Origin of the sequence: Collinsella sp. LCP19S3_H3 (assembly GCF_052119145.1) — a bacterium.
In the GTDB taxonomy this organism is placed as follows: domain Bacteria; phylum Actinomycetota; class Coriobacteriia; order Coriobacteriales; family Coriobacteriaceae; genus Collinsella.
Window position 1 is genome coordinate 1 of sequence record NZ_JBQKFW010000008.1, and the last position, 106,252, is coordinate 106,252.

Sequence of the window (106,252 nt, forward strand, 5' to 3'; positions counted from 1 at the left end):
GGCCGGGGCGTAAATAGCGCCGGTTTGACCGGCCCGCCACGGGTCAATCTGCAGTGCGGCCCGAACCCCGTGAGGGCCGGCGCCTTTAGACGCGTGCCGGAAATCCAAGGGCTATACCCTAAGAGCAAACCACCCCTTTTAGGGGTGGTTTTGATTTCACGTCACCTTGCTCGCTTGGGGCCGTTTTCGCTGACGTTACCAAGACATCGACGTCAACATGGTTGGCGTTGGCGATGGCGTGCCGGTCAATCCTTACAGCTGGTACAGCGTGGTGAACTTGTCCTGCAGGTAGCTGCAGTAGTAGCGGGCATCGAATGCCATACCGCACGCGCCCTTGATGAGCTCCGGCGCGTCCTTGGCGCGGCCCCACTGCCAAATGTGCTCGCCCAGCCAAGCGCGGACGGGTGTCAGGTCGCCGCTCGCACAGGCGCCGTTAAGGTCGACACCGTCGCGGCACATGGCCGGCACAAACATGGCATCGTAGGCGCTGCCCAGCGCATACGTGGGGAAGTAGCCAAACGAGCCGCCGCTCCAGTGCGTATCCTGCAGGCAGCCGCGCGTGTCGTCGGGAACGGGAATACCCAGGTACTCGTCCATAAAGCGATTCCAAAGCGCGGGGATGTCCTTGGCCGTGGCCTCGCCGGCAAACAGCATGCGCTCAATCTCGTAGCGCACCATAATATGCAGCGGGTAGGTGAGCTCGTCGGCCTCGGTACGGATCAGCGACGGCTGAGCGATGTTCACGGCGTGGTAGAGCGTGTCCTCGTCCACGTTGCCGTAGACCTCGGGCGCGTGACGGCGCAGCACTTCGAGCAGCGGGCCCATAAAAGCGCGACTGCGGCCTACGGTGTTCTCGAAAAAGCGGCTCTGGCTCTCGTGAATGCCCATGGAGGTGCCGCCCTCCAGACACGTGCGCGCGTAAGCGGGGTTCACGCCCAGCTCGTACATGGCGTGCCCCGCCTCGTGGATGATGCTATAGACGTTGGAGATGCAGTCGTCCTCGTAGATGTGCGTGGCGATGCGCGCATCGCCCACCGAGAAGCCCTCGCTAAACGGGTGCTCGGTAAAGGCGAGCGTGGTGTCGTCCAGGTTAAGGCCGACGAGCTTCATCAGGTCGAAGCTCATGGCGCGCTGGGCGGCCTCGGGCACGCGGGCATGCAAAAAGTCGGCAGTAGGCTGCTGTCCGCGCTCGCCGATGGCGTGAACGAGCGGCACGACGGTGGCCTTGACCTCGTCACAAAACGCATCGAAGCTCTTGGCGGAAAGGCCGCGTTCGTACTGGTCGAGCCAAACATCGTATGGGTCGCGCTTGGGGTCCATGAGCTGGGCCTGATGCTTAAGTTGGGCGACGATTCTATCCACGTAGGGCTCAAAGCTCGCCCAGTCGTTGGCCGTCTTGGCCTTGTGCCACACGGCGTCGGCCTCGCAGGTGAGCCTGGTCCAGGCTTCGGCTTCTTCGGTGGGAATGGCGCTTGCCTCGCGCTGGTCGCGGCCGAGCACACGGATCTCGTCGAGCAGCTGCGGGTCGTCGATCTTGCCGCCGGCGACGGTCTCGTGTGCCAGCGAGCCTACAAGCTCGACGGACTTTTTGCTGGTCAGGAGCTTGTGATGTTCGCCGGCAAGGGTGCCCATAGCATCGGCGCGGGCCGCAGCGCCGTTGGCGGGGGCAATCGTCGCGCCATCGAACTCGGCAATCTTGAGCAGGTACTCGCGGGTCCATAGTTTGCCTTCGAGCTTGCGGAGCTTCTTGATGCCCTTGCCCGCCTTGGCGTTCTTAGAGGCCTTGGCCACGGCGGCCTTGGCTTTCTTATCGAGTTTCTTTCCCATACCTATATCCTTGATCTCGCAGACCGGACGCCACGGGTGGGCGTGCGGCCAGTTTGCACAGCTACCTGCCTTGTACCCAGTGCGAACAAAACGGAACGCGGCGATATGCTCGCAGAATGTGTTATCCTATAGCCCAATGCGTTGACGGAGAGGGTTTTGCCCGCCGCGTCGCCGGCAAGAGAGGGAAGGTCATGGGCTGCAAGCCTTCCTGCGGTGGCAAGGGCCAAGCGTTCACTCCCGAGCAGCAACCTCAACGGGCGCGCGGCCAGTGGCGGCGAAGCCCCAGTAGGGAAGCCGTGAGCCTCGCGATAAGGGGCACAGAGTGGGCACGGCGGGCCAGACATCCGCCGGGTCAAACAAGGTGGTACCGCGGAATTCAACCGTCCTTGGGCAATGCACATGCCCGAGGACGGTTTTTTGTTACCGATCCGGGCCGCGTTTTTGCAACGCCAGACGGCGGCAGTCGTCCTGGCGAGCGGGGAACGCAAGAGACGAAAGGGAAGACATGAGTCTGATTGATGATCTGGTCAAACTCGAGGAAGAGGCCAAGGAGCTCGTCGCAGGCGCCGACGACGCTGCCAAGCTCGAGGCTGCGCGCGTTGAGCTGCTCGGCCGCAAGGGTCGTATTACCGGCCTGATGCGCATGATGGGCAAGCTCGCCCCCGAGGATCGCCCCGTGATGGGCAAGCGCGCCAACGAGATGCGCCAGCTGATTGAGGGCATGCTCGACGAGCGCACCACCGAGATGAAGGCCGCCGCCCTCAAGCACGCGCTCGAGCACGAGGCCGTCGACATCACGCTGCCGGGCATCCGTCCGCAGATCGGCCACCAGCACCTGATCAAGCAGATTATCGAGGAGGCTGAGGATATCTTTAGCGGTATCGGCTACACCGTCGAGTCCGGTCCCATGGTCGACACCTCCTACTACAACTTCACCGCGCTCAACGCCCCCATGGACCACCCGAGCCGCTCGGCCCGCGACACCTTCTATGTGGTCGACAACAACCCCGGCAGCGTCGCGCACCCCGAGGCGCATGCCCACGGCGAGTCCGACGTGCTGCTGCGCACCCAGACCTCGGGCGTGCAGATTCACACCATGGAGTCGCAGAAGCCGCCCATCTACATGATCTGCCCGGGCACCGTCTACCGTCCCGACACGGCCGACGCCTGTCACCTGCCGCAGTTCAACCAGATCGAGGGCCTGGTCGTCGACGAGGGCATCACCTTTGGCGATCTTAAGGGCACGCTCGACTACTTTGTTAAGTGCATGTTTGGCGAGGACCGCAAGACGCGTTACCGCCCGCATTTCTTCCCCTTCACCGAGCCTTCCTGCGAGGTGGACGTGAGCTGCCACGTCTGCGGCGGCAAGGGCTGCAACTTCTGCAAGCACAGCGGCTGGATCGAGATCTTGGGCTGCGGCATGGTCGACCCCAACGTCCTGATCAACTGCGGCATCGACCCCGAGAAGTACACCGGCTTCGCCTTTGGCATTGGCGCCGAGCGCGTCGCGGCCCTGCGCTACGACCTGCCCGACCTCAGAACGCTCATGACAGGCGATATGCGTTTCCTGAATCAGTTTTAAGTTGACCTGTCCCGGCGGCTTCCCGAGCCACCGCACCTTGCCCCTCAAACCGTCGCTTGCGTACCCAAGTACGCGGCGCTCCTCTTTCGGGGCAATCTGCGGCACCTCGGAAACCCGTCTCCGTAGCTGGAGTTTTCCGTCTGTTTATTGCAGACGTTACAGATGAAAGGAGACCAGTTAGATGCGTGTTTCTTACGACTGGCTCAAGACCATGATCGATATTCCGGAGGATCCCAAGACCCTTTCGGACGAATATATCCGTACCGGCACCGAGGTCGAGGCGATCGACACCGTGGGCGAGTCCTTCGACCACGTGGTGACTGCCAAGGTGCTCACCAAGACCCCGCACCCCGATAGCGACCATATGTATGTGTGCTCGGTCGACGTGGGTGACAAGAACCTCGACGCCGACGGCAATCCCGCCCCGCTGCAGATCGTCTGCGGCGCGCAGAACTTTGAGGCCGGCGACCACATCGTCACGGCCATGATCGGCGCCGTGCTTCCCGGTGACGTCAAGATCAAGAAGAGCAAGCTTCGCGGCGTCGTGTCCATGGGCATGAACTGCTCCGCGCGCGAGCTCGGCCTGGGTGGCGACCACTCCGGCATCATGATCCTGCCCGAGGATACGCCCTGCGGCATGCCGTTTGCCGAGTATGTGGGCTCGAGTGATACCGTGCTCGACTGCGAGATCACGCCCAACCGCCCCGACTGCCTGTCCATGATCGGCATGGCCCGTGAGACCGGTGCCATCTTCGACCGCGATTTCCACGTTGAGCTGCCCGCCATCAAGGCGGAGACCGGCCGCGCGACCGACGACGAGCTTTCGGTCGAGATTGCCGACGAGGGCCTGTGCGACCGCTATGTCGCCCGCATCGTGCGCAACGTGAAGGTCGGCCCCTCGCCCGACTGGATGGTCAAGCGCCTTAACGCCCTGGGCGTGCGTCCGCACAACAACATCGTCGACATCACCAACTACGTGATGATGCTCACCGGTCAGCCGCTGCACGCTTTTGACCTGGACACCTTTGCCGAGCGCGATGGTCATCGCCGCGTGGTGGTTCGCGCCGCCCAGCAGGACGAGAAGTTCACGACGCTCGACGGCGAGGAGCGCACGCTCGACGCCGGCATGGGCCTCATTACCGACGGCGAGCGCCCCGTGGCGCTGGCCGGCGTTATGGGCGGCATGGATTCCGAGATCGAGGACGACACCGTCGACGTGATGGTCGAGAGCGCCTGCTTCGACGCCGGCCGTACCTCGCACACCAGCCGCGACCTGTCGTTGATCTCCGACGCCTCCATCCGCTTTGAGCGCCAGGTCGATGAGACCGGCTGCGTGGATGTGGCCAATGTCGCCTGCGCGCTCATCGAGGAGATCGCCGGCGGCGAGGTCGCTCCCGGCTACGTGGATGTGTTCCCCGCGCCCAAGACCATCGACAGCATCAAGCTGCGCCTGGCCCGCGTGCACGCCATCTGCGGCGCCGACATTGAGCCCGATTTTATCGAGCGCTCGCTCACCCGCCTGGGCTGCACCGTCGAGCGCGACGGCGAGGACTTTATGGTTACCCCGCCGAGTTTCCGCCCCGACCTGCCGCGCGAGATCGACCTGATCGAGGAGGTCCTGCGCCTGTGGGGCATGGGCCGCGTGACGGCGACCATCCCGGCTGCCAAGAACCACATCGGTGGCCTGACCCGCGAGCAAAAGCTTACCCGCAAGGTCGGCGAGATCCTGCGCGCCTGCGGCCTCAACGAGACCACGACCTTTGGCTTTGCCGCGCCGGGCGACCTGGAGAAGATCGGCATGTCCACCGAGGGCCGCGGCTGCCCCGTGGTACTTATGAACCCGCTGGTGGCCGAGCAGACCGAGATGCGCCGCTCGCTGCTGCCGGGCCTGCTGCAGTCTGTGGCGTATAACGAGGCCCATGGCACGCCAAACGTGCACCTGTACGAGGTCGGCAGCCTGTTCCACGGCCGCGAGAACGCCAGCCTGCCCAAGGAGACCAAGTCCGTGGCGGGCGTGCTCTCGGGCCAGTGGAGCGAGCAGTCTTGGAACATGAAGTACCGCAAGCTGCGTTTCTTCTTTGGCAAGGGCATTGTCGAGGAGCTGCTCGCCCAGCTGCGCATCGAGAAGGTTCGCTTCCGTCCCGTCGAGGGCGAGGGATATGCCTTCTTGCAGCCGGGCCGTGCCGCCGAGGTTCTGTCTGGCGGCACCGTGCTGGGCTGGGTCGGCGAGATCCACCCCGAGGCGCGCGAGGCTATGGGCATCGACGAGATCGTCGTTGCCTTTGAGCTCGACCTGGACAAGCTGATCAAGGGCGCCCGCAACCAGGAGAACTACCGCGAGTTCTCGCAGTACCCGGCTGTTGAGCACGATCTTGCTATCGTGGTCGACAACTCCGTGACTTGCGAGGATCTTGAGCGCCGCATTACCAGCGCCGGCGGCAAGCTGCTCGAGGGTGTGCGTCTGTTCGACGTCTACCGCGATCCGGTCCGCGTGGGCGTGGGCAAGAAGTCCATGGCCTTTGCGCTTACGTATCGCTCCGACGACCACACGCTTACCAGCGAAGAGGTCGAAAAAGCGCATCAGAAGATCGTCACCAAGGTGTGCAAGGGCGTAAACGGCGAGGTCCGCGGCTAGGTCCTGCACTGGGGTATGGGTCAGCGGTGGCTGCTGCCGAGCCTTACGTGACTGCTATCCTCGGTATAAGGCACTGCTGAGCCTGCATATATGACACGCGCATTACATAACGGCGTGCTGCTTTGTCGGCAGTGCGCCGTTTTGCTATGATAGCCCGTGGCGTGTTACGAATCTGACAATACGTAACACTGGCAAGGTGATTTAAGCGGCGTTGTAATTCCGTGCGCCGATAACCGGGAGGCGTACATGCACATTCCAGATAATTATCTGTCCCCGCAGACCGATGCCGTCATGGCAGTGGTGATGGTGCCCGTTTGGGTTCACTGCATCAAAAAGGTGCGCGCCACGCTCGACCGCGAGCACATGGCGTTTCTGGGTATCTGCGCCGCATTCTCTTTCTTGCTCATGATGTTCAACGTGCCGCTGCCCGGCGGTACCACGGGTCACGCCGTCGGCGGCGCGCTCATCGCGCTGCTGCTGGGCCCGGAGGCCGCGGCCATCGCGGTTTCGGTCGCGCTGGCGCTGCAGGCGCTGCTGTTTGGCGACGGCGGCATCCTGTCCTTTGGCGCCAACTGCTTTAACATGGCCTTCGTGCTGCCGTTTGCCGCCGCTATCGTGTTCCGTGCGCTCAACAGCCGTTTGCACGACAAGAGCTGGGGCACCTCGGTTTCGGCCGTCGTAAGCGGTTGGGTCGGCCTGTGCCTGGCGGCCCTGTGCACGGCGATCGAGTTTGGTATTCAGCCGATGTTCTTTACCAACGCTTCGGGCGCTCCGCTGTACTGCCCCTTCCCGCTCTCTATTGCCATTCCGGCCATGATGATCCCGCACATGTTGGTAGCCGGCGTGGTCGAGGGCGTGGCGACGGCCGCCATCTACGGTTTCATTAAGAAGACGGCGCCGAGCGTTATCGTCGGGCCCGAGGCCGCCGATGGCCAGCTTGCTGCCGAGGGCGCTGCTGCCAAGAAGACCTCGCTGGTCCCCACGCTCATCCTGGTCGCCGTGCTTGTCGTGGCCACACCGCTCGGCTTGCTTGCCACGGGTGACGCCTGGGGCGAGTGGGACGCTGAGGGCGCCGCGACCGCCGTGCAGGAGGCTGGTGACGACAGTCTGCAGACTTCGGTCGGTCTCGATACCCCGACCTTTGCCGATGCCCTGCCCACGGGCGATTATCTGCAGGCCTATTCCGAGGAGCAGGGCCTTGGCTTTGCCGGCCAGGCCGCGATGTATATCCTCTCGGGCGTGATTGGCGTGGCGGTGCTCACCATCGCCTTTCGTCTGGTCTCGCTGACGGTTAAGGAAAGCGGAGCCCATGGCGACGGTCGAGCTGCCTAGCTGGCTTGCGGCCGAGCAGTGTTATGAGCCCGCGGGGGCTCGGCATCGTGTGATGCAAAAGAATGTCCTGCACCTGGCGAGCCTGCTTGAGCGGGTTCGCCTAGGCGGCGGCGCGCATAAGGGCGGGTCGATTATCGACCGCGCCCTTTCTTCCGTTTCGGCGCCAGTGCGTTTGGTGGGGATGTTCGTCTGCGTCCTGTGCGTATGCCTGACGCAGAGTCCGCTGTACTTGATGCTGATGACGACGATCGCGTTGGTGCTCGTTGCGGTGCGCCCCGTACACGGGCTACGTGCGACCTTTGTACCGGCGTTGGCTGCCGCGGGGTTTGCCGTGGTTTTGGCGCTGCCCGCCCTGCTGCTGGGTGCTTCTGCCACGGGCGCCATGCTCAAGATTGCGCTCAAGACCTTTGTTAATGTGTCATTGGTGCTGGGCGTTTCGTGGACGCTTACCTGGAGTCGCATGTCGGCGGCGCTTAAGATGCTGCACCTGCCCGACGAGGTTATCTTTACGTTTGATATGGCGCTCAAACACATCGAGGTGCTGGGTCGCACGGCGCACGACCTGTGCGAATCGGTCATGCTTCGCAGTGTGGGCCGCGCGCCTGCAGGATTTTCGCGTACCGATTCGATCGCGGGTATCATGGGCATGACCTTTATCAAGGCGATGGAATGCAGCCGCGCGATGGACGAGGCTATGCTTTGCCGCGGTTTTGCCGGCGCATATCCGGCGCCTGCGCGGAACGGCTTTGGCTGGCGCGACGCGGTCTATGCGGCCGTTGTGGTGCTGCTCGCCGTGTTCTGCGCGGTGCTGTAGCGCGGGCGGTCAAGCCGTCGATGTGAACAGGGAAGGGCGACGTTTTGGCAAACGATACAAATGGTGCGATGGGTGCGAGCGGTGCTGCCGGCGCCAAGGCCACGCCGCTCATCGAGTTTCGCGACGTGGTGTTTTCCTATGCGGGCCATACGGTGGTCGATGGCGTGTCGCTGCAGGTTAATCGCGGTGAGCTGGTTGCGCTGCTTGGACCCAACGGCTGCGGTAAGACGACGATCATGCGGCTTATCAACGGCCTTGAGCTTGCGGATGCGGGTACGTACCTGTTTGATGGACATGTGGTCGATGCGGCATATCTCAAGGATTCCGCGATGGCCCAGCGGTTCCATCAGCGCGTGGGCTTCGTGTTCCAAAACGCCGATGCACAGCTCTTTTGCGCCACGGTCGGCGAGGAGGTCGCGTTTGGCCCGGCTCAAATGGGGCTTTCGGCGGACGAGCTTGGGCGCCGCGTCCGTGATGCCATGGAGCTGTTTCAGGTTGCCGATCTGGTCGATGCCTCGCCCTATCAGCTTTCGGGCGGGCAAAAGAAGCGTGTGGCGCTGGCTGCCGTCGTATCGATGAACCCCGATATTCTGGTGCTCGACGAGCCTACCAACGGACTTGACGAGGAATCTTGCGACATCGTGGTCAACTTTCTACTGGCTTATGTTGCTGCCGGTAAGACGGTCTTGATGAGCACGCATCATCAGGATTTAGTACGACGTCTTGGGGCCCGTGCGATTTATATCGATCGATATCACCACGTGGTCGAGGCTCCCGTGCCGTCATATGGAACCGAAAACGGTGCAGCAGAATAGCTGCTGCATATTGGGGTTGCGGCCGCGCGCGTGACTTGCTGCGAATGGTATAGTTATCCGGGTTTTTACGGGGGTGGCTATGCCAAGTTGGAATATTCATATCGCTCAGACGGAACGACTTCTGGCGCGTGCCGGCGCGCTTGCCGATAACGTGCGTGACCGCAATGCCTTTTTGTTTGGCAGCGTGGTTCCGGACATTTTTGTGGGCTACATGGTTCCCGGTATTGCCGACCCCATCCCGTATCGCATCACGCACTTTGCCAAGCCCGAGCCCATTCCTAAGCCACGCGAGCATGAGTTTTGGGACACCTATGTGGCGCCGTTGCTTGAAGGTGCGCCGGCGGGTGCGCCGGCTGCAGCGACCTCGATTGTCGAAGAGCGTGAAAGGCTCAATCGGGTGCACTATCCGCAGCGCTACAAAGACGCCGAGCCGGTTGACGGCCCCGGCGCCGCCGAGTTTTCGCTCGCGCCCGATGACGTGGCGCAGTCGCTACTCGATTTGACGCTGGGCGTTTGGTCGCATCTGGCGGCCGATACCGTGTGGAACACGCGCGTGAACCAATATCTCGAGGCGCGCGGCGGCAAGCCGTGCGAGGAATTCCGCATTAAAAAGCAGGGAGACTTTGACTGGTTTGGCAAGACGCTCGGCATCGTTTCTATCCCGCGTGCGACCGATCGCCTCTATACCGCGGCGGCCCAGTTTGGTCAGTATTCGATCCCACAAGAGTATGTGCTCAAGACAATTGGCGTTATGCACGAGATTGTGCGCGAAAACCCCGGCAATACGGATCATCCGCCGTACCGCCTGCTGACCGAAGAGTTCTTTGACGCAACGTTTACCGAGGTCGTCGAGCTAACCGAGGCGGGTTTTGCCGCCCGTGTTGACGATTCTGACGTCCCTGCAGTCCCTCTGATCGCTAGCTGCTAGCCGGCTGACGTAACGGTGAACAGTTCACCCCAATTGACCAACAGCTTCCGTTGCAGGGCATCTTCGGTGGTGCGCTCGGCATCGGAAAGGTTCGCGATTGAACACAAATCGATGAAGCGGCATATGAAGTAGGTCTTAAAAAGGGCCCGGAAGGCGAAGCCTTCCGGGCCCTTTGCAATGCAAATGTGCTTGCAAGTACGATTTAGCGCACCTGAGCGACGTAAGCGACGTTGGTCGAGGAGACCTTGTCCTCAAGCTGGACGCTCATGCGGGGATCGCCGGCGGTAGCGACGGTCAAATCGCCGGCCTCGACGTAGCCGAGCTCCTTAGCGGTCTCGATCGCCTTGACGATCGTGCCGTTGACGGTGCCCTGGGTAATCTCGGCCTTGTGCGGGATAACGCCCCAGTACATGATCATCTGCTGGACGGCCCACTCGTGGCGGGAGAACGCGCAGATCGGCATGTTGGGACGGAAGTGCGAGATCAGGCGAGCGGTACGGCCGGTGGTCGTCGGCACGGTGATGCACTTGGCGCCAACGGTGGTGGCCATGTTCACAGCGGACATACCCACAACGTTGTTGACGACGCGGGTGCCGTGAGCATCGGTCGGAACCTCGAGCGGAGCGTGAGCCGGGAGGTGCTTCTCGGTCTCGAGAGCGATGCTGGCCTGCATCTTGACGGCCTCGACCGGGTACTTACCGGCAGCGGACTCGCCGGACAGCATGACGGCGTCGGTACCGTCGTAAATGGCGTTAGCAACGTCGGCAACCTCGGCGCGCGTCGGGCGCGGGTTCTGCTGCATGGAGTCGAGCATCTGCGTAGCGGTGATAACGGGCTTGTAGGCCGCGTTGCACTTGGCGATGATCTCCTTTTGGATGTGCGGAACGAGCTCGGGCTTGATCTCGATGCCCAGGTCGCCACGGGCGACCATGATGCCGTCGGAAGCCTCGAGGATCTCATCGAAGTTCTCGACGCCCAGGGCGCACTCGATCTTCGGGAAGATCGTCACGTGCTCGCCGCCGTTCTCGCGGCAAAGCTCGCGGATGCCGCGGACGGACTCGCCGTCGCGGATGAAGGAAGCGGCGATGTAGTCGATGTTCTCGGTCAGGCCAAAGAGGATGTCCTGACGATCGCGCTCGGTGATGGCGGGCAGCGAGATGTTGACGTTGGGCATGTTGACGCCCTTGCGCTCGCCGATCAGGCCGTCGTTCTTGACGACGCAGGTCATGTCCTGGCCGTCGACGGACTCGACCTCGAGGGCAACCAGGCCGTCATCGATCAGGATGAGGGAGCCCTTCTCGACCTCGGAGGGCAGAGCCAGGTAGTCGAGGGAGATGTGCTCAGCGGTGCCGTGGAAATCCTCGGACGTGGGCTGAGCGGTGACGACGATCTTGTCGCCGGTCTTGACGGCAACCTTCTTGCCGTCGACCAGAAGACCGGTGCGGACCTCGGGGCCCTTGGTGTCGAGCAGGATGCCGACGGGCATACCGAGCTCCTTGGAAATACGACGGACGCGCTCGATGCGACCGTGGTGCTCGTCGTAGGAGCCGTGCGAGAAGTTAAAACGGGCGACGTTCATGCCCGCCTTGATCATCTCGCGGATGGTCTCGTCGCTATCGCAGGCGGGACCCATGGTGCATACAATCTTAGTGCGCTTGTACATTCAGACCTCCATCTGACATCGTCTTGCGCTGATAGATAAACCATAAGAAATAAAACTGAGTTGATTATAACGAAATACCGACCGAATACCCCAAAAAATCGACCGTATGCCGAATTAGAAGTTCATTTTTTACGGGAAAAACGGTATATGAAAAAACTTTACCAACCGCTCTAACCGCTGCTATCTGGGTGATATTTTAGTTTGGCGACGCGCCTAAGAAAAAACGTTTTATCAGTATTGAGCATCACACGGTCCGCATCGTTGCATACGGACCATATTTCCAAATGGATTGTTTTGGCTAGACGCGTCGCTTTGGGGTACCATAGCTCCACTATCAACTGCCGCTCAGCACGGCAGCCTTGATGAGCCCTTGCCCTTCTCCTGGGAATTATGATCGGGCATCAATCTGCTGAGTGGCCCGAATCCCAGGAGGGGACTCTATATGCAAAAGGAATACCTGTCCGCCGCGGCGGAGGTGCTCAGCGACCAAGGTGTCGATGAGAACCTCGGCCTGAGCAACGACGAGGCGTCGTCGCGCCTCGCCAAGACAGGCCCTAACAAGCTTGAGGAAGCCGAGAAGACGCCGCTGTGGAAGCGTTTCTTTGAGCAGATGGCCGACCCCATGGTCATCATGTTGATCGTTGCCGCCGTTATCAGCGCGCTCACGGGCATGGTTAAGGGCGAGGCGGACTTTGCCGATGTCGCCATCATCATGTTCGTCGTTATCGTCAACTCGGTGCTGGGCGTGGTCCAGGAAGCCAAGAGCGAGGAGGCCCTCGAGGCCCTTCAGGAGATGAGCGCGGCGCAGTCCAAGGTTCTACGCGACGGCAAACTCGTGCACCTGCCGAGCGCCGAGCTCGTACCCGGCGACGTGATCATGCTCGAGGCGGGCGACTCCGTCCCGGCCGACTGCCGCGTGCTCGAGAGCGCCACGATGAAAATCGAAGAGGCCGCGCTCACCGGCGAGTCGGTGCCGGTCGAGAAGCACGCCAACGTGATCGAGCTTGCCGCGGGCACCGATGACGTGCCGCTCGGCGACCGCAAGAACATGTGCTACATGGGCTCCACCGTTGTGTACGGCCGTGGCCGCGCCGTCGTGGTCGGCACCGGCATGGATACCGAGATGGGCAAGATCGCCGGTGCCCTGGCCGAGGCCAAGGAAGAGCTCACGCCGCTGCAGGTGAAGCTCGCCGAGCTCAGCCGTATCCTCACCATTATGGTGATCGTCATCTGCGTCGTGATCTTTGGCGTCGACATCGTCCGCCACGGCGTGGGCAACGTCCTTACCGACCCGACTGCCCTGCTCGACACCTTTATGGTCGCCGTCTCGCTCGCCGTCGCCGCCATCCCCGAGGGCCTGGTCGCCGTCGTGACCATCGTGCTGTCTCTTGGCGTGACCAAGATGGCCAAGCGCCAGGCAATTATCCGCAAGCTCTCTGCCGTCGAGACTCTCGGCTGCACGCAGACCATCTGCTCCGACAAGACCGGTACCCTTACCCAAAACAAGATGACCGTCGTCAAGCACGAGCTCGCTGCGCCTAAGGAGAAGTTCCTGGCAGGCATGGCGCTGTGCTCCGATGCCCAGTGGGACGAGGAACTGGGCGAGGCCGTGGGCGAGCCGACCGAGTGCGCGCTCGTCAACGATGCCGGAAAGGCGGGCCTCACTGGTCTGACTGCCGAGCACCCGCGCGTGGGCGAGGCCCCGTTTGACTCGGGCCGCAAGATGATGTCCGTGGTCGTTGAGACCCTGGACGGCGAGTACGAGCAATACACCAAGGGCGCGCCCGACGTGGTGATCGGCCTGTGCACCCACATCTACGAGGGCGATAAGGTCGTCCCCCTGACCGAGGCGCGTCGTGCCGAGCTCGTGGCCGCCAACAAGGCCATGGCCGACGAGGCCCTGCGCGTGCTGGCGCTGGCAAGCCGCACCTACACCGAGGTCCCGAGCGACTGCAGCCCCGCCGCGCTCGAGCACGACCTGGTCTTCTGCGGCCTGTCCGGCATGATTGACCCGGTCCGCCCCGAGGTCGCCGACGCCATCCGCGAGGCCCACGATGCCGGTATCCGCACCGTCATGATCACGGGCGACCACATCGACACCGCCGTGGCCATTGCCAAGCAGCTGGGTATCGTCACCGATCGCAGCCATGCCATCACCGGTGCCGACCTCGATCGCATGAGCGACGAGGAACTCGACGCGCACATCGAGGACTACGGCGTGTACGCCCGCGTCCAGCCCGAGCACAAGACCCGCATCGTCGAGGCTTGGAAGTCGCGCGACCAGATCGTGGCCATGACGGGTGACGGCGTCAACGACGCCCCGTCCATCAAGCGCGCCGACATCGGCGTTGGCATGGGCATCACCGGTACCGACGTTACCAAGAACGTCGCCGACATGGTGCTTGCCGACGACAACTTCGCCACCATCATCGGTGCCTGCGAAGAGGGTCGCCGCATCTACGACAACATCCGCAAGGTCATCCAGTTCCTGCTTTCGGCCAACCTTGCCGAGGTGTTCTCGGTGTTTATCGCCACGCTCATCGGCTTTACCATCTTCCAGCCGGTGCAGCTGCTGTGGGTGAACCTGGTCACCGACTGCTTCCCCGCGCTCGCGCTGGGCATGGAGGATGCCGAGGGCGACATCATGAAGCGCAAGCCGCGCAACGCCAAGGACGGCGTCTTTGCCGGCAATATGGGTCTGGACTGCGTGGTCCAGGGCTTGATCATTGCCGCGCTGGTGCTGGCGAGCTTCTTTGTGGGCGTGTACTTTGACATGGGCTACATCCACATCTCCGATATGATCGCCGGCGTCGCCGACGAGGAAGGCGTGATGATGGCCTTCATCACGCTCAACATGGTCGAGATCTTCCACTGCTTTAACATGCGCAGCCGCCGCACGTCGCTGTTTAAGATGAAGAAGCAGAACAAGTGGCTGTGGGCCTCTGCCGCGCTGGCGCTGGTGCTGACGGTGATCGTAACCGTGCAGCCGACGCTTGCCGAGATGTTCTTTGGCCCCGTGACGCTTGAGCTCAAGGGCGTTATCGCCGCGCTGGGCCTTGCCTTCCTGATCATTCCGCTGATGGAGATCTACAAGGCGATCATGCGCGCAGTCGAGAAGGAGTAGGTCGAAAGGCCGTCCTTCCCACCGGCCCGACCGCCTGCGGGGTTTCTTCTTCGCTGGTCCTCGCGCTTCGCGCTGCGGGATCGCTCAGAAGAAACCCCTCCCGGCGGTCGGGCCTTCGGATGGCCTCTCGGGACCATTGGCTGAGGGAAAGTGTGTGAGCTGGTCGGGCTTTGCCCGGCCAGCTCTTTTTGATTAAAATACCTGCTCAGTTGTGATTTGTGGTGCTGGGAGGCGCTTGTGGGCAAGGCTAGGGCTAAGGCGAAGAAAAAGACGACGGGGGCGCGGGCCAAGCGTGATCGTCGTCGGAAGCTTGCGACCGAAGCCCCCGCGTCTGTCGAGGAGCTGCTGGCGAGCGTGCCGGGACTCGATGCGCTGCAGGATGTTCCGGCGTTTGGCGATCTGCCGGTCGCCGCGGCTCAGCAGGCGGCATTTGACGATTTTTGCGCCCAAGCCGAGGAGCCCGAGCAGATGCAGCTGGGTGCCGTGGTGCGCTTAGATCGCGGGTTTCCGCTGGTGGCGACGGCCGACGATACCTTTCGTGCCGAGCATGCCGTGGGGTTTGCCAAGTCGCGTGGCGAGGACGAGGTGCTGCTGCCGGCTGTGGGCGACCGCGTGGCGGTGCGTCGTGCGCCCGGGCACGACATGGGCGTAATCGAATGCGTTCTGCCACGACACACGAGTTTTGAGCGTTGGCGTGGCCGCGCCCGCGGCGAGCGTCAGGTGCTTTGTTCCAACGTGGATAGCGTGCTGATCGTGCAGGCACTTGGCGCCGGCGAGGTGCTGCTCGACCGCGTGGCGCGCTCGCTGGTGTTGGCGCTCGACTGCGATGCCGAGCCGGTGGTGGTGCTTACCAAGGCCGACCGCTGCGAGGCCGCGGAACTCGAGCGCGATCTGGATCGCGTGCGCCGTCTGGTGGGCCCGGACGTGCGCGTGATCGTGACGTCCTCTGCCGAAGGCCGTGGTTTGGACGAGGTGCGCGCCTGCGTGCCGGCGGGAACGTGCGCCATGATCCTGGGTGAGTCGGGGGCCGGAAAGTCGACGCTGCTCAATGCGCTGCTGGGCCACGATGCGCTGGCTACCGGTGGTGTGCGCGAGCGCGACGACCAAGGCCGCCATACCACGGTCGCGCGCGTGATGGTGGCGCTGCCGGGCGACGCCGGCGTCATTGCCGACGCTCCGGGCCTGCGCAGTTTGCCACTCGTTGGTCACGAGCGGGGCCTGGCGCGTGCCTTCCCCGAGATCGTCGAGGCGTCGCGTGCGTGTCGGTTTGGCGACTGCACGCATACCCACGAACCGGGCTGCGCCGTTCGCGAGGCCGCCGATGCCGGGCAGATCGATGGCCTGCGCCTGGAAACGTTCCAAAACTTGGCGTCATCCATGCGTGTGAGTGCCCAAATGCTCGATCCCGATGTCCATCTGTAATTGAATTTATCTATGACAGCCGTCTTCCAACTGTGCGGGAGGCGGCTTTTTTACTGGCGATGCGCCCTTAAATGAGCGTTTTGCCGACGCGCTGACCAAAACCTTGCCGCGGGCTTGACGGGTTGGTCAGCTCTTGGCTGGTAATTGGTTTGACACTTAAAACCAAGATGGTGATCGCGCTGTTTTGTTGCTTGGCCGCTCGGACAATAGTGGTACGGGCATCCCATCCGCCCAGTGCTGTCTTGAGAGGAGCTGCCGTGAACAAGAGCAAGCGCATCGCCATCAGTCTGGCAGCGGGCGTGCTCGCCGCGGCACTCTGCATGGTTTACGGGTCATCGGTTCGTTCGCGGGCTGAGCAGGCCCAGGCCAAAACCTTGGCCAAATACGGCGGCGATCGCGTCGAAGTTTGCGTTGCCGCACGTGATATCGATGTGGGTGAGACCCTCGACGAGACCAATGTCGTAACCCAAGAGTGGCTCGCGAGCCTGCTGCCGCGCGATGCGGCGACCGAGCTGCGCCAGGTGCGTGGCGACGTGACGACCTCGCGTATTCCCAAAAATGCCGTGGTCTGCGATGTCTACACCAAAGCCGAGAGCCATACGCTCGAGGTGCCCAAGGGCAAGGTTGCCGTTTCGGTGGCGGTCGATGCCGAGCATTCGGTGGGCGGAGCCGCAGGCGTGGGCAGCTACGTGGATGTGTACGTGCAAAAAGACGGCGTGACCGACCGGCTGTGCGGCGCGTATGTGATCGATACCAGCGACGAGGCCGGTGCCACGCGCGAAGGCAAGGTCGAGTGGGTGACGCTGGCGGCCGACCCCAAAGACGTCAAGGAATTGCTGGGGGCCTCGGGCAAGGGAACGGTCAGCTTGACGATTCCCGCCACGGCACGCGGCAAAAAGAGCGGAGGCGACGAGTGATGAAGGCGATCTGGCTTGCGTGCTGCGCGTGTGGCGATTACGGACTGCTGCAGCAGGAAGTCGAGGGCCGCGATGCGGGCGCGCAGGTGCTTCGCGTGGGCGACCTAGACGGGTTGGTGTCTATGGCTCGGGCGTTTCCTTCGCGCCGTGGCGCTGCCATTATCGCGGCATCCCTGTTTGATACTAAAGATGTGCGAGAGGCCGTCGCGCGCCTGACTGCCGAAGGACGCATGAGCCGCGTCATCGTGTTGATAGAGGCGCTCGATCCGTCGGATATCGAGGGGCTGTTTCGCGCGGGGGCGACCGAGGTCATCGCTGCGCACAGCATATGCGGCAGCGGACATGTGGGCGAGGGAGCGGTTGATTCCGATTGGGGCGTGTCGCCTGAGCCCGATGTTTTTGTTGATAGGGAACCCGGGGCGCCTCGCGCTACAAGAGGCCCGCGTGTTGATGACTATGGGAAAGCGGAAGCCGAGCATGTTCGGCGCCCCCCGGGCCCCCTTGCATGTGGTGACGTCGGAGCGTCGGTGCCGTATGGCGAAGACCTCCTGGCCGTAGATATGGGATACGTGCACGGCGTGAGCCTGGCCGATGGACTCGATGAGGTCGAGGGCCTTGTCGCGGGTGATGGCCCGCACGTCGACGTGACAGCGGAATCCCCAGTTCCGCCCCTACCGTTTGAGCAGCCTGCCGTGCCGGCGTGGACGCAGCACTTGGGTGCGGCTGGCGAGACGGGGACGTTGCCGCCCACGTCGTCAGCCCCTGCACCGCTGGCAGACACTGCGTCGACGTCGCATCGAGCTCCGGTCATCTGCGCCGTCTCGGGATCGGGCGGCTGTGGCAAATCGACGATTGTCGCCACGATGGCGCATGCCGCTTCGTTGCTGGGTCTGCGAGCTGCCGTACTCGATTTGGACCTAATGTTTGGAAATCTCTACGACTTGCTGGGCGCCGATGCCCCGCATGACATGGCGACACTTATCGAGCCGTCGGTCGCGGGCGCACTTGCGGAGCAAGACGTGGTCGCTGCATCGATGCGCGTTGCCCCAGGCGTTACGCTTTGGGGGCCTGTCGCAGCGCCCGAGCGCGCCGAGCTCATGGCGCGTCCGGTAGAGCTGCTGCTCGACATCTTGCGTTGTGAGTCCGACGTGGTCCTTATCGATACCTCGGTCTTTTGGGGCGATGCCGTGGCGGCTGCGGTGGCAGCGTGCGACCGTTGCCTTGTCGTGGGTGATGCGGCAGTTTCTTCCGCGACGTCTGCAGCGCGCGTCATTGAGCTGGCGAGCCGTGTGGGCGTGCCGCGCACGCGCATGAGCGCCGTATTCAACCGATTTGGCGCGCGTGGGGCGGACGAGGATATCGCCATGCGCTTTGAGATTGCCTGTGCGTTGAGCTCCAAGATTCGTATCGCCGATGGCGGGCAGGATCTCGCCGCGCTCATGGCGTTTGGGCGCGCTGACGAGGCAGTGGGGCAGACCAGCGCTTTCGCGACCAGCGTGCGCGAGGCCACGCGTGAGATGCTCGTGGAACTGGGGTGCGCCGTCGGCCCTTGGAGCGATATGGTCGCCGACCGTGCAACGCGCACCGAACGCCCGCGCATCCGCCTTCCCTGGTCGCGTGAGGGTGATTGCCGATGAGCCTGCAAACGAGAATTAAAGCAGCCGGTGCGGCAGCGGCGACGGCACCTGTCGATGTGGGACGGCGCCGTGCGGTCAAGCGCCGCACCAAGCGGGCCGTGATGGACCGCGTGGGCTACGACGAGGTGGCACGCATCAGTGCCTACGTCGATCCGGTTCTTGCCCGCTCGGAATTGCGTCCTGCGGTGGAGGCGGCACTCAACGTGGAAGAACTGACCGATCTGGCGACGCCCGAGCGTGAGACCATCATCAACGAGATCTTGGATGACGTGGTGGGCTTGGGCCCGCTGCAGCCGCTCATCGAGGACGACACCGTCACCGAGATTATGGTCAACGGTTGCCGCTCGGCTTTCTTTGAGCGCGGCGGGGTCTTATACCCTATCGAGCATGCGTTTGAGGATGACGAGCAGATCCGCGTGCTCATCGACCGCATCATCTCGCCGCTGGGCAGGCGTATCGACGAGCGCAGTCCCATCGTCAACGCCCGCCTCAAAACAGGTTATCGCGTCAACGCGGTGATTCCGCCCGTGGCGATCGATGGGCCGATCCTCACTATCCGCAAGTTCTCGGATCGCATCTGTTCGTTGGACGAGCTTGTGGGCCTGGGGTCGCTGCCGCTTTGGTATGCGCAACTGCTTTCGTGTGCGGTGTCGCTGCGCCAAGATTTGGCGGTTGCGGGCGGTACGGGGTCGGGCAAGACTACGCTGCTCAACGCGCTATCGTGCGAGATATCTACCGGCGAGCGCATCGTGACGATCGAGGATTCCGCCGAGCTCAAGTTCGCGCATCACCCGCATGTGGTTCGCCTGGAGGCGCGCGAGGCTTCAATTGAGGGTGAGGGTGCGGTGACAATCCGCGACTTGGTGACCAACGCCCTGCGTATGCGTCCCGACCGTATTGTGGTGGGTGAGGTACGCGGTGCGGAATGTTGCGACATGCTGCAGGCCATGAACACCGGGCACGATGGGTCGCTCACCACGCTTCATGCGGGCACCGAACAAGAGACCGTGGTGCGTTTGACGCTGCTTGCGCGCTATGGCATCGATCTGCCGAGCGAGCTTATCGAGGAACAAATCGCTATGGCGCTCGACGGCATCGTGATGTCCGAGCGCCATGCGGACGGCCGGCGTTTTGTGTCCTCCTATTCGGGGGTGCGACGCGGCGCGTCGGGTGGCGTGGAACTCGAGCGCTACGTGACCTTCGATGCCGCCGAGCGCACCTGGACCCTCAACCGCGAGCCGCCGTTTATCGCAGAGGGCTTGCGCTCGGGAACGCTTACGCAGGAGGAGGTGGACGAATGGAGGTCGTTGTGCCCCTCGTCGTAGGGGGCCTTGCCGGGTTTTCGGTCGCGACGGTATGCGGAGTGGAGCCTCATGTGCCGAGGATGCCGCCGGCGGAGCTGGTGCGCCATATGTTTGAATCGGTGGCCGAGAAGCTGCCACGCGAGCTGGTGAAAAATGATCTGCTAAAAAAGATCGCCCGCTCCTGGGTATCGTTGGTTCCCGTGCGCCGCATCGGTCTTGTCGTTGAGGATGATGCTTCACGCTTGGCGTTCCTGTTCCTATCGAGTGGCGTCTGCTGCCTTGCACTTGCCGTGGTGTCGCTATCGCCCATCGGCTTTGTTTTGGGGGCGGTTGCGCCCTTTGCCGCGGGCGCCGCACGCGACATCTTTGACCACCGACGCGAGCAGCGCGATGTGGAGGAAGCTATGCCCGAGGCCTTTACGGCACTTTCCATGTCGCTTGCCTCGGGACATTCGCTGGCCCAGGGCATGCGGTTTGTGGGCGCTCACGCGCAAGAGCCGGTGCATACCGAGTTTCTGCTGGTAGCGGCGGCGATCGACTGTGGCATTTCGGCTGCCGATGCGCTCGACGACCTGCTTGTCCGCATCGACGCCCCCGGGCTTTCGCTTGTCACGTTGGCGCTCAAGGTGTCGCAGCGGACCGGTGCCCCGCTTGCCGATCTGCTGTCCGAGGCGTCGAGCATGGTGGGGGAGCGTATCGAGCTCAAGCGCCGCCTGGATGTCAAAACGTCGCAGGCGCGCATGTCGGCGCATATGGTCGCGGCGATGCCGGCGGGTATGTGCGCGGTGCTGGCCCTGCTTTCGGCAGATTTTCGCTACGGTCTCGCAACGCCGGTAGGCGCCGGCGCCGTGGTTCTGGGGCTTGCCCTTAACGGCGTCGCCCTAATGGTTATCCGACGCATTATGCGGGTGGAGCTGTGAGCGCCCTGGTTGCCGCCACGGCTTGCCTGTGCGCCTTCGGCGTATTTGTCGCGACGGGCCTGGAGCGCTCGGATGTGCGCCAGACCATGGAGATTTTCAGGGGCGAGGCGGTGCTGGTCGTTGCTGCGGCCTATTCGGTGATCGATGCCGCTATTGCGCGGGTGAGGGGCGCATTTGGCGTGGACAACTCAGCGCAGGTTTCGCTCGGCGAGGTGTCCGAGATGATTGATGTGGTGCGCCTGGGGCTTTCCGCCGGCCTTTCGTTCGATGCGGCGCTCGAGATCTTTTGCGCCAATCGTCGATCGGCGCTGACTGTTCGGCTTGAACGGGCATGCATGGCGTGGCAGGTGGGCGTGGGAGCGCGCGAGGACGAGTTGTTGGCGGCCGCGCAGGACCTGGACGTGCGGGCGCTCGAGACCTTTGCCATTACGGTGGGTCAAGCGCTCGCCCTGGGTGCCCCGCTTGCCGAGACCCTTGCTGCCCAAAGTCGCGAGATCCGCGCCGCCCATCGTGCCGCGGTCGAGCGCGAGATTGAACGAGCGCCCGTCAAGCTGCTGATTCCCACTGGCACGCTCATCTTGCCGGCACTGCTGTTATCCATATTGGGCCCGCTGCTGGGAGCAGGCGGGATGATGTAGGGAGGAATACATGAACAAAATGGCTGACGTTATGGGTAGGGTTTGGAGTCGGACGCTTTACCGTGCAATGCGTTCCTGTCAACGTGCCAAGGCGCTGGTGCAGGAGGAAAGCGCGCAGGGTACTACCGAGTACGCCATCTTGGTCGGCGTGCTCGTGGTAATCGCGATCATTGCCATCGTTGCATTTAAGGGCAACGTCGAAAAGCTATGGAACGCGATCAAAGACGGCATCAACAGCCTGTAGAAGGCGGGCATTCTGTTGGCGTGCTGCTGGTGCTCGCTTGCCTGATTGTGGCGATAGCGGCGACGCTCTGGGGGCTGAATGTCGTGCGACAGCAGCGTTCTGGGGCCGTCGCGGATGGGAGCTCGGGCGCGGTGGCGCCTCCCGATGACAAAGCGCGGGACACGGCCGACAGGGATGCCGCCGTCACGGCACAAACTTTTCTGCGGGCACTCGACGAACGGGCGGATGCTGCGGCGGGGCCATCTGAGGACAACGCAGTCGCAGCCCGGCTGACATGGGCCGAGGAGCGACCGATGACCGAGGCTGCCGCGGACCTGTTGCGTGTCTATCGCGAGGTGCCCACAGCCCAGCTCGCTCTAAGCGGTTACCTCGACATCAAGGGCAACGTATGGGGCGCCATCGTGCGCGATGGGCGCGGCTGGGTCGACATGGTGACGGTTGCCGCGGATGCCGGCGACGCCTCGTGCCGCTTACGCGCGGTGCGCTTGGTTCCGCAAGCACCGGGGTCAAAGGAGGGATCGTGAAATGCTTGACGTTTTGCGCGAGGAGTCTGCCCAATCGACCGTTGAGTACGCCATCGTCACCATGGCGCTGCTTTCCATCGTGCTGGCGATTGCGGGGCTTTGGCGCGCCGGCACCGACGGACGCTTGGCGGCGTTGGCTGCACGGGCGGCGTCCCATGGCGTCGCCTCGACATCGGTTATCGACGCCGCCGCAGGCGCCAAAGACATCGCGCTCTATTGATATCGCGCGCGAGGATTGGGCGCAGTCCACGGTCGAGGCCGCCTTTTTGCTGCCGACGTTTTTGACGCTCATCCTGCTTGCGCTGCAGCCGGTGTGCCTGCTCTATACGCGTGCGGTCATGGAGTCTGCCGCCGCCGAGACGGCGCGGCTCATGACCACGACGACGGCGGAGGACGACGACCTCAAGGAGTTTGCCCGCCGCCGTCTCGCCGCGGTGCCCGATGTCTCGATCTTTCACGCCGGCGGACCGCTGTCGTGGGATATCGAGCTTGGCCGGGCGGACGCAGGGGGCGTTTCGTCTGTATCTATCGCGGGTGATGTAAAGCCGCTGCCCGTGATCGGCGCGTTCGCGCAGGCCATGGGCAATGTGGGGGGAGGAGGGAATGTTGAGTTGAAAGTCGACGTTTCGTATCGATCGCGTCCCGGATGGCTGGAGGGAGACTATGATTCGTGGATTGCCGCGTGGGATTAGGCGTCGCCTGCTGCGAATGATGCGAGGGCTCGTGTGCCGTTGCCGGTCGAATGCCCGCCGCAAGCGGGGCGGCTTCATGGGCCGCTCCGGTATCGACTTGTTTATCGAGGACGGTGCCTACACTACGCTTTCTTCGGCGGTCGTCATACTTGTGGTGCTTACGCTGCTGTTTTCGTCGACGGCGGCGATATGGAGTATGTCGCGTGCCGGGGATACCCAGGTGGCGGCCGATAGCGGTGCTCTGGCGGGTGCCAACGTGATATCGTCCTACCATACAGCGGCCACGGTGGTGGATGCGAGCATTTTGAGCTTGGGCCTGGCGGGGTTTGCCACAATCGGCACCGGCTTGGTTGCCATGCTGGTGCCGGGTGGGAAAATAGCCGCAAGCGATATGGTCGATACCGGGATTGAGATTATTAAAACGCGCAATAGGTTTGCCAAAAGTGCGTCGGAGGGTTTGCAAAAAGTCGAAACGGCTCTGCCATATCTGGTTGCCGCGCGAGCTACGCAGGCTGTTTCGGCGCAGGATGCCGATAACGTGACCTATACCGGCACAGCGCTCGCCGTGCCCAGGACATCGGAGTCGGACTTTGTTGCGCTCGAGGGGTCAGAAATCTCGACCGATGCCATTAAAAAGACGTCGGAAGATTTAGACCGCGCAGCTGTGGAGCTGCAGAAGGCCTCTGAGGATGCGGCGAAGGCCAAAGAGCGCGCCTGGCTTGCGGACTGTGGCGGATCGGATGAGAATGCGATTGGCAAGTACTCATGTATGTGGGAGCGTGCGGGGAGCTTGGCAAAGCTATCGGGTGAACAAAACCGCCACTATACTTCGAGTATCGATTGGGAGCCGCAGATCGCCCTAAATCGTGCGAAGACCTATTACCGCCGGCGTCTGGCGAATGAAAGACCGCTTGGTGGGGGTGTAGAGATGGAGGCGGAGTCTGTCGCGCGCAAAGCGTTTTACGCTTATGCAATCGAAGAACTCGATCACTCGTATATTAAAGATGATGGTGAAAAAATCTTATCCCAGATTCCATTCCTGCCACGCACTCCAGATGAGGTGAAGGGAACCCAGCTCTACACCGATGCCATGTGGCCTACGAGTGATATTGGTGGCAAGACATACCTGCACTATGGGACCGGATGCCCCAACTATAAGAATGGGTCGCCGGGCGGGTTGGCATCCGTCGTCGATTACGATGGCCACGATGTGTGCGAGGAGTGCCAATTTGACGTCGTTGACCTGGGTCGCGCCCTCATGCCTCCATCATTTATCGAAAACGGCTTCGAGTATCACTTTGACGAGTTTAAAAGGGCTCTGGAAGATTACGTCGAATGTCGCAACAAAGAGCTCGAGCTTATGCGTCAGACCGAGGACGAGGCCGATCGCGCGGGTAATGCGTTTGACCAGGCCATCAAGGCGCTTTCGGGCGAGCGGCCGCGTATCGCCCCGCCCGGCCGAAACGGCGTGGTCGCCTTTGCGGTCTCGGGCGATATGACCAGTCCCGGTAAGCTCAACTCTTCATTCAATAAGCCGGTTACGCTCGGCAGTCGCGGTGCAATCTCTGCCGCGGTCTTGGCTCCCGACAACGCGACGGCGCAAAACAACGTGCTCTCGCGGTTTTTCTCGACACTGGAAGAGCGCTCGGGCGGCGTTGCCGGCGTACTCGATGGCGTCATGGATGTTTGGGGACGGCTGCTTGTGGGATACGGAGACATCCAAGGCGCGGCCGACGAACTTATGGACGAGATGATTAAAGACCTAGGAGGGGGCAGCGGCGCGTTGGGCTCCATTGCATCGTGGCTCGGCGATACCGTTTCGGCGTCCGTGGCGGCGCTGGGTTTGGAACCGTGCGACTTGCGCCTGCGAAAGCCGGTGCTGACCGATTCCGCTAACGTCATTAAGAGTCCGGGGTCTGACATTGCCGGTCTCTCTCAAGCGCAAGACAAACTGCGAAGTATTCCGTTGGGCGTGACCGATCCCAAGGCGCTTTGCGAGGCGTTGGAATATCAAGTCGAACGCACCATTAGCGGTACGGTGTTCACACTTGCGGAGATTCCTCTGCCCGGCGGCGGCTCCATCCCGCTCACCGTCGATGTCGCTACGCTGGCGGGCGCCTTGGGCGGTGGATCGTAATGGGCGTTGGTGCAGTCTTGTACGAGGAGCGCGCCCAGGCGACGGTCGAGATGGCCGTGGTCGCTCCCGTTTTGCTGGCGCTTGCGCTCATTGTGTACAACGTCATGGTCTTTGCCGGCGCCGTTGCGCGCTTCGATCGCGTGGTGCCCGATATCGTGCTGGCGTACGCTGTGGCGCCGGAAGGGGAGGGCGACAAGAGTTCTGCCGATGCCTCGGTGCGTGTCCAGTCCGAGATTCAGGCGGCTATGCAGGGCTATGATCTGCAGGTCGAGGTCTCGAGCGAGCAGAGCTCGGCGTCGTCTGACGGCGGCTTGCTCTCTCTGTCCGGGACGTTTAGGACCTATGCCTGCGTCATGTACTATGAGCCGTGGCCTAGATTGCTCAGCATTGCCGGCGTTTCTCTGGGGACGCCGGCGAAGCTGTCGCACGAGCGCGCGGTTACGGTCGATCCGTGGCGACCGGGGGTGGTCATGTGAGCGCCGTCTTGTCTTATATTGCCTACGCGCGTGCGCTCAATAGGCTCGGTTGGTCGCCGGCAGAGTTTATGGTGGCAGAATCGTTTGGCGCACGCTTGCGCGGCATGCTGGGCCGCGTGCCGATTACGGCTGACGGACTGCCGCTCGTCATGGCGTTTCCGCGCTGCTCTTCGGTCCACACCTGTTTTATGGCTTATCCCATCGACATTGCCTTTATTGATTGCAGCGGCAATATCCTTGCACGCTACGAAAATGTCCGCCCCTGGCGCATGTGCTCCTGTCCCGGTGCTTGGGCGGTGCTGGAACGCCCTTCAATCCTTGTATCGCCCACTGTCTTGCAACGAGTGCAGGCTTGAAGGCCCTGGGCGAAAAACTTCTTGCGGCCGATTGATGTCTCTGACGTGCTGCTTTACAGAACCGAGGCGGTGTCCAAAAACTTTTTTCAAATTCTCGGTTGACCGGAGCGCGTCCTTGGTTATACTAATCAAGCCTTGAAACAAGGCACACCTCAAATGGCTGGGTAGCTCAGTTGGTAGAGCAGAGGACTGAAAATCCTCGTGTCAGGGGTTCGATTCCCTTCCCCGCCACCTTGAATTGACTAGGACCTCTGCAAAGGGGTCCTTTTCTTTTATGTAGCCCCCGCACGGAATCGAACCCCGAGAGGGCGCGGAGCTGAGGAAACGCGATAGCGTTTGCCAGCGTAGCTCGCAAGGCGCGCAAGCGCCGCAGCGGTCCGTCCGCGCAGCGCGCGGACGCGATTCCCTTCCCCGCCACCTTGAATTGACTAGGACCTCTGCGAAGGGGTCCTTTTCTTTTATGTAGCCCCCGCACGGAATCGAACCCCGTGAGGGCGCGGAGCTGAGGAAACGCGATAGCGTTTGCCAGCGTAGCTCGCAAGGCGCGCAAGCGCCGCAGCGGTCCGTCCGCGAAGCGCGCGGACGCGATTCCCTTCCCCGCCACCTTGAATTGACTAGGACCTCTGCAAAGGGGTCCTTTTCTTTTATGTGGACCCGCGGAAAACGCATCCCAGAATTTCAATCCTGAGCGGGATGCGCTTTCCGCTTTAGGGGCGCTTGGGAAAATGCGACCCGGAATGACGTGAAATTACGGGACATGCTTTCCGGTTGGGCCTGCTGGCGGAAAATGCATTCCATTATTGAGCAAAAAAACGGGATGCGCCTTCCGGCGCCTGCCTTCGGCGCGCGTGCACATCTTGGCGTACCATCTCGGGTGTGCCTGCCCAGACATTACTCCTACTTTTGCGCCACTTTGCAGACCGTTCGATCGGCTGTCCGTGTGCGCGGGTATACTCAAAACGATACTTTTCCTATGCAATACGATGCGGGTTCGCCCTGCACGATTCGAAGGGGGCCGTGATGGAGAGGATACTCGGCGTTAATCTCTCTGGCTGGTTTATTCCCGAGCCTTGGGTGACCCCGTCGCTGTACGCGGCGACAGGTGCGTCCAATGCGGCGGAACTGCAAGAAGCCATGGGCACTGCTGCCTATAACGAGCGCATGCGTCGCCATTATGAGACATTCGTAAGCGAAGATGATTTTCGCCGTATGGCGCAGATTGGTCTCAATGCCGTGCGTTTGCCGGTGCCCTGGTATGCCTTTGGCTCGCAGGAGTCCGATGCGTCCTACATTTCGGTTATCGACTACATTGACCGTGCAATTGAGTGGGCTGCCAAGTACGACATTCGCGTGCTGCTCGATCTAGCGACTGTGCCCGGTGGCCAGGGCGATTCCAACGATTCGCCCACCACGCCGGAGGCTGTTGCCGAGTGGCATTCGTCCACCAACGGTCGTCACGTTGCGCTCGACGTGCTGGAGCGTTTGGCCGATCGCTACGGCGAAGCCGAAAGCCTTCTGGGCATTGAGCTGCTGGATGCACCTCGAATGAGTGTCCGCAAGAGTCTCTTTACCATGACGGATGGCATTCCGGCCCACTACCTGCGCAATTTCTATCGCGATGCCTACGAGCTCGTCCGTTCGTATATGCCCGAGGACAAGATCGTCGTCTTTTCGTCCTCAGGACATCCCAGCGAGTGGAAGCATTTTATGCGCGGCGCCAAGTACAAGAACGTCTACATGGACCTTCACCTGTACCATTACCGCGACGAGCATGCGCTCGACATCACGAGCCCCCGCGGGCTGACGACGGCGATTTCGCGTAACAAGCGCGAGCTTAAAGAAGCGATTTCGACAGGGTTCCCCGTGCTGGTGGGCGAATGGTCGGGCGCGGCGATCTTTGCTAACTCGTCGGTTACGCCCGAGGGCCGCAATGCCTACGAGCGCGTGTTTATCGCCAATCAGCTGGCTTCGTTTGCGCCGGCTGCCGGTTGGTTCTTCCAAACGTGGAAGACCGAGAAACGCATCGCAGCATGGGACGCCCGCGCGGCGCTCGGTACGCTCGAGCGCGGCATGATTGAATAGGTTGATATGACGCAAAACAGCGCCCATACGGGCAAACTCTATGTGGTCGGAACACCCATCGGCAACCTGGGCGACCTGTCTCCGCGCGTTGGCGAGGCGTTTGCCGCCGCCGATGCGATCTGCTGCGAGGACACGCGCGTGACCTCAAAGCTACTGATGCACCTGGGCATTTCCAAGCCGCTTGTCCGTTGTGACGAGAATGTGATCGCCAGCCGCGCCGCCGGCCTGGTTGACCGCCTGCTGGCGGGGGAGACCCTCGCTTTTGCCTCGGATGCCGGCATGCCGAGCGTGTCCGATCCCGGCCAGGCGCTGGTCGAGGCGGCACGTGAGGCCGATGTGCCCGTCGAAGTTATTCCCGGGCCCTCTGCTTGCGTCACAGCGCTCGTTTCGTCCGGCATTCCCTGCGAGCATTTTTTCTTCGAGGGCTTTTTGGGCCGAAAGCACGGCGACCGCGTACGCCGTTTGCAGCGCCTTGCCGTGGTGCCCGGCGCGCTCATCTTCTACGAGTCTCCACATCGCATCGTGGCGACGCTCGAGGCCGTGGCAGAGGTCTTTCCCCAACGTGAGGTTGCCGTCTGCCGCGAACTCACCAAGCTGCACGAGGAGGTCTTGCGCGGGCCCGCCGCCCAGCTTGCCGAGAGGCTGCGTGCTCGCGGCAAAGTAAAGGGCGAGATTGCGCTGGTCATTGCGCCACCGAGTGAAGACGAGGAGACCGGCATCGTGCCGGTTGGCGCAGCGGCAGCGGATCCCGATGAGGCCCTGCGCGCGGATATCCGTGTCGCGCTCGAGGAGGGGGAGCCCGCCTCTGCGGTGGCCAAGCGCCTGTCTCAGAAGTATTCACGCCGCAAGCGCGATGTCTATGCCATGGTGCTCAATATGCAATAGATGGAGGATATCCAGCCCTTGCGTTAGAATCATCCCCTGTATGCAACGTTTTTCTGGAGGACAAACCCCATGGATCAAAGCAAGCCTTCGTTCTTTATCACGACGCCCATCTACTACGTCAATGCCGATCCGCATCTGGGCACGGCTTATTCCACCATCATCGCCGACGTCCAGGCTCGCTATCGCCGCTCCGCCGGCTATAACGTCAAGTTCCTGACCGGCATGGACGAGCATGGCGAGAAGGTCGCCGAGGCCGCAGCCAAGCATGGCATGACGCCGCAGGAGTGGACCGACAGCCAGGCTCCGCACTTTAAGGAGCTTTGGAGCAAACTCGAGATCTCCAACGACGACTTCATCCGCACCACCGAGCCGCGCCAGCATCATGCGGTGCAGTATCTGTGGGAGCGCATGAAGGAGTCTGGCTACCTGTATAAGGGCAGCTACGACGGTTGGTACTGTGTGCCCGACGAGACTTACTTTACCGACACGCAGGTCCAGAAGGGTGACGAGGAATACGGCAGCGTCGGCCAGCACCTGTGCCCCGACTGTCATCGTCCGCTCGAGCGCGTGCAGGAGGAGTCCTACTTCTTCAAGCTTTCCGCTTTCCAGGACAAGCTGCTCAAGCTCTATGACGAGCATCCCGATTTCGTCGAGCCTGCATTCCGCATGAACGAGGTGCGTAGCTTTGTCGAGGGCGGCCTCAACGACCTTTCCGTGAGCCGTACGAGCTTTGACTGGGGCATCCAGGTTCCATTCGATGAGGGCCATGTGACCTATGTGTGGTTCGACGCGCTGCTCAACTACATGACGGCTGTCGGCTACGGTGTCGACACCGACGAGGCCCGTGCCGAGCTGGCCTATCGCTGGCCTGCGCAGTTCCACATTGTGGGCAAGGACATCATTCGCTTTCACTGCGTCATTTGGCCCGCTATGCTCATGGCCATTGGCGAGGCTCTGCCCGAGCACGTCTTTGCTCACGGCTTCCTGACCGTGCGCAATGCCGAGACTGGCAAGGCCGAGAAGATGTCCAAGAGCCGTGGCAACGCCATTGCCCCGCAGGATGTTATCGACATGCTGGGCGTCGAGGGTTATCGCTACTACTTTATGACCGACGTGGTCCCCGGCACCGACGGCGCTATCAGCTTCGATCGCATGGAGCAGGTCTACAACGCCGATCTCGCTAACAGCTGGGGCAACCTCATCTCGCGTTCGCTCAACATGAGCGGTAAGTACTTTGATGGTTGCGCGCCCGCCAAGCCCGCATCGTTCGATGCGTTCGATAACCCGCTGGCAAAGATCGCCGATGGCCTGGCCGAGCGCTACATGGCCAAGATGGACGTGCTCGATTACGGTGGAGCCAAAGACGAGGTTATGGAGCTCATCCACGCCGCCAACCACTACATCGAGGACTCCGAGCCCTGGGCACTTGCCAAGGACGAGGCCAAGGCCGACGAGCTGGCGTTTGTGATCTACAACCTCCTCGAGGCCATCCGCATTGCCGCTCACCTGCTGATGCCGCTCATGCCCCAGACTTCTACCGAGGCCCTGCGCCGCCTGTCGTGCGAGGACGAGGCCGCGAGCGACGATCTCAAGGGCATTTGCGCTTGGGGTCTGCTTGCCGGTGGTCAGCCCGTCGAGAAGGGTGAGCCGCTGTTCCCGCGCCTGGGTTAAGACGCCGCGCGCCATATCGGCAATCTGCTGTTTAGGTGTAAGGGCATGGCCGCAACGGTCCATGCCCTTTTGTTTCAAGACGCCGCCACCATGCTAAGGAGGCAACTATGACAACTTCGCCTTTGGCAAACCCCACGGCAACAAGGGAGCTGCTGGAGGAGTTTGGCCTTGCGACCAAGCATCGCCTGGGCCAGAACTTCCTGATCGACAACCATGTGATCGAGCGTATTTGCGAGCTTTCCGAACTTGCGGGCGATGAGCGCGTGCTCGAGGTCGGTCCGGGCGTTGGAACGCTCACGCTTGCGCTGCTTCAGGAGGCGGCGTGCGTCACGTCGATTGAGGCCGATCCCGAGCTCGAGCCGGTGCTCGATGCCCATGCCGCCGACTATGCCAACTTCCGCTTTATCATGGGCGACGCGCTCAAGGTGTGCCCGGAGCAGATTGAGCAGGCCGCGGGCGGTGAGCCGACGGTATTTGTCGCGAACTTGCCCTATAACGTGGCAGCGACGATCATTCTGCAGTTCTTCCAGGCGATGCCCGCGCTCAAGCGCGCCGTCGTCATGGTTCAAAAGGAGGTTGCCGATCGCATTGCCGCAACGCCGGGCAACAAGACCTACGGCGGCTATACGGCAAAGCTCGGCCTGTATGCGCAGGTGACGGGTCGCTTTGAGGTGCCGCCGCGCTGCTTTATGCCGGCGCCGCATGTGGATTCGGCCGTCGTGCGCATCGACCGTGTCGACGGCGTAGCGCCCGAGGGGCTTGATCGCGAGTTTGTGGCCCGCGTGATTGACGCTGCGTTTGCTCAGCGTCGCAAGACCATCCGCAATTCCATGAGCGCCAACGGCTTTGCCAAGGACGTGCTCGATGCCGCCTTTGAGGCTTGCGGCATCGCGCCCACCACACGCGCCGAGACGCTTGGCGTTGCCGATTTTGTCCGTCTGGCTCAGGAGCTAATCCATGATGCCTAATGACGAGCGCGTGACGTTTACCAAGAAAAAGAAAACGGTTGCTTGCCCCGTGCCCTTGGTGCCGCTTGCCGATACGCACGCGCACTTGCTCTCGTTTTGGGGCAAGGAAGTACCCGAGACGCTTGTGCGCGCCAAGGCTGCAGGCGTCGACCTGTTGGTGACGATCTTTGATCCCATTGCCGACAAACGCAGCGTGACGGACTATAGCGACTGGCTGGTGCGCGAGATTTTGCCGATGCGGGATATTCCGCAGATAAAGTATCTCGCCGGTGTGCACCCCTATGGTGCGCCGGACTATACCGATGACATTCATGCACAGGTCGTTGCTGCGCTTGATGATCCCTTATGCGTCGGTATCGGCGAGATCGGTCTGGACTACCACATGGATTACGATGACGACATCGCGCCGGCGCCCCACAGCGTGCAGATCGACTGTATGGCGCGCCAACTCGAGGTTGCCGTACGCCGCAATGTGCCGGTAGAGCTGCATCTGCGTCATGAGGACACGGACGAGGAGCGCTCCTCGCATGTGGATGCGTACAACGTGCTGCGCGAGGTGGGTGTGCCTCAGGCCGGTTGCGTGCTGCACTGCTTTGGCGAGGACCGAGCTACGATGGAGCGCTTTGTGGGTTTGGGCTGCTATATCGCCTATGGCGGTGCGGCCACCTTTAAGCGCAATAATGATGTGCGCGAGGCATTTGCGTCAACCCCGCTCGATCGAATTTTGTTCGAGACGGATTGCCCGTATATGGCTCCGGAGCCCATTCGCGGTCTTGAGTGTGAGCCGGCAATGATTTCCATCACGGCAAACGCGCTGGTCAACGACCGTGTCGATCGTACTGGAGAGAAAGCAGAGGCAATTGCGCAAGCTGCGTGGGACAATGCCTGCAAACTTTTTCAAAAATAGTTCTTGCGTTCACGGTGGCGCTCCGTTATTCTAATTCCTGCACGCGGGCGTGGCGGAATTGGCAGACGCGTACGGTTCAGGTCCGTATGGGGGCAACCCCATGAAGGTTCAAGTCCTTTCGCCCGCACCATTGATTGAAAGAGCTCCCAGCAATGGGAGCTTTTTTGTTATGGGCCCATCGCAGGGACTTGAACCTGCGAAGGAGCGAGCGTCAAGAAAACGCGGAGCGTTTTTAGCGAGCTGGCGAGTCCGCCGGCAGGCGGGCGAAGCCGGTGCGGATCCGCGCAGCGGATACGCGGACGTCCTTTCGCCCGCACCATTGATTGAAAGAGCTCCCAGCAATGGGAGCTTTTTTGTTATGGGCCTCCTGATGGTGTCACATGGCTGCTTTGTGCGGGTATCCTAGTGCCAACGTGTGCCCATCGGAGGAGAGACCATGCTGTTATCCGGTATTATCGCTGCCCTTACGAGCCTTCTACTTCCCATCATCATTTTGTTGCTACTGCTTCCCAACGCCTGCTATGTCGTTGAACAGCAGCATGCTGTGATCATCGAGCGCCTGGGCAAGTTTAACCGCATCGTCAACGCGGGTTTCCACATGAAGGTGCCCGTGATCGACCGCAAGGCCGCCACGGTGAGTCTGCGCACCATGAAAAACGGTTTTGGGATCGACGTTAAGACCCAGGACAACGTGACTATCGGCCTTGAGGTCTCTGCTCAGTACCACGTGAGCTATGACATGGGAGCCGGCCCGGCAGATTCGGGCATCTACAAGAGCTACTACATGCTGCAGGAGCCCGTCGACCAGATGCGCGACTTCATTACCGATGCCCTGCGCTCTTCCATCCCTGTCTATACCCTTGATGAGGTCTTTGCCAAGAAGGATGACATCGCCAAGGACGTCAACGCCACCGTATCCGAGCAGATGGCCGCCTACGGCTTTACCCTCGTGTCGACGCTCATCACCAAGATCGCGCTGCCGACCGAGGTCGAGAACTCAATGAATGACATCAACGCCGCCCAGCGTAAGCGCGCTGCTGCGCAGGAGCTCGCTGAGGCCGACCGCATCAAGCGCGTTACCGAGGCGACCGCCGAGGCCGAGGCAATGGAAAAGGCGGGCGAAGGCATCGCCAACCAGCGCAAGGCCATCGCGCTGGGTATCAAGGATTCGCTCGAGATTATCCAGGAGACGGGCGTCGGCAACGATGAGGCCAACCAGCTGTTCATGTTTACGCAATGGTCCGAGATGATGACGGAGTTCGCTCGCACGGGTAAAACATCGACGGTCGTGCTGCCGAGCGACTTTTCGCAGTCGGCCTCTATGTTCGAGCAGATGCTGACCGCCGGCAAAGTTCAAAACGATTCGAAGGAGTAGGCGCGCGTGAAGTGCACCGTTGTATGCGTCGGTAAGCTCAAAGAGCGTTTTTGGAAGGATGCCTGCGCCGAGTACACCAAACGCCTGGGCGCCTATGCCAAGGTGGATATGCACGAGGTGGCCGATATCGACCCGGCCAAGGCGGGCGGCGTGGATGCCGCGCGCGACAAGGAGGGAGTGGCGATTCTTGCAGCCCTGCCGCCCCGAGCGCATGTGATTCTGCTGGCCATTGAGGGCAAAGAGCGCTCGAGTGAGGAACTCTCGGCGCGGCTCGATGATCTTATGTTGCGAGGCAACAGCGACATCGCCTTTGTGATTGGCGGATCGGACGGCGTGAGCGACGATGTTCGCTCACGAGCTGACGAAATGCTCAGCTTTGGACGCATTACCTTGCCGCATAACTTGGCGCGCGTGGTGCTGCTGGAGCAGGTCTACCGCGCCTGCAAGATTAGCCGTGGCGAGCCGTATCACAAATAGGTCGGCAATACGAAACAATGCCGTGGGACAATAGCTCTCGATTTGAAGAACCTGTCTGAGAGGACTATGAGATATGAAGATTGGATTTGTCGGTTTTGGCAATATGGCGAGCGCTATGGCCGATGGCTGGATTGCCGCCGGTGTGGCTGCGAGCGACATGTGTGCCTGCGCGGGCCGCTACGATGCCCTGGTTGAGCGCTGTGAGGCGCGTGGGATACTTGCCTGTCGTGATGCGGCGGAGGTTGTCGCTGTATCCGATATCGTGGTTGCTGCGGTCAAGCCGTACATGATCGAGAAGGTCTTCGCTCCGCTCAAGGATACTCTTGCCGATAAGGTCGTCCTTTCGGTCGCCTGGACTTGGGACAGTGCCAAGTGGGAGCAGGTTCTGCCGGGTGTCGCGCACATCTCGACGGTCCCCAATACACCGGTTTCGGTGGGCGAGGGCGTCATCGCCTGCGAGAAGTCCTCTACGCTCAACGGCGAGCAGCGTGCCGTGGTCCTCGACCTGCTCGGAAAGATTGGCACTGTCGTTGAGCTCGATACGAGCTTGCTGTTTGTGGGCGGTACCGTGGGCGGTTGTGCCCCGGCATTTGTTGCCATGGCGATTGAGGCCCTGGGCGACGCGGCCGTCAAGCACGGCATTCCGCGCGCCGACGCCTATCGCATTGTGAGCCAGATGGTTCTGGGTACGGCGAAACTGCAGCTTGCAACTGGGCAGCATCCTGCGGCGATGAAGGATGCCGTGTGCTCGCCCGGCGGCGCAACCATCAAGGGCGTCGTCGCGCTCGAGGACGCCGGCATGCGCAGCGCCCTGGTCAAGGCCATCGACGCCACCCTTCAGTAAACCTGCCATTTAGGGACAGGTTTATTTTGGCAGGTTTTTCCTGCGGTTTTATCTCTATAGAGAAAAGCGCCCCGCAACCGGGTTGATACCGGTTGCGGGGCGCTTGCGTTTGCCCAGATAAAACCGACCAAAATAAACCTGTCCCTAAATGGCAGGTTAGTCCCAGAAGCTGTCTTGATCTTCTTCGGATTTGGGCCCGCGGTCGACGTAGAGCTTATGGGTGCGCTTCTCCATTACAAAGGCAAGAATCGCAAACAGCAGGATGCCGCCGGCGAAAAGGATGGCAAAACCGGTACGGGTGCCAAACAAAAAGGAAAAAACTGCGTCCATTGGGTGCCTTCTTGCGTAGTTGAGTTGGGTCGTAAACGCTCATAAGTATATACTTGCCCATACATGTACAAGGTTGAAACCTAAATGGAATGTATATCGCCGGAGGATCTAATGCTTGATATCAAGTTTGTTCGCGAGAACCCCGATGCCATCGATACCGCCATGGCTAACCGCCAGACGTCTTGGGATCGCGAGAAGTTCTTTGAGCTCGACGATGAGCGTCGTGCCGTCATCACCGAGGTCGAGGAGCTCCAGGCCACGCGTAATGCCGAGTCCAAGAAGATCGGCGCCCTGATGAAGGAGGGCAAGAAGGACGAGGCCGAGGCCGCCAAGGAGGCCGTGCGCGCCGTCAACGAGAAGATCGACGGTCTGGCCGAGCGCCGCACCGTTCTCGAGCAGGAGCAGTACGACTTTATGGCTCACCTGCCCAACATTCCCTGCGAGGCCACCCCGTACGGCAAGGACGAGGACGAGAACATCGAGCGCCGTCGTTGGGGCACCCCGCGCGTGTTCGACTTCGACTTTAAACCGCACTGGGATCTGGGCACCGACCTCGACATCCTCGACTTCGAGCGCGGCAACAAGCTCTCCGGTAGCCGCTTCACCGTTCTCGGTGGCGCCGGCGCCCGTCTGGAGCGCGCCCTCATCAACTTCTTCCTCGATACGCACACCAGCCGTGGTTTTAAGGAGTGGTGGCCGCCCATCGTCGTCAAGCGCCAGACCATGTTTGGCACGGGCCAGCTGCCCAAGTTCGAGGACGACGCCTATCATGTCTCGGGCGATAACTTCCTGATCCCCACCGCCGAGGTCGTGCTTACCAACCTGCACGCCGGCGAGGTTCTCGATGCCGACACCCTGCCGCGCCGCTACACCGCCTTCACCCCCTGCTTCCGCGAGGAGGCCGGCTCTGCTGGTCGCGACACCCGCGGCATCATCCGCCAGCACGAGTTCGACAAGGTCGAGATGGTCAAGTTTGCCAAGCCGGAGGAGTCCGACGAGGAGCTCGAGAGCATGACCGCCGAGGCCGAGTTCCTGCTTCAGCAGCTGGGTCTTCCGTATCGCGTGATTAGCCTGTGCACCGGCGACCTGGGCTTCTCTGCCCGTCAGACCTACGACATCGAGGTCTGGCTGCCGAGCTACAACGCCTACAAGGAGATTAGCTCCTGCTCCAACTGCGGCGACTTCCAGGCTCGCCGCGCCAACATCAAGTATCGCGATCCCGAGAACTTCAAGGGCTCGCGCTACCTGCACACCCTTAACGGTTCCGGTCTACCGGCTGGCCGCACCATGGCCGCCATTCTGGAGAACTACCAGAACGCCGACGGCACCATTACGATCCCCGAGGTTCTGCGTCCTTACATGGGCGGCCTCGAGAAGATCGAGCCGGTCGCGTAGGTTTGCTGCATAAGCGATTTGCGGGGGCGCTCCTATCCGGGGCGCCTTTTTTGTGCGCGGAGCCTTACCATGTCGCGCGGACAGCTCAATAGAAATTACACGAACAAATGTTCTGTATACGGTCGTCTACCTGCTATGCTTTTACTAGATACGAGCGAGAGAAGGGGGATGTGATGGACCTGTTTGATGAGCGGGTAGTTTTGTTTGAGAGCGATGAAGGTGGGGAGCACCTGCTAGTTACGTGTGAGCCATCGGGTATGGGTGGCTTGGTGGTGAGGCAAACGAGCGAGGGTCCGTTGACCCAATGGTGCTTTGAGGAGTCACCACATGTAGTCGAGACCTTTGTGACGCACGAAGGGCTTACAACACTCGAACGGTTCTATGGAGTCGGGACTTCTAACCAGGTGGCACGCATGCTGAGTATCTCGTTTGCCGAGTATGATTGCGCCCAGCGGGTGCGCTCGCTATTGAGGGAACTCGGTGTTGGGTTCGACGTGGTTGAAAAGCCGATCGATCGTATGGGAAACGGTGATACATGCGGAGCTGCGTGAGGAAAATGGTCTAGAAAAAAATCAAGATTGTGCTTGACTCCAATTAACTAAAATGGTTTCATATGTCTTGCGCTGCGGCGTTACCTCAGCTGGATAGAGGGTCTGACTACGAATCAGAACGTCATAGGTTCGAATCCTATACGCCGCACCAATCGAACTTGAAGCCTCCGGCAACGGGGGCTTTTCTTTTTTGGAAGCCATGCATGGATTCGAACCTCGGTCGAGGCGCGAGCGTAAAGAAAACGCGGAGCGTTTTTAGCGAGCGGGCGAGCGCGCTGGCAGGCGGGCGAAGCCGGTGCGGATCCGCGAAGCGGATGCGCGGAATCCTATACGCCGCACCAATCGAACTTGAAGCCTCCGGCAACGGGGGCTTTTCTTTTTTGGAAGCCATGCATGGATTCGAACCTCGGTCGAGGCGCGAGCAGCATAATCGCCACATCGTAAAATTTTTTCAAATTGTCGCTTGACCCGTCGGGGCCTCGCGTGCATAATAATCCGTGCGTTGCGGCGTTACCTCAGCTGGATAGAGGGTCTGACTACGAATCAGAACGTCATAGGTTCGAATCCTATACGCCGCACCAATTGACTTTAAAGCTCCCGGCAACGGGAGCTTTTCTTTTACGCCGCCATTCGACCCCAGACATTCGACTGGAATCGTGCGCCTCCGCCCGCGGGAGACTATTTCTTATCGACTCGTGTAAGATTCCGAGTAGATGTCGCGGTCCATCCGCGACCACTCCTTCGCTAGACGACCGATCAGGGTGATATTTCGTGGCAGAGCGTCCGACATACAAGCTCAGGTTTCTCGACCCCAAAAAGCGTTTTCCATCGATGCCAGAGCAACCCGCGGGGCGCTCGTATGGTGTTGTCTGGAAAGTTTTTGGCGAGGATCCTAAAGAGTCTTGCTACGTCGTCGAATTCGTAGGCAAAAGCCACATATCGCTTTTGGGCTACGTGAGCGTGTCAGGTGAGGTCTATAAGGTTGACGGCCCTGTTCAGAAAGTGCCATTGCCCAAGAGCCCCGACATGAAATTGGTCCTTGACGAGTCCGATTCCAGTGTTGGCGAGATTTTGGTGCGGGGAGCCAACGGTGCAATGCGCGCTTGCGCGCGAACGGCCGGCTCTCCCGAAGGGCCCATGCGTGAGCAGTCCGACCACGAGACATGGAATTCGAGCCGTGCTCTCCCTTATGGCGAGTTTATGGCCTCGATGTTCTTGCGCTACGTGATATTTGCCGACCCCAAAAACGCCCTTGCGAACACGGTACCTGCCGACGAGCTCGATGAGGGTATAAAAAACACCGCCAACAAGATCAAACTCGTAAAGTTGCCCGAGCCGGTCGAGGTGTTTTTGGGCTTTAACACGGCACCGCTCCCCGATGCTATCGAGACGCTGCTCTACCGCGTTGACCATGCCGATAATCCGAGCGGTATCGAGCGTTATGCCGCCGCCCTTATGAGCGAGGTCGATTTGCCCCGACTGCGCACCATCGCTGCCAAGTCCGAGATGGGCCTAGCGCGTATCGACCGCTCAAAGCTGTTCTATCTCAATTTTGATCGTAGCCTGCTGGACCAGGACGAGATTGACATGCTGCTTGCTATCGAGTGTCGTCTTAACCGCCTCTCCGGCATCCTTGAGCGCATCGGGGCCGGATTGGCCCCTGCGGCATCCTCGCCGAGCCTTGAGGGCTGCGCGCTCTTTGACGCGTGGCATATCGCCAAGACGACCAACGATGTTCCCCGACTGCTCGATACGGCCTCGAGTGACAACCCGTGGGGCAAACCGGGTACGGTAGCTTGCCAGCCAGGCGGTGAGTGGGACGTGCGCACCCGTTTTGCGCGCGCGGTCGAAGCCCTCAACGTTGTCTCGCGGCTTGACTATACCTATCGGGCAAACGTTGCCGAGGGGATTATGCTCGTTCGGTTTGGGCGCTCGGTCGTGGATGCCATGCCCCAACGTGAATACGACGCCCAGGATGACGTCTGGCGTGAGTTGGACGAGGACGTGCGTACGATTTGGGCCGCGGAGCACGACGCGCGCGTGGCGCTCACGCTGGCAGCGGCTTGTTTTGCTGCCGGTGCCAGCATTACGCGCTGCTACGTTCAGATTGCGGCTCCCGATGGCGAGCAGGGCGAGCGCATCATTGCAACATATTCCTTTGGGCGTGCGGCCTATCTGGCCAATTGCGTTCCCGCCGCTAAGAATTTTGAAAGCATGGATATGGATGATATGCCGTGCAAGCGCATGCTTGAGGCATATGAGTCGGCCGCGCCGGATGCGATTGAGCCCGCTGAGGTTCATGCTCGCCCGCGTGACGACCACCGTTCGCTGCCGCCGGCGTTGCGCGACCTGCTGCTTGCCGATACGGCTGATGAGCTTGAGGTTATGGAGGAGGGCGATGACCCGTATGTGGCGCGCGTCGCTGAGTTGCGCGAGCGGGCAAAAGTCGACCGCGCGGGTGCGTTTGAGGGCTTTTCCCGTCTTGTTGAGGAGCTGGAGGCCAAGTGCGCCGTTGCCGAGCTTTTGGCGACAGGGCCGGTCCAGACGCTGTTCTGCGACAACCAACTGGTGCGTATGGTGCTGCCGGTAATGGAGGAAGACCGCTCCGTTCGTATTTTGCGCGCTCCCGATGCGCTGTACTTTGCCCAGCATGAGATTTGCAGCTTTTACGCCGATCAGGAGGATTTTGAGCGGGCATTGCCCGAGGTGCGTCATCTTTACGATCTGGCGCGCTCGTCCATGCAATCACACTTTGCACTCATCAACGTGCTGGCGCGTCTGGAGCGCTATGACGAGGTCATTGAGGTGGCGCGCCACGGCCTGCGCATTGCCAGTGACCGTTCCTCAATCGGCTACCTGTTCTATCGCCTAGCGTTTGCCTACTGGAACTGCGATCAGCTCGAGCTGGCGTTGGCGTGCTACCGCTTGGTACCGCGCGGCGAGGAGTCGGGTAGCAACGCACTGGAGGAAATGCAGGGCCTTATGAACGAGATGGGTGTCAATGAGCCACCGACGTTCGAGGAAGCGGTTGAGACCATCAGTAAGGCCGGGCTCGAACTGCCGCCGGTGCCTGCCGTGTCCAACCAGCTGGCAGACGCTGCTGTGCAGCTGGTCGATAACGGTTTCTTTTTCCTGGCACGCGTCTGCATCTTCCAAATGTGGCGCACGATGGGAAACGATGAGCTCGGATCCCTCAGCCGGTCGTTGGGATAGGGGTTTGATTTATGGGGGAGGAAAGCCTGCCGGCCAATTATCAAAATTTCCCCTTGCCCGGATTCGAGTGTTTGGTTACTATGGAACGGCTGTTACGGAGAGCTGACCGAGAGGCCGAAGGTGCTCGCCTGCTAAGCGAGTATGCCCCAAAAGGGCATCTGGGGTTCGAATCCCCAGCTCTCCGCCAGTATGACTTGAAAGAAGGGTCCCATTTGGGCCCTTTTTTGATTAGAAGAATGTTAACTGGGGATTCGAACCCGAGAGGGCACGGGCGTTAAGCAAACGCGAAAGCGTTTGTAGCCCGTGGGCGAAAAGCCGCCAGGCTTTGAAGCCGGAGGGCATGCGCAGCATGCCCGGACATCCCCAGCTCTCCGCCAGTACGAATTTGAAAAAGGGCTCCGTAAGGGGTCCTTTTTGGTATGGAGAACGTTAGCTGGGGATTCGAACCCTCAAAAAATGAGGCGCCCCGTTGGACGCCTCATTTGGTTCGATGTGATATCGCTTTGGCCCTACACCTCAGGAGCCTTGGCTACGGTCTCGCTCTCGGCTGTGAGCGGGCGGTTGTCGATGCGGCGGCCCAGGCGGTCGAGCTTCACGAGCAGCCACTCGATGGGATTGGGCCCCGTTCCTTCCTCGTCGGCAACCAGGTCCATGACGGCAATCTTGGTGCCGTCCTGCTTAAGCGTAACGCTGCCCACCTTATCGCCAACATGCACCGTGCCCGAAAGGTCATCGTAGCTAACCTTTTCGGTCACTTCGCCGGCGAGTGAGAACACCGTTGCCTGCGCGGTGGGGTCGGCAAGCGTGGCGTCGATCGTTTTGTCTGTCCAGTCGGTTTGACTGACACGTGCCATCAGCGGATTTCCGTTGGCGGTCTTCTTTTGCGTATTGGCGATTTCGACCGTTACCTTGTGGTCGTAATACCAACTAGCAAGTGTGGTCGTATCGGCAAAACGCTGGTCGGTGGTGCTGGAGTTCAAGACAACGGTATAGATCTCGTCGCCATCGCGATTGTAGGCGCTTGCAAAGCAGTATCCGGCATCGTCGGTGGTGCCGGTCTTACCGCCGATATTGCCGTCTTGGCCCAATAAAACATTGTGCGTATCCATGGAATGCGAATGATCGGAGCCGTCGGCGCCCGTCACTTCGATCCAGGGATCTTTGCTCGCCATGACTTCGCGAATCGTGTCGTCCTTCATGGCCTCTTGCATCATCAATGCCACATCGTGTGCGGTTGAATGCATATCGCCGGCCCATTCGTCAAAATCCAGCCCGTGCGGGTTCTCGAAGAGCGTTCCCGTGCAGCCGAGCTTCTCGGCCTGCTCGTTCATGGCTTTTACAAACGTAGCGACGGCATCTTTGGTCTTGGGGTCAAGTTTTTTGCCCACGTGTTCGGCAAGCGCGATGGCGGCGTCGTTGCCCGAGGGGATCATCAGGCCGCGCAGCGCTTGCTCGACGGTGAGCTCGTCGCCTTCGAGGAGTCCCGCGGTCGAGTTGCCTACGGTTGCCGCCGCGTTGCTCACGGTGATTTTCTCGTCCATTTTGCAGTTCTCGACCGCGAGGATTGCAGTCATGACCTTGGTGATCGAGGCGATTTTGACTTGCTCGTCGGCGCTACGGGCATAGTAGACGGAGCCGTTTTTACCCATGACAAACGCATTGGAGGCATCGATATCGGGCAGGTCTTCGGCTGCAATGCCGCGTGCATCGGCGGCTTTGCCGCAGATGTTATCGGTCGTGAGCACTTGGGCGCCGGCGACGGACGGAATACCGGCGACAAGGGCGACGGCGCAGGCAAGGCCAACGGTCAGCTGCGCGGAACGCTTTACAAGAGGGGTAAGATGCTTCACTGATTTCGCTTTCGACGGGATGGTCTCCTTTGGCTCTAGAGTATATCGTTTACCGGCTGTGCCGCTTGGGGTTTGGCGCGTGCGGTTTATCTTCGTGTCTGAGCGGACGCTCGGGTGTGCACGGTCGATATGATTGCCCGTCGCGTATCGAGGAGGTCCTTACAAATACTTGACAATACCCTCACGCATATATGAGCTGCGATTTTTACTATCGATACTGCTGATTTGATATCGATGTGGAGGTATGCGGTATGACGGCTGCTGCGGCTGTGGGGCCCACGGAGCTCGAGGAGCTAATGGAAGCGCAGGCCGAGGCCGCGCATGAGCGCGAAGTTGGAGATGCGACTCGCCCCACGGCAGAGGACCTTGCCACCTCGCCGACGCGCATCGATGTCGAGGGCCTCGACCTGTTCTATGGCGATCACCACGCGCTTAAGGATGTGTCCATCAAGATCCGCGACAAGCAGATTACCTCGTTTATCGGTCCTTCGGGCTGCGGCAAGTCGACGTTGCTGCGTTGCTTTAACCGCATGAACGATGGCATCAAGGACTGCCGCATCGAGGGCAAGATTGCGCTCGATGGTCAAGATATCCTGGGCGATTACGACATCTGCCGCCTTCGCCAGCGCGTGGGCATGGTGTTCCAGCGCCCCAACCCGTTTCCCATGAGCATCTACGACAACGTCGCCTATGGCCCCCGCGGTATGGGTGTGCGCGATCGCGCTGTGCTGGATGAGCTGGTCGAGGATTCCCTGCGCCGCGCTGCCCTGTGGGACGAAGTCAAGGACAAACTCAAGGAGTCTGGTCTGGGGCTTTCGGGCGGACAGCAGCAACGTTTGTGCATCGCCCGTGCGCTTGCCGTGCGGCCCGATATTCTGTTGATGGACGAGCCGACCTCGGCGCTCGATCCCGTGTCGACGCTCGTGGTGGAGCAGCTGGCCTGCGAGCTCAAAGAGACCTGCACGCTCGTGGTCGTTACACACAATATGCAGCAGGCGGCGCGCATATCCGATTCCGTCGCGTTTTTCTTGCTAGGTGAGTTGGTGGAGCACGCGCCCACCGCTCAGCTTTTCAAAAATCCTACCGACCCGCGTACGGCGGATTATTTGACGGGACGTTTTGGCTGATACCATCTAGTAAAGGTACCTTTAGGATTAAGATGCGGTCATGCCGGCCGCAAAGGGGTTCAACATGATCTATTACGTCGAGGACGATGACAACATCAGGGATTTGACGGTCTATGCGCTGCGCAAGCAGGGGATCGAGGCCGAAGGCTTTTCGTGCGACGGTGAGTTTAAGGCTGCCGTGGCGCGACGGGTGCCCGATGCTGTGCTGCTCGATATCATGCTGCCCGATACCGATGGCTTGGCGATTATGCGTCGCCTGCGTGCCGATCGCCTGACGGAGACGGTGCCCATCATGATGCTTACCGCCAAGGATACCGAGCTCGACAAGGTGATGGCGCTCGATGGCGGTGCCGACGATTATCTGACTAAGCCGTTTTCGCTCATGGAGCTTGCGAGCCGCTGTCGCGCACTGCTGCGTCGCGGCGGCATGGTCAAGCAGGCGAGCGATGTGCTCAGCGTGGGCGATATCGTGCTTTCGCCCAGCCATCGCGAGGTGACCGTTGCCGGCGAGCCGCTTAAGCTCACCCTACGCGAGTCCGACCTGCTCGAGTACCTCATGCGCAAGCCCGGCGTGGTCTTTACCCGCGAGTCGTTGCTGCAGAGCGTGTGGGGCTGGGACTTCGACGGCGGTTCGCGCACCGTTGACGTGCACGTGCAGACGCTTCGCCAAAAACTGGGCGAGCATGCCAGCGCCATCGAGACCGTGCGCGGCGTGGGCTACCGCTTGGCCGAGCCTTCTGCCGGTGACGGTGCCGAAGGTGACGACACCGCGGCCACTGCATCGGAGGAGTAGCCCGTGGTCTTCGCCCCCCAGGGAAAACATACGCTGTCGCACCGCGTTTTTGTGACGATCTTTGTTTGCGCCATGGCGGTTATCGTGGCGTTTACGGTGCTGGGTGCGTTCTTTGTGCAAAACACCTTGGCGGATGCCACGAGTGCCAATCTGGCGCAGGAAACCGAGCTCATTGCTGCCGCCCTCGACGAACAGCAGGAGCCTATCCCGTTCTTGCGTAGCCTCGATCGCGAGGACTTGCGCATCACGCTGATTAACAAGGATGGATCGGTTGCCTACGACAACGAGGCGTCGCCTTCCTCACTGCCCAACCATGGCGATCGCCCCGAGGTCATCGAGGCCTTTGAGAGTGGTTTGGGTTCCGCGGAGCGCGCAAGCTCTACGCTCGACGAGATTATGCTGTATCGCGCCGTCGCCCTTGATAACGGCCAGGTTGTCCGCTTGGCGCAAGCCCAGCCTGGCGTTGCGGCGATTTTGCTGTCGATGGTGGCGCCGATGCTGCTTATCGCGGCGGCGGGTGCAGTACTCTCGTTTTTTATGGCGCGCCGCGAGTCCCGTGCAATCATCGCGCCGTTGCAAGAGGTGGATTTGGACCACCCACGCCGTAGCTATGAGCACGCCTATGCCGAGATGGTCCCCATGCTTGAGCGTATCGAGTCGCAGCGCCAGGAACTCAAGCGCCAAATGGCGGTGCTAGCGGACAACGACCGAATGCGCCGTGAGTTCACGGCCAATATCACCCATGAGCTCAAGACCCCGCTTACCGCGATTTCGGGGTATGCCGAGCTTATTGCAAACGGCATGGTTGAGGGCGAGGACGACTTGCGCAACTTTGGTGGCCGCATCTATCGCGAGGCGGGCCGCCTGGCAGCGCTCGTCAACGACATTCTTACGCTTTCCAACTTGGACGAGGCGGAGCGAGCATCCGAGGGCGAGGCGGTGCCCATTGGGTCCACAGAACCCATCGAGCTCTCTCGCGCCATTTTGTCGGTGGAACAGCGTCTTGAGCAAGTTGCCCGGCAGTCGAATGTGACCATTGGGCACGAGACGAAGCCCATGGTGATCGAAGGCGTGCCGCGCCTGATTGACGAGCTGATCTACAACCTTGCAAGCAACGCCATTCGCTACAACCGACCTGGCGGTACGGTCACGCTGCGCTGCGGGACCAATGACGAGGGTCATCCGTACCTGTCTGTTGCCGATACGGGTATCGGTATTGCGCCCGAGGAGCAGGGTAAAGTGTTCGAGCGTTTTTATCGCGTGGACAAGAGTCGTTCTAAGGCGCGTGGCGGAACCGGCCTGGGTTTGGCGATCGTTAAACACGCAGCTCTGTACCATCACGCCGCGATTGACCTGTCGAGTGAGCCGGGAGTGGGGACAACCATCACGGTGACGTTTCCCGCACAGCAGAAAGAGCCGTTTGCATAGCGCTTGGCCGCTGGCCTTGATGTAAACGCCGCATCGGGGTTGCCGGTGCGGCGTTATTGTTGCGCAACATTGTTATAAGCGCTGTAGCTTATGTATAGAGTTTGGACATGGGAAAAAGATGCGATAACAAATGGACAGTTTTGTCAATACGAACTCGGGAACTGAAAGGCACGCTGCATGGCCCTTCTCGAATTGTTCCAGCTGCTTAAAAAGCATCTCAAGCTGGTCATTACCCTTCCGGTGGTCTGTGCGATCGTCATGGGTATCGCGTCCTTTGCCATGATGGACAATACCTACACCGCCACGACGAGCATGTACATTCTCGCTAAGACCGACGGCGGTCAGATGAGCTATAACGACCTTTCGGCGAGCCAGATGCTTTCCAACGATATCGCCACGCTGCTCGACAGCAATAGCGTTAAGAGCGGTGCTGCCAAGGATCTGGGCCTTTCCGATCTGGATGATTACAAGATTGCCGTTTCGTCCGAGACCACGACGCGCGTCATTACGCTTTCGGTGACGGGTACCGATGCCAAGGAGACGGCCAAGGTTGCAAGGGCAATGGCCAACTCGGTAAGCACGGTCGCCCAAAATGTTGGCGCCGCCCAGAGCATTAACGTGGTCGATGAGGCCAAGACCCCTGAGTCTCCGAGCGGCCTCAAGCGCTTGCTGTATGTTGCCGTTGCGTTCCTTGCCGGCGTCTTTATCGCAATTGCCTACGTTGTTTTGGCAGATATACTCAACATGCGTATCTGCGGTGCCGAAGAGGCAGAAGAGCTCCTGGGTATTCCCGTTGTTGGCCGAATTCCGGCTATGAAAGGTGGTAAATAGGCATGGCTAAGGCGAAGAACACCGATAAAGGGGCCGCCTTGGATATCCAACTTAAGACAGGTTGCTTTGAGGACGCGGCGCTGGTGCGCCGCGCCGTTTTTATGGACGAACAAGGCTATGAAAACGAGTTTGACCAGATTGACGAGGACCCGGGCTGCATCCATGTGACGCTGTATGTGGATGGCCAACTCACCGGCTGCTCGCGCGTGTTTCCCGAGGAGCTGGAGCGCGCGGCAGATGCGGAGGCTCCGGTGCCACCGGCGTGCGACTTGGACGAAGGCGTCGCCGCGGGGGAGACCTACATTATGGGGCGCGTCGCCGTGCTGCTGGCTATGCGTCGTCGCGGGTTGGCAAGCGCGATCGTCGAGGCCAGCGATACATGCGCACGCGATGCCGGCGCTAAACTTATTAAGCTGCACGCGCAGGAATACGTGTTGCCGCTCTATGAAAAGGCTGGCTACACACAAATTGCCCCGGTTGACTACGAAGACGAGGGCCAGCCCCATGCCTGGATGGCCAAGCGCGTAGATGGCAGATAGGGACGTTCCTTTCCTGTCGGCAGTTGGGGACACTCCTTGGCAATTGGCGCATCGGAGTGCTCGGACATACAGTTTTTCGATTCCGCATGTATATATGCGCGCTAATGGGTTATAAAATCTAAGTCTGAACATAGCAGGTCTGCGATACGGCTCGGGTAACCGGGCTGTTTTTGCGGACGGGGGTAGCGCGAAAGGACTGCACATGCGTCAATTTAAGACCGAGAGCAAAAAGTTGCTCGACCTCATGATCAACTCCATCTACACCAACAAGGAAATCTTCCTGCGTGAGCTTATCTCTAACGCGAGCGACGCCGTCGACAAACTCAACTTTAAGAGCCTGCAGGATCCGAGCGTCAAGCTCGACCAGGGCGACCTGGCTATTCGCGTCTCCTTTGATAAAGACGCCCGCACCATTACCATCTCGGATAACGGCATTGGCATGACCGCCGAGGAGCTCGAGCGCAACCTGGGCACCATCGCCCATTCCGGCTCCGAGGAGTTTAAGACCGAGAACGCCGAGCAGCAGGGTTCGGATGTCGACATCATCGGTCAGTTTGGCGTGGGCTTCTACTCGGCCTTCATGGTCGCCAGCCACGTGAAGGTAGTCAGCCGCGCTTATGGCGAGGATGTCGCCCATGTGTGGGAATCCGACGGTCTTGAGGGCTATACCATCGAGGACGGCGAGCGCGCCGAGCACGGCACCGATGTCATCCTGACGCTGCGCGAGAACGAGAAGCTCGACGCCGATGGCGAGGCCGAGACCTACGATCGCTTCCTGACCGAGTGGGGCCTCAAGAGCCTGATTCAGCAGTACAGCAACTATGTGCGCTACCCGATCCAAATGATGGTCTCCAAGAGCCGCCAGAAACCCAAGCCCGAGGACGCGCCGGAGGATTACAAGCCCGAGTACGAGGACTACCAGGAGCTCGAGACCGTTAACTCCATGACGCCGATCTGGAAGAAGCGCAGCTCCGATGTTGAGCAGAAGGACTATGACGAGTTCTACAAGTCTACGTTCCACGACTTTGACGATCCTGCGCGCACCATCAGCTTCCACGCCGAGGGTACGCTCGAGTACGACGCCCTGCTGTTTGTGCCGGGCCGCGCGCCGTTCGATTTGTACAGCAAGGACTACGAGAAGGGCCTGGCGCTCTACAGCTCCAACGTCCTGATCATGGAGAAGTGCGACGACCTGCTTCCCGACTACTATAACTTTGTCCGCGGCGTCGTGGATTCCGCCGACGTGTCGCTCAACATCTCGCGCGAGACGCTGCAGCAGAACCGTCAGCTCAAGGCCATCGCCAAGCGTGTGGAAAAGAAGATTACCGCCGACCTTGAGGATATGCGTGACAACGACCGCGAGGCCTACGAGAAGTTCTTTGAGAACTTTGGCCGTGGCCTTAAGTACGGCATCTATTCGAGCTATGGCATGAAGGCCGATGAGCTCGCCGACTTGCTGCTGTTCTGGTCTGCCAAGGAGCAGAAGATGATTACCCTGGCCGAGTATGCCAAGGGCATGCCCGAAGATCAGAAGGCCATCTACTACGCCGCCGGCGACTCGCGTGAGCGCTTGGCCAAGATGCCCGTGGTAAAGGGCGTACTCGACCGCGGCTATGACGCGCTGCTACTGACGCAGGATGTAGATGAGTTCACGTTCCAGGCTATGCGTGAGTACGTTGCCGTCGATATGCCCAAGATCTACGAGGACGACGCTGCCCGCGAGGCTGCCGAGAAGGCTGTTGCCGACGGTGCCGAGCCCGAGGTCGAGGATCGTCACCTGGAGCTCAAGAATGTCGCTACCGGCGATCTTGACCTGGCGACCGAGGACGAGAAGAAGGAGGCCGAGGACGCCACTAAGGAGAACGAGGACCTCTTTAGCGCCATGAAGGAGGCACTCGGTGACAAGGTCGAGAAGGTCGCTGTCTCTGCGCGCCTGACCGATGCTCCCGCGTGCATCACCACCGAGGGTCCGCTTTCGCTCGAGATGGAGAAGGTGCTTCAGAAGGGTCCCGAGGGTGCGCCCGACGGTATGCCCAAGAGCCAGCGTGTGCTCGAGCTCAACGCCAAGCACCCGGTCTTTGCCAAGCTCGTCGCTGCTCAGAAGGCGGGCGACGCCGACAAGATCAAGCAGTACTCCGGCCTGCTCTATGACCAGGCCCTGCTCGTCGAGGGTATTTTGCCCGAGGACCCCGTTGCCTTCGCGGCGGCTGTCTGCGAGCTTATGTAATTGGTTCCGCCGTTCTAACGAACGGCGGACCGGTCGACGCTGCGCGGGCACCAGAGCGACAACTTGTCATTCAAAGAGGACGGCATGACCAGAAGGTCTATGCCGTCCTCTTTTCATGCCAATTTGTTCGCTCTGGTGCCCGCTCGCTGGCATTGCCAAAACATCGACGTTACCGTGGTCCAAACTAGTCGTTGGGGACGTTCTTGTTTGACTGGTCGTTTAAGAGCGTCCCCAATGACTAGTTGGGTTGCTAATTTGTGCGGGTTGTGGTTTTGTGACCTGCTGAAATTTAAGATACTGTACAACTGTACGTTAACTCATCTTCGTAGTATATTGCTACCCGCAAAACTCAATACCATTGTGCATCGAGACGTTAAAACGCCTTCGTACAATGGTTATCGATAGTACGATTCGATTCAACGACAGGATGGATGGCCCAAGCGTGAGTCTCGGCAGCAAACTATCCGATGCAAAGGTTTCCTTTGCAATCTTTAAACGTGACATTAAGCGATTGATCGTGAACCCCGTCGCCCTGGTGGTTACCCTCGGCGTGTGTGTTATTCCCTCGCTGTATGCCTGGTACAACATCGTGGCAAACTGGGATCCGTACGGAAACACCCAGGGTATCAAGATTGCCATCGCCAACAACGATCAGGGCACCCAAAACGACTTGGTGGGCGAGCTCAACGCGGGCGATAAGGTCGTCGATCAGCTCAAGGAGAACGATCGGCTGGGCTGGACCTTCGTCGATTCGGCGGCCGATGCCAAAGAGGGCGTCGAGAGCGGTGAGTACTATGCGGCCATCGTAATCCCCAAGAACTTCTCGGATAACCTGGTTTCGATGCTCGACGGCAACTACCATCAGCCCAAGCTTACGTACTACGTCAATGAGAAGAAGAGCGCTATTGCGCCCAAGGTTACCGACACCGGTGCAAGCACCATCGAGGAGCAGATCAACTCGGAATTTGTCTCCACGGCGGGCGAGACTGTTGCCGGTATCGCCAAGGATGCCGGAGTCGATTTAAAGGACAAGGCAACCCAGACCCAGGATTCGCTGGCAAGTTCGGTGTCCGAAGCATCCGATACCTTGGGCGAGGTGCGTGGTTCGATTGGCGACATGAATGCCGCCATCGATAAGACGAGTGGTTCCATTGCCTCGGCAGATGCAGCACTTGACGGTCTACAGGGTCAGGCGCCGTCGCTGACGCAGGCGATCTCCCAGGGCAACGACCTGCTGGGCGAGGCGCGCGCCACGGCGGGTAATTCCATCACCTCGCTCTCCAAGGCGCTCTCGGAAGGCAGCCTTGCGCTCACCAAGACGTCAGCCTCCGCGAACGCTGCGATTGGCAAGCTGACGGGCACGGTCACATCTACGACCACCCGTATCGACAACTCGCTTGAGTCTCTCCAGGCGACGATCGACCACAATAAGGCCGTTATCGGGCACTTGGAAATTCTCGTTAATGACACGTCGACAGGTTCCGAGGAAATTGACGCGCGCATTGTATCGACCATCGATTTGCTCCGCGAGCAGAATGAAAAGCTTCAGAGCATCAAGGATAGTCTGTCTGCGCAGTCGAGCGCCATGGCGAATGACGCCGCGGCTGTCTCGGGTGCCAGCGACGCTATCAATAACGCAATCCAGACCGGTGCGACTAACCTTGGCCAGGCCCAGACGGACCTGGGTCAAAACGCGCTGCCGAAGGCCTCGAGCGCGCTTGATTCATTTGCCGCCGTCTCGGGTGATCTGACGGGAATCGTGTCTGGCCTCACGCCTGCTATTGCGAGTGCGCGCGGTACACTTTCGCAACTCAACGCTACGCTCGGTCAGGCCAAGACCACGTTGTCCCAGACCGATGCCTCGCTTGCCAAGGTCCAGGACAAGCTCGCAACCGCCGCCAACGACATTGCGGCGCTGCAGACCTCCGAGTCCATGGGCGAGCTGGCTGAACTGATGGGTGTCGACGTCAATGACGTGGCAGACTTTATGGCATCTCCCGTAGAGCTGACTTCCAAGTCAATTTTCCCGGTCAAGAGCTTTGGCTCGGGCATCGCTCCCTTCTATACCAATCTGGCGCTTTGGGTGGGCGGCTACGTGCTTATCGCTATCTACAAGCTCGAGGTCGACCGCGAAGGCATCGGCAGCTTTACCGCGCGTCAGGGCTACTTTGGCCGCTGGCTGCTACTGGTGATCCTGGGCGCGTTCCAGGCCATTATCGTTACGGTAGGCGATCTGGTGATTGGCGTGCAGTGCGTCAGCCCGCTGCTGTTCGTGCTGGGCGGCATCGCCATTTCGTTCACCTACGTCAATATCATCTATGCGCTGTCCACCACGTTTAAGCATATCGGCAAGGCGATCGGCGTCATTCTGGTTATCGTGCAGATTCCGGGCTCTTCGGGCATGTACCCCATCGAGATGATGCCCGGCTTCTTCCAGTGGCTGCATCCGCTGCTGCCCTTTACCTACGGCATCAATCTGCTGCGCGAGACGGTCGGCGGCATGTATTCGTTCAACTACCTGTTTAACCTGTGCATTCTGGGCGTGTTCTTGATCGTGGCGCTCTTTATCGGCCTGCAGCTGCGTCCGCTGCTGCTCAACCTTAACCTGCTCTTTGATAAACAGCTTTCCACGACCGGTATGATGATTTGCGAGTCCAACGACCTGCCGCGCCAGCGCTACTCGCTGCGCACGGCCATGCGTGTCATGCTCGATTCTGATTCGTACCGTCGCGAACTGCTCGACCATGCGGTGACCTTTGAGCACCGTTACCCCTACTACATCAAGGGCGGTTTTGCCGCCGTGGTGGGCGTTCAGGTCCTGCTCTTTGTCCTGTCGACGGTTCTCGATATCGACAATAACGGCAAGATCATCCTGCTTGTCATTTGGATCATCTCGGTTATTGCTATCTGCGGCTGGCTTATCAATATCGAATATATCCGCGCGAGCCTCAATACCCAGATGCGCATCTCGGCGCTTTCGGATGAGGACTTGCGTCGCGAGATGCGCGAACACACGGCCGCCATTCCTGCCGCCCGCCACATGTTTGGCCTCAACGCCAGCGAGCGTGGTGCCAAGGGCGGCGATCAGTCCGCGGGACGCTTGCCGCATATAGGATCGCACCATAAATCTCAGGGCAGCGACAGCACAGCCACAAATGATGGAGATACCACCGCGCTTGGCAAGCACTCCAAAGGAGGTGAGGCATAAATGAAGAACATCCTGCATCTGTTTAAGCGCGATGTCCAAAACGTGTCTCGCTCCGTGATCGGCTTGATTGTCGTGATGGGCCTCATTATCGTGCCGTGTCTGTACGCGTGGTTTAACATCGCCGGCAGCTGGGATCCGTACGGCAACACCGGCAATCTTAAGATTGCCGTGGTCAACACCGACGAGGGCTACGAGAGCGATCTGATTCCCGTCGAGGTCAACGTGGGCGAAAACGTAACCGCCACCCTGCGCGGCAACGAGAACTTCGACTGGGTTGTCCTCAACGACCGCGATAAGGCGATCGAGGGCGTTAAGTCGGGCGCGTACTACGCTGCCGTCGTTATCCCTAAAACGTTTAGCGCCGACATGATGACGCTTTTCTCGACTGAGGTGAAGCACGCCGATATCGAGTTTTACGAGAACCAGAAGGCCAACGCCATCGCGCAGATCGTGACCGAGAAGGGTTCGAACGCCGTTCAAAGCCAGGTTAACGAAACTTTTACCGAGACCATTACGAGCATCGGTCTTAAGACGGTGTCCAGCCTGCTCGATTACATGAGCACCGACCAGGTCAGCAACTTTATCGCCAACCTGTCCTCGACGCTCGGCGATTCGGTCCAGGACCTGCAGGGCGTTCAGGCCAGCGCAACGTCGCTTGCGGGCATTTTGAGCTCCACGTCCGATTCGCTGACGTCGGCGAGCGGTATGCTCCAGCAGACGGGTGCCGTCGATGAGTCGACCAAGCAGTTGATGGAACACGCCAAGAGCGGCATCAATGATTCCAAGGAAGCGCTCAAGGCCGCCAACGATGCCGTTGACGCGGCGATTGACGGAAGCGCGGGCTCGTTCGACAATGTGTCTGCCGAGCTCGCGAAGGCGTTCGACACCGCAAACCAGCATGTGGACCTTACGGTGTCCCAGCTCAACGATGCCGCGGCGGCGCTCAATACACGTGCCGACGATATCGACGCCGCGGCCGACCAGCTCCGCGGCTTTGCCGAGCAGGTCAGTGACGAAAAGCTCCAGGAGAGCCTTAAGTCTGCAGCAACATCGCTGGGCAGGATCGCGGTGGAGTATCGCAACAACGCCAAGGACCTGACGGCAACTGCTAAGTCCCTTTCTGACAGCATGGCAGAGGTCAACAGCACGCGTGCCGAGGTCGATCAGGCCATCGCCGATGCCAAGGCCGGCATCGCGGGCGCCAAATCCGATTACGATTCCACGTTCTCGGTTAAGGCCAAGGAGCTCAAGAAGACCGTCTCGGGCATTCTAGACTCGCTCGATGGTATCTCGGGCGATTTGGATAGCGCCGTAGACGGCCTGACCGATGCATCCGGTTCGCTGGCAAAGGGCCTCTCCAAGGCTGCAAAGCTGGTCAACAAGGTTTCCGATCAGCTGGGCGAGGCGTCGGACAAGATCGGCGCGTTTAAGGACGAGCTCGACGGTGCCTTGATGTCGGATGATCTTGCGACGATTAAGACGATGATCGGCAACGATCCCGAGGGTTTGGCCGTGTCGCTTTCCGGCCCCGTCGCGCTCGACCGCAAGCCGGTCTATCCGATCCGCAACTACGGTTCGGCCATGGCGCCGTTCTATACGATTCTGTCGCTGTGGGTGGGTTCGATTGTGCTGGCAGCCATGATGAAGGTCTCGGTCGACGATGAGCTTATCAACGAGCTCATCCCCGTACGCCTGCACGAGATCTATTTGGGCCGCTACTTGTTCTTTGGCGGCTTGGCCTTGCTGCAGGCGACGCTCGTGTGCGCCGGCGATATCTTGTTCTTTGGAATCCAGTGCGACAACCCGCTGCAGTTTGTGTTGGCGGGCTGGATCGCGAGTCTCGTGTTCTCCAATATCGTCTACACGCTTACGGTTTCGTTTGGCGATATCGGCAAGGCGCTCGCTGTCGTGCTGTTGGTCATGCAGGTCGGTGGTTCGGGCGGCACATTCCCCATCGAGATGACCGGCCCCGTGTTCCAGGCGATCTATCCGTTCCTGCCGTTTACCCATGGCATCAATGCCATGCATGCCGCCATGGCTGGCGCCTACCATATGGAGTACTGGGTTGAGCTGGGTATTCTGGCGAGCTATCTGATTCCGTCGCTGGCCCTGGGTGTGGTCTTCCGTCGTCCGGTCATCAAAGCCAACGACTGGATTATCGAAAAGCTGGAGAGTACTAAATTAATCTAGCGCAACAATGTGAACGCTGACATTGCCGGAGCATCGAGGCTTTTCTGTTCGATACTTTAGTGGGCTGAATTGCGTGGGCTGCTTGATTGTTGCTACAGTTGCGGGGCGTGCCGGGGGTCCGGCGCGTCCCGTTTTTATTTGACCATGAGGCGGCATGCGGTCGCGCGCGTGCGGACACCACGCCCAGACCGAGCGCGAGGATGCCCCATGGCCCATCATGCCGCTATTGAAATCGAAAATATGCCCGATAGCCCTGTAGCCCGCGAAGACCTGGGTGCCGGCGGTGCCTCTCGCGGTGCCGGTGCGCGCTCGCCGCTGTTCTGGAAGGTATTGCTGCTTTCGATAGCGGTCATCTGGGGCTATTCCTTTACCACCATGAAGGACGCGCTCGATACCATTCCGGTGTTCGAGCTGCTCTACATTCGCTTTCTTCCGGCGTCGCTGGTCATGCTTGCCGTCTTCCACAAGCGCATTGTTGCCCATTTCAACGCTCGAAATCTGATTGTTGGACTTGGCATGGGCGCGCTCATGTGGGGTGCCTACGGTTTGCAGACGATTGGCCTGGCGCAGACCACGGCAGGCAAAAGCGCGTTTTTGACGGGCACGTACTGCATCTTGGTTCCGTTTGCGAGCTATGTCCTAAGCGGCGAAAAACTTACCCGTTACAACTTGGGTGCCGCGTTGCTGTGTCTGGCGGGCATTGGCTTGGTGGCGCTTGATAGCGTCGAGTTCAATGTCGGCGATGTTATTACGCTGGGCGGCGCGGTCTTCTTTGCCATCCAGATGGCGGTGGCCGCTAAGTACGGTCGCAAGATGGACATCAACGTCATCACGTTTTGGATGTTTGCGGGCAACGGCGTGCTGTGCCTGATCTCTTCGCTGCCGTTCGAGACCCAGGCACCTTTATCCGTGTGGACGCCGAGCTTTATTGGCGTGATGGCATTTCTCTCGGTGGGCTGCACATGCGTGGGTTTGCTCATCCAAAACGTGGGTTTGGCGCATGTCCCGGCCTCGACGGGCTCACTACTGCTTTCGATGGAGTCGCCATCGGGCGTGCTGTTCTCGGTGCTGCTGATGGGGGAGGTGCTCACCTCGCGTTTGCTTGCCGGCTTTGCGCTCATCTTCCTGTCGATTATCTTGAGCGAGACGCACTTTGACTTTTTGCGTAAAAAGCCGCGAGCGCGTTTGTAAACAATCTGTTGCGCCGTCCCTCTGGGGCGGCGTTTTTTATGCGTCGCCTTTAAAGTTATGCCTTGCACTTTAGAGTATGAAAGTGCTTGCTGCTAAAACTTTACTGGAGGGCATCTATGGCACCAGCTCTGTCCGATTTCCAACCACAACCAGCGCTTCAGACCTCAGCGGCGGCGCAAGCCGCCATTGGCGACGGTCTGGTCAAAGAGGCTCAGGCTTTTGCCGATGAGCTTGCCGCATGGCGTCACGATCTGCATCGGATGCCCGAACTCGGTAACGACCTCCCACAGACCTCTGCGTATATCCAAGCGCGCCTGAACGAGATGGACATCCCATTTTCCACGCTCGTCGATGGTTCCTGCGTTGTGGGCCTTGTCGGTGCCGGTGCCGCCGCGGCCCAGGGCAATGGCGTCTGCACGGACGAACAGGCCGGTACGGTCGTTATGCTGCGCGGCGACATGGATGCCCTGCCCGTTGTCGAGGAATCCGGCGAGCCCTTTGCATCTACCAATGGCTGCATGCATGCTTGCGGTCATGATATGCACGCGACGGCGCTGCTTGGTGCGGCGCGCCTGCTCAAGGCTCGCGAGGCCGCGCTTGTCGACGCCAATGCCACCGTCAAGCTGTTGTTCCAGCCGGGCGAGGAGACCTTTGAGGGGGCACGTGCTGCCATCGCCGACGGCTTGCTCGAGAACCCGCGTCCTCAGGCGGCTTTTGCCATGCATGTCAACGGCCAGTCGCCGCTTGGCCTGGTGCTCTACGGCAGCCCGGCGCTTTCGGGCGTGTACGGTTTCCGCATCACGCTGCAGGGCAAGGGCGGCCACGGTTCGAGCCCCGAGATCTGCATCGACCCCATCACGGCAGGCGTGCATGTGCACCTGGCGCTCCAGGAGCTTATTGCTCGCGAGGTGCCGGCGGCCAAGGAGGTCGCGCTCACCGTGGGTAAGTTTGCCGGTGGCCAAGCGGCCAATGTGATTCCCGACACCTGCGTGCTCGAGGGAACATTGCGCGGCTTTGACGTTGAGCTCATGGAGCACCTCAAGACCCGCATCGCGGAGGTCGTCAAAGGCGTTGCCACGACTTATCGTACGCCGGCGACTATCGAGACGCTCTCGGATGTTCCCCCGCTCGTGCTCGATGACGATATGACCCAGGCTTCGCTTGGCTATGTGGGTGCGACGTTGCCCAAGGCCGCCTTCCTGCCTCTGTTCCATGCCATGGCGAGCGAGGACTTTGCGCTTATCTCGAGCGAGATACCGAGCGCGTACTTTACGTTCGGTGCGGCTGTGACCGATACGGACGAGCACTTTGCCCAGCACCATCCCAAGGCACGCTTTAGCGATGCCGAGTTGCCGCTCGGCGCCGCGGCTTATGCGGCGGTCGCCCTGGGCTATATCGCCGACCACAAGGAGTAATCCATGTCCCAGCAGCATAAATTCTTCCCCGGTTGGCTCGTCGTGGCCTCCGGCTTTGTCATCATGGCCACGTGTTACACGATTTTCGTTAACTGCATGAGCCTGTTTCAGCCGCTTATCGTGAGCGACTTGGGCATTTCCCTTGCTCAGTACAACATCTCCAACGCCATCTCAACCGTGGTGAGCGTTGTCGGCTCGCTTGTCATTGGCCATGTTGCCGACAAAGTGAGCGGTCGCATCTTGGGTTCCCTTACCGTTATCGCCACCTCTGCCGTTCTTGCCGGGATGAGCTTTGTCGGTGAGCTGTGGCAGGTCTACGTGCTCTTTGCCGTCTCGGGCTGCTTTGCCGTCGCCTCGACCCGCCTGCTCATTAGCCTTGTTACCGCCAACTGGTTTACGGCCAAGCGAGGTCTTGCGATCTCCATAGCACTTTCGGGCTCGGGCTTTGGAGGCGCTGTTCTGTCTCCCACCGTGAGCTCGCTTATCGTGAGCGTTGGCTGGCGTTCCGCCTTCCTGGTGCTCGCAGCTATCTGCATGGTGGCGGCGCTGCCCATCACGGCCTATTCCTTCCGCACCAAGCCTTCTGAGATAGGCCTTAAGCCGCTCGGCGAGAACCCGGGCGATCCGTCCGTCTCGACAGCTGGCGACAAGGACGAGCACACGGCTCCCGAGGTTAACGTCGGTTGGTCTCGCATCAAGAAGAGCCCGGCGTTTTGGCTGCTTGTCGTCGCCTTTCTCTTTATGGGCCTCGTTAACGGTGCCATCTTGCCCAACCAGATCACCAACATGACGAGCGTTACCGTCAACGGCGCCAAGATTGTCACGGGCGGTCACGATCCCGTGTGGGCGGGCACTGTGCTTTCGGCCTATATGGTCACCGTCGTTATCGCCAAGATTTCGCTCGGCGTCATTTACGATCGCTTTGGCCTACGTTTTGGCAACGTGTTGGGATCCGTTGCGTGCATTATCGCCTGCGTCGCCCTGTGCTTCCCCGCGACCGATCTTGGTCCCATCGTGGCTGCCGTGAGCTTTGGTGTCGGAACGTGCATGGGCACCATCACGCCCACTATCGCCGCGTCCAAGCAGTTTGGCATGGCCGATCTGGGCAAGGTCACGGGCACCATTACCTCGCTCGAGATGGTCGGCGGCACCGTGGGTGCCATTGTCTCGGGCGTGCTGTTCGATGCCACGGGCTCCTTTGCGAGCACCTGGATCGTGTGCCTGGTGTGTTCTGTGGTCATGCTCGTATTCCTGCTGGCATCCGAGCCCATCGCCGCTAAGCTGCGTGCGAGCGTGGCGGGGGAGTAGACGTCCGTCGCTCTTTTCTGTTCGCCCCGTGTTCTGTCCGTGGCCGCCTTGGAAGCCGAATGGATGCTCGTACCATCATTCGGTTTCCAAGGCGGCCACGGGCATACAAAATGATCCGTTTTCCTCTGTCCCCAACAGATTGTGTGATTCGAAGGGGGCGGAGGAAAGCGGATCGGCTGCAGCGGCGGCACGTCTGGCCGAACGAGCCCCCATACCCTCGTTCGGTCAGACGCGTCGCCGCGTTTTGTTTTTGTGCCGTATAATGACCACTACCTATGACGCGATACTAAAAGAAAGGTGTTTGCCCATGCAGGCACAGAAGGCGGAGGGAACCCGCGACCTTATCGGCGCCGAGATGCGCGCCTGGCAAAAGATGCAGCGGATTGCTGCCGGCGTGTTCGAGCCGTTTGGCTTTAAGCCCATCGAGACGCCCGCGATCGAGCAGGTGGACGTGTTTGTCCACGGCATCGGCCAGTCGACCGATGTCGTGCGCAAGGAGATGTTCCGCGTGTTTAGCGGCGCCAACCTGGAACGTGTCTTTACCGAGGGCACCGATGCCAAGCTCAAGCCCAAACAGCGCTTGGCGCTTCGTCCCGAGGGCACTGCCGGCGTGGTGCGCGCCGTCGTGGAGAACAACCTGGTGCCCCAGGGCTCCACGCCGTTTAAGGCCTACTATGCCGAGGCCATGTTCCGCGGCGAGCGCCCCCAGAAGGGCCGCCTGCGTCAGTTCCATCAGGTGGGCATCGAGTGGCTCGGTGCTCCCGATCCGGCTGCGGACGCCGAGTGCATCATTATGCTCATGGAGTTCTACAAGCGTCTGGGCTTCGATCTTTCCAAGCTCCGTCTGCTCATTAACTCGATGGGTGATGTCCAGTGCCGTCCGGCCTATCGCGAGCAGGTCAAGCAGTTCATTCTCGATCACGCCGACGAGATGTGCGATGAGTGCCGCGAGCGCGCCGAGCTCAACCCGCTGCGCGCCTTCGACTGCAAGAACGACCATTGCCGCGAGATCATGGCCGAGGCCCCGCTGATGGGTGACAACCTGTGCGACGAGTGCCGCGAGCACTACGAGCAGGTCAAGCGCTATCTGGATGCCGCCGGCATCGAGTATGTCGAGGATCCCACCCTGGTGCGCGGCCTGGACTACTACACCCGTACCGTCTTTGAGGTCGAGGCTCCCGGCGCCGGCGTCGGCTCCATCGGTGGCGGCGGCCGCTACGACGGCCTGGTCGAGCTCGAGGGCGGCAAGCCCACGGCCGGTGTCGGCTTCGCCGTCGGTTTTGAGCGCGCCCTGCTGGCCCTGCAGGCCTTTGGCAGCGACCTGGGCGCCGATGAGGCTCCGTGTGTCTACGTTGCCAACGCCGGCAAGGAACTGCGTCAGAACGTTTTTGCCATTACGCAGAAGCTTCGCGCCGCAGGCATCGTGACCGAGGCAGACTATCAGGGTCGTTCGCTCAAGGCTCAGTTTAAGCAGGCCGACAAGGTGGGTGCTAAGCTCATTTTGGTCTTGGGCGGCGACGAGCTTGCCGCCGGCAAGGTCAAGGTGCGCGACATGCAGAGCCATGACGAGGTACTGGTCGATTTGGCCAACGTTGTCGAGGCGGTGCGCGAGCGCCTGTAGGGCATCATTTTGAGCTGCGGGTCCGCTAACGCGTCCCGCTCGCGGCGAACGATTGTTACGGGGGTGTTTCGCTTTTATGCGGAATGTCCCCGTTTGCATATGCCGCCCACCGAGAAATACGACCATTTGGGGCAAAAAGCCTTGCAATGCAGAAAATACTTTTGTGTGGTAAAGCGCAATCAGTATCGAAAGTGTTTCTCAAGTGCCTATAATGAATACCGCATGTTACGTGCATAGAAGGAGGAATGGGAGGAAACGTGGCTGAGAACCTAAGCAACCAGTCTGTACCCGAAGCCGCGGCGCGCGTCGCTGCCGTGGTCAACCGCCTCGTTAACCGAATCGGCTCGAATGCCGAGTCCAGGGAGCGTCTCGCCGAGATTGAGATTCCCGAGGAGCTGCGCGACAACCTTGCGCTGTTCCTGCGCCTGGAGCGCCGTGTGCTTAGCGAGTATGATCCCGAGATCGCGGACCTGTTCGACAAGATTCTGTCGGCCGAGATCGTGGCCAATGCCGGCAACCCCGGTAGCCGTGCCGCCGACGAGGCCGTCGACGAGCAGGGCGTGCCCACCGCCGACGAGCCCACTGCTGTGGCGTTTCGCGAGGTCGTCGATTTGATCGACAGCCTACCGCTCGATAAGCAGCAGGTTATCGTCCGTGCCTTTACGAGCTTCTTCCATCTGGCAAACCTGTCGGAGGAGAACTACCGTGTGAAGCAGCTGCGCGAGCGTGAGGCCGGCGCATCGACCGATACCGAGGTCGATCCCGCCAACGAACTCACCGTCGCCTATCACCAGCTGGTGGATGAGATGGGTGTCGAGGGCGCCAACGAGCTGCTCGGTAAGCTTGAGTTCCATCCCGTCTTTACCGCGCATCCCACCGAGGCCCGTCGCAAGGCCGTCGAGGGCAAGATTCGCCGTATCTCTAACCTGCTGGAGGAGCGTCCGCGTCTGGGCGGCTCCGACCTGGTGGAGAACGAGCGCCATATGCTGCAGGAGATCGACGCCCTGGTGCGTACGAGCCCCATCGCGCTCAAGAAGCCCACGCCGGTCGAGGAAGCCGATACCATCATCGACATCTTCGATAACACGCTGTTCGACGTCATCCCCGTCATCTATCGTCGCTTTGACGACTGGGTGCTGGGTGACAAGGCCGGTACCGTGCCGCCGCTGTGCCCGGCGTTCTTCCATCCCGGCAGCTGGATCGGTTCCGACCGCGACGGTAACCCCAACGTTACCGCCAAGGTGAGCCGTGAGGTCGCCGCCAAGTACTTCACCCACATGGTGCTCAAGCTCGAGGACAAGTGCCGCCGCATCGGCCGCAACCTCACGCTCGAGGCCACCTACAGCAAGCCGTCTGCCGAGCTCATCAACCTGTGGAACCATCAGGTCGAGATGAGTGCGCATTACACGGCCCGCGCCGAGCTTATCTCCGAGCACGAGCCGCATCGCGCCGTCATGCTCGTCATGGCCGACCGTCTGAACGCCACCGTACGCCGTATCACCGACACCATGTATCACAGCGCCGACGAGTTCCTGGATGACCTGCGCGTCGTTCAGCGTTCGCTGGCTGCCTGCGGTGCCGTCCGTGCCGCCTACGGCCCGGTGCAGACCATCATCTGGCAGGTCGAGTCCTTCGGCTTCCATATGGTCGAGATGGAGTTCCGTCAGCACTCCGTGGTGCATGCCCGCGCCCTCAAGGACATCCACGAAAACGGTATCCATGGCGACCTGCAGCCCATGACGCGCGAGGTCATCGACACCTTCCGCGCTATCGGCTCCATCCAAAAGCGCTACGGTAAGAAGATGGCACACCGCTACATCATCTCGTTTACCAAGAGTGCCCAGCATGTGGCCGACGTCTTTGAGCTGGCCCACCTGTCCTTCGCACACGAGGAGGACGTTCCCGAGCTCGACGTGATCCCGCTGTTCGAGCAGCTCGAGGACCTCGAGGGCTGCGTCGACGTGCTCGACCAGATGCTTACGCTGCCCGTGGTGCAGAAGCGTCTTGCCCAGACCAACCGCCGCATGGAGGTTATGCTGGGCTACTCCGACTCCTCCAAGGATGCCGGTCCTACCACGGCCATGCTTGCGTTGCACTCCGCGCAGGAGCGCATCGCCAAGTGGGCCGAGAAGAACGATATCGACCTGGTGCTCATGCACGGTCGCGGCGGCGCCGTGGGCCGTGGTGGCGGCCCGGCCAACAAGGCCGTACTGGCGCAGCCCAAGGGTTCGGTCAACTGCTTCTTTAAGCTCACCGAGCAGGGTGAGGTCATCTTTGCCCGTTACGGTAACCGCACGCTGGCTCAGCGCCATGTTGAGTCCGTTGCCGCCGCAACGCTTTTGCAGTCGGCTCCGAGCGTCGAGAAGACCAACACCGAGACCACGCAGAAGTTCTGGGATATGGCCGAGAAACTCAACGCCGCAAGCCACGAGCGCTATCTGGACCTGCTGAACACCGAGGACTTTACACCGTGGTTCTCGACCGTGACGCCGCTGACCGAGGTCGGTCTGCTGCCGATCGGCTCGCGTCCCGCCAAGCGCGGCTTGGGTGCCAAGTCGCTCGACGACCTGCGTACCATTCCGTGGATTTTCAGCTGGAGCCAGGCACGCATTAACCTGGCCGCTTGGTACGGCCTGGGCACCGCCTGCGAGCAGCTGGGCGATCTTGACCAGCTCAAGGCTGCCTACCAGGAGTGGCCGTTCTTCCGCACCTTTATCGATAACATCGAGATGTCGATTGCTAAGACCGATCAGCGCATTGCCAAGATGTATCTGCATCTGGGCGACCGCGATGATCTGTCCAAGAAGGTCTTTACCGAGATGCAGCTCACCCGTAAGTGGGTCCTTGCCATCGTTGGTGACGAGTGGCCGCTGCAGCGTCGTCGCGTGCTCGGCTGTGCCGTTCGCGTGCGTAACCCCTACGTCGACGCCCTGTCCATCGCCCAGGTCCGCGCCCTTCGCGAGGTGCGTATGAACCAGGACGAGATGGCCGAGGAGAAGAAGGCCGAGTACATGAGCCTGATTCTTTCGACTGTGACCGGCGTCTCGGCAGGTCTGCAGAACACGGGGTAATCGATAGCCCTGTGGCTCTCACCGGGGCCCGACGGGTTTCCCTCTGAATGCGTCCTCGCACTTGAAGCCCCCTTATCCTGCTCCTTCGGAGCTGCGGATAAGGGGGCTTCGTGCTGCGGAATGCATTCAGAGGGAAACCCGTCGGGCCCCTTCGTCCTCGGTCCTCTGGAATTAAAGCTGAGGAGAAGAATGGCGCGCTTCGCGCATAGCGTGGAGTGCGGCGAGGGCTTCTTGCGTCCTGCGGAGTGTGCCTAAAAGTAAACTTATGGCGGGCCCTGCGATATCCGTCCTTCGGCGGATTACTTGCTGAAGGAATAATAGCGCGCTTCGCGCGTTTGGAAAGGGCTTCGTGCTGCGGAATGCATTCAGAGGGAAACCCGTCGGCCCCCTTCGTCCTCGGTCTTCTGGAATTAAAGCTGAGGAGAAGAATGGCGCGCTTCGCGCATAGCGTGGAGTGCGGCGAGGGCTTCTTGCGTCCTGCGGAGTGTGCCTAAAAGTAAACTGATGGCGGGCCTTGCGATGTCCAGCTTCGGCGGAAGGCCGCTGGGTGAGGGTGGTGCCTGGGGCGACGTGCAAAAAACGGAGTTTTCAGCAGCCAAAGATCGATGCATAAGGCCATAGCCGGCCCTCGCTGCCTTTGTTGATGATTTTGCAAGACAATTGGGCCTTGGCGATGCTCATATATGGCTGGTTTCTCGCCGCATGTTATCCAGATGGGACGAGTCATGAGGACGATCTACCTTTTGAAAGACTTTTGACACCAAAATCTTATCTTGCGATGCTGAATACTCGCAAAAATGCACGCTCCGGAGGGGGCTACCATGTTGCGGTTCGAAACCCAATGCGTCATTCTATGCAGTATATTGACCTTTTTATGCAAGATAGCTTACACGCGCATGCCACAGGATTGATGTTTGCCTCGGCGCTGCGTAAGCCACCCTGCCTATAGCTTCTTTGACAGGAGGCCGCGGTCCCTCTTGGGATCGCGGCCGTTTTGTTGTGGGTCAAATATGAACGTTGTGTTAACGACTCGGTGGACGGTGGTGTTTTTCGGTGAGCGGCGTATCCTTCCAACGGTTTATCTAGTGTGTCAGTTGAAAGGAAGAGGGCGCTCGTCATTGTTTGAATGTGAACTGCCGTTTGACCACAAGACATTGCATCTGGAGCTCGAGGATAAGAACTTCGCGGGTGTGATGGAAGGTCACCAAAACGAGTTTAAGACTGCAAAATCGCAGGAAGAGCTGGTAGAGGAGTCGCTTGCCAACCCTTATGGATCGCCTTCGCTCGAGGAGCTTTGCGCTGGCAAGAAGGATATTGTCATCATTAGCTCCGACCATACGCGCCCCGTTCCCTCGCGTGTGACGATGCCTATTCTGCTGCATCACATCCACTCCGCTGCGCCTGAGGCGCGCGTTCGCATTCTGGTTGCTACGGGTATGCATCGTCCGTCGACGCACGAGGAACTCGTCAACAAGTATGGCGAGGAGATCGTTGCCAACGAGGAAATTGTCATGCACGTCGCGACCGACGACAGCATGATGGAAAAGATTGGCACCCTGCCTTCTGGTGGCGAGTGCATCATCAACAAGATTGCCGCCGATTGCGATCTACTGCTTGCCGAGGGCTTTATTGAGCCGCACTTCTTTGCCGGTTTTTCTGGCAGCCGCAAGTCCGTGCTGCCCGGCATCGCCAGCTACAAGACCATCATGTACAACCACAACGGCCAGTTTGTGAACGATTCCCATTCGCGCGCCGGCAACCTGTGCCACAACCACGTGAGCGAGGACATGTTTGCCGCTGCCGAGATGGCTCACCTTGCCTTTGTGCTCAACGTGGTGCTCAACGGCAAGCACGAGGTCATCGGCTCCTTTGCCGGCGACATTCACAAGGCGCACGAGGCCGGCTGCGAGTTCGTGAAGAGCCTTGCCGGCGTTGAGCCCGTCGAGTGCGAGATTGCCATCACCACCAACGGTGGCTATCCGCTCGATCAGAACATCTATCAGGCCGTGAAGGGCATGTGCGCTGCTGAGGCCACACTTCCCGAGGGCGGCGTGATCATCGATGTCGCCGGTTGCGCCGATGGTCACGGTGGCGAGGGCTTCTATCACAACATCGCTGACAACGATCCGGCAGAGTTTGAGCGCGCCTGCATCGACCGTCCTAAGGACGAGACCCTGCCCGACCAGTGGACGAGCCAGATTTTTGCCCGCATCCTGGCGCATCACCCTGTGATCATGGTCACCGACCTGTGCGATCACCAGATGCTCAAGGATATGCATATGACACCGGTCAACACCCTCGAGGAGGCGCTCAAGCTCGCCTTTGAAATGAAGGGTGCCGATGCCAAGGTGGCCGTCATTCCCGATGGCCTGGGCGTTGTCGTCGCTCAGCACTAGCGCGCGGCCTAAACGAATCGTTTGTAACCGACAAGAAAGATAAGGTTTTATGCTTACCAAACTCCTCTGCGAATTCGGCGCAACGGCCCTCATGATCATCTTTGGCGTGGGCGTACACTGCGATACCGTGCTTAAGGGCACCAAGTATCAGGGCTCCGGCCACATGTTTGCCATCACCACCTGGTCTTTTGGCATCTCGGTCTGCCTGTTTGTCTTTGGCGGCGCCGTGTGCATGAACCCGGCTATGGTGCTTGCCCAGTGCATCGTCGGTCTGGTGCCGTGGAGCAGCTGCATCCCCTTCATGATTGCCGATATGCTCGGCGGCTTTGTGGGCGCCGTAATCGCTTGGTTTATGTATACCGATGAGTTCAAGGCTTCCGAGGGCGTCGTCGACCCCATTGCCCAGCGCAACATCTTCTCGACCAACCCCACCACCGAGGGCACGAACTATGCCCGCAACTTCTTCTGTGAGGCTATCTGCACCTTTGTGTTCATCAGCGCCATCCTTGCTGCCGCTAGCCGCGCCGGCGAGAACGTTCTGATGCTCGCTATCTGCGTCGGCCTGATCGTTTGGGCCGTTGGCATGGGCATGGGTGGCATCACCGGCTTCGCCATGAACCAGGCACGCGACCTTGGTCCTCGCATGGCCTATCAGGTGCTGCCGATCAAGAACAAGGCTAACAACAACTGGAAGTACGGCCTGCTCGTTCCTGGCATCGCTCCGTTTATCGGTGCCGCTCTGGCCGCGCTGTTTGTGCACGGTTTCTTGGGCATGTTCTAGTCCAAGGCCACATAGTTGTCCGCTGGCCGCATGGGGTAACTTCCCAGCGCGTCCTCGGACATGAAAGAACCCCCGCTGCGCACTTCGTGCGGCGGGGGTTCTTTCGTCCTGCGGAATGCGCTGGGAAGTTACCCCATGCGGACAGCTGCGGGGTCTTTGTTGCGTTCGTACAAGCAACCCAACATATTTCTGAATTTGGATGGGAGGGGCTTGTCGCTGTTGGGGGGCGTTGAAGTGCGAGTGACACGTTGGGATGCGTGGCGCCTTGGGTTGGGGCGACGCTTTGGGATGAGCCTCTTACTTAGGTGAAGAGGGGTTTTATGGCTGATAGGTAGTCTTTGGCTACGTCGGCCTTGTCGGCTTGGAAGTTGTGCCAGGCCCACCATTGGACGGTGGCTACGAAGCTTGAGGCTATGTGGTGGAGGAGGAAGTTGCGATCCATGGTGCTGGCGGGGCCTGCGGGGTCGACAGGGACGGTTTCGGCTGCGCGCGACATGATGGTCTTGCGGAGACAGTCGGCGAAGACGCGCGAGCCGGCGCCGGCTACGAGGGCGCGTACGCCCTGACGACGATCCCAGAGGTTGTTGAGGATATGCTCGACCTGTACGAGCGGGTCATTGAGGGGTGTACCGTCATCGTCGAGGGCATGGGTGCAGATATCGCACACGAACTCAGCGAGCAGGTCATCTTTGCTCTTGAAGAGGCCGTAGAACGTTGCCCGACCCACATGGGCGCGAGCGATGATGTCGCCAACGGCAATCTTGCCGTAGTCCTCTTCGCGCAGGAGCTCGGAGAACGCCGCAACGATGGCAGCGCGGCTTTTTGCCTTGCGGGCATCCATGGCTATGCGTCCGCGTGAACGAGCAGACAGCGGAGCGTGCCGGAGCAACCCTCGTAGGGGCGTTTGCCGGCGCCGTAGCCGACGGCTTCGATGTGGTAGCGTGAGGGCAGTTGGTCGGATGTGCGCAGCGCGGTGACGATGGCGGCGCCCGTTGGCGTCACGAGCTCGCCGGCGACCGGTGCAGGCGTGAGGGCGATATTGCCTGCCTGGCACAGGTTGACGACAGCGGGGACGGGAATGGGCATGAGGCCGTGGGCGCAGCGGATGGTGCCGTGACCTTCGGAGAGCGACTCGACGACAATGTCCTCAATGCCCAGGTCGTCGAGGCAGATGGCGACCGAGCAGACGTCGACGATGGAGTCGATGGCGCCCACCTCGTGAAACAGGACGGTGTCGGGCGTTTTGCCGTGAGCTTTGGCCTCGGCGGCGGCGAGCGCGGTAAAGATGGCGAGCGCGCGACGCTTGGCACCATCGCTTAGCTGCGAGCCATCGATGATGGCGGTGACGTCCGCCAAAGAGCGGTGGTGATGGCGGTGGGCGTGATGGTGATCCTCGTGGCAATGACCGTGGCCCTCATGGCAATGCTCGTGCGTATGCTCGTGGCAGTGTTCGTGTTCATGTCCGCCATGGTCATGATGGTGGTGCTCATGCTCGTGCGTGTGCTCGGCAGCTGCCTCGTTGCCAAAGAGCCAGGCCATGTCGTGGTCGTGGTTCTCGAGCTCCTCTGCCAGCTGAACGTCAAAGTCGCAGGCGTCGATGCCATGCTTGTTTGCACGCGTGACGGCGATCGTAAAGCCGTCGACCGGCAGCGTGGCGAGCTGTTCGCGCAGGTGCTCCTCGCTGGCACCCAGGTCGAGCAGGGCCGCGACGGTCATATCGCCGCTGATGCCCGAGGTGCCGTCGATGATAAGCGTATGCTGATGGTTGGACATGGAATGCTCCTTAACGGGCGCAGGGTGTTCCGGCGCTCAGATGATTGATAAGACTTGCCTGGTAGGCGGCACCAAAGCCATTGTCGATATTGACGACCGAAACGCCGCTGGCGCAGGAGTTGAGCATGGCGAGCAGCGCGGCTACGCCACCAAAGCTCGCGCCGTAGCCCACGCTGGTGGGAACGGCGATGACCGGACAGCTTACCAGACCGCCGATAACGCTCGCCAGCGCGCCCTCCATGCCGGCGATGGCGATGACCACCTGTGCCTGGGCAAGTTCCTCGGCATGCGCGAGCAGACGGTGCAGGCCGGCGACACCTACGTCGTAGAGGCGGTCGACCTCGTTGCCGTAGAACTCGGCCGTCAACGCGGCTTCTTCGGCGACGGGCAAGTCGCTCGTGCCGGCGCAGGCGACAACGATGCGTCCGTTACCGGTAGGGGAGGGCTTACCGCCTACGAGGGCGAGCTGGGCGTTCGGGACATATCCCAGGTCGATACCGTTGTCGAGGAGCTCCGAGGTACGGGTTGCCTTCTCGGCGTCCAAGCGCGTGACTAGGATGCGCTCCTGACCGGCATCGCGCAGCGCTTTGATAATGGCGGCAATCTGCTCGGCGGTTTTACCGGCGCCGTAGACAACCTCACCGGCCCCCTGGCGCACCCCGCGCGAAAGATCGAGCTGCGCAAAACCCAGATCGGCGGTTGGCGCCGTTTGGATGCGCGTAAGGGCGACTGCCGGGGTGACTGCTCCGTCGGCAACATCGCTCAGTAACTGCTCAAGATCTCGCTTATCCATATATCTTCCCTTCGACGGCGCAAAGTCTAGCACTCAAAGGGTATGTTTCCGAACACTAAGACAAAATTGTTCGGAAACTAGATATAGGGAATTTGATTCTGTTGTTAGATGGATCGGCTAGTCACGCAGGATGATATCCATGGCGAGCATCAGGTTGCGCTCGTCGATGGCAAACGGAGCGGCCTCGCGCGTCTTGGGCTTGGCGCAAAATGCGATGCCCGTGCCCGCGGCCTGAATCATGGGGATGTCGTTGGCACCGTCGCCGATTGCCACGGTATGGGCCATATCGACACCGCACTCAACCGCCCAATCCAGCAGCTGGATGAGCTTGGATTCCTTGGTCACAATGTCTGCCGCCAGCTTGCCCGTGAGCTTGCCGTCTACGACCTCCAGGCGGTTGGCCAGGCAAAAATCGATGCCCGCGGCAGCTACGATCTTGTCGGCGACCTCGTGGAAGCCGCCGCTTACCACGCCGACCTTCCAGCCTTTGCTGTGCGCCGAGCGCACAAGCTCCAGTGCGCCGGGGGTAAACGTCACGCGCTCAAAGGTGCGCTCGAAAACGCTCTCGTCCAGGCCGGCAAGCAGCCCCACGCGCTCCTCGAGCGCCTGCTTAAAGTCGAGCTCGCCGCGCATGGCGCGTTCGGTGATCCGCGCAACTTGCCCGCCCACGCCTGCCTCCTCGCCCAACAGGTCGATGACCTCCTGGTTGATGAGCGTGGAATCGATATCCATAACGATGAGGCGTGCAGTCATGGCGGGCCTTTCCGAGTGCAGTTGTATTGTAGGCACATTGTCGCACGCGGCGCGCCTTGACGACGGCCAGGCCGCGTCAATTGTTTCGTCTCCGTCAAGTCTTTGAGCGGGAGCCACTTTTTCGCGGTACATCGGCGCGGGTGCGATAAGATAGAACGCCATGTCCGGCTGCGCGGTTTACGCAGGCTGGGCAAATCTGTACGACGCCGCCCGGAACGACACGGGGCGGCACAGATCCATAAAGGAGGATCACTGGTATGAGCCAGACCCGTCCCATCGACGAGCATTCCATGCACACCCATACCTGCGGCGAGCTTCGCCGCGAGAACGTGGGCGAAGAGGTCACCCTCACCGGTTGGGTGAGCCGTCGCCGCGACCACGGCGGCCTTATCTTCTGCGACCTTCGCGACCGCGAGGGCATCACGCAGCTTACCTTCGACCCCGAGCACTCCGACGGCGATGCCTTTAAGATCGCCGAGACCATGCGTCCCGAGTGGCCCATCAAGATTCACGGCGTCGTGCGCGCCCGTGGCGAGGAAACCACCAACGCCAAGCTCGCGACCGGCGAGATCGAGGTCCTGACCGACCACGCCGAGGTGCTCAACACGTCCGTTACTCCGCCGTTCCAGATCGAGGACGGCATCGAGACCAGCGAGGACACCCGTCTGCGCTATCGCTATCTGGACCTCCGTCGTCCCGAGATGATGGCCAACCTCAAGCTGCGCTCCGACTTCACCTTTGCCATTCGCGAGGCGCTGCACAACCGTGAGTTCATGGAGGTCGAGACGCCCTCCCTGTTCAAGTCTACGCCCGAGGGCGCTCGAGACTTCATCGTTCCCAGCCGTATCCAGCCGGGCAACTTCTACGCCCTGCCGCAGTCCCCGCAGCTCCTAAAGCAGCTGCTCATGGTCGGTGGCGTCGAGCGCTACTACCAGGTTGCCAAGTGCTTCCGCGACGAGGACTTGCGTGCCGACCGTCAGCCCGAGTTCACCCAGGTCGATATCGAGATGTCCTTCGTGGACCAGAACGACGTCATGAGCGCACTCGAAGAGGTCCTGGCCGATGCTTTCGGTCGCATGGGTGTCGAGATGCCCACGCCGCTGCGTCGCATGGACTACTGGGAGGCCATGGACACCTATGGCTCCGACAAGCCCGATACCCGCTATGGCATGCATCTGGTCGATCTGACCGACATCTTTGCCAACTCCAAGTTCAAGGTCTTTGCGACTGCCGCAAACGAGGAGGGCTCTGTCGTCAAGGCCATCAACGCCAAGGGCGCCGGTGCCTGGGCACGTGCCAAGATCGATAAGCTCGCCGGCGTGGCCTCCACGTTTGGCGCCAAGGGTCTGGCCTGGATCGCTTTCCGCGAGGACGGCTCCATCAACAGCCCCATCGTCAAGTTCTTCTCGGACGAGGAGATGGCGGCTCTGCGCGAGCGCATGAACGTCGAGCCTGGCGACCTCGTGATGTTCGCCGCCGGCCCGCGCCTGCTCTCTGACGAGATCCTGGGCGGCATGCGCTCTCACATGGCCAACGCACTCGAGATCAAACGCGAGGGTCACGACTTCCTGTGGGTCGTCAACTTCCCGCTGTTCCACTGGGATGAGGACCGCAAGGCCTATGCAGCCGAGCACCAGCCGTTCACTCTGCCGACCGAGACCGACATCGCCAAGATCGAGGCCGACCCGTTGGCCGCCGGTTCCTGCACCTACGACTTTGTCATGGACGGTTTTGAGGCCGGCGGCGGTGGCATGCGCATCCATAACGCCGAGATGCAGATGTCCATGCTCAAGCTCCTGGGCTTTACCGAGGAGCGCGCCGAGTCGCAGTTTGGCTTCCTCATGGAGGCGCTCAAGTTTGGTGCGCCCCCGATGGGCGGTTTTGCTCTGGGTCTGGACCGCGTGTGCATGCTGCTTACTGGCTCCGATTCCATCCGCGACGTCATGGCGTTCCCCAAGACGGCCAGCGGTTCCGACCTTATGTCGGGCGCCCCGAGTGCCGTTTCCGGCGCCCAGCTCAAGGACGTCAGCCTGCGCTTGATGTAGACGAGCGGCTACATATTGTCTCTAACGAGGGAAGGACGCGTGCCTTCCCTCGTTTTTTATGCGCGGGCGTTGCGAGGGCATAGGGTGACCGGACGTCGCGGAAAGTGCGTCCCGGAATCTGCGTCCAGAATGGGCCGCGCTTTCCCAAAGGGGGTCCTCTGGGAAAGCGCGGCCCAGAATTCGGCAAAATAATGGGGCACAGTTTCCGGTTGAGCCTTCTGGCGGAAACTGTGTCCCATCGTTGACACTCGAAGTGGGATGTGGTTTCCGTCCCGCTCTCGACAAGCATCTAACGCTACAATAACTACCACGTGGCTGGGTTTGGCCGGCCAAATGTGCGATGCTGCGGGAGGGGACATGGTCGAGTTTACAAAGACGATTAAAGATCCGTTGGGACTACATGCCCGCCCGGTTGCGCTTCTCTATGACATTATCGCCAAGCATCGTAGTGACGTGTCGGTCAGCATCGGCGATCGCCACACGGATGGCCGCGATATCATGGGACTCATGGCCCTCTATGGTGAGTGCGGCGAGAGCGTTGTCTTTCGTGTTTCGGGCGTGGATGAGGCCTCCTGCGTCACATCGATCAGAAATCTCTCACTCTGAGCGGAACAATGTAAAAAGGGGAGAGTCCCCTCTGTTTCATACATTGGTATGACAAGGCACCGCAAAGAGACCGTCTTTGCGGTGCCTTTGTTTAATATGGGAAACTTTTTCGAAAACTGAATAGAGACCCTTTCCAAAAAGTTAACCACGTGTTAGTTTGCTATTTCGAACATAGACGCGGTTAACTTTTATCGCGTCGATGTTGAGGACGAACCGATGTTAGGAGCTCACTCATGTCTTGCGGACCGCAGATGCCGGCCATGCCGCTTTCGATGGTAAAAGCGGGCGAAACCGTGCACGTGTCTCGTGTAAAGGGCAATGAGGACATAAAGCACCGTCTCAAGGACCTCGGCTTTGTCGAGGGCAGCGAGATCCACGTGGTGAGCTCGAGTGGCGCCAATATCATCGTCACGGTGCTGGGCGCACGCTTTGGCATCGATTCCAAGGTTGCCATGCACATCATGACCGTCGGTTAATCTGCAGCATTTCATAAAAACCGAAAGGGGGGTAAGAGGATGAAGACGTTGGGTGACGTTAAGGTGGGCGAGAGCTCTACCATCGTCAAGCTTCACGGTAAGGGTGCGCTTCGCCGCCACCTTATGGACCTGGGGCTCATCAAGGGCACTTCGTTCAAGGTCGTGAAGGTTGCACCGCTCGGTGATCCGGTCGAGCTCAACGTGCGCGGCTACGAGCTTTCCATCCGCAAGGAGGAGGCGGCCGTCGTCGAGGTCCAGTAAGGGCCCACGGCGTATATTTCTGCAGATTAAGTTAGATTTTTCTAACTTAATGCAGCAACTTTGAAGCACATCATCCAGCCCGCGCGGAGAAAGCAGCGCGGGCGCACAAGGAAGAAGGATTGAATGGCGGATTCTCAGATCCATGTCGCGCTGGCGGGTAACCCCAACTGCGGCAAGACCACGCTTTTCAACCTGATCACCGGCGCCAACGGCTACGTTGGCAACTGGCCCGGCGTCACGGTTGAGAAAAAGGAGGCCAAGCTCCTAAGCGACAAGAACGTTACCATCACGGACCTCCCCGGCATCTACTCGCTTTCCCCCTACAGCCCCGAGGAGCAATGCTCGCGCGATTACCTCATGAGCGGCGAACCCGATGTGGTCGTCCAGGTGGTCGACGCCACCAACCTCGAGCGCAACCTGTACCTGGCGCTTCAGGTTATCGAGACCGGCCTGCCCGTGGTCGTTGCCCTTAACATGGCCGACTTGGTCGAGAAGAACGGCGACAAGATCGACACGGACAAGCTCTCCAAGAAGCTCGGCTGTCCGGTCATGATGATTTCGGCCCTTAAGAACAAGGGTATTAAGGAGCTGTTCGAGCAGGTTAAGAAGTCCGCTGCTTCCAAGGGCCAGGTGCCGGAGCACAAGTTCGATTCCTCCATCGAGGACGTTCTGGACCACATCGAGAACAACCTTCCGGCGAGCGTTCCCGCCAACAAGCGCCGCTACTACGCGGTCAAGCTGTTTGAGCGTGATGCGGACGCCTGCAAGCTCATCAACCTCACCAAGGAGAAGGCCGCTCGCGTGGAAGAGCTGGTCGCCCAGTGCGAGCAGGACTGTGATGACGACGCCGAGTCCATCATCACCGGTGAGCGCTATGGCGTCATCGCGCACATCATCGACGAGTGCCTCACCAAGGCTCCGGCCAAGATGAGCACCTCCGAGAAGATCGACCGTGTGGTTACCAACCGTATCCTGGGCCTGCCGATCTTTGTGGTCATCATGTTCTGCGTGTACTACATCGCCGTTTCCACCTTAGGCGGCACGGTGACCGACTTCACCAACGACCAGCTCTTTGGTACCGACGGTTGGTATGTGCTCGGTCAGGGCCGCGACGCCTACGACGTGGCCGTCGAGGCTGCGGGCGACGATGCCGACTCGGTTGACCCGGCGCAGTACGGCCCCTATGTCCCGGGTATCACCACCGTGGTGCACGATGCCCTTGTGGCGGGTGGCACCGAGGACGGCGGCCTGGTCGATTCGCTGGTCTGCGACGGCATCGTCGGCGGTTTGGGCGCTATCTTCGGCTTCGTCCCGCAGATGTTCCTGCTCTTTGTGATGCTGTCCTTCCTGGAGGACTGCGGCTATATGGCCCGCGTCGCCTTCATCATGGACCGCGTGTTCCGCCGCTTTGGCCTGTCCGGTAAGTCCTTTATCCCCATGCTCGTGTCCTCGGGCTGCGGCGTCCCCGGCGTCATGGCCACCAAGACCATCGAGAACGAGAAGGACCGCCGCATGACGGTCATGACCACCACGTTTATTCCCTGTGGCGCCAAGCTGCCGATCATCGCTCTGCTCATGGGGTCCATCATCGGCGATTCTTCCACCACCGCGGCGTGGATCAGCCCGCTCTTCTACTTCCTGGGCGTCTTCGCCGTCATCGCCTCGGGCCTTATGCTCAAGAAGACCAAGCTCTTCGCCGGTCGCCCGACGCCGTTCGTTATGGAGCTTCCTGCCTACCACTTCCCGGCGATCCGCTCTTGGGCACTGCACGTGTGGGAGCGCTGCTGGGCCTTTATCAAGAAGGCCGGCACGGTCATCTTCGCATCCACCGTCGTGGTTTGGTTCCTCTCCAACTTTGGAAGCTACAACGGTTCCTTTGGCTTCCTGCCTGCGATGGGCGGCATCCCCGAGGAGTTCATGGACTACTCCGTGCTTGCCATGCTCGGTAACCTGGTCGCTTGGATCTTCGCTCCGCTCGGCTTTAGCACCTGGCAGGCAACTGCGCTGACTGTCTCTGGCCTTGTGGCTAAGGAGAACGTCGTCGCCACCGCCGGCTCGCTGCTGTCCGTGGCTGACGCCGCCGAGACCGACCCGAGCCTGTGGACTGCGTTTGCCGGTATGTTCCCCACCATGGGCGCTTGCGTTGCCTTTGGCGCGTTCAACCTGCTGTGCGCTCCGTGTTTTGCCGCCATGGGTACTATCCACAACCAGATGGAGTCCGGCAAGTGGACCGCGATTGCCATCGGTTACGAGTGCGCCTTCGCTTGGGTGATCGGCCTGTTCATCAACCAGTTCTACAACCTGTTTGTGTTGGGACAGTTTGGTATCTGGACGATTGTGGCCATCGTTCTGCTGGTTGCGATGCTCTTCCAGATCTTTCGCCCTATCCCTGCGCATGCATGGACCGACGAGGACGAGACCAACACTGCTTCCGCCGCAGTTTCCGCTTAAGTCCGAATAAGGATTAGCCCCTTTCCACGAGCCCGGGTGTCCCAGCGACACTCGGGCTTTTTGGCGTAATGGGGGACAGATTTCTTTGCTCCAGAAGTAAGATGTGGCGTTTCCGCAGATAAAACCGACCAAAATAAACCTGTCCCTTTTTGGTAGGTGGAAAATAGGGTAAAGTAAGTGCTGGTTAACTAGAGGAGGCTTGCTATGGCACCTATCGATATTGTTGTTCTGGCTGTTATCGGTATTGCGTTTGTCGCGGTATGCGTGCGCATCTACCGCAAGGGCACCTGCGCCGACTGTGCTCAGGGTGGCGTTTGCACGGGGCATTGCTCCAACAAAAAGACGTGTGCCGCACTTAAGGGCGTGGACAAAATCGCCGAAGACCTGGGCCGCGGAATTAAGTAAGGCCCAGACATCTAAGCGCCTCGCGAACATCCGTTCGCGGGGCGCTTTGCGCATTTGAGGGAGAGCACGGCGAGTTGAAGAGTATTATTGGGTATCGTTAAATCAGTTGCGGTGGAATACGGACTGTTTTGGCTGTCAAAGGCCTTATCTACTCCGTATTCCACCGCAACTTTTTGTGGGGTGGGCTAGAGACGCTGCATACGGTACCCGACACCCATGTGCGTCTGAATCATCTTGGGGTGAGAGGGGTCTGCCTCGATCTTCTTGCGCAGGGTGCGCATGAACACACGCAGGCTCGCCAGATCGCTGTCCCAGCTCGTGCCCCATATCTCGCGGGTGATGAAGGTGTGGGTGAGCACCTTGTCGACGTTTTTCGCCAGAAGGACGAGCAATTTGTACTCGGTTGGGGTGAGCGAGAGCTCGCGTCCGTCTTTCGTCGCGTATCCCGCGGCGTAGTCGATATGCAGCGGACCGTTGTCAAACGTGCTCGCTTCTGTCGACTCGCTCGACGCCATCGAGGAACGCCTCAAATTCGCACGGACGCGCGCGAGCAACTCATCCACAGAAAAGGGCTTGGTGAGGTAGTCGTCTGCCCCTGCGTCAAGTGCTGCAATCTTGTCGGAATCTTCGGTGCGCGCCGAAATGACGATAATGGGGACTGCCGACCAGCTTCGGATCTTCGTGATGACCTCGATACCGTCAATGTCGGGAAGGCCGAGGTCGAGCATGATGAGGCTGGGGCCGTGCGACACCGCATCCATGATGGCGGCCTGGCCGTTGCAAACCTTGCTCACGACATAGCCGTGGAGGTCAAGCGCGGTCGCAACGAGGTTTTGAACGGTCAGGTCATCTTCGACCAGGAGGATGCGTGGCTTAGTGGCATTATTCATGAATCTCGATCTCCTCGGCGGGCAGGGTAAAACGGAAGATGGCCCCATGGGGGTGATTGTCGCGAACTTCGATGGCGCCGCCATGCGCCTCCACGATGGAGCGGCAGAGCGACAGCCCAAGGCCGATGCTTCGACGCGAATCTACGGGCCGCGTATTGCTTGAGGTGAAGAAACGCTCAAAGATATGAGGCTTGTCGCAGTCTGCCACACCCGGTCCATCGTCTGCGACGTCCACCACGATGAACTCACCCTCGCGACGTGCGCTAATGGTGACAGTCGAGTCCTCGGGCGTGTATTTGAAGGCGTTCATGATGAGATTCGTAAGCACCTGCATGATGAGATGGACGTCGATGCGTACCAGCAGGGTGTCGTCAATGTGCTCGATGGTGACGGTACGTCCATGCGATGCTTGGGCGACATGGCTGAGGGCGGCCTCGATGACCTCGTCGATGAGCTCGGATGTGAAATTGAGGCGAATGGTGCCGTCCTCGACGCGTGTGATGGCGAGGAGGTTTTCCACGGTATCGATAAGCCAGAGGGAATCATCGTAGATGGCATCGGCAAGATCGCAGCGTTGTTCGAGGCTGAGCTTCTCGTCGCTCTTCCGAAGGATTGCCGCAGATCCGGATATAGCCGTGAGGGGTGTCCTCAAATCGTGGCCGATGGAGCGCAAAAGGTTGGCGCGCAGCTGCTCGTTTTTCGCCAAGACCGCAGCCTCTTCGCGCTCTTGCGCCGCCCGGTCGCTTTCGAGCGCCAAGGCGCATTCACCTACGATAGATAGGACGATCGAATGCTCGAAGGCTTCGATCTCGCGCCCCTCCAGGGCGATGCCGATGACACCGAATACCTTGTCGCCGGTGCGAACCGCGAGGTAGAGACAGTGTGCCTCAGGCAGGGTCCGCGTGCTTGCGCCCGCGCGCTTGTTGTTGGTGTAGGTCCAGGTTGCAACGGCGCGCTCGTAGTCGGTGAGCAGCGACGCGGATCGGTTTTCGGTGCCAGCGGACTCATAGAGCGCTTTGCCGAGCGTGCCGTGTTCGGCGGTGTAGAAGACCACGTCGAGTTTTAGCAGTTTGATGAGTTGGTTCATGGCTACGCGGGCGCACTCCTCCGCGCTATGGGCTTGCTGCAAGAGCTGGTTCGTTTCGAGGAGTACGCGCGTTTTGAATGCGTTCTCGGCGGAGGTACGGGCGTTGTCGGCGATGCGCGCAGTTAACTCGCCGGCGACCATAGCGGTAGCGAACATGATGCCGAACGTGACCAGATAGCTTCGGTCGTAGCTGGCGAGCGAAAACAGAGGCGTGACGAAGCAGAAGTTGTAAAGCACTACAGAGAGCACGCTCGATACGATCGTGCAGATACGCCCCGTCGTGGTGACGGCGGTCAGCAGGGCCGTGAGGATATAGAGGGATATGATGCTGGAATCGGCAAATCCCAGATGGCGGAAAGCCGTGCCGATCGCCGTGGCGACAAGAGAGAGGGCCAGCGTGCGAAGCACGTTTCGGCTGCTGGGCGGCTGCAAGGCGAGTGCACGGCGGCGTCCTTTGGGCCGGGAGGGCGGAGTCGACTGGTCCGGAATGATGTAAATGTCGAGGTTCGGGGCGAATGTTATGAGCTGTTCTACGAGAGATTTGCGGCCGAAGAGGGCCTGACGGACGCTGCTGCGCTCGCCCGTGCGCCCCATGACGATCTTCGAAATACCCGACAGGCGCGCGAACTCGGAGATCTGAAACGCGATGTCGTCGCCATAGACGGTTTCCATATGTGCTCCGAGCTGCTCGGCTAGGGCGATATTGGCTGCAAGCTTGGTGCGCTCATTATCGCTCATGGCTTGCGTGTGCGGGCTCTCTACGAACAGGGCGACGAGCTCGCTGCGAAACGCTTTCGCCATGCGCGCGGCGGCACGGACGATGCGGGGATTGGTCGGCGCCGGGGAGACACAGACTAAGATGCGCTCCCTGGTGTAGTAGTCACGGTTTCCCAGCACGCGTGCGGCGTCTGTGAGGTGTCCGGTGCGATCGGCGCAGCGGCGCAGCGCGATTTCTCGGAGTGCGGTGAGGTTCTCGATGGTAAAAAAATGCTGTTGCGCTCGGGCGGCTTGCGCGGGACGGTAGACGAGGCCGGCGCGAAGGCGCTCAAGTAGGTCTTCGGGCTCTATGTCGACGAGCTCGACCTGGTCGGCATCATCGAAGATACGGTCGGGGATTCGTTCGCTCACGACAACGCCGGTGATGGATGCAACCATGTCGTTTAGGCTCTCGATATGCTGAACGTTCACGGTCGTATAGACGTCGATGCCCGCATGTAGAAGTTCCTCGACGTCTCGATAGCGTTTGTCGTGGCGAGACCCCGGCGCATTCGTATGGGCGAGCTCGTCGACAAGGATGAGCTGAGGGGCGCGTTCGATAGCCGCATCTAGATCGAACTCGCTGAGCGCAATGCCGTTGTGCTCGATGAGTTTACAGGGCACGTTCTCAAGCCCTTGTGCAAGATGGGCAGTTGCCGGACGTTCGTGCGGCTCGATGTATCCCGCGACGACGTCGACACCTCGCCGCTTGGCGGCGTGGGCGGCTTGAAGCATCGCATAGGTTTTGCCTGCGCCAGCAGCGTAGCCAAAGAAAATCTTGAGGTGTCCCCGGCTGGTTCGAGCGTCATCGGCGACCTCGTCTTTCTCAATTGCCTTGAGGATGAGGTCTGGATTGACGCGAGTGTCCGATGCGTCGCGCTGCATAGCGTAGCCTTTCTGAAGCGTTGTCCATGCGTGCATACGCGGTGAGGACGCCACTGTATGCTCGCGAGGTCGAGTATAGGCGCACTGCAGCCGCAATAGTGCTTTCTACCTGCATCTTTACGGCATCTTAAGGACGTGAGCCCCGGCCCTCACGCCTCTTTAATCCCTAGAAGCGTTTACTGTCCCCAGACGCTTGCGAGGGCAGGCGTCCGAGGCATCGGACCGCGCGTGAAAGGGGCGGTAAATGGACATCCTCATTCCCATCATCGGAGTCGTCTGCATTGGACTCTTTATCTATTACATCTACATTCTGATGAGGAGTGATTTGTAAACTATGGAGGCTGCGATTCAGTACATCTTGTACTTTGCCGTGCTCGTCATCCTGGCCGTTCCGCTCGGTCGGTTCATGGCCCATATCATGGATGGTGAGCATACGTTCCTGTCGCCTGTGATTGCTCCTGTGGAGCGTGGCGTCTATCGTCTGCTTCGCATCGACGCGGCAGAGCAGATGGGGTGTAGGCGCTATCTGGCGAGCGTGTTGGTCTTTTCGGGGATCGGCCTCGTGGCCCTTGTGGCACTCCAGGCGCTTCAGTCCTTCTTGCCAGGCAATCCCCAGCACCTGCCGGGTGTGTCATGGGACCTGTCGTTCAATACGGCTGCTTCCTTCGTAACCAACACCAACTGGCAGTCCTACTCCGGTGAGACCACCCAGTCCTACCTTGTGCAGTTCATGGGCCTCACTGTGCAGAACTTCGTTTCCGCTGGCACCGGTATCGCGGTCATGTTCGCGCTCATCCGCGGCTTCCGTCAGGTCAAGGAGCAGGGTCTGGGTTCCTTCTGGGTCGACCTCACCCGCACCGTCCTGTATGTGCTTATCCCGTTGAACCTCGTGTTTGGTATCTGCCTGGCTGCCGGTGGCGTCATTTCCAACTTCCAGCCGGCTCAGAAGGCTGAGCTCGTAGAGCCCGTCGCTGTCCAGCCTAATGCAGACGGCGGCTGGAGCGTTATCGACGGCGCCCAGATCGAGGGCGACACGGTCAAGGTCGACGGCAAGGTTGTCGAGGGCGCGCGTGTGGTCACCGAGCAGTTTTTGCCTCAGGGTCCTGCGGCCAGCCAGGTTGCCATCAAACAGTCCGGCACCAACGGCGGCGGCTTCTTTGGCGTGAACTCTTCGCATCCGTATGAGAACCCCAATGCCTTCACCAACATCATCGAGATGACCAGCTTGCTGCTGATTCCGGTCGCCTGCTGCTTCACCTTCGGCATCGGTGTCAAGAATGCCAGGCAGGGCAAGGCCATCTTCGCGGCGATGCTTATCCTGCTCGTGGTCTTTACCGGCATCATCGCCGTTAGCGAGCATATGGGTACGCCGCAGCTGGCAGATGGCGGCGCGGTCAACATCGAGATGACCGATGGCCAGGCGGGCGGCAACATGGAGGGCAAGGAGAGCCGTTTCGGTATCGCCACCTCCTCCACGTGGTCGGCTTACACCACCGCCGCTTCCAACGGCTCGGTTAACTCCATGCACGACTCCTACACCCCGCTCGGCGGGTTTGTCCAGATGCTCCAGATAGCGCTGGGCGAGGTGGTGTTCGGCGGCGTTGGCTGCGGCCTGTACGGCATGATCGGCTTCGCCATCCTCACGGTGTTTATCGCCGGCCTTATGGTCGGCCGCACGCCCGAGTTCCTGGGCAAGAAGATCGAGCCGACCGAGATGCGCTGGGCAGTTGTCCTGTGCCTGGCAACTCCGTTTGCCATTCTGGTGTGCTCGGCCATCGCCTGCATGGTGCCCGGTCTTGCCGACCAGCTCAACAACGGTGGCGCGCACGGCTTCTCCGAGGTGCTGTATGCCTTCACCTCATGCGGCGGCAACAACGGCTCGGCGTTTGCAGGCATGAACTGCAACATCCCGTGGATCAACGTGCTGTTGGGTATCGAGATGCTGTTCGCGCGGTTCCTGCCGATTGTGGGCACGCTCGCCATCGCGGGCTCGCTGGCCGGGAAGGGCAAGGTTGCCGAGAGCGCGGGCACGCTTTCCACCACCAATGCCATGTTCGTGTTCCTGCTGGTATTCGTCGTTCTGCTGATTGGCGCCCTGAGCTTCTTCCCGGCATTGGCGCTTGGTCCCGTTGCCGAATTCTTCCAGATGGTTGCGTAAAGGAGTCGCAGATTTATGGCTATGCAAAAAGACATGATGAGCCGCGCGGTGCGCGATTCATTTGCCAAGCTTGACCCCCGTGTCCAGGTCCAAAACCCGGTCATGTTCCTGGTGTGGCTGTCGGCCGCCATGACCTCCATTCTGGCCATCGCCTCTATTTTTGGGGTACAGGACGCCGACGTTCCCACGTACTATGTGATCGCCATTGCCGTCATTCTCTGGCTGACCGACCTCTTTTCAAATTTTGCCGAGGCACTTGCCGAGGGCCGCGGTAAGGCACAGGCAGACTCCCTGCGTGCGGCGAAAAAGGACGTCGAGGCCCATCGCATCGAGTCCGTCGAGGATAAGGATCGCTTCACGGTCGTTCCCGGTACCGAGCTCTCACGCGGGGATCTGGTGGTCGTGCGCGCCGGTGAGCAGATTCCGGGAGACGGCGATGTCATCGAGGGTGCCGCCTCGGTTGATGAGTCAGCCATCACCGGCGAGTCTGCACCCGTGGTTCGCGAGGCCGGCGGCGACCGTTCTGCCGTCACTGGCGGCACCACCGTGCTTTCCGATTGGATTGTGGTGAAAATCACCAGCGAGCCTGGCCAGAGCTTCCTGGATAAGATGATCGCCATGGTCGAGGGCGCCGCCCGCAAGAAGACCCCCAACGAGGTCGCGCTCGAGATCTTTCTGGTTGCTCTGTCCGTCATCTTCATCCTCGTGACGATCGCACTGTACTGCTATTCGAGTTTCTCTGCAGGGCTCAACGGTATGACGAACCCCACCGCCGTGACCACGCTCGTGGCGCTGCTCGTGTGCCTGGCTCCCACTACCATCGGTGCCCTTCTGTCCGCCATCGGCATCGCCGGCATGAGCCGACTGAACGAGGCCAACGTGCTGGCCATGTCCGGCCGCGCCATCGAGGCCGCCGGCGACGTCGACATCCTCATGCTCGACAAGACCGGCACCATTACCCTGGGTAACCGCCAAGCCGCCGAGTTCATCCCGGTCGACGGCGTCGATCCCGCGGAGCTGGCCGATGCCGCCCAGCTTTCCTCGCTGGCCGACGAGACCCCCGAGGGCCGTTCCATCGTCGTGCTCGCCAAGGAACAGTTCGGTCTGCGCGGTCGCACGCTCGAGGATAAGGGTATGGAGTTCATCCCGTTCACCGCGGCAACGCGTATGTCCGGCGTGAACTACGAGGGCAATGAGATCCGCAAGGGCGCTGCCGATTCCGTTCGCACCTATGTGGAGGCTGCCGGAGGAGTGTTCTCGAAGGGGTGCGACGAGGCCGTCGAACGCATTGCGAAGGCCGGCGGCACCCCGCTGGTCGTGACCAAGAACTGCCGCGTGCTGGGCGTTGTGTACCTTAAGGACATCATCAAGTCCGGCGTTAAGGAGAAGTTCGCCGACCTGCGCCGCATGGGTATCAAGACCATCATGGTGACGGGTGATAATCCGCTGACGGCTGCCGCCATCGCCGCCGAGGCCGGTGTGGATGACTTCCTGGCCGAAGCGACGCCCGAGGGCAAGCTCGAGAAGATCCGCGCGTTCCAGCGTGAGGGCCACCTGGTCGCCATGACCGGCGACGGCACCAACGACGCGCCGGCACTGGCGCAGGCGGATGTCGCCGTGGCCATGAACACGGGAACCCAGGCTGCCAAGGAGGCCGGCAACATGGTCGACCTCGACTCCAGCCCCACCAAGCTCATCGATATCGTGCGTATCGGCAAGCAACTGCTCATGACCCGCGGCTCGCTCACGACCTTTTCGGTCGCCAACGACGTGGCGAAATACTTCGCTATCATCCCGGCCCTGTTCTCGCCGATCTACCCCGGGTTGGACGCCCTCAACATCCTGGGGCTCACCAGCCCGTTGACTGCCGTGCTGTCCGCCATTATCTACAACGCGCTGGTCATCGTCGCGCTGATTCCTGCCGCCCTGAAAGGCGTGAAGTACCGCGAGTTTTCATCCGGCCAGCTGCTGACCCACAACCTGCTGGTATGGGGTCTGGGCGGTATCGTGGCGCCGTTCGTATTCATCAAGATTATCGACATGCTGCTGGCCTTGTTCGGCATTGGCATGATGTAGACGGAGGTTTGTATGTCCAAAGGTATTGCATCGCGCGCACTTGGCGTGTTTGCGCTGTTTACCATCGTCTGCGGCCTGGGATACACGCTCGTGGTGACCGGCGTCGCGCAGCTTGCGTTTCCGTACCAGGCAAACGGATCGCTCATTACGGTCGACGGCAAGGTTGTGGGTTCCGAGCTGATCGGCCAGAACTTCGAGGATGAGGACCACATGTGGGGCCGCATCCAGAACGTGTCAATTGTCGAAGGCGAAGACGGCGAGCTCATGGCGTATGGTGCCCCGTCCAACCTGTCCCCGGCGAGTGAGGAGTACCGGCAGCTTGTGGACGCGCGCGTCGAGAAGATTCGCGCCGCCAACCCCGATGCCGATATGGACGCTGTGCCCGTCGACCTGGTGACGTGTTCGGGGTCCGGCCTCGATCCGGAGATCTCTCCGGATGCCGCCGAGTACCAGGTCCCGCGCCTTGCCAAAGCCACGGGCAAAAGTGAGGACGAGGTGCGCGACATCATCGCCGCGTGCACCAAGGGCCGTTTCCTTGGCGTGTTCGGCGAGCCCACGGTCAACGTGCTCAAGGTGAACCTTATGCTGGACGGCGCGCTGTAGGTGAGGGAGTGGCGGATGAGTGCATGACTGACAATCTGAGCCCTCAATTCCACCCCGCCCATCAGTTGCGGTGAAATACGGACTGTTTTGGCTGTCAAAGGCCTCGGCTGCCCAGTATTCCACCGCAACTTTTTTGTGAGGGTCGGGATTGAAGGTGAGGAGTGCGAGCGAGTGCGAATGCGGCGGTCGCTGATACGATAGGTACATCAGCAACTGCCGCCGAGCGGCTCAAACGAAAGGAACCCTGTATGGAGTCCTGTGCCTACCCGATGCTCTTTAGCCCGATCAAGGTCGGTACGACCGAGGTCAAGAACCGCGTCTTTATGCCGCCGGTGTCCACCAACCTGGCCGATCACGGCTATGTGACCGACGACTTGGTCGATCATTATCGTGCCCGTGCCAAGGGCGGCGTGGGCCTCATCATCACCGAGGTCGTGACGGTTGAGCCCACCTATACCTATCTGCCGGGTGACATGTGCTGCTACGACGACACGTTTATCCCCGGCTGGGAAAAGCTCGCCGCGGCCGTCCACGAGTATGGCTGCAAGATCATGCCGCAGCTCTTCCACCCCGCCTACATGGCCTTTAACATTCCGGGTACGCCGCGCCTGATCGCTCCGTCCTTTGTGGGCCCGTCCTATGCCCGCGAGGCACCGCGCCCTATCACGGTCGATGAGATTCACGAGCTCACGCATCAGTTTGGCGACGCTGCCGTGCGTATGCAGAAGGCCGGTGTCGATGGCGTCGAGGTCCATGCGGCACACGCCCACGGCATGCTCGGCGGCTTTTTGACTCCGCTCTACAACAAGCGTACCGACGAGTACGGCGGCTCGCTCGACGCTCGCATGCGCTTCTTGCTCGAGGTCATCGCCGAGATTCGCGAGCGCTGCGGCAAGGACTTTATCATCGACGTCCGCATCTCGGGCGATGAGTACACCGATGGCGGCCTGACCCTCAACGACATGATCTACGTCTCGCGTCGCCTGGAAAAGGCCGGCGTCGACATGATTCACGTGTCGGGCGGCACCACCATCAAGCGTGGCTCCGCGATTCCCGCCGCCGGTACCCAGCAGGCCTCGCACGCCGCCTGCTCGCGCGAGATCAAAAAGCACGTCAACATTCCCGTCGCCACCGTCGGACGCATTAACGAGGCCTGGATCGCCGAGGAGCTGATCGAGGACGGCGCGGCCGACATCTGTATGATGGGCCGCGCCAATCTGTGCGATGCCGAGTTCTGCAACAAGGCAGCCGCTGGCAACGCCGACGAGATCCGTCCCTGCATCGGTTGCCTGCGTTGCCTGAACGGCATTATGTTTGGCAAGCGCATCTCCTGCACCGTCAACCCGGACGTGGAGCGCGACGAGGCTGGCTACGAGCCTGCCGCCGAGGCCAAGAACGTACTGGTTGTGGGCGCCGGTCCCGCGGGTATGGAGGCAGCCTACATTGCCGCCAAACGCGGTCATAACGTGGTGCTCGTGGATAAGCAGGACGAGCCGGGCGGAGAGATGCGCATCGCAGCCGTTCCGCCGGCAAAGCAGGAACTCACCCGCGTGATCAAGTATCAGTACCGTCGCCTGGCCGAGGCCGGCGTAAAGTGCGTCTTTGGCACCGAGCTTACTGCCGAGGACATTCAGCGTGACTACGCCGACTACGAGGTCGTCCTGGCCTATGGCGCCGAGCCTATCGCCCCGGCCTTCATGCAGGGCTTTAAGCAGGTTATGACGGCTGACGACCTGTTGGGCGGCAAGGCTTTCCCGGGCAAGAAGATCGTCATCGTGGGTGGCGGCACCGTTGGCTGCGAGACGGCCGATTACCTGGCCCCGTTGGTCAACGACCTGTCGCCGGCCAACCGCGACGTCACCGTCATCGAGATGACCAAGACGCTCGCCGCCAACGAGGGTGGTGCCGGTCGCGCGGTGCTCATCACGCGCATGCTCTCAAAGGGCGTTCACGTGCTGACCGAGGCCAAGGTGACCGAGATTACCGAGGACACTATCAGCTACGAGAAGGATGGCGAGATCCACACCATCGCCGGTGCCGATACGCTGGTGCTTGCTATGGGCTATCGTCCCAATACCAAGCTGGCCGACGACCTGGCTGCAGCCGGCGTTACCACTCACGTGCTGGGCGATGCCAACAAGTGCGGCAACATTCGCGACGCCATCGGCGATGGCTACAAGGTCGCCTGCGAGCTCTAGTCAACCCCTTGTTGCATGGGGACAGGTTGCTTTGCACCAACTTGGTGCATGTGAACCTGACCCCATTGCACCATTTGATACAACGCAAGCGGCGACCGTCCCGTGTTTGGGCGGCCGCCGCTTGCGTTTTATCAAAGAAAGATCATTGCCGAGCCTTAAATGCCTTTTGTCTGTGTGCCTTCCACAATCATGTTGCGGTTGTAGGCCAGGTGCAGATACATCGCATCGTGAGCGGCAGTGGGGTTGTGCGCCTCGATGGCGTCGGCCGCACCGTGGTGCGTGTGGATGGTCTTCTCGACGAGTTTTTTTGCCCGTTACGTCGATAAAAAGGGGAACGGACGCCTTGAACACACCCATCAGACGGGTAACGACGAGGTTGCCGCCATCCCAGGGCGGCTTCATGGAGTAGCGCCCGTACGCATCGAATTTATCCTCTCATAGATGCGCGGCACCAAGAGCCCCGAGTTCATACGAGCTCGGGGCTCTTTTCGTTTGGATTGCAGACGTATTGACAGACGAAAACAGTCTGCGTCCGGTATTGAGCCATACGAAAGCAAAATTATGCGTCTTAATTCCGTACGCAAATCAAGACGAAAACCGTTTGCGTCTCGGATAAATCAGTACGCAAACGGTTTTTCGTCTTATATCTTGAAGGCCTACAGGCGAAACGATTCGGCAACGGTGGAGGTCGACCGGTTTGAGTATGGCAGGCTGACGCTCGAAGGCAGCAACGTAACGTTCGACGCGCTCACGTCGGCTCGCCAGGACTTGAGTTTTCACACGCTCGAGCATAAGTGTGTTGAACATCTCGGCATTTCTGAGCTAACGCCGGATATTATGCGCACGCTTCGCTTGCTCGGCAAAGATGGCTATACCAACGCTGCGGCGATTTTGGCGGATAAGAATGATTTTCCGGGCATCGACTGCGTCCGTTTTGGTGATACCGAGGATGTGATCTTGGATCGCGAGGCGGCGACAAATATATCCGCAATTGAGCAGGTGGACAGGGCGGTGGCTATGTTTGCACGCTACTACCGTTATGAGCGTATCGAAGGGATGGAGCGCGTCCAAACCGATCGAATTCCTCTCGAGGCGTTTCGCGAAGCTGTCGCAAACGCTTTGGTGCATCGGACGTGGGACGTTCGAGCTATAGCAACCCGCATAGCGCGCCTTGATCATCAACCGTCCGTATTTCGCAGCAACTTATAACAGGCTCGGGGTGCCAATTTGGGGTGCAGTAGTGCTGCGCCACGAAAAGGGCCTATCTACTACGTTTAAGCCTCAGGGGTCAACCATAGTCGGCTTTTTCGAAAATCGACAAGCTGCCTACCTGCGGTTTTGTTTTCACGGTTTTTGGTATGGCCGAGGCTATCCGTGTTAACGTAGTAGATGGGCCACTTTTGTGGCAAGGGGCCGATCTGCGGGCTAGGGTAGCTAAAAGAGCCCCGTCCCAAAAAGACTGATTGGGAGCTGGGGCGTGTCGATGCGATAGTATTGCATGGTGGTATTCGACTAACCGAGGGTTTATCCGAGGGCTTTATGGAACAGCACCAGCATAATCAAAGCTTGCAAGATCAGGCATACAATGCACTGCGCTCCAAGATCATCTATGCCGAGCTCAAGCCCGGCACGCGCCTTTCGGCGATTGGTCTGGAAAAGGAGACGGGAATCGGGCGTACGCCCATTCGCGAGTCCTTTGTGCGCCTGCGTGAGCAGGAGCTGGTGGAAACGCGTCCCAAAAGCGGCACCTACGTCTCTAAGATCAGCATGGAGCGCGCCGAGAACGCCTGTTTCTTGCGCGAGAAACTCGAGCGAAGCGTACTCATTAAATGCTGCTCGGTCGCCACGCCCGAGCAAAAGCATCGGCTCGATCAGATTCTTGCCGAGTCCGAGTCGCTCGACCATGGCGAAACGCGTCGTTTCTTTGACCTGGACAACCTGTTCCATGAGACGTGTTTTGAGATTGCCGGCCGTCACATGTTGTGGGATTGGATGAAGAGCGTCAATACGCATTTTGAGCGATACAACTGGTTGCGTATGGTGTCGCAGGATCTAGATTGGGAGCCGATTCGTCGGCAGCATCGCCGGATTCTCGAGGCCATTAAGAGGGGCGATACCGACGCGGCGAGCTACCTGGCAGAGACACACCTGCACCTGATGCCCGAAGAGCAAGGTCCGGTTATCGCCTTACATCCCGATTATTTTGAGCTGTCCAAAGACTCGGCTATCTAGCCCATTATCGCATCTGCTCGAGACGCAAAAACGATGCTGTTCACCTACAGCGTTTTGCAACCGAGATTTTTAAAAAAATGCCTAAAATGGCTCAGACTGCCGACAATGGGGAAACGGGGTGCGCTATGGCGCAGATGAGAATCAAGGACATTGCCGTCGAGGCGGGTGTGAGCCCGGCCACGGTCTCGCGCTATCTCAATAACCGCCCCGGGCAAATGACCGAGGAAACCCGTGCTCGTATTGCGGAGGTTATCGAGCGTACCGGCTATCGCCCACGTGCCGCCGCGCGCAATCTGCGCAGCTCGCGTACCAACCTCATCGGCGTGATCTTGGCCGACATCGCCAACCCGTTCTCCAGCGCCATGCTCGAGGGCCTTTCCGCCAGCGCCGCCGCGCGCGGCTGCTCGCTCATGACAGCCATTAGCGGCAACGATCCCGCCAAGGAGGCCGAGTCGCTCACCAGGCTTATCGACGCTGGCGTGGACGGCCTGGTCGTCAATACCTGCGGTGGTAACGACGAGGCGATCGTCGCGGCAGCGGGACGCCTGCCCGTTGTGCTGCTCGACCGCGACGTTGCCGACGGCGGTGTCGATCTGGTGACATCTAACAACCGTGAGCTGGTCGCCGGCTTGGTAGACGCCTTGACCGCCGCTGGCAGCGAGTGCCTGTGCCTGCTCACCGAAGCAAGCGACGACAGCCCCGTCCGTCGCGAGCGCGCCGAGGCCTTTACCGACGAGCTTTCGCGCCGCAGCCTTGCCGGCGAGGTTATCACCTTGGCCGATGGCGGCGCCACGGGCGTCGGCCGCCTGGACAAGACCATCCGCGGCTATGCAGGAAAAGAGCTCGGCCTCATTGCCGTCAACGGCCTGGTTTTCCTGCGCCTGACCGAGGCGCTGGCGCAGCTTGGTCCCTCGCTGCCGGCGGGGCTCAAGATCGCGACGTTTGACGACTGTCCCTGGAACCATGTGCTCTTTGGTGGAGTCACCACGGCCGCGCAGGACACCCTCACCATCGCCGAGCGCGTGGTCGATCGCCTCTCCGAGCGTATCGACGTTGTTACCACCACCGTGGGCGATGCCGCAAAGCTCGCCCCTAAGCGCATCGAGGTTCCCGGCCACATCGAACACCGCGCTTCGACCTCGCGCTAGCCGCTCGTTCGTAACTGCCTGTTCGCGCACGTTTTTTGGGCGCTTGATACGCTTTAACCCTGAGGAAACATTTTTCTGCGATAGTATCTGCGATATAGACCAGTCGAAACCCGCCCGAAAGAAAGGGGAGCGACATGAACCAGCAGAACATCGATTACGTACTCCGTTCCGTAGAGCAGCGTGACATCCGCTTTGTGCGTCTGTGGTTTGTCGACATTCTCGGCCGCCTCAAGAACTTTGCCATTAGCCCCGAAGACCTCGAGGTCGCTTTTGAGGAGGGTATTGGCTTTGACGGCTCCGCCATCGAGGGCTTTGCCACGCCCGAGGAAGCCGACATGCTCGCGTTCCCTGACGCCTCGACCTTCCAGATCCTGCCGTGGCGCCCGAGCCATAACGGCGTCGCCCGCGTGTTCTGCGATGTGTGCACTCCCGATCGCAAGCCGTTTGCCGGCGACCCGCGCGACGCCCTGCGCCGCATGTTCTATAAGGCCGAGAAGGCCGGCTACCTGCTCAACGTGGGTGCCGCGCTGGAGTATTACTACTTCCCCGACGAGCACACCCCCGAGCCGCTCGACAACGTGGGCTACTTCGACCTTTCGGTGAGCGATGCCGCTCGCGACCTGCGTCGCAATACGGTGCTCACGCTCGAGAAGATGTCCGTGCCCGTGGAGTACACCTTCCACGCCGCCGGCCGCTCGCAGCACGGCATTAGCTTGCGTCACGCCGAGGCCCTGAGCATGTCCGACGCCATCACCACGGCCAAACTCATCATTAAGCAGCAGGCCTACGAGAGCGGTTGCCACGCCTCCTTTATGCCCAAGCCGCTGGCGGGCGAGGACGGCAGCGCCATGTTTTTGCATCAGTCGCTGTTCGACCACGACGGCAACAACGTCTTTTGGGGCGAGGACGACGAGAAGTACCACCTCTCCGATATCGCCAAGCACTATATGGCCGGCATTCTGGCACACGCGCGCGAGATCAGCGCCATCACCAACCCCACGGTCAACTCGTACAAGCGCATCACCACGGGCGGCGACTCCGTGCCACAGTACGCTACGTGGGGCCTGCGCAACCGCGCGAGCATGGTCCGCATCCCGGTCTACAAGCCCGGCAAGCAGCTGTCCACGCGCATCGAGCTTCGCAGCCCCGATCCCATGGCCAATCCGTACCTGGTCAACGCCGTCACGCTGGCGGCTGGTCTGGACGGCATCGAGCGCAAGCTGGAACTCCCGCCCGAGGCAACGGCCGAGACGCTCAAGCTTACCGACCGTCAGATGGTCGAGGCCGGCTATACGCCGCTGCCGCGCTCGCTCAAAGAGGCGCTCGACGTGTTTGAGGACTCGCAGTTTATGAAGGATGCCCTCGGCGAGCACATCCACAGCTTCTTCCTCAAAAAGAAGCGCGACGAGTGGCATAAGTTTGAGTCCACGATTACCGAGTGGGAGATCAAGCATTATCTGGCGAACTCCTAATCGCGCTGGTTCGTTCCAGTACGATTGAGCTCATTTCCTTGGAGGTCGATATGTCCGAAAAGAGTGCCCTGTTCATGGCGCGCACGACGCGCTTCCACGAGTTTGCCCGCAGCTTGACGACCACCCTGGGTGTCGAGGTGAGCCTGGCAACCCCCGATTCGCCGACTGCGGCGCATGACTTTGACCTGCTGATCCTCGATTCCGATGGCATCCGCAGCGACCGCATCGATCAGATTGCCAAATGGCTCGACGACCGCGGCGGCGTTCCCATGCTGGTGATCGTCGACGACGAGGCGCTCGGCACCCTGCGCCTGCCCAATCACGCGCATGCCGACTTTGTATGCCCCACGGCGACGCCCAACGAGCTTAAGGCTCGTGCGCAGCGCCTGATGGGCGAGGAGGAGACCATCACCGCCGACGATGTGCTCAACATCGATAACCTCGAGATTAACCTGGCTACCTACCAGGTGACACTCGACGACGAGCCCATCGACCTGACGCTGATGGAGTACTCGCTGCTGAGCTTTTTGGCGACGCACCCCAACCGCGCCTACAGCCGCGAGGTGCTGCTGCACCGCGTGTGGGGTTTTGAGTACTGCGGCGGCACGCGCACCGTCGACGTGCACATTCGACGCATCCGCTCTAAGGTGGGCCCGCAGATCGCGGCGCACATTACCACCGTCCGCGGCGTGGGCTATCTGTTTAAGGACTAGCTTTTCACCGCAAAGGGGGCAGGTGCCTTCGTGGTGGTTTTGCCGCATGCGTGGATCCCTTTCGAGTTTGCAGCAGAACTTAAGCATTCCTTAAAGATTGCGTTCTCATACACGTTCGCCCGCATATTGGGGTACAACTCAACGTGAACAATGATGGCCCGCCACATGTTTGGCGGGCCTTTGGTTATTAGACGAAAGGATCGCAGCTATGAGCGAGAACGATTCCCAGCGTCCCCAGGATGCGGGCAACGCCGGCGAGACCCAGCAGCAGCCGCGCGTGCAGGTGGAGTCGACGCCTGCCGACGGCAACATTCCCTACGTACAGGCCTACGACACACAGACCGGCCAGCCGCTGGGCGGTCAGCAGGTTGTAAACAAGCACACGGTGGTCAAGACCAAGACCAAAAAGCTGCCGATCTTTATTACGGCGCTCGCCGGCTGCGCCTGCGGCGCCCTGCTGGTCATCGCGCTCATTATGAGTGGCACGCTCAACATTGGCGGCGGAAAGAATGTCGTGACGGCGGGTGCTTCGGGTTCATCGACGCAAAAGATTACGATCGACTCCGAGGACACCACGCTTGCCGAGGCCGTTTCTGCCAAGGCCCTGCCCTCCGTCGTTTCCATCACCGCCACTTCGAGCGGCAGCCAGAATGGCTCGCTTTCGCAGTCTGCCGACGAGTCGGATGGTTCGGGCAGCGTCGGTTCGGGCGTGGTGCTCGATACCGAGGGCCACATCCTCACCAACAACCATGTGGTCGATGGCTATGACCAGTACGTGGTTACCATGGACGACGGTACCACCTACGAGGCCGAGTTCGTGGGCAACGACGCCTCGAGCGACCTGGCCGTCATCAAGCTCAAGGATGCTGATGCCTCCAAGCTCACGCCGATCGAGATTGGTGATTCCTCCAAGCTCAACGTGGGCGAGTGGGTCATGGCGATCGGCTCGCCGTTCGGCAACGAGCAATCTGTCTCCACGGGCATTGTGTCGGCGCTCTATCGCTCCACGGCCATGAGTTCTACCAGCGGCAACACCATCTACGCCAACATGATCCAGACCGATGCCGCCATCAACCCGGGCAACTCCGGCGGCGCGCTCGTTAACGACAATGGCGAACTCGTGGGTATTAACTCTCTTATCGAGAGCTACTCGGGCTCCAGCTCGGGCGTGGGCTTTGCCATTCCGGTCAACTATGCCAAGAACATCGCCGACCAGATCATCGACGGCAAGACGCCGGTTCACCCGTACCTGGGCGCCACGCTTTCGAGCGTCAACGCGCTCAACGCCCGCACTAACAATCTCGGCACCGATAGCGGCGCGTATGTGGCAAGTGTCGTCGAGGACGGTCCTGCCGCCAAGGCTGGCATCCAAGAGGGCGATGTCATCACCAAGCTGGGTGACGATGAGATTACGAGCGCCGATGGCCTGATTATCGCGCTGCGCAGCCACGAGGTGGGCGAGAAGGTCGAGATCACGCTCGTGCGCGGCAAGGAAGAGAAGAAGGTCACGGTCGAGCTGGGTTCTGATGAGGAGCTGCAGAACCAGCAGCAGAACGACAGCGCGACCGACACCGGCAACGGCGGCATTACCGACGAGCAACTGCGCCAGTACCTGGAAGAACTGCTGGGCCAACAGGGTCAGGGGCAAGGCTACGGTCAGGGTTTCTAACGAGCTGTATCGCACATATCGAAGCCAGAGGGGCTGTTCCGCCAGCGCGGGACAGCCCCTCTTCTCTTATTGATCCGTTGGGGACGGAGGAAAACGGATCATTTAGAAATGGCAAGGGCATGGTTCGGAACGGCTTGGACAGTTAGTTCAGATTTGTATAAAACGGGTGCGGTCTGAGGCGTGTTTTGAGCGGTTTTGAAATGAAAGATGGGCCGAGATGGGTGTCTCGAAGACGGAAGCAAACCTAATTTGCCGTCCAGAACGATTGATTGGGGCGAAAAGCCGATATTTCAGCTCGATTCGGCGCGCGTAATTATACAAATCTGAACTAACTGTCCAACCCCGGTCTGGCGGCTGCCGATTCGGTGCGGTTTGAGACTGCTATTCGGCCCCATCGCGACCGGTGGTACTCTTGTATCCGTTTGAAATCGAGCGAAGGAGTGCCGCTATGGAGCAATCGAGCCTGTTTGGTGACGGCGTGGACATCGATACCGAAACGCCAGCGAGCACGGATACCGCCGCGCCGGCCGATACCCGTGCCCAGGCGGCAGCGCGCGCGGCTGAGTTGCGCCACGAGCTCGATTACCACGCCTACCGCTACTACATGCTCGATGCGCCCGAGATCACGGACGCTGCCTTTGACAAAATGCTCGTTGAGCTGCAGGAAATCGAGGCTACCTACCCCGACCTGGTGACGCCCGACAGCTATACCCAGCGCGTGGGCGGCTACGTGAGCGAGCAGTTTACGCCGGTCAAGCACATGGCGCGCATGTATTCCATGGACGATGCCATGGATCTGGACGAGCTCGACGCTTGGCTCCAGCGCACCGAGGATGCGCTCGGCGCCGGTAGCGTCACCTATACCTGTGAGCTCAAGATCGACGGTCTGGGCGTCGCGCTTACCTACCAAAACGGCACCTTTGTGCGCGCCGCCACGCGCGGCGACGGCACCACGGGCGAGGACGTGTCGCTCAATGTCCGTACCATCAAGGATGTGCCCATGCACCTGTCCGAGCCGGCGCTCGCTCACATGGGCGCCGACCGCGAGCGCACCATCGAGGTACGCGGCGAGGTCTATATGCCCAAGGGCAGCTTTGTTCGCCTGAATGAAGAGGCCGATGCCGAGGGCCGCGACCCCTTCGCCAACCCGCGCAACGCCGCTGCCGGATCCTTGCGTCAGAAGGATCCCAAGGTCACGGCGCGCCGCGACCTGGCCACCTTTATCTATGCCATCGCCGATACCGATCCGCTGCACGTCCACAGCCAGCGCGAGTTTCTAGACTGGTTGCGTAGCGCCGGCTTTAGCGTCAACCCTAACGTGGCTCGTTGTGCCACGCCGGCCGAGGTCCACGAGTTCTGTGCCCAGACGCTCGAGCACCGCGGCGACCTGGATTACGACATCGACGGCGTGGTCGTAAAGGTTGACAGCTTCCAGCAGCAGCTCGACCTGGGCTTTACCGCTCGCGCACCACGCTGGGCCATTGCCTTTAAGTTTCCGCCCGAGGAAAAGCAGACCATCCTGCGCGAAATTCGCATCCAGGTGGGCCGCACCGGTGTGCTCACGCCGGTCGCCGAGTTCGACCCGGTGACGGTTGCCGGCTCCACCATCGCGCGCGCCACGCTGCACAATATCGACGAGATCCGTCGCAAAAACGTGCGCGAGGGCGACACCATCATCGTGCACAAGGCGGGCGACGTTATCCCCGAGGTCGTGGGCCCGGTGCTTGACAAGCGCCCGGCCGATTCGGTTGACTGGCACATGCCCGAGGTCTGCCCCGTGTGCGGTAGCCCCGTGGTCCACGAGGATGGCGAGGTGGCTTACCGCTGCGTGTCCATCGACTGTCCCGCACAGCTCAAGGAGCGCCTGCTCCACTGGGTGAGCCGCGGCTGCATGGACGTCGATGGCCTAGGCGACGAGATCGTCGACAAGATGATCGCCGCCGGGCTGATTCACGACGTCGCAGACTTCTACCAGCTCACGGTCGATGACATCGCAGGCCTGGACACGGGGCGCACCTATGCCAGCTCCAACAGCAAAAAGGGCGTTAAGAAGGGCGACCCCATTCCGGTAGGCCTCAAGACGGCCGAGAAAATCATCGCCGAGCTCAACAAGTCCAAGAGTCAGCCGCTCGGTCGCGTGCTGTTTGCCCTGGGCATCCGTCACGTGGGCAAGAGCGTGGGCGAGGTCATCGCCGAGCGATTCCTGTCGATTGACAAGCTTATCTTGGCGAGCGAAGAGGATATTGCCGAGTGCGAGGGCATCGGCCCCAAGATTGCGGCGAGCGTCAAGCAGTTCCTGGCCGTGCCCGAGAACCTTGCCGTCCTGGAACGTCTGCGCCAGGCGGGCCTGTCGCTCGAGGTCGATTTGGGCGCCGCGCACGCGCAAGCCGCAGCCGACGCTGGCGTGGCAGGCGAGCTCGCCGACGCACAGCCGCTCGCGGGTCTGACCTTCGTGCTCACCGGCACGCTCGTCAACCGCACGCGCGACGAGGCGGGCGCGGCGCTCAAGGTGCTCGGCGCCAAGGTTTCGGGCAGCGTATCAAAGAAGACGAGCTATCTGGTTGCCGGTCCCAAAGCGGGTTCCAAGCTTACCAAGGCCGAGCAGCTGGGCGTACCCGTGCTGGACGAGGACGCACTCGAGCATATCTTGGCTACCGGTGAGGTGCCCCAGGCTTAAGGCATCAATAGTCAAATTGAAGAACCGCCTGAAAGCGCGATGCCTTCCGGGCGGTTCTTACTTTGTTGGGGAAACCGGCATCGTGATCTGCGTCACGTAGGTCGCGGGGTCGTCGCTGATGATGTCGTCAATGAGGGCGATTTCGCGTTGCCCCGCTACGCTGCTAACTTGTCAAAAGCCCCGCGCCGGTTGAGCACGGTAAACGCGACAACACAGATGACTGCCGACAGAATCGACCCGCACGGCGAGGCGATGCCCATGGGAAACAGCGTGTCGGAATAGGCGTTCGACAGCAGCCACGCGCCCGGCACGCGAATGAGTGCCACGGCCAGCACGTTGTGCGCAAAGCCGATGTAGCTCTTGCCATATGCAGCGAAAAAGCCGCTAAAACAAATGTGGATGCCGGCAAAAATCGCGTCGAAAATATAGCTGCGCATATAGCCGGTGCCGGCAGCGACTACTGCAGCGTCCTTGGCAAAAAAGCCAATAAACGCCGGCGCCACCAGCCACATCAGCACCGTGATCAGGCAGCCGTACACCACCGAGATGGTCATGGCGTCTTTGAGCACCTGACGCGCGCGGTCGCCCTTGCCCGCGCCGGCGTTTTGCGCCGTGAGTGCACTGACGGTGGCACCCATGGAGCTCGGAACAATGAACAAAAAGCTGATCATCTTTTCGACCAGGCCCACGGCGGCGGCGTCGATGAGCCCTCGGTGGTTGGCGATGACGGTGATAAACATAAACGCCACCTGGATGCAGCCGTCCTGCACGGCCACGGGCACGCCGATCTTAAGGATGCTGCCGAGCACCTCGGGCTGGGGACGCAGGTCGCTACGCTTAACGTGGATGTTCGTACGGCGGCTCTTAAGCCACACGAGCGCGAGGGCAACGCTTGCCGTCTGGGCGGTTACCGTGCCGAGTGCCGCACCCACGGGGCCGAGCCCCAAGTGGCCGATAAACAGAAAATCGAGCGCGATGTTGATGATGCACGCCACGCCGATCACGTACATGGGCGAGCGCGAATCGCCCAGCCCGCGAAAGATGGCCGAGAGGATGTTGTATGCGGCGATAAACGGAATGCCGACAAAGCAGATGCGCAGGTAGGCGGCGGTTCCTTCGACTGCCTCGGCTGGCGTCCCAATAAGTGCCACGATCTGCGGGCACAGTGCGAGCAGGATGGCTGCCAGCACGACCGAGACACCCATAAACAGCGTGATAGTGTTGCCGATGACGGTTTCGGCGCGATCGAAGCGGCGCGAGCCCACGGCGTGGCCGACGATAACCGTCGTTCCCATGGCCAGACCCACGAGCGTCACGGTAATGATATAGAGCGTCTGCGCGCCATTGCCCACGGCGGTGATGCCGGCGGCACCGCTAAACTGCCCCATCATGTACAGGTCGGCCATGCCGTAGAGCATCTGCAAAAAGTACGAGAGCATATAAGGCAGGGCAAAGACCGCGATGGTCTTAAGGACATTGCCGCGTGTGAGGTCGTGTTCCATAGGTGGGGCTTTCTGGCTGGGTCTGTTTCCGTACCAGTGTAGTGAAAACCCTACAACGATTGTAGAGTCAAGGTTTGTGTGTTGAGGATGGGCTTGGAAAGCCGGTCTTGTTCGAAGCGACCTGTCCTGTCGTACGGGTGTCGGCATGATTCTCTCGTGGGGTATTATGTTTTCCGAAGAATAAAACGCCGCGTGAGGGGAGGGCTGCGTGGACGGGCACGTGCAGCATGACGGTTTTGGCCGCGATATCAACTACCTGCGCATCGCCGTTACCGACAAGTGCAATTTCCGCTGCATCTATTGCATGCCGGCCGATGGCGTGGCGCCCCGTGCACACGACGAGTTACTCAGCGCCGAGGAAATTGCCCGCTTTGTGCGCTTGGTGGCGGGGGAGGGCATTCGCCGCGTGCGCCTGACGGGCGGCGAGCCGCTGGTCAGCCGCCGTATTATTCCGCTTATTCGCGACATCCGCGCGATCCCTCAGATCGAGGACATCTCGCTCACCACCAACGGCGCCCTGCTGCCCAAGCTGGCGCCGCAGCTCAAAGATGCCGGGCTTAACCGCGTCAACATCTCGCTCGACACGCTCGACCCTACGCTCTTTGGAAAGATCACGCGCCTGGGTCGGCTCGAGCAGACCATGGCCGGCATCGACGCGGCGCTGGCTTGGGGCTTTGAGCCCGTTAAGGTCAACTGCGTTGTTGTGCGCCGGCTCAACCAGGATGTGGCGGCCCTCGCGCGGCTCACGCTCGACCGTCCCATCCACCTGCGCTTTATCGAATATATGCCCATCGGCGACGAGCACACGAGCTCGCATTGCGCTGTGGACCCGCATGCGCCCGCGCTCAATCCCGAGCTGTGGGACGCGAGCGATACCGTGCCGAGTGACGAGCTGCGGGCGCGCATCAATGCCGGGGCCACCGCGACGGGACTGGGCGAGCTCGAGCCGCTCGACATCAACGACGCTCCTGCCGGCGCGGGCCCTGCGCGCTATTGGCGCTTTCCGGGCGCGGCGGGAACGGTTGGCTTCATTAGCGCCATGTCCAACCATTTTTGTGAGAATTGCAACCGTCTGCGCCTGACGGCCGATGGCAACGTGCGTCCGTGCCTGTTTAGCGATGCCGAGTATTCGGTGCGCGACGCCCTGCGCCGTGGTGATGATATGCAGGTACTTTCGATTTGGCGCGATGCCGTGGTCCACAAACCGCAGGAACACGCGATAATTGAGGGCACGCAACGATTTATGTCCCAAATCGGAGGATGATCATATGGCCAAGAGCAGGTACGCCGACGCCACCAAGGCCGCTCGCAGGGCCGCGATGTCTGCCCACAAAGTCACTGCCGCGGCGAATGCTGGCAACGCCGACGCGTCCGCGCAGCCGACTTCCAGCGCGGCCACCGAACCCGCCCGTGACGCACGTCGCAACGAGCTGACGCACGTGGACGCCAAGGGCGAGGTGCGCATGGTCGATGTGTCCGACAAGGCCGAGACCCATCGCATCGCCATCGCCGAGGGCACCATCCTCATGCATCCCGAGACACAGGCCATGGTGCTGCAGGACCGCGCCAAAAAGGGCGACGTGCTTGCCTGCGCGCGCGTGGCGGGCATCATGGCCATCAAACGCACGAGCGACATCATTCCCATGTGCCATCCGTTGCTCATTACCAAGAGCAAATGCGACATTGCGCCCATCGCTCCGGCGGGGACGCCGGCCGAGGACGTGCCCGAGGGCTGGGCACCGGCGCGCGCGGACGGGCAGGTTGGCTTTCACGTACTGGTTACGGCCGGCGTGACGGGCAAGACGGGTATCGAGATGGAGGCCCTGACCGGCGCGAGTGCCGCGTGCCTAACGATCTATGACATGTGCAAGGCGGTTGATCGCGGCATGGAGATCGTCGACGTGCGCCTGTTGCACAAGGAGGGCGGCCGCTCGGGCGTGTGGGACCGCGCAGAGCGTCAGGCTGCTGCTGTTGAGGCCGTGGCCACTGACGGTGCCGCACCCGCGAGCGCACCCGTCGCCGTCGCGCCCGTAGCTCCGACACCGGCCGTCCCCGCGATCGCGTTTATCGGCTACCAAAACTCGGGCAAGACCACGCTCGTCGAGAAGGTTATCGCCGAGCTCACCCGCCGCGGCCTGTGCGTGGGATCGCTCAAGCATCACGGGCACCACGGCTTTGATATCGACGTGCCCGCTAAGGATACCTGGCGCCATCACCAGGCCGGATCCAAGCACGTGGGCCTCATCTGCGCCACGCGCTGGGCGGAGTACGCCGACACGCGCGAGGGGGACGAGATGCCCGCGCGCGAGCTGCTGTCGCGTTACAACGATGTCGACGTGGTGATCATCGAGGGCTACAAGACCGAGGGCTTCGACAACATCGTGGTCGCGCGCTCCGGTGTCGACCGTCTGCGTGGCAAGAGCTCGCTCGACCTGGTCGACGGTCGCACGCTGGCCCTTGCCTGCAACGAAGCCCTGGCACGTCAGGCCTTCGACGCAGGCTTTGCGACCCGAGCCATCAACATCAACGACGCCCGCGCCATCTGCGACCTTATCCAAGACCATCTGGCCTAAAACCTGCCAAAAAGGGACAGGTTCATTTTGGCAGGTTTTATCTGGGCAAACGTCATTTCCACCACAGAGGGTCCAGGCATCTTTGTGGTGGTTTTTGCTTTGGTAGATTTTTGTGACATGCCTTACAATCTACCAAGTAGTTCATGACGGGCGAAAAACGGAGAGAAGGGTCCTGATGCGTCCTTAATGTTTCATGCGGATAGATTGATTTGACAGACGGCGACGAATGTCCACCGCCCGTATTCGTATGAAACGAGGAGTCTCCGTGCTCGTATCTCTTCTCTCAAAACCTCACCCTTCGTTGTCCGCGCAGGCTAAGCACCTGGTGGCAATGCGCTTCCTCATAAATACCGGCTTTCAGACCAGCTACTTTATCGGTGTTATCGGAACACTCACCTATGCGGACGGCGCTTCGGTCGTTGCGACATCGCTGGCCGTCCTGTTTATGAACGTCTTCGTGATGCTGGGATCCTTTGCGGGTGGAGCGGCGCTTGACGCTTGGGGTCCGTGCCGGCATTTCCGGGCGAGTATCTTCGGCACGTTGGCAACCGGCGCGGCGATTATCGCCTTTGGCAGCGCGACCGGAACAGTCCTTGCCGGCGCGGTGCTCCTGGGCTTTGTGATAGGATTCGCCCAACCCGTCGCCACGTCCTATCCGGCGTATCTCACCGACGACCCCGTCGAGCTCAAAGACATCAACTCCGCCATCGCTATGCTCTCCAACGTGAGCATTATCGTCGGCCCCACACTGGGCGGCTTTGTCGCGGCGGCTGCATCGTCACACGCGGTGTTTTTGCTCATGATGATCTTTACCGTACTGGCGCTCGTCGCCGGTTGGGGCTTTAGGCCGCAAGCAGGTCGCGTCGCCGCGCGCGAAAGTGCTCCCGCGGATAGCAGCACAACGGCAAGTACTGCCAATCAAAGCTCCGACTCCAATAAATCCACCCGCGCCACCTTCGTGACCAGCATCAAGACAGTCTTTACCAACAGCGTCCTCGCCCTGCTGTTCTGCATTATTTTCCTTTCGAACTTTGGCTATGGCGCCTTCGATCCGCTGGAGTCGTTCTTCTACCGCGATGTCCTGCACGTCGGTGTCGAGTGGATGGGCTGGCTCTCGTCTGCCTGCGGCGTGGGCGCGGTGCTGGGCGCCGTGGTCGCGCTCCGCTTGCCGCCGCACCTGGTCAACCTTAAGACGCTGCTTGTGGCGCTTCTGTCCGTGGGCCTGGGAAGCCTGCTCTACGTGGGAACGCCGTACGTGGGCGTAGCCCTTGTCGGCCAGATTGCCCTGGGCGTGGCCTGGGGCATCGTCAACCCGCTCCACAACACGATCGTGCAAACGACGGCCCCGCTCGAACAGCTCGGTCGCGTCAACTCGGTCATGGGCTTTGGCAACATGTTCGCCGGCGTGGCGCCGCTGGCGATTGCCCCGTGGCTGGCGGCGACGTTTGGCGTGCAGCAGACGCTCATCGGGGCGGGTATGGTCGTGACGGCGGTTCCCGCGGCACTGCTGCTGTTTGGACGCCGGCATTTGGATCGTGCCGCAAAGCAGTAAAAACCATCACAACATTCGATGAAAATCGCGATTTTGCCGAAAAAATATCGAATGTTGTGACGGTTTGCGCCCCGGGTCATGCCATCCTGCGGGTCCGGCCACCACAAAGGGGCCAGGCACCTTTGTGGCGGTTTTCGCTATGGACGGTGCGGTTTCGCTGCAGAACCGCCGGCCCGCCGCCTGCCAACCGCCGCCCTCGTTACGTTTTCGCTGCATTTGGGTAAAGCGCCTGCTCCAAGCCGGCGTTGCCTTGTATACTAGAGCGGTTTAACTGTTATGCGGAAGGGAGCGCCTATGGCACTCAGCGAGAAAGACGTGCGCGGTATCGCCGAGTACGCAAAGATCGCACTGACCGATGACGAGCTCGCCCAGATGACGTCCTACATGAACGATGCCGTCCAGATGCTCGAGCCCGTCTTGCAATATGACTTGCCCGACGTGGAGCCCACGTTCCATCCCATCGGAAGCCTGTCCAACGTGATGGGCGATGACCTGCGCGAGCCCGAGCGCGACCTGCCGCTCGACGTCGTGCTCGAAAACGCCGGCAGCGCGCGCGACCGCTACTTCCGCGTGCCGTCCATTTTGGGAGAGGGGGAGAGCGAGTAATGGCGCAGAGCTTCGATTCCCTTACCGCTGTCCAGATTGCCACGGGCGTTGCCGCTGGCGACTTTACCGCTACCGAGGTGGCCCAGGCCTCCCTTGCCGCCATCGAGGCGCGCGAGGGCGGGGTCCAGGCATTCCTGCAGGTGGCGCCCGAGCTTGCGCTCGAGGCCGCCGCGCGCGTGGATGCCGATCGTGCCGCGGGCAAGCCGCTGCCCCCGCTCGCGGGCGTGCCGCTGGCCATCAAGGACAACATGAACCTTGTGGGCACGCGCACCACCTGCGCTTCCCGCATGCTCGAGAACTACCAGAGCGTCTATACCGCCACCTGCGTCCAGCGCATGCTCGATGCCGGCTGCCTGCCCATGGGCAAGGCCAACATGGACGAGTTTGCCTTTGGCAGCTCCACCGAGAGCTCGGCGTTCCACCGCACCAACAACCCCTGGGATACCGAGCGCGTGCCCGGCGGCTCCTCGGGCGGCTCCGCTGCCGCCGTCGCCGCGGGCGAGGTCGCGCTCTCGCTGGGCTCGGACACCGGCGGCTCCATTCGCCAGCCGGCGTCGCTGTGCGGCGTGGTGGGCTTTAAGCCCACATATGGCGCCGTGAGCCGTTACGGCGTGGTCGCCTTTGGCTCGTCGCTCGACCAGGTGGGCCCCTTCGGCCGCACGGTCGAGGATGTCGCGCTGGCCATGAACGCGCTTACCGGCGCGGGCCACGATCCCTACGACTGCACCAGCCAGGATTGCGCCGTCGATTTTACCGAGCATCTCAACGACAGCATCGAGGGTAAGCGCGTGGGTATCATCCCCGCGTTTATGGAGGCCGAGGGCCTGACGTGCGAGGTCAAGGCCGCTGTTCAGCGCGCCGCCCAGGAGCTGCAGAACCAGGGCGCCGAGCTGGTCGAGGTCGACCTGCCGCACCTGGATGCCGCCATCGCCGCCTACTACGTCATCGGCCCGGCCGAGGCGTTCTCCAACCTGGCCCGCTTCGATGGTATTCGCTACGGCTATCAGGAGGAGGGCTGCGCCAACCTGTCCGACCAGAGCTCGCTGTCGCGCGCCCACGGCTTTGGCGCCGAGGCCAAGCGCCGTCAGATGCTCGGCGCCTACCTGCTGAGCTCGGGCGTGTACGACAAGTATTACTACGCTGCGCAAAAGGCCCGCACGCTCATCACGCAGGATTACGACACCGCGTATGCCAAGGTGGACACCATCCTCATGCCCGCCTCGCCGCGCACGGCCTTTAAGTTTGGCGAGATCAGCGACCCCACGCAGATGTACCTCTCCGACCTGTACACCATCTCGCTCAACATTTGCGGCAACGGTGGTATCTCGGTGCCGCTGGGCTTGGGCGAGGATACTCAGCTGCCCGTTTCTGCCCAGCTGGTGGGTCCGGCGTTTAAGGACCGTCAGCTGCTCACGTTTGCCCGCGCCCTGGAGCGCGGCTTTGCCGATGCCGCCACGGGTGCGCCCGCGCTTTCCGTCGCACCCGATTTTGCCGGGAAGGGAGGCGAGCTGTAATGAAGGAGCTTTCCGAGGTCCTGCAGGATTGGGAGGCCGTGATCGGCCTGGAGATTCATACCGAGCTCACCGCACTCGATACCAAGATGTTCTGCAACTGCAAGCTCAGCCACGATGACGAGCCCAACGCCAACGTGTGTCCGGTGTGCTTGGGCCTGCCCGGCGCCCTGCCGGTGCCCAACAAGCGCGCCATCGAGAGCATCGTTAAGGCCGGCCTCGCCACCAACTGCGAGATCCAGCGCCACTCGATGTTCTACCGCAAGCACTACTTCTATCCCGATATGGCCAAGAACTTCCAGACAACGCAGGGTCCGGTCGCCTTTGCCATGTACGGTCACCTGGACCTGGACGTGACTGGTCGCGGCGCTGCAGAGCTCCCCGATTGCGCGTTTGGCGAGGCCGAGGCCCAGAGCCTGGCGAGCGCCTCGGCCAACGCCGAGGGCCTGTCCACGTCCATGACGTCGACCATGCGCGAGGGCAATCAGCGCGCCGGCCATCTGGCCAGCTATGACGCGTCCAACCTGCAGATGCCCGAGCGTCGCGAGGACGGTTCCTACACGGTGCCCATCCGCATTCTGCGCATCCACATGGAGGAGGACGCTGCCAAGATGGTGCACGTGGGCGGTGCCGAGGGCCGCATTACCGCCGCTGCCGAGTCGCTCGTCGACTACAACCGCTGCGGCACGCCTTTGATTGAGCTCGTCACCGAGCCCGACTTGCGTACGCCTGAGGAGGCTCGCCTGTTTATGGAAAAGCTCCGTCGCATCTTTGTGACGCTGGGCATTTCGGACTGCTCCATGGAGAAGGGTTCTATGCGCTGCGACGGCAACGTGTCGCTGCGCCGTCGCGGCGAGACCAAGCTGGGTACCAAAACCGAGCTTAAGAACCTCAACTCGTTTAAGAGCCTGCACGACGGCCTTGCCTACGAGATTTGCCGCCAGGCCGAGGTGCTCGAGGAGGGCGGCATTATCTATCAGGAGACCCGCCACTGGGAGCCCAGCCGCAAGCGCACCGTGGTCATGCGTGTGAAGGAGACGGCCGACGACTATCGTCTGTTCCCCGACCCCGACTTGGCGCCGTTCGATCTGGACGACGAGTTCATCGATCGCTGCCGAGGTGAGATTCCCGAGCTGCCCGATGCCAAGCGCGCCCGTTTTGAGGCCGATTTTGGCATTAAGGCGGCCGATGCCGAGCAAATCGCCGGCGACCCGGAGTTTGCCGAGTTCTTTGAGGCCGCCGCTGCCGGTATGGCTGGCAAGGAGGCCCAGACGGTTGCAAACTTGCTGGTGAACGAGATAATCGCCTACCTTAAGGGCGCGGGCGTGTCGCTCGCCGAGTCCGGCATCGCGCCGGCTCAGGTGGCAGCGCTTGCCAAGCTGCTGGCGACCGATGCCATCAGCTCCAACCAGGCTCACGAAGTCTTTGAGGCCATGGCCCAGACCGGCGACGACCCCAACAAGATCGTCGACGAGCGCGGTATGCGTCAGGTGAGCGATGCCGGCGCGCTGCAGCCGATTGTGGACGAGGTGCTGGCAAACTGTGCCGAGCAGGCACAGCAGTATCGTGACGGCAACCAGAAGGTCATCGGCTTTTTGGTGGGCCAGTGCATGAAGGCGAGTCGCGGCAAGGGTAACCCGAAGCTCTTCAACGAGTTGCTGAGAACGTCGCTCTCGTAAGCGGGAACCGAGGGGCCGGGCGCAGGGCCTTGCCTCTCAAT

Annotated in this window: 81 protein-coding genes and 5 tRNA genes; 74 read left to right on the forward strand and 12 right to left on the reverse strand. The window is 60.6% G+C overall.

Translation table 11 applies throughout. The features are described 5' to 3' along the window. Positions 1–252: 252 nt before the first annotated feature. Entirely contained in the window at positions 253–1,827 is a 1,575-nt protein-coding gene (locus tag ACTQZF_RS05465; protein ID WP_441554740.1) for a carboxypeptidase M32, read from the reverse strand. A gap of 505 nt (positions 1,828–2,332) precedes the next feature. Here ACTQZF_RS05465 and pheS point away from each other — a divergent pair. The 6 genes from pheS (at position 2,333) to ACTQZF_RS05495 (ending at position 9,933) form a co-directional block, all read left to right on the forward strand. After that, positions 2,333–3,409, forward strand: a complete 1,077-nt coding sequence (gene pheS, locus ACTQZF_RS05470; RefSeq protein WP_154517607.1) for a phenylalanine--tRNA ligase subunit alpha — start codon at positions 2,333–2,335, stop codon at positions 3,407–3,409. A gap of 181 nt (positions 3,410–3,590) precedes the next feature. Beyond that, a complete protein-coding gene (gene pheT / locus ACTQZF_RS05475) occupies positions 3,591–6,044 on the forward strand; it encodes a phenylalanine--tRNA ligase subunit beta (protein ID WP_441554741.1) in 2,454 nt (817 codons plus the stop codon). Positions 6,045–6,290: 246 nt separating this feature from the next. Beyond that, complete coding sequence (gene cbiM / locus ACTQZF_RS05480) at positions 6,291–7,376, forward strand: cobalt transporter CbiM (RefSeq protein ID WP_441554742.1); 1,086 nt, start codon at positions 6,291–6,293, stop codon at positions 7,374–7,376. Continuing rightward, positions 7,354–8,190, forward strand: a complete 837-nt coding sequence (locus ACTQZF_RS05485) for an energy-coupling factor transporter transmembrane component T family protein (protein ID WP_441554743.1) — start codon at positions 7,354–7,356, stop codon at positions 8,188–8,190. Before cbiM ends, ACTQZF_RS05485 begins: the two co-directional genes overlap by 23 nt. A gap of 44 nt (positions 8,191–8,234) precedes the next feature. Then, complete coding sequence (locus ACTQZF_RS05490; RefSeq protein WP_427748312.1) at positions 8,235–9,005, forward strand: energy-coupling factor ABC transporter ATP-binding protein; 771 nt, start codon at positions 8,235–8,237, stop codon at positions 9,003–9,005. Between the two features lie 79 nt (positions 9,006–9,084). Next, positions 9,085–9,933 (forward strand): hypothetical protein, encoded by an 849-nt coding sequence (locus ACTQZF_RS05495; protein ID WP_441554744.1) that lies wholly within the window; start codon positions 9,085–9,087, stop codon positions 9,931–9,933. Positions 9,934–10,135: 202 nt separating this feature from the next. Here ACTQZF_RS05495 and pyk read toward each other — a convergent pair whose 3' ends face one another. Next, entirely contained in the window at positions 10,136–11,596 is a 1,461-nt protein-coding gene (gene pyk / locus ACTQZF_RS05500; protein ID WP_441554745.1) for a pyruvate kinase, read from the reverse strand. A gap of 442 nt (positions 11,597–12,038) precedes the next feature. Here pyk and ACTQZF_RS05505 point away from each other — a divergent pair, with 442 nt between their 5' ends. After that, entirely contained in the window at positions 12,039–14,720 is a 2,682-nt protein-coding gene (locus ACTQZF_RS05505; protein WP_441554746.1) for a cation-translocating P-type ATPase, read from the forward strand. A gap of 468 nt (positions 14,721–15,188) precedes the next feature. After that, a complete protein-coding gene (gene rsgA / locus ACTQZF_RS05510) occupies positions 15,189–16,142 on the forward strand; it encodes a ribosome small subunit-dependent GTPase A (RefSeq protein ID WP_441554791.1) in 954 nt (317 codons plus the stop codon). Positions 16,143–16,209: 67 nt separating this feature from the next. Here the strand turns inward: rsgA and ACTQZF_RS05515 are convergent, their stop codons facing one another. Further along, positions 16,210–16,419, reverse strand: coding sequence for a hypothetical protein (locus ACTQZF_RS05515; protein WP_441554747.1), 210 nt, complete (start codon positions 16,417–16,419; stop codon positions 16,210–16,212). On the opposite strand from ACTQZF_RS05515, the gene cpaB reads away from it, so the two are divergent. From cpaB to proC, 22 genes are all read left to right on the forward strand, one after another. Continuing rightward, entirely contained in the window at positions 16,400–17,059 is a 660-nt protein-coding gene (gene cpaB / locus ACTQZF_RS05520) for a Flp pilus assembly protein CpaB (RefSeq protein WP_370450646.1), read from the forward strand. The two genes, ACTQZF_RS05515 and cpaB, sit on opposite strands and share 20 nt — an antisense overlap. Continuing rightward, positions 17,059–18,696, forward strand: coding sequence for a nucleotide-binding protein (locus tag ACTQZF_RS05525; protein ID WP_441554748.1), 1,638 nt, complete (start codon positions 17,059–17,061; stop codon positions 18,694–18,696). The genes cpaB and ACTQZF_RS05525 overlap by 1 nt, the downstream gene beginning before the upstream one ends. After that, positions 18,693–20,021 carry a CpaF family protein gene (locus tag ACTQZF_RS05530; protein ID WP_441554749.1) on the forward strand — a complete coding sequence of 443 codons (1,329 nt, stop codon included), beginning with the start codon at positions 18,693–18,695 and terminating at the stop codon, positions 20,019–20,021. The genes ACTQZF_RS05525 and ACTQZF_RS05530 overlap by 4 nt, the downstream gene beginning before the upstream one ends. Continuing rightward, a complete protein-coding gene (locus tag ACTQZF_RS05535; RefSeq protein WP_441554750.1) occupies positions 19,994–20,920 on the forward strand; it encodes a type II secretion system F family protein in 927 nt (308 codons plus the stop codon). Before ACTQZF_RS05530 ends, ACTQZF_RS05535 begins: the two co-directional genes overlap by 28 nt. After that, positions 20,917–21,558 (forward strand): type II secretion system F family protein, encoded by a 642-nt coding sequence (locus tag ACTQZF_RS05540; protein WP_441554751.1) that lies wholly within the window; start codon positions 20,917–20,919, stop codon positions 21,556–21,558. Before ACTQZF_RS05535 ends, ACTQZF_RS05540 begins: the two co-directional genes overlap by 4 nt. A gap of 67 nt (positions 21,559–21,625) precedes the next feature. Beyond that, positions 21,626–21,802, forward strand: a complete 177-nt coding sequence (locus tag ACTQZF_RS05545; protein ID WP_441044823.1) for a hypothetical protein — start codon at positions 21,626–21,628, stop codon at positions 21,800–21,802. Between the two features lie 293 nt (positions 21,803–22,095). Further along, positions 22,096–22,326: a hypothetical protein gene (locus tag ACTQZF_RS05550; protein ID WP_441554752.1), complete on the forward strand. Its 231-nt coding sequence runs from the start codon at positions 22,096–22,098 to the stop codon at positions 22,324–22,326. A 1-nt stretch (position 22,327) separates the two neighbouring features. After that, positions 22,328–22,546: a hypothetical protein gene (locus ACTQZF_RS05555; RefSeq protein WP_154517649.1), complete on the forward strand. Its 219-nt coding sequence runs from the start codon at positions 22,328–22,330 to the stop codon at positions 22,544–22,546. Next, positions 22,482–23,018, forward strand: a complete 537-nt coding sequence (locus tag ACTQZF_RS05560) for a TadE/TadG family type IV pilus assembly protein (protein WP_427795226.1) — start codon at positions 22,482–22,484, stop codon at positions 23,016–23,018. The genes ACTQZF_RS05555 and ACTQZF_RS05560 overlap by 65 nt, the downstream gene beginning before the upstream one ends. Further along, positions 22,990–25,155, forward strand: a complete 2,166-nt coding sequence (locus tag ACTQZF_RS05565; protein ID WP_441554753.1) for a hypothetical protein — start codon at positions 22,990–22,992, stop codon at positions 25,153–25,155. The genes ACTQZF_RS05560 and ACTQZF_RS05565 overlap by 29 nt, the downstream gene beginning before the upstream one ends. Continuing rightward, on the forward strand, positions 25,155–25,631 hold the full coding sequence (locus ACTQZF_RS05570) for a hypothetical protein (RefSeq protein WP_441554754.1): 477 nt from the start codon (positions 25,155–25,157) through the stop codon (positions 25,629–25,631). The genes ACTQZF_RS05565 and ACTQZF_RS05570 overlap by 1 nt, the downstream gene beginning before the upstream one ends. Then, positions 25,628–25,987, forward strand: a complete 360-nt coding sequence (locus ACTQZF_RS05575; protein ID WP_441554755.1) for a DUF192 domain-containing protein — start codon at positions 25,628–25,630, stop codon at positions 25,985–25,987. The genes ACTQZF_RS05570 and ACTQZF_RS05575 overlap by 4 nt, the downstream gene beginning before the upstream one ends. 158 nt (positions 25,988–26,145) lie before the next feature. Beyond that, positions 26,146–26,218 (forward strand) — tRNA-Phe (locus tag ACTQZF_RS05580). Between the two features lie 789 nt (positions 26,219–27,007). Continuing rightward, positions 27,008–28,069 (forward strand): glycoside hydrolase family 5 protein, encoded by a 1,062-nt coding sequence (locus ACTQZF_RS05585; protein ID WP_427794304.1) that lies wholly within the window; start codon positions 27,008–27,010, stop codon positions 28,067–28,069. 6 nt (positions 28,070–28,075) lie between these two features. Continuing rightward, the gene (rsmI, locus tag ACTQZF_RS05590) at positions 28,076–28,954 is read left to right on the forward strand and encodes a 16S rRNA (cytidine(1402)-2'-O)-methyltransferase (RefSeq protein WP_441554756.1); all 879 of its coding nucleotides are present in this window, start codon (positions 28,076–28,078) and stop codon (positions 28,952–28,954) included. Between the two features lie 69 nt (positions 28,955–29,023). After that, on the forward strand, positions 29,024–30,625 hold the full coding sequence (gene metG, locus ACTQZF_RS05595) for a methionine--tRNA ligase (RefSeq protein WP_154517665.1): 1,602 nt from the start codon (positions 29,024–29,026) through the stop codon (positions 30,623–30,625). Between the two features lie 107 nt (positions 30,626–30,732). Beyond that, the gene (gene rsmA / locus ACTQZF_RS05600) at positions 30,733–31,593 is read left to right on the forward strand and encodes a 16S rRNA (adenine(1518)-N(6)/adenine(1519)-N(6))-dimethyltransferase RsmA (RefSeq protein ID WP_441554757.1); all 861 of its coding nucleotides are present in this window, start codon (positions 30,733–30,735) and stop codon (positions 31,591–31,593) included. Next, positions 31,583–32,500 (forward strand): TatD family hydrolase, encoded by a 918-nt coding sequence (locus ACTQZF_RS05605; protein ID WP_441554758.1) that lies wholly within the window; start codon positions 31,583–31,585, stop codon positions 32,498–32,500. Before rsmA ends, ACTQZF_RS05605 begins: the two co-directional genes overlap by 11 nt. A 43-nt stretch (positions 32,501–32,543) precedes the next feature. Beyond that, positions 32,544–32,630: transfer RNA gene (locus ACTQZF_RS05610), tRNA-Leu, on the forward strand. 306 nt (positions 32,631–32,936) lie between these two features. Continuing rightward, positions 32,937–33,875, forward strand: coding sequence for an SPFH domain-containing protein (locus tag ACTQZF_RS05615; RefSeq protein ID WP_117848150.1), 939 nt, complete (start codon positions 32,937–32,939; stop codon positions 33,873–33,875). Between the two features lie 6 nt (positions 33,876–33,881). Continuing rightward, positions 33,882–34,352 (forward strand): 23S rRNA (pseudouridine(1915)-N(3))-methyltransferase RlmH, encoded by a 471-nt coding sequence (rlmH, locus tag ACTQZF_RS05620; protein WP_441554759.1) that lies wholly within the window; start codon positions 33,882–33,884, stop codon positions 34,350–34,352. Positions 34,353–34,425: 73 nt separating this feature from the next. Further along, positions 34,426–35,196 carry a pyrroline-5-carboxylate reductase gene (proC, locus tag ACTQZF_RS05625; RefSeq protein ID WP_441015666.1) on the forward strand — a complete coding sequence of 257 codons (771 nt, stop codon included), beginning with the start codon at positions 34,426–34,428 and terminating at the stop codon, positions 35,194–35,196. A gap of 156 nt (positions 35,197–35,352) precedes the next feature. On the opposite strand, the gene ACTQZF_RS05630 is transcribed toward proC, so the two are convergent. Then, positions 35,353–35,526 carry a DUF6724 family protein gene (locus ACTQZF_RS05630; RefSeq protein WP_195838594.1) on the reverse strand — a complete coding sequence of 58 codons (174 nt, stop codon included), beginning with the start codon at positions 35,524–35,526 and terminating at the stop codon, positions 35,353–35,355. 111 nt (positions 35,527–35,637) lie between these two features. Here ACTQZF_RS05630 and serS point away from each other — a divergent pair, with 111 nt between their 5' ends. From serS to ACTQZF_RS05660, 6 genes are all read left to right on the forward strand, one after another. Further along, a complete protein-coding gene (gene serS, locus ACTQZF_RS05635) occupies positions 35,638–36,921 on the forward strand; it encodes a serine--tRNA ligase (protein WP_427719058.1) in 1,284 nt (427 codons plus the stop codon). A 173-nt stretch (positions 36,922–37,094) separates the two neighbouring features. Next, positions 37,095–37,472 (forward strand): hypothetical protein, encoded by a 378-nt coding sequence (locus ACTQZF_RS05640; RefSeq protein WP_441540465.1) that lies wholly within the window; start codon positions 37,095–37,097, stop codon positions 37,470–37,472. A gap of 74 nt (positions 37,473–37,546) precedes the next feature. Next, a tRNA-Arg gene (locus tag ACTQZF_RS05645) sits at positions 37,547–37,623 on the forward strand. Positions 37,624–37,976: 353 nt separating this feature from the next. Next, positions 37,977–38,053, forward strand: a tRNA-Arg gene (locus ACTQZF_RS05650). A gap of 445 nt (positions 38,054–38,498) precedes the next feature. Further along, positions 38,499–40,685 (forward strand): tetratricopeptide repeat protein, encoded by a 2,187-nt coding sequence (locus ACTQZF_RS05655; protein ID WP_441554760.1) that lies wholly within the window; start codon positions 38,499–38,501, stop codon positions 40,683–40,685. A gap of 96 nt (positions 40,686–40,781) precedes the next feature. After that, a tRNA-Ser gene (locus ACTQZF_RS05660) sits at positions 40,782–40,872 on the forward strand. A gap of 322 nt (positions 40,873–41,194) precedes the next feature. On the opposite strand, the gene ACTQZF_RS05665 is transcribed toward ACTQZF_RS05660, so the two are convergent. Next, a complete protein-coding gene (locus ACTQZF_RS05665; RefSeq protein ID WP_441554761.1) occupies positions 41,195–42,535 on the reverse strand; it encodes a D-alanyl-D-alanine carboxypeptidase family protein in 1,341 nt (446 codons plus the stop codon). 251 nt (positions 42,536–42,786) lie between these two features. Between ACTQZF_RS05665 and pstB the strand changes: the two genes are divergently transcribed. The 15 genes from pstB to larD all read left to right on the forward strand — a co-directional run bounded on the left by pstB (position 42,787) and on the right by larD (position 66,661). Continuing rightward, entirely contained in the window at positions 42,787–43,662 is an 876-nt protein-coding gene (pstB, locus tag ACTQZF_RS05670; RefSeq protein ID WP_427748322.1) for a phosphate ABC transporter ATP-binding protein PstB, read from the forward strand. 64 nt (positions 43,663–43,726) lie between these two features. Then, positions 43,727–44,455 carry a response regulator transcription factor gene (locus tag ACTQZF_RS05675; protein ID WP_441554762.1) on the forward strand — a complete coding sequence of 243 codons (729 nt, stop codon included), beginning with the start codon at positions 43,727–43,729 and terminating at the stop codon, positions 44,453–44,455. A gap of 3 nt (positions 44,456–44,458) precedes the next feature. Beyond that, positions 44,459–45,883, forward strand: a complete 1,425-nt coding sequence (locus ACTQZF_RS05680) for a sensor histidine kinase (protein ID WP_441554763.1) — start codon at positions 44,459–44,461, stop codon at positions 45,881–45,883. A gap of 177 nt (positions 45,884–46,060) precedes the next feature. Continuing rightward, positions 46,061–46,714, forward strand: coding sequence for a YveK family protein (locus tag ACTQZF_RS05685; RefSeq protein WP_441554764.1), 654 nt, complete (start codon positions 46,061–46,063; stop codon positions 46,712–46,714). Positions 46,715–46,716: 2 nt separating this feature from the next. Continuing rightward, complete coding sequence (locus ACTQZF_RS05690) at positions 46,717–47,253, forward strand: GNAT family N-acetyltransferase (RefSeq protein WP_441554765.1); 537 nt, start codon at positions 46,717–46,719, stop codon at positions 47,251–47,253. Positions 47,254–47,455: 202 nt separating this feature from the next. Beyond that, entirely contained in the window at positions 47,456–49,480 is a 2,025-nt protein-coding gene (htpG, locus tag ACTQZF_RS05695; protein WP_441554766.1) for a molecular chaperone HtpG, read from the forward strand. Positions 49,481–49,871: 391 nt separating this feature from the next. Then, on the forward strand, positions 49,872–52,688 hold the full coding sequence (locus tag ACTQZF_RS05700; protein WP_441554767.1) for a YhgE/Pip family protein: 2,817 nt from the start codon (positions 49,872–49,874) through the stop codon (positions 52,686–52,688). Continuing rightward, positions 52,689–54,878 (forward strand): YhgE/Pip domain-containing protein, encoded by a 2,190-nt coding sequence (locus ACTQZF_RS05705; protein WP_441554768.1) that lies wholly within the window; start codon positions 52,689–52,691, stop codon positions 54,876–54,878. Positions 54,879–55,118: 240 nt separating this feature from the next. Continuing rightward, the gene (locus tag ACTQZF_RS05710) at positions 55,119–56,069 is read left to right on the forward strand and encodes a DMT family transporter (protein ID WP_441032223.1); all 951 of its coding nucleotides are present in this window, start codon (positions 55,119–55,121) and stop codon (positions 56,067–56,069) included. A gap of 116 nt (positions 56,070–56,185) precedes the next feature. Continuing rightward, the gene (locus ACTQZF_RS05715; protein ID WP_441055444.1) at positions 56,186–57,484 is read left to right on the forward strand and encodes a M20 family metallopeptidase; all 1,299 of its coding nucleotides are present in this window, start codon (positions 56,186–56,188) and stop codon (positions 57,482–57,484) included. Between the two features lie 3 nt (positions 57,485–57,487). Next, entirely contained in the window at positions 57,488–58,792 is a 1,305-nt protein-coding gene (locus tag ACTQZF_RS05720) for an MFS transporter (RefSeq protein ID WP_441032221.1), read from the forward strand. A 307-nt stretch (positions 58,793–59,099) separates the two neighbouring features. Continuing rightward, positions 59,100–60,413, forward strand: a complete 1,314-nt coding sequence (hisS, locus tag ACTQZF_RS05725) for a histidine--tRNA ligase (protein WP_441067966.1) — start codon at positions 59,100–59,102, stop codon at positions 60,411–60,413. A 257-nt stretch (positions 60,414–60,670) separates the two neighbouring features. Beyond that, positions 60,671–63,484, forward strand: coding sequence for a phosphoenolpyruvate carboxylase (locus ACTQZF_RS05730; protein WP_441554769.1), 2,814 nt, complete (start codon positions 60,671–60,673; stop codon positions 63,482–63,484). Between the two features lie 1,118 nt (positions 63,485–64,602). Next, positions 64,603–65,880, forward strand: a complete 1,278-nt coding sequence (gene larA, locus ACTQZF_RS05735; protein WP_441554770.1) for a nickel-dependent lactate racemase — start codon at positions 64,603–64,605, stop codon at positions 65,878–65,880. Positions 65,881–65,929: 49 nt separating this feature from the next. Continuing rightward, the gene (larD, locus tag ACTQZF_RS05740; protein ID WP_441083555.1) at positions 65,930–66,661 is read left to right on the forward strand and encodes a D/L-lactic acid transporter LarD; all 732 of its coding nucleotides are present in this window, start codon (positions 65,930–65,932) and stop codon (positions 66,659–66,661) included. Between the two features lie 301 nt (positions 66,662–66,962). Here larD and ACTQZF_RS05745 read toward each other — a convergent pair whose 3' ends face one another. From ACTQZF_RS05745 to serB, 4 genes are all read right to left on the reverse strand, one after another. Beyond that, entirely contained in the window at positions 66,963–67,502 is a 540-nt protein-coding gene (locus ACTQZF_RS05745) for a TetR/AcrR family transcriptional regulator (protein ID WP_304211247.1), read from the reverse strand. Between the two features lie 2 nt (positions 67,503–67,504). After that, positions 67,505–68,434, reverse strand: a complete 930-nt coding sequence (locus tag ACTQZF_RS05750; RefSeq protein WP_441554771.1) for a LarC family nickel insertion protein — start codon at positions 68,432–68,434, stop codon at positions 67,505–67,507. A gap of 10 nt (positions 68,435–68,444) precedes the next feature. Further along, the gene (gene larB / locus ACTQZF_RS05755; protein ID WP_427719817.1) at positions 68,445–69,227 is read right to left on the reverse strand and encodes a nickel pincer cofactor biosynthesis protein LarB; all 783 of its coding nucleotides are present in this window, start codon (positions 69,225–69,227) and stop codon (positions 68,445–68,447) included. Positions 69,228–69,344: 117 nt separating this feature from the next. Beyond that, complete coding sequence (serB, locus tag ACTQZF_RS05760) at positions 69,345–69,980, reverse strand: phosphoserine phosphatase SerB (RefSeq protein ID WP_427747576.1); 636 nt, start codon at positions 69,978–69,980, stop codon at positions 69,345–69,347. 257 nt (positions 69,981–70,237) lie between these two features. On the opposite strand from serB, the gene aspS reads away from it, so the two are divergent. The 6 genes from aspS (at position 70,238) to ACTQZF_RS05790 (ending at position 76,224) form a co-directional block, all read left to right on the forward strand. Continuing rightward, positions 70,238–72,025 carry an aspartate--tRNA ligase gene (gene aspS / locus ACTQZF_RS05765; RefSeq protein ID WP_427719815.1) on the forward strand — a complete coding sequence of 596 codons (1,788 nt, stop codon included), beginning with the start codon at positions 70,238–70,240 and terminating at the stop codon, positions 72,023–72,025. A 357-nt stretch (positions 72,026–72,382) separates the two neighbouring features. Next, complete coding sequence (locus tag ACTQZF_RS05770) at positions 72,383–72,631, forward strand: HPr family phosphocarrier protein (RefSeq protein WP_427719814.1); 249 nt, start codon at positions 72,383–72,385, stop codon at positions 72,629–72,631. 233 nt (positions 72,632–72,864) lie between these two features. Beyond that, positions 72,865–73,107: a FeoA family protein gene (locus ACTQZF_RS05775; RefSeq protein ID WP_441554772.1), complete on the forward strand. Its 243-nt coding sequence runs from the start codon at positions 72,865–72,867 to the stop codon at positions 73,105–73,107. A 39-nt stretch (positions 73,108–73,146) separates the two neighbouring features. Then, complete coding sequence (locus ACTQZF_RS05780) at positions 73,147–73,368, forward strand: FeoA family protein (RefSeq protein WP_441554773.1); 222 nt, start codon at positions 73,147–73,149, stop codon at positions 73,366–73,368. 123 nt (positions 73,369–73,491) lie between these two features. Then, positions 73,492–75,819 carry a ferrous iron transporter B gene (feoB, locus tag ACTQZF_RS05785; RefSeq protein ID WP_441554774.1) on the forward strand — a complete coding sequence of 776 codons (2,328 nt, stop codon included), beginning with the start codon at positions 73,492–73,494 and terminating at the stop codon, positions 75,817–75,819. 204 nt (positions 75,820–76,023) lie between these two features. Beyond that, complete coding sequence (locus tag ACTQZF_RS05790; protein WP_035136858.1) at positions 76,024–76,224, forward strand: hypothetical protein; 201 nt, start codon at positions 76,024–76,026, stop codon at positions 76,222–76,224. Between the two features lie 185 nt (positions 76,225–76,409). Here the strand turns inward: ACTQZF_RS05790 and ACTQZF_RS05795 are convergent, their stop codons facing one another. Together ACTQZF_RS05795 and ACTQZF_RS05800 are read right to left on the reverse strand one after the other, a co-directional pair. Continuing rightward, positions 76,410–77,114 (reverse strand): response regulator transcription factor, encoded by a 705-nt coding sequence (locus ACTQZF_RS05795; RefSeq protein WP_441554775.1) that lies wholly within the window; start codon positions 77,112–77,114, stop codon positions 76,410–76,412. After that, the gene (locus ACTQZF_RS05800) at positions 77,107–79,842 is read right to left on the reverse strand and encodes an ATP-binding protein (RefSeq protein ID WP_441554776.1); all 2,736 of its coding nucleotides are present in this window, start codon (positions 79,840–79,842) and stop codon (positions 77,107–77,109) included. Before ACTQZF_RS05800 ends, ACTQZF_RS05795 begins: the two co-directional genes overlap by 8 nt. A 334-nt stretch (positions 79,843–80,176) precedes the next feature. Here ACTQZF_RS05800 and kdpA point away from each other — a divergent pair, with 334 nt between their 5' ends. From kdpA to ligA, 11 genes are all read left to right on the forward strand, one after another. Continuing rightward, on the forward strand, positions 80,177–82,000 hold the full coding sequence (gene kdpA / locus ACTQZF_RS05805; protein ID WP_441554777.1) for a potassium-transporting ATPase subunit KdpA: 1,824 nt from the start codon (positions 80,177–80,179) through the stop codon (positions 81,998–82,000). Between the two features lie 15 nt (positions 82,001–82,015). Next, positions 82,016–84,076: a potassium-transporting ATPase subunit KdpB gene (gene kdpB, locus ACTQZF_RS05810; RefSeq protein ID WP_441554778.1), complete on the forward strand. Its 2,061-nt coding sequence runs from the start codon at positions 82,016–82,018 to the stop codon at positions 84,074–84,076. Between the two features lie 12 nt (positions 84,077–84,088). Next, positions 84,089–84,679 (forward strand): potassium-transporting ATPase subunit KdpC, encoded by a 591-nt coding sequence (gene kdpC, locus ACTQZF_RS05815; RefSeq protein WP_441554779.1) that lies wholly within the window; start codon positions 84,089–84,091, stop codon positions 84,677–84,679. 248 nt (positions 84,680–84,927) lie between these two features. After that, the gene (locus ACTQZF_RS05820; protein WP_441554780.1) at positions 84,928–86,877 is read left to right on the forward strand and encodes an NAD(P)/FAD-dependent oxidoreductase; all 1,950 of its coding nucleotides are present in this window, start codon (positions 84,928–84,930) and stop codon (positions 86,875–86,877) included. A 561-nt stretch (positions 86,878–87,438) separates the two neighbouring features. Further along, complete coding sequence (locus tag ACTQZF_RS05825; protein ID WP_441554781.1) at positions 87,439–88,086, forward strand: hypothetical protein; 648 nt, start codon at positions 87,439–87,441, stop codon at positions 88,084–88,086. 357 nt (positions 88,087–88,443) lie between these two features. Then, positions 88,444–89,109, forward strand: coding sequence for a GntR family transcriptional regulator (locus tag ACTQZF_RS05830; protein WP_427795994.1), 666 nt, complete (start codon positions 88,444–88,446; stop codon positions 89,107–89,109). A gap of 125 nt (positions 89,110–89,234) precedes the next feature. Next, positions 89,235–90,257, forward strand: a complete 1,023-nt coding sequence (locus ACTQZF_RS05835) for a LacI family DNA-binding transcriptional regulator (RefSeq protein WP_441554782.1) — start codon at positions 89,235–89,237, stop codon at positions 90,255–90,257. Positions 90,258–90,391: 134 nt separating this feature from the next. Continuing rightward, complete coding sequence (locus ACTQZF_RS05840; RefSeq protein WP_427795045.1) at positions 90,392–91,729, forward strand: glutamine synthetase family protein; 1,338 nt, start codon at positions 90,392–90,394, stop codon at positions 91,727–91,729. Positions 91,730–91,779: 50 nt separating this feature from the next. Next, entirely contained in the window at positions 91,780–92,442 is a 663-nt protein-coding gene (locus ACTQZF_RS05845; RefSeq protein WP_427728642.1) for a response regulator transcription factor, read from the forward strand. Between the two features lie 208 nt (positions 92,443–92,650). Beyond that, positions 92,651–94,111: a S1C family serine protease gene (locus tag ACTQZF_RS05850; protein ID WP_427794169.1), complete on the forward strand. Its 1,461-nt coding sequence runs from the start codon at positions 92,651–92,653 to the stop codon at positions 94,109–94,111. Positions 94,112–94,559: 448 nt separating this feature from the next. After that, a complete protein-coding gene (ligA, locus tag ACTQZF_RS05855) occupies positions 94,560–96,788 on the forward strand; it encodes an NAD-dependent DNA ligase LigA (protein WP_441554783.1) in 2,229 nt (742 codons plus the stop codon). A 155-nt stretch (positions 96,789–96,943) separates the two neighbouring features. Here the strand turns inward: ligA and ACTQZF_RS05860 are convergent, their stop codons facing one another. Then, positions 96,944–98,290 (reverse strand): MATE family efflux transporter, encoded by a 1,347-nt coding sequence (locus ACTQZF_RS05860; protein WP_441554784.1) that lies wholly within the window; start codon positions 98,288–98,290, stop codon positions 96,944–96,946. A gap of 208 nt (positions 98,291–98,498) precedes the next feature. On the opposite strand from ACTQZF_RS05860, the gene moaA reads away from it, so the two are divergent. From moaA to gatB, 6 genes are all read left to right on the forward strand, one after another. Continuing rightward, positions 98,499–99,554 carry a GTP 3',8-cyclase MoaA gene (gene moaA / locus ACTQZF_RS05865; protein ID WP_441554785.1) on the forward strand — a complete coding sequence of 352 codons (1,056 nt, stop codon included), beginning with the start codon at positions 98,499–98,501 and terminating at the stop codon, positions 99,552–99,554. A 4-nt stretch (positions 99,555–99,558) separates the two neighbouring features. Then, on the forward strand, positions 99,559–100,863 hold the full coding sequence (gene mobB / locus ACTQZF_RS05870; protein ID WP_441554786.1) for a molybdopterin-guanine dinucleotide biosynthesis protein B: 1,305 nt from the start codon (positions 99,559–99,561) through the stop codon (positions 100,861–100,863). Between the two features lie 265 nt (positions 100,864–101,128). After that, positions 101,129–102,415 (forward strand): MFS transporter, encoded by a 1,287-nt coding sequence (locus ACTQZF_RS05875; protein WP_441554787.1) that lies wholly within the window; start codon positions 101,129–101,131, stop codon positions 102,413–102,415. A 294-nt stretch (positions 102,416–102,709) separates the two neighbouring features. After that, the gene (gene gatC, locus ACTQZF_RS05880; protein ID WP_441554788.1) at positions 102,710–103,021 is read left to right on the forward strand and encodes an Asp-tRNA(Asn)/Glu-tRNA(Gln) amidotransferase subunit GatC; all 312 of its coding nucleotides are present in this window, start codon (positions 102,710–102,712) and stop codon (positions 103,019–103,021) included. Beyond that, positions 103,021–104,535: an Asp-tRNA(Asn)/Glu-tRNA(Gln) amidotransferase subunit GatA gene (gatA, locus tag ACTQZF_RS05885; protein ID WP_441554789.1), complete on the forward strand. Its 1,515-nt coding sequence runs from the start codon at positions 103,021–103,023 to the stop codon at positions 104,533–104,535. Before gatC ends, gatA begins: the two co-directional genes overlap by 1 nt. After that, positions 104,535–106,211, forward strand: a complete 1,677-nt coding sequence (gene gatB, locus ACTQZF_RS05890) for an Asp-tRNA(Asn)/Glu-tRNA(Gln) amidotransferase subunit GatB (protein ID WP_441554790.1) — start codon at positions 104,535–104,537, stop codon at positions 106,209–106,211. The genes gatA and gatB overlap by 1 nt, the downstream gene beginning before the upstream one ends. The last annotated feature ends 41 nt before the right edge of the window (positions 106,212–106,252 follow it).

Coding starts and splice junctions, on each gene's coding strand:
- htpG (WP_441554766.1), top strand. CDS start 47,456: ATGCGTCAATTTAAGACCGAGAGCAAAAAGTTGCTCGACCTCATGATC.
- ACTQZF_RS05565 (WP_441554753.1), top strand. CDS start 22,990: ATGATTCGTGGATTGCCGCGTGGGATTAGGCGTCGCCTGCTGCGAATG.
- ACTQZF_RS05640 (WP_441540465.1), top strand. CDS start 37,095: ATGGACCTGTTTGATGAGCGGGTAGTTTTGTTTGAGAGCGATGAAGGT.
- ACTQZF_RS05555 (WP_154517649.1), top strand. CDS start 22,328: ATGCTTGACGTTTTGCGCGAGGAGTCTGCCCAATCGACCGTTGAGTAC.
- ACTQZF_RS05840 (WP_427795045.1), top strand. CDS start 90,392: ATGAACCAGCAGAACATCGATTACGTACTCCGTTCCGTAGAGCAGCGT.
- gatC (WP_441554788.1), top strand. CDS start 102,710: ATGGCACTCAGCGAGAAAGACGTGCGCGGTATCGCCGAGTACGCAAAG.
- hisS (WP_441067966.1), top strand. CDS start 59,100: ATGCAGGCACAGAAGGCGGAGGGAACCCGCGACCTTATCGGCGCCGAG.
- ACTQZF_RS05485 (WP_441554743.1), top strand. CDS start 7,354: ATGGCGACGGTCGAGCTGCCTAGCTGGCTTGCGGCCGAGCAGTGTTAT.
- ACTQZF_RS05860 (WP_441554784.1), bottom strand. CDS start 98,290: ATGGAACACGACCTCACACGCGGCAATGTCCTTAAGACCATCGCGGTC.
- larB (WP_427719817.1), bottom strand. CDS start 69,227: ATGGATAAGCGAGATCTTGAGCAGTTACTGAGCGATGTTGCCGACGGA.
- ACTQZF_RS05775 (WP_441554772.1), top strand. CDS start 72,865: ATGTCTTGCGGACCGCAGATGCCGGCCATGCCGCTTTCGATGGTAAAA.
- ACTQZF_RS05790 (WP_035136858.1), top strand. CDS start 76,024: ATGGCACCTATCGATATTGTTGTTCTGGCTGTTATCGGTATTGCGTTT.
- ACTQZF_RS05700 (WP_441554767.1), top strand. CDS start 49,872: ATGGTTATCGATAGTACGATTCGATTCAACGACAGGATGGATGGCCCA.
- ACTQZF_RS05690 (WP_441554765.1), top strand. CDS start 46,717: ATGGCTAAGGCGAAGAACACCGATAAAGGGGCCGCCTTGGATATCCAA.
- kdpC (WP_441554779.1), top strand. CDS start 84,089: ATGTCCAAAGGTATTGCATCGCGCGCACTTGGCGTGTTTGCGCTGTTT.
- serS (WP_427719058.1), top strand. CDS start 35,638: ATGCTTGATATCAAGTTTGTTCGCGAGAACCCCGATGCCATCGATACC.
- ACTQZF_RS05845 (WP_427728642.1), top strand. CDS start 91,780: ATGTCCGAAAAGAGTGCCCTGTTCATGGCGCGCACGACGCGCTTCCAC.
- ACTQZF_RS05780 (WP_441554773.1), top strand. CDS start 73,147: ATGAAGACGTTGGGTGACGTTAAGGTGGGCGAGAGCTCTACCATCGTC.
- ACTQZF_RS05770 (WP_427719814.1), top strand. CDS start 72,383: ATGGTCGAGTTTACAAAGACGATTAAAGATCCGTTGGGACTACATGCC.
- gatB (WP_441554790.1), top strand. CDS start 104,535: ATGAAGGAGCTTTCCGAGGTCCTGCAGGATTGGGAGGCCGTGATCGGC.
- ACTQZF_RS05560 (WP_427795226.1), top strand. CDS start 22,482: ATGGCGTCGCCTCGACATCGGTTATCGACGCCGCCGCAGGCGCCAAAG.
- rsmI (WP_441554756.1), top strand. CDS start 28,076: ATGACGCAAAACAGCGCCCATACGGGCAAACTCTATGTGGTCGGAACA.
- pheT (WP_441554741.1), top strand. CDS start 3,591: ATGCGTGTTTCTTACGACTGGCTCAAGACCATGATCGATATTCCGGAG.
- gatA (WP_441554789.1), top strand. CDS start 103,021: ATGGCGCAGAGCTTCGATTCCCTTACCGCTGTCCAGATTGCCACGGGC.
- ACTQZF_RS05750 (WP_441554771.1), bottom strand. CDS start 68,434: ATGTCCAACCATCAGCATACGCTTATCATCGACGGCACCTCGGGCATC.
- ACTQZF_RS05745 (WP_304211247.1), bottom strand. CDS start 67,502: ATGGATGCCCGCAAGGCAAAAAGCCGCGCTGCCATCGTTGCGGCGTTC.
- kdpA (WP_441554777.1), top strand. CDS start 80,177: ATGGAGGCTGCGATTCAGTACATCTTGTACTTTGCCGTGCTCGTCATC.
- ACTQZF_RS05835 (WP_441554782.1), top strand. CDS start 89,235: ATGGCGCAGATGAGAATCAAGGACATTGCCGTCGAGGCGGGTGTGAGC.
- ligA (WP_441554783.1), top strand. CDS start 94,560: ATGGAGCAATCGAGCCTGTTTGGTGACGGCGTGGACATCGATACCGAA.
- ACTQZF_RS05530 (WP_441554749.1), top strand. CDS start 18,693: ATGAGCCTGCAAACGAGAATTAAAGCAGCCGGTGCGGCAGCGGCGACG.
- ACTQZF_RS05630 (WP_195838594.1), bottom strand. CDS start 35,526: ATGGACGCAGTTTTTTCCTTTTTGTTTGGCACCCGTACCGGTTTTGCC.
- ACTQZF_RS05615 (WP_117848150.1), top strand. CDS start 32,937: ATGCTGTTATCCGGTATTATCGCTGCCCTTACGAGCCTTCTACTTCCC.
- ACTQZF_RS05820 (WP_441554780.1), top strand. CDS start 84,928: ATGGAGTCCTGTGCCTACCCGATGCTCTTTAGCCCGATCAAGGTCGGT.
- ACTQZF_RS05825 (WP_441554781.1), top strand. CDS start 87,439: ATGCGTCTTAATTCCGTACGCAAATCAAGACGAAAACCGTTTGCGTCT.
- ACTQZF_RS05570 (WP_441554754.1), top strand. CDS start 25,155: ATGGGCGTTGGTGCAGTCTTGTACGAGGAGCGCGCCCAGGCGACGGTC.
- ACTQZF_RS05795 (WP_441554775.1), bottom strand. CDS start 77,114: ATGAATAATGCCACTAAGCCACGCATCCTCCTGGTCGAAGATGACCTG.
- ACTQZF_RS05655 (WP_441554760.1), top strand. CDS start 38,499: ATGAAATTGGTCCTTGACGAGTCCGATTCCAGTGTTGGCGAGATTTTG.
- ACTQZF_RS05515 (WP_441554747.1), bottom strand. CDS start 16,419: ATGCGCTTGCTCTTGTTCACGGCAGCTCCTCTCAAGACAGCACTGGGC.
- pyk (WP_441554745.1), bottom strand. CDS start 11,596: ATGTACAAGCGCACTAAGATTGTATGCACCATGGGTCCCGCCTGCGAT.
- ACTQZF_RS05800 (WP_441554776.1), bottom strand. CDS start 79,842: ATGCAGCGCGACGCATCGGACACTCGCGTCAATCCAGACCTCATCCTC.
- ACTQZF_RS05715 (WP_441055444.1), top strand. CDS start 56,186: ATGGCACCAGCTCTGTCCGATTTCCAACCACAACCAGCGCTTCAGACC.
- ACTQZF_RS05705 (WP_441554768.1), top strand. CDS start 52,689: ATGAAGAACATCCTGCATCTGTTTAAGCGCGATGTCCAAAACGTGTCT.
- ACTQZF_RS05505 (WP_441554746.1), top strand. CDS start 12,039: ATGCAAAAGGAATACCTGTCCGCCGCGGCGGAGGTGCTCAGCGACCAA.
- pheS (WP_154517607.1), top strand. CDS start 2,333: ATGAGTCTGATTGATGATCTGGTCAAACTCGAGGAAGAGGCCAAGGAG.
- kdpB (WP_441554778.1), top strand. CDS start 82,016: ATGGCTATGCAAAAAGACATGATGAGCCGCGCGGTGCGCGATTCATTT.
- feoB (WP_441554774.1), top strand. CDS start 73,492: ATGGCGGATTCTCAGATCCATGTCGCGCTGGCGGGTAACCCCAACTGC.
- ACTQZF_RS05675 (WP_441554762.1), top strand. CDS start 43,727: ATGATCTATTACGTCGAGGACGATGACAACATCAGGGATTTGACGGTC.
- ACTQZF_RS05550 (WP_441554752.1), top strand. CDS start 22,096: ATGACCGAGGCTGCCGCGGACCTGTTGCGTGTCTATCGCGAGGTGCCC.
- ACTQZF_RS05525 (WP_441554748.1), top strand. CDS start 17,059: ATGAAGGCGATCTGGCTTGCGTGCTGCGCGTGTGGCGATTACGGACTG.
- rsmA (WP_441554757.1), top strand. CDS start 30,733: ATGACAACTTCGCCTTTGGCAAACCCCACGGCAACAAGGGAGCTGCTG.
- ACTQZF_RS05720 (WP_441032221.1), top strand. CDS start 57,488: ATGTCCCAGCAGCATAAATTCTTCCCCGGTTGGCTCGTCGTGGCCTCC.
- ACTQZF_RS05685 (WP_441554764.1), top strand. CDS start 46,061: ATGGCCCTTCTCGAATTGTTCCAGCTGCTTAAAAAGCATCTCAAGCTG.
- serB (WP_427747576.1), bottom strand. CDS start 69,980: ATGACTGCACGCCTCATCGTTATGGATATCGATTCCACGCTCATCAAC.
- larD (WP_441083555.1), top strand. CDS start 65,930: ATGCTTACCAAACTCCTCTGCGAATTCGGCGCAACGGCCCTCATGATC.
- metG (WP_154517665.1), top strand. CDS start 29,024: ATGGATCAAAGCAAGCCTTCGTTCTTTATCACGACGCCCATCTACTAC.
- ACTQZF_RS05545 (WP_441044823.1), top strand. CDS start 21,626: ATGCGTTCCTGTCAACGTGCCAAGGCGCTGGTGCAGGAGGAAAGCGCG.
- ACTQZF_RS05535 (WP_441554750.1), top strand. CDS start 19,994: ATGGAGGTCGTTGTGCCCCTCGTCGTAGGGGGCCTTGCCGGGTTTTCG.
- ACTQZF_RS05605 (WP_441554758.1), top strand. CDS start 31,583: ATGATGCCTAATGACGAGCGCGTGACGTTTACCAAGAAAAAGAAAACG.
- ACTQZF_RS05495 (WP_441554744.1), top strand. CDS start 9,085: ATGCCAAGTTGGAATATTCATATCGCTCAGACGGAACGACTTCTGGCG.
- ACTQZF_RS05850 (WP_427794169.1), top strand. CDS start 92,651: ATGAGCGAGAACGATTCCCAGCGTCCCCAGGATGCGGGCAACGCCGGC.
- cbiM (WP_441554742.1), top strand. CDS start 6,291: ATGCACATTCCAGATAATTATCTGTCCCCGCAGACCGATGCCGTCATG.
- pstB (WP_427748322.1), top strand. CDS start 42,787: ATGACGGCTGCTGCGGCTGTGGGGCCCACGGAGCTCGAGGAGCTAATG.
- mobB (WP_441554786.1), top strand. CDS start 99,559: ATGGCCAAGAGCAGGTACGCCGACGCCACCAAGGCCGCTCGCAGGGCC.
- ACTQZF_RS05585 (WP_427794304.1), top strand. CDS start 27,008: ATGGAGAGGATACTCGGCGTTAATCTCTCTGGCTGGTTTATTCCCGAG.
- ACTQZF_RS05710 (WP_441032223.1), top strand. CDS start 55,119: ATGCCCGATAGCCCTGTAGCCCGCGAAGACCTGGGTGCCGGCGGTGCC.
- proC (WP_441015666.1), top strand. CDS start 34,426: ATGAAGATTGGATTTGTCGGTTTTGGCAATATGGCGAGCGCTATGGCC.
- ACTQZF_RS05465 (WP_441554740.1), bottom strand. CDS start 1,827: ATGGGAAAGAAACTCGATAAGAAAGCCAAGGCCGCCGTGGCCAAGGCC.
- rsgA (WP_441554791.1), top strand. CDS start 15,189: ATGCAGCTGGGTGCCGTGGTGCGCTTAGATCGCGGGTTTCCGCTGGTG.
- aspS (WP_427719815.1), top strand. CDS start 70,238: ATGAGCCAGACCCGTCCCATCGACGAGCATTCCATGCACACCCATACC.